Here is an 84,179-nt window from a genome sequence, read left to right as displayed (position 1 = left end):
CGTGGCCGGCCTGACTTCACGGGGATTGATAAAGACGAAATGACGGGCCGCCGTGGGCGCTCCGCTGTGCTCCACCACGTGGAATTCTGTCCCGAACAGTTTAGCTGCGAACTCGCCGGGATTGCCCACGGTTGCGCTGGATGCGATAAACACGGGGTCCGAGCCGTAGTGGGCCGCCACCCGTCGCAGACGAGCCGCGACCGCGCTGAAATGGGCGCCGAAAATTCCCTTGTAGGTATGGAGTTCATCCACCACCACGTAGCGCAGTCCCCGGAAAAACTCCTCCCATTTCCGGTGGTGACCCAGGACACTCAGGTGCAGCATGTCGGGGTTGGTCAGGATGATATTCGGCGGATCGGCCAGGATTTTTTTGCGACGGTAGGCACTGGTGTCGCCGTCGTAGATCGCACTGCTTACCCCGGCATCCATAGCCCCGGTAAGCTCCTCGATTTTGCGCTGCTGGTCCTGCTCCAGGGCTTTTAAGGGAAACAGGTAAAGCGCGCGCGTGGCGGAATCGCGGATACACGCTTCCAGCACCGGCAGGTTGTAGATCAGGGTCTTGCCGCTGGCGGTGGGCGTGGAGACAACCACGTTCTCTCCGCAGCGGACCGCATCGACAGCCTCGGCCTGATGGCTGTAGAGCCGGGTGACGCCTGTCTGTTCCAGGGCGTGGGCCAGGATCTCAGGCAGAGGAGGGACCAGTTCCCCGTAGAGCGGGTCGGCGGCGGGTAGAAGCCGGTGGTGGACCAGCGATTCGCTGTAGCGGTCCTGCTGCTTCAGCCACTGCACCAGCGCGGTCACGCCGATATCCGCGGGCGGCTTTATCCTGTCTTTCTTTCCTCTGGACATTCCACTCCAACGGGGCTTAATTTTGATCTTACCCGACAAAACTAATATACAACCTCCAGGTTCCACGACGATTTTTTTCTCCGGTCAAGCCCCATGCCAACAAAAACCGACTCATTTACCCGCAGGTCACTGCTGTTGACCGCAGTCGCAATCGCCGCGGCCGTGCTTCCACGGCTGGGACTCGGCTGGGGAATGGACAGCGACGCCTGGCGCGTAGCGCAAACTTCGGCCAGACTTTGGCACGGCAGCGGATACCAGCCTTCGCGGCTCCCCGGCAACCCTGCATTCGAATTGATGACGGCTCCGGCTGCCGGCCTCGCCTGCCCGCTGGCGGCGAACATGCTCGTATTCGCCTTTTTCCTGGCGGCGGTCTGGGTGTTTCACAGGATCGCCGGGCCAACCAGAGCAGGAGCGCGCTGGAGCACGTTGTTCGCACTCACTCCCGCGCTGCTGCTCAATGCCGCCACGACAATGGACTACATTCCCGCGCTGGCCTGCCTGCTGCTGGCCTGCCTGCTGGCGTATTCGGGCAGGGCGGTAGCGGCCGGGTTCGTGCTGGGTATTGCCGGCGGATTCAGGATCTCCCACCTGTTGTTCTCCCTGCCCCTGCTCTATTACAATCACGGCCGCGGTATCAGTCCGTGGCGTAACCTGGCTGCATTCGCCGCCGCGTCTTTTACCGGCTTATTGTTTTATCTTCCGGTCTTTTCTTCCCGCGGCATGGACGCGCTCCTGATCGGTTCCAAGTTCCTTTCCGGACGCGAATACCTGCTGATAACAGGCTATAACGCCCTCGCGCTCCTGGGACCGTTGTCCGCTGTGACGATAATCGTAATCGCCGCGCTCGGCCTGCGCAATTTCGGCATGCTTATGCGCAGTACCGGCCGCGAATCAGGACTGCGCGCCAGGCTCGAGCTGGCCTCGGTTTGCTTGTTCACCGGCCTTTTCGTGCTCCACCCCGACGAGAGCGCGTATTTGCTTCCGGTCGTTCCGTTCCTCTACCTGTTGCTGGCCCGGTTTATCGGAACAAGGGCGTTGACCGTGCTGGCCCTGCTGATCGTATCCCACGGAGTAATTACGCTTGAGCTAAAAGGCGGTACAAGCGGCCGGCGCACCCTGGCGCCGCATCTGACTTACGGAGTCCTGGCGGACGACTGGCGGCAGCGTGTGGAGCTTAACCGCCTGCGTGATTCCCTTCCATCCTTGCCGGTGACTGAACCGGCGCTGGTCCTCACCGGCATGGGACCGCAGCTGAGTTTCGGCAACCCGCACCTTGCCCACGCCGGCAAAACCGCAATGTTCCCGTTGAGCGATGAGTCAGTGCCGCGTTTTTTCCGTCTGCCGGATCGTGAGGTCTACGTGGCTGGACATCTTGCGCCCGGGGAGGCGGAAATTCTCCGGCACGATGGTTTCAGCCTGTATTATTTTTCCACCCGGGCTCCGTCGGCCGCGATGCGACTCCACGGTTACCACCCCGCCGAGTTGGGAATGGCGCGAATAGCCACCGACAGGGATCACGCGTTCTGGAAATGAGCAGCCGCCGACCACCCGAGCGTAAAACTCTTTCGGCGATTCTTCTCTTTTATTATACTTCCAGCACGTCGTACAAACGCTTTTTCCGCAGGAATTTCGCAGATATCCATATCCCAGTACCCAACAGCGGGGCAAGTATCAGATGGCAGAAATATTTCCGTTTCGGGGAGTGAGTTTCGACCCGGCAAAGGCCGGTCCGTTCGACGAGCTCGTAACCCAGCCCTACGATAAAATCTCCACCAGCGACCGCGAACGATACCTGGCCCGGAGCCCGTACAGTATCGCCCGCCTGATCTGCTCGGCGCCCTCCGGAGCGGACCTCCGGCGGCATTTCGCCGGCGTGGCCGACTTATATAACCGGTGGCTGGACGACGGCGTCCTGGTGCGCAGCGACAAACCATGCATCTACCCGTATCACCAGACATACCGCGTGCCCGGCACCGGCGAACAGCGCACCCGCAGGGGGTTTGTCGGGCTGGGACGGCTGCACGACTATGCCGACGGGGTTGTCAGGCCTCACGAGAAAACCCACAGCGGCCCCAAGGCGGACCGCCTGGAACTGACCCGGGCCACCGGCAGCCAGTTCGGCCAGTTGTTCATGCTCTACCACGACCCGCAGGGCGAGGTCAACGGCGTGCTGGAACAGGCCACCGGCTCGGCTGAACCGGTGATCGAGGTCACCGAGGGCGATGGTACCGTGCATCGCATGTGGCGGATCGACAATCCGGAAGCGACCGCCGAGGTCCAGCGCCTGATGGCCGGCCGCAGCCTGTATATCGCCGACGGTCATCACCGCTACGAGACCGCGCTCGCCTATTGCCGCGAGATGGCGGCCAACGGCGTGCCGGTGACCGGCAACGAGGCTATCGACCGGGCGATGATGAGTTTTGTCAGCGCCCATGATCCGGGCCTGAGTGTCCTGCCCACCCACCGGGTCCTGTTCGGCCTGGAGGGCTTCTCGGTCGCCGGGCTGCTGGAAAAATTAGCAGCGGATTTCGAGATAAGCGATGCCGGAGAACCAAATGCAAAAAACCTGCTGGCCGCGCTGGATAATATATCCGGCGGCCGTAAGTTCCTGCTGGCGGCAAGGGGCCACGGCACCCTGGTGCGGCTGGCCCTGAAAAGCTCCTCCAACCCCGACAAGCTGATCCCGGGAGCCGGCAGCGGCCAGTGGAAGGGGCTTGACGTCAATCTCCTGCACAAACTTATTTTCGAGCACCGGCTGGGGATCAGCGCCGAGGACCTGGAGCACCAGCGCAATGTCGCCTACCTTCGCGACCCCGCCGAGGCGCTGGAGATGGTTACCGCTCCCGACGGAAAATATCAGGCCGTGTTCTTCCTCAACCCGACCGGCGTGGACGAGGTGGTGGCGGTGGCCGACAACGGGGAATTCATGCCGCAGAAATCAACCGACTTCTACCCCAAGATGCTCACCGGGATGGTGATCAATAAAATCAACCTGGACCAGCGGCGTTTCAGACAGGAGTAATCATGAAAGTACTGGTTGCAGACAAAGTATCCGCCGAGGGTCTGGAGATACTGGAGCAGGCCGATGGCGTGGAAGTGGAAGTCAAAACAGGGCTGAGCGAGGACGAGCTGGCAGCGGCGGTTGCCGGGGCCGACGGCCTGGTGATCCGCAGCGGAGCGAAAGTGACCCGCAAGGTGATCGAGGCGGCGGACAAGCTGCGCGTGATCGGCCGGGCCGGCGTGGGCGTCGACAATGTCGATCTGGACGCCGCCACCGAGAAGGGTATCGTGGTGATGAACACGCCCGACGGCAACACGATCGCCGCGGCCGAACACACGGTGGGCCTGATAGTTTCGCTGGCGCGCAATATCCCCCAGGCGGACAGGTCGCTGAAAGAGGGCCGCTGGGACCGCTCCCTGTATGTGGGCAGCGAACTGCAGGGCAAAACCCTGGGCGTGGTCGGACTGGGACGGATCGGTTCGCACGTGGCCCGGGTGGCCCAGTCGCTGCGGATGAAAGTGATCGCGTTCGACCCCTACTACCCCGCCGAACGGGCCGCGGAGAACGATATCGGGCTGGTGGAGCTGGATGCGCTGTTCGAGAATGCCGATATCATCACCCTGCACGTACCCGCCACCGAGGAGACCAAAGGGATGGTCAACGCCGCCCGGCTGGCTAAAATGAAAAATTCCGCGCTGCTGGTCAACTGCGCACGCGGGGCGCTGGTGGATGAGGCCGCGCTGCTGGATGCGCTGAAGGCTGGAAAGATCGCCGGGGCGGCGCTCGATGTCTACAGCAAGGAGCCGCCGGAATGCCGCGAGCTGGTGGAGCACGAACGCGTGGTGTCGACTCCCCACCTGGGAGCCTCAACCCGCGAGGCCCAGATCAACGTCGGCGTGCAGATCGCCCGCCAGATTATCGCCGCGCTCAAGGGCGGAGCCTGCGACAACGCGGTCAATCTGCCGCTCACCGACACCGGCGTTCTGGAGCGGTTCGGCCGCTTTATCGAGCTTACCGAGCGGATCGGCGTGTTCGCCGCGCAGTTCATCGACGGGGCGATCGAGAAGGTGACCCTGGCGCTGGCCGGCGAGTGCCGGGATGCGGCGGAGCCGCTCAAGCTGGCGGTGCTCAAGGGGATACTCACCCCGGCCACCGGCGGCAACGTCAATTTCGTCAACGCCCCCTATCTGGCCAGAAGCCGCGGGATCAAGGTCGAGAGCACGCTGACCGAGAGCGACGACTACACCAACCTGGTAATCGTCTCGGTCAAGACCCAGAAGGAATCGTGCCGGATGGACGGGACCGTGTTCGGCGAGGAACTGCCGCGGATAGTGCGGATCAACGAGTTCTTCATGGACGTCAACCCCCGCGGCCACCTGCTGGCGCTCAAGAACCAGGACGTGCCGGGTGTGATCGGCCAGGTGGGCGGCATCCTGGGCGATGCCGGGATTAATATCGGCGAGTACCGTCTGGGCCGCGAAGAGACCAACAAGAATACGCTCTCGCTGGTCAGCACCGACACGGCCGCCTCCGACGTGGTCGTGGAGAAACTGAGGAAAGTCAAGGGGATGCAGCTTGTCAAGCGGATGTATGTACCCTGAACGCCTGAGGCATGACCGATGACAATCGCACGCAAAGAGCTGGCGGCCCACCTGGACGAGGTCCTGGAAATCGACAACTGGGCCGGTATCGACAAGTCGCTCAACGGCCTGCAGGTCGAGGGCGACGAGCGGGTGGAGAATGTGACCCTGGCGGTCGACGGCTGCCGGGAAACGTTCGAACGCTGCGCCTCGATGGGTCGGAAATTCCTGATCGTCCACCACGGCCTGTTCTGGGGCCAGCCGCTGGCGATTACCGGCAGCCACTGCGAACGGGTAAAAACCCTGCTGGCTGCGGGGATCTCGCTCTACGCCGCCCACTTTCCGCTCGATTTCCATCCGCAACTCGGCCACAATGCCCGGATCGCGCGGCTGCTGGAACTGGAGGACAGGGGTGCGCTGGTGCTCGACTCGGGCCTGCCGGTCGGCACGCTGGCCGAGAATCCGCGGCCGGAGAGGCTGGAAAGTTTTGTCCGCCGCCTTGACGAAATCCTGGATACCGACTGCCACGTGCTGACGTTCGGGCCGGAAGAAGTCCGCCGGGTGGGGATTATCGCCGGGGACGGCAATAAATTACTGGACGAGCCGTTAAGCGAACGGATCGATACGTTCGTCACCGGCGAGCAGAACCATACCGTCTACCATTTCGCCCGCGAGTTCGGAGTCAACGTGGTTTTTGCCGGCCACTACGCCACCGAGGTGCCCGGCCTGCTCGCACTCGGAGACCACCTTCGGCAGAAATTCGAGCTGGACTGCAAGTTGATTCCAGCCCCCACGGGACTGTGAGAGTTCCCATCCGGCCGGAGTGCTTGACACTCAGCCGCAGCGCGGCTATCTTAACATTCTTGCAAAGGCGTATCCACGCTCAAGTTCCGCATCAACGTTCAAACTGCCCGGAGTTGTTGTGCCATCGCTTGTTGTTATCGGCTCCCAGTGGGGAGATGAGGGCAAGGGAAAAATTGTCGACTACCTGGCCAGCAAGGCCGATCTCGTGGCCCGGTTCCAGGGCGGCGCCAACGCCGGCCACACGGTGGTGGTCGAAGGGACCCAGTTTATCCTGCATCAGATTCCCAGCGGGATTATTTTCCCCCAGCCTGTCTGCGTTATCGGCAACGGCGTGGTGATCGACCCGGCCGGTTTCAGCGAGGAACGCCGCAGCCTGGAAGAGAGCGGTATTTCCACCGGCGGCCGGATCAAGATCAGTTCCAAGGCGCACCTTCTGCTGGATTACCACAAGGTACTCGACCGCGAGCGCGAGACGGCCAGGGGCAAGGGAAAAATCGGTACCACCGGCCGCGGGATCGGCCCGGCCTACGAAGACAAGATCAGCCGCTGCGGGATCCGAGTGATGGATTTCCACGACACCGCCAAGCTGCGCGCCAAGATTGAAGCAAACGTGGAATTGAAAAACAAGCTGCTCGGGGCGATCGGCAGCGACGAGCGGGTGGACGCCGCCGAGGTGACCGCCGGGTTGATTCAGCACCGCGACGAGTTTCTGGAGCTGGAGGCCGACGTTTCCCTGCTGATCCACGAACGACTGGCCGATGGCCAGAACCTCCTGTTGGAGGGTGCTCAGGGCCTGATGCTGGACGTGGACCACGGCACGTACCCGTATGTCACCTCCAGCAACACGAGTATTGGCGGAGCGCTGGCCGGGCTTGGTATCGGCCCGCGGATGATCGACCACGTGCTGGGAGTGGTGAAAGCCTACACTACCAGGGTGGGTAACGGCCCGATGCCGACCGAATTGACCGGCCCCGACGGCGAGCGTCTCCGCGAACTCGGCGCCGAGTACGGCGCCACCACCGGCAGGCCCCGTCGCTGCGGCTGGTTCGACGCCGTGGTTACCCGCTACAGCCAGCGGATCAACGGTCTGACAGGACTGGCGGTGACCAAGCTCGACGTGCTCGACTCGCTGGATGAGATCAGGATCTGCAACGCTTACCGTCACAACGGACAGATTTTGACCGAGTTCCCCCACGATCCCGACGTGCTGGAGAACTGCGAGCCGATTTATGAAACCATGCAGGGCTGGCAGAGCCCGACCGGTGATATCACCGAGTACGATGAACTCCCTGCCGAGGCGCGTGCATACCTCGAACGCATCGGCGAGATCATGAACTGTCCGATCAAGCTGGTGAGTGTGGGAGTACAGCGGGACCAGATTATCAACCGCGGGTACGGGTTCTGAGTGGTTACCCGCCCGGCGGTGAAAGTTGGATAGAATAAATATTAGCCACTGATTACCATGAGCCGTTAGCTCAGTTGGTAGAGCAGCTGCCTTTTAAGCAGCGGGTCACAGGTTCGATCCCTGTACGGCTCACCATATTTTGCAGGGGGTTACACGATTCTTTGTCACAACCGGCAGTTGCTCTGGAAGCCAACTGTGCCAAAACTGTGACAAATTAGCATTGAACTCCTTTGAATTAAGCCCTGGTAGATGCTATCTATCAGGGCTTTTGATTAGGCTCAGCCTTGCCCCGACAGCCTGCTTATCTACTGTGACATACTTCTCCGTTGTTATCCTGCTCCTGTGTCCAAGAGCAACCTGGACATCTTCGAGACTTGCGCCGGCATTGATCCACTGGCTTGCCCTGAAATGGCGGAAATCATGAAAACGGAGTTTTGACCCGTCCTCTGCCTTTAACCCGAGCCTGTGAATTTCCCTGTCAACGACCTTGTGGATCGATACGTAGGGTCTCCCGGTTCGTGGTGTACCCCTTCAGAACAAGTTGATGGAACTGGACGGATAATAAGGACTGACCTTACCCCCGTAAATGAGTCTTTTGAACATCGAATACTGACATTATACCTGGACCTAAAACAGGGGAGTAGGTCAGTATACTATCTCCCACCAACCTGAACTATTCTTAATTAATTTTGACGTTCAAAAATTGGCGGAGTGTAGTTGACTACTTTAAAACTTTTCTGCGGGATATGCCACGAGAATTGATTGAGCTGATTCGGGCGATGGCGGTTTGACTGCTCTACTATTCACTTCAAATATTTCCATCGAAAAAATGGTCACAAACCGTAGGGCAAGCAGTCACCAGCTGAGAAAGAAAATCAAACAGCAGGCAGACCGGATTTGTCTTTCTCTTATAACATTTGGAAACATTCACTCTCCTTAGGAACATTGCGCTGGCAGCATTTACTTTATTTCTCGTCAAGACTGAACGATCGCTTAAGCAGCGACCAGTTGATACTTCTTTTGGTGCCGTTTTTTATCCAGCGGATCTCAGTGGCATCCCCTTCCCGGCTGCTGGCCACTCCCTGTAATGGTTGGTCGGTACTGTGCCTCAGGTTGATCAGAGTGATCACTGTCAAACTTTCGCAGCTGAATTCAGGCTCCACTACCAGTCTCCTGGTGGTTTCATAATTGAACGGCTCGAGGTCGGCTCCAGCTGTCACATGTTCCTCCACATTCGGCTCAGCGCCTTCCGGTGCCAGAAAATAGTAATCGAGTGACACTCCGCCGGAATGCACTGAAATTCGTGCAGCCTCCATTTCAACCCTGGTGTCCGGCTCGAAATGCATCAGCCACCGCGCGCTCCTCGGCACGGCTATCTCTTCGCTGTAAGCGGCCATTTTTGTCAACCGCCAGTAATCTGTCATTCCAGAGCCACGGAATGATATCCGGCTGCCTTTTATCAGCTCGACAGGAGGAGTAACCGCAATCAGGTTATCGTCGATATTTTCGTTGTGGCTCTTCCAACTATGGATTTCCCTACCATCGACCAGTACTGAATAATCAGCCTGCTCCGGCGAGTTATCGAGATAGCAGGCGTAAATCCTGTATATTCCCCCGGCACCTTCGAAAATTGTATAAGCCTCTCCCTCATTGCCTGTAACCTGTCCGTACCGGTTATGAGTCATCCCCAGGCCGGTTTCAAGCTCGGGAGCGGGGAAATCGTAAACCATGCCCTTCCCGGAGAGTTCAATCTCGTCTGCAACCAGCAGGATATCCGGTTTTAAATACAACCAGTGTCGCAGGTATTTTTCGACTCCGAGCGCCGGGTGATAGGCTTTCGCCACATCACCAACCACATAATCCGTTTCGGGACTGAAGCTGGTGTGAACTATCTGCGGATAATGCCCGAATTCAAGTGCTTCGATCGAAGCGAAGCCTGGCATGTTTTCACCAAGCTGGCCCTTGCCTTTGAACAGCATCGCGTTATGATTCCCGGTCAGCTTGAACCCGGTGTAGAGAGCCCCGATCGCCAAGAATTTTCCGTGTGAAAAAATCTGGAAGGAACCCGCATCCGGCTCGGCGTGACCGGTACCCCAGTCGAACTCGGCGCCGGCCGAATGGGACTTACCCATGAACGGCCCGCACTTGATGCCGACCAGGGTTCCTGATGTATCGTCCCAAGCCGAACGCATCATCACCTGACCGACTTCCGGGAAATACGCCGATGTTGGAAAATCCAACGGTGGAGTCCCCTCCACGGACGGATCGTAATAGGTCAGCATCATCCAGCCCTGGCTTCCCAGTCCTTTTTCCCGTAATCCCACGGTCTCCCGGCCCATCCATTGGGCCCGGCCGTCACGGTACACCGATGCCAGGTAGAACAGGTGCTGAGCGGTGGAGGTCCAGCCGCGCTGCGGGCCATCACCGAACGTCATCGCCCAGGTACTTTGAGTGCGGTATGGCAGCAAACCGTGCAACAGGAAGTCGGCAAAATTCTGCATCCAGGGTGAACCGGTGTAGTCCTTGCTCAGCAGATCGGAGGCCATTGCAGAGTAATTCAGTACATACTCGGCTCCGTAGCCCGCATAGGCGTAGCCCTCGACCGAGGAACCGTCCTCGGGCAACACTTCAAGCAATTTGTCGAAAAACTCCTCGCAAACATTCATCCATTGCCCGGCCCGGTCGTCTTCACCCCAGAGCGCCGCGGCGGCGAAAGCCAACCCGCAGTAATTTGAGTGTGAATGGTTCTGGTAATACTGGTTGCGCCACCATATCCGGCCATTCACGATCGACTTGTACTGGGCCTGTGCCTCCCGGCCCAGGCATTCGGCCACCTGAGCCCGTTCGGCGGAAGTGAGCTTCGGATAAAGCCAGTCGTAGGACAGGCTGATCCCCATCAGGAAATGGCTGCCGATCAGGTAGATCAGTGAGCCCGGAGCCTCCCAGGTAGCCGGGTCGGTGAGACGAAGGAGATGGTCGCGGGCGACAGTGTACAGGCTGTCATCGCCGGTCATCACCCAGGCGAGCGCCAACTCCGTGGCCATGTCACCGAGCCGGCGTACGTCGTCCGGATCGTTCTTACTGCGGGCGGCGGCCACCATTGATGACAGGTCCTGCCGGTATCTTTCCCAGAGCCAGCTATGGGTTGTCATCAAGCCTGCCTTGAGTCTTTCAAGCCTGGTACCGGTCAACAGGAGCCTGGGATGAACACCGCTCAGTTTATCTATCGGCCGTTCGACCGAGGTAGCAGATTCCTTGTGCTGCGCTTGGTTGAACGGGTTACAGGAAAGGGCGCTGACAGACAGGGCTGCCGCCAGCAAAATCCAGGCTCCGGTTTTCATTCCAGCTCCGTTGCAAAAAGGTTAGCCTGCAGGATTGTTCAGGCCGGATACTCAAAGCCCCCAGCGCCAATCCTGCGAAAAGTCAACTATGTCCGGCACCGCCCGCGGGTCACCATCGCCGGGGCCATGGAACAGCCCTCCGCCGAAAGTCGTCAGGAAAATCATACCCGGTTTATGCAGGTCGGGAATTACCCTGTGGCCCCACTTGAAATCGTAGCCCCGGATCTTGTTCCAGCTTCTCCCGCCGTCGGCGCTGGTAAACGCCGCACTGTCAAATGTGTTGATATACACGCGCGACGGGTTTTCGGGCTCCAGGGCCACCGAGAATACGTGCGCATCCTCGCGGAAAACTCTCTGCCAGCTTTTACCGCTGTCTTCGGTACGCAGAAGGCCTCCGCCGGTCTCACGTCCGTTTTCCGTGCGAGGCCAGAGAGCCAGGAACATTCTTTCGGGCTTTGCAGGGTCAACGGCCAAAGCATTGGGAGCATTAACTCCCTGAGGCAGGGAGAGTGTTTGCCAGGATTCGCCGGCATCGTCGCTGGTGAAAACGCCACCGTCCACCAGTTGCCTGTTTTCCAGTCCGCGAGCTACCAGCAGGACCAACCGTCCGGTTGGCAGGAGGGCCAGTTGCCAGGCATTTTTGTTCGGCCCGGGAATCGCACCGCCTTTGCTCCAGTTCGCGCCTCCGTCGGTGGACTTGAACACACCCTTGCCGAACCCGCAGAGATAAAGCGTGCGCGACTCTAGCGGGCTGTTTTCATCGAGCACGATGTAGGTGGATGGGCAGTTTTCCGGCAAACCGGCATTGCTCACCCGCCAACTGCGGCCGCCGTCATCGGAGACAGCCGCACCGCCGGCATAGCGGTCGAAATTACCGCTGCGGAACATCTTGGGCCGCGGCAGGTCGTGGGCCCCGGACCAAACCGACCAGGCACGCCCTCTAACCTCGGGATCGAATACCGTCCAGTAGCAACCGTTGATCCAGGCATGCGGGATACCTTCGGTAGCGTGCACCCAGGACTCGCCCCCGTTGAAGCTCTGCAGGGCGCCGATATCGGTATAGTTGGCGAAAAGATGGTAGCTGTCGAACGGGTCGAATTGAACCCCGTAACAGACAGTTACGTCCAGGCCCCGGCTGACCCAACTACCGTCCGGCTGCCGGTCCGTATACACCTGCTCCCAGGTCTTACCGCCGTCGAGCGTACGATGGGTGCAGCCGAAATCACTGCCATAGGCGATATCCGGATTGGACGGGCTCACTCCGATTGAAAACGGGTTTTCTCCCCACTCCGGCCCGTATTCCTCCATCAGCCAGCCGCCGTCGTAGTTGCCGCTGATCATGTTGTCGAATTCCGCGCGGAACACCCAGCGCCAGCTTTCTCCGCTATCCGTACTCTTAAAAATGCCGAAATGATGATTGCCGCCCTGTGCTGGATTGTACCTGTTGCAGGAAAGGTAAACCACTTCAGGCTCTTTTTCGCAGACAGCGATAGTGGAAAACACGGGGGACTTTCCGGAGACTTCGGTATCGTCCAGCAAACCCTGCATAACTTTCCGCCAGCTTTGTCCCCTGTCATCGGAGCGGTAAACACCTTCCCCGGCGGGCAGGTAACCTGCATCCGGCGAGTCGCTGGTCATCAGGTAAAGCACGCTGCCCTCTGGCCCCACACCCGCGTCGGCATGAGCGGCTCTGGTATCAGGCAGCTGATATTCTGTAACCTCGCCGGTGGATTCTTTTATCCACGCAACGCACTTGTCGGTGACCACAGTAAGTTCATCCGGCCTGCCGTCCCAGGTTCCCGGGATGATTGCGAGTACTGTTGAACCCGGCACCCTGGCCAGCTCGCGCCAGTTTTCGCCCCGGTCAGATGTAACCAGCACAGGCGCACCGGTTTTCCTGGTCCGCTTCCCGTCGGCCGGCGTGCTCTCATAGGGTGGAGTAAGTCCCATGTATATGTGGCTGCCGTCAGACGGGTCTACCCGGACTTTAACTATTTCCCCCCGCATTTCTCCTTCCCGGGTCACGAAAAACTGCTCGGCGTGGTCGCCCACCATCCTCTCGGCTACGATAGAGGCAGGGTCGGGGTAAATCAGCTTCCAGCTCGCGCCACAGTCTTCAGAACGGTAAAGGCCGGTGTTGGAAGCATAGATCACTTTGGGGTCCGAGGGGTCGAACTCGAAATCCCTGACGACCGTGCGCAGGTGGAACATGCGCCACGACTTCCCTCCGTCGTGGGTCACATACGCCCCGGTCATGTCGCAGCGCAGGAAGACGTTATCGGGGTCGGCGGGATTGACTGTCGGCAGGAACATGGCCCCGCCGCCGCCGGGACCCAGCCGCTGCCAGGTTCTATCCGTCGGCACGGCATTCAACTGCCGCGTTTCATCGGCGGGCGTGAATGAGCAAGCCGTTATACCGAGCAAAAGCAAGAAGAAAAGCAAAGTCGCCGGCTGGAATGAATTCTTTTCACGTTGTCTCGACGCTATTATCATCTGAATGATCTCCTCAGGGTGCCTGCCGCCAATGAATCTGATTGGAGTGGAAAGTCTGAAAGCCGTTCGCCGTTTCAGGCAGTCAAATTCTTCCTGAGTTCACTGGGTGTCTTCCCGGTAATCCTGCGAAAAGTCCGGGACTAGTAATTCCCGTCCTAAAAACCGGACTTGAGAGCCACTGAAGTAACAGTTTCCTCCTGGTTTTGCAGCATCTCACAGGCTTTCTGCACTCTCAGCCGGATTAAATAATCCACCGGCGTGGTACGGTAAGTATCCTTGAACACCCGGACAAAATTGGGCACTGACATGCAGGCAATTGCGGCAAGGTCGCGCAGAGCAAGCTTCCGGCTGAAATTTTCCTCCATGAAGGCTACGCATTCGGCCAAGGGCAGAATTCTGGCCGCCTTACCAGATTTCTGCTGTGAATACTGCCGGGAAAGATAAATGATCAATTGCACCAGGAGGGCCTTGATTGCCGGTTTGTGCCCGGATTTTTTCTCCTCGAACTCCCGTTTCATTTCTCCCACCAGCCTGGATACGAATGCCAACTGCTTGCTGTCGAGATTGAGCCGGCTCTGAAAGCGGTGATGTTTGCGGTAGAACGGCTCGAGGGAGAACAGAGCATGGTAGCCGGGGATCTGCTCCAGTTCCTTATACCCGGTCAGAAAAGCAGAACCGTACATGATATTGCACAGGTAAAGGTTTCTGGCGTCCCGGTAACCGTGCTCCAGATTGTCGGTGATTACAAATACTGCGCCTGTGCCCACCGGATACTCTTCCGTTCGGGTGTGATGAACTACCGACCCACCCATGACAATCGCCAACTCGGTGAAAGCGTGGGCATGAAGCTGGCAAGAGGGGGATTTCATCATAGCCCTCTCGATATAAAAATCGAACTCGGGATCGTAGTGGACGTATTCCGGGATTGAAGGGAAGTCCTTGAAGGTGACGGTTTGTGCCATAATAATATTATGCTAATTATTTGAGCAAATTGTGCATGTATATTTTAATAATCTCTTGTAAAATCATTAATTACAGTTCATTTTATTATAAACATATCAGCCGGGCAATGAAAAAGTGGCCCTGGTATGGAGCTTTTTCGCACGGAACTGATAACCGCCGTGCTCAAACCGGAAATGTACAAGGCTCCTTACGTCTGGGCTGATTTAGCTGAGATACCCGACTGGCTGAAGCGGAAACTTTCCGACGAATTAAAGAGGCAGGCCCCGCTGGAAAACAAGGAGATTTTTAATGAAACTGGCCTCGAGCATCGATCTCGTGGTAATAGGCGTTTACCTGCTCCTGATGGTGGCTGTCGGGATAGTGATGTCGTTTTTCAACAAGAGCGACTCCGACTTCTTTAAGAGCAGCAACAAGATGCCCTAGTGGCTGGCCGGCATTTCGTTCTTCATGACCAGTTTCAGCGTCTACACGTTCACAGGGGCAGCCGGGCTGGCGTACCGCGCGCCGAGTGTAGCCTTCCTGATGTACCTCAGTAATGCTGTTGCCGTAGTGTTCGCGTTCTGGTTCCTGGCCGCCCGCTGGAGGCGCTCGCGAGCCAGTACCGCGATGTCGTACCTTACAGAGCGCTACGGCCTCTCGACCAACCAGTTCTACAGTTGGACTCACCTGGGGATGGCTATCGTGCAGGGCGGGGTGATGCTGCTGGCCCTGGGCAAATTCATGTCCGTGGCGATCGGCACCGACCTGAACACCACCATTATCGTCTGCGGCGCGGTAATTTCGCTGTACTGCATTATCGGTGGTCTATGGGGTGTGGTCGTCACAGATACACTTCAGTTCGTGGTGCTGTTTCCCTGTGCGCTGTTGGCTCTGTTCCTGGGATTCGAAGAGCTCGGTGACGTGTCGCGGTTGGTCAGCGATGCTCCGGCCGGGTTCTGGAGCGTCGATACACAGGAGTTCGGCTGGCTGTTCCTGGCCGCTAACGCGGTAATGATGTTTTTCGCGATGTCGAGCGGCGCGGCCGCGCAGAGGTATTTCTCCGTGAAAGACGAGAAAGAGGCGCGCAAGGTGGCCTTTGTCACGATGATCCTGCTGTTTATCGCGCCGGCAATCTGGCTCTTCCCGCCCATTTTCACCCGGATTCTCGGTCTGGACCTGGGTGGTGCGATACCGGAGGGAATGAACGCACCCCATGAAGCCGCCTATGTTGTGTTTTGCATGAATTTCTTTCCCACGGGCGCGATGGGCATCCTGCTGGCGGCCATGCTCTCGGCCACGATGAGCACCCTGAGTTCCAATTTCAACCTATATGCGGCAGTGATTACCGACGACATCATCAAGCAGGTGTTCTGGAAAGACGCCAGCCCGCGAGCCCTGTTGCTGATCGGCCGGATAGTGACCCTCCTGCTCGGAGTGCTGGTGATTGCCGCGGCGATCGCCCAGGCCCAGGTGAAAGGCGGGGTGTTCAGGCTGATGCTTACCATCGGAGGGGTGCTGATTGTCCCGGCGGGGATTCCGATCATATTCGGCCTTATATATCGCCGCACTCCTGCCTGGGCAGGCCTGGCCTCCTACGGCACGGGTTTGACGATCGGCATCCTGTATTTGCTGCTGGGAAAAGACATCTCGTTCACCCAGCAGATTTTCGGGGTCGGATCGGTCAGCGCGGCCATCTATTTCCTGCCGGGGATTTTTATCAAGGCAAAGGGAGCGTACAAGATAAAGCTGGAAGCATTCTTCACCAAGCTGGCCACGCCTGTTTCGGCCAGTGAAGTGGGAGACAGTGAGGCTACCGATACCGGAAGCTTTTTGATCACCGGCTGGAGCGCCGTCTTCATGGGTTCGGCGGCCTCCTTGCTCTGTTTTCTCGATATTTCGTTCAAAGGCCGGATGATCAATCTCAGCCTGACCCTGATGATGGTCTTCATCGGAGTCGCGTTGCTGGTAGCGTGCAGGATCGTGACCAGAAAGAGAAATGCCGTTCGTGGGCCAACTATCAGTTCATAATTCGCTTTTATTCACCAATAAGGGAGTTGGGCATGGCGAAACTGGCACTTGCCGGGGGCAAGCCGCTGTCTAAAACAGGCTATCAAATCAAGTGGCCGGTTGTCACCGAAGCCGATGTGAAGGCGGTGGAACGGGTGGCCAGAACTGGCGAGTGGTGGCGTTATGACGGCAGGGAAGTCGAAAAGTTCGAAAAGGAGTTCGGTAAGTACCACGACGCCGGTAACGTGCTGGGCGTTTCCAACGGTACGGTGGCTATCGAAATAGCTCTGCGCGCCTGCGGTATCGAGCCGGGTGACGAGGTGATAGTGCCGGCGGTAACGTTTATCGCTTCCGCCTCTGCGGTGCTGATGGCCCGGGCGGTCCCCGTGTTTGCCGATATAGTCGAGGACACCTGCCAGATCGACCCGGCGGATGTCAAGAAAAAACTGACTCCGCGGACAAAAGCGATTGTGGTGGTCCACTACGCCGGTTACCCGGTGGACATGGATGCGATTATGGTAATCGCCCGCAAGCATAAGTTGAGAGTGGTCGAGGACTGCGCCCATGCCCAGGGCTCCGAGTGGCACGGGCGCAAGGTGGGCGCAATCGGCGATATCGGCACGTTCAGCTTTCAGCAGTCCAAGTCCCTGACCTGCGGGGAAGGTGGGGCTGTTATCACTGATTCCGCGGAGCTCTACAACAACGCTTACGCCTATCACCATATCGGCCGGACCCTGAACAGCGAGAAATACCAGCATACCATCGTCGGCCCCAACTACAGGATCACCGAGTTCCAGGGCGCTATACTCAGAACCCAGCTCCGCAAGCTGCAGGCACAGACACTGAAGAGGATGGAAAACGCCGCCAGGCTGACCGCAGCCCTGGCCGATATCCCCGGGCTGGAGCCGCTGAAAAAAGACTCCCGGATCACCCAGCGGGGATACTATTTCCACGTGCTGAGTTTTGACTCACAGAAATTCGGGCTGAGCCGCGATACTTTTCTGGACGCGATGGCCGCCGAGGGAGCGCCGCTGGGAGTGGGCTACGGAGCGCCGGTTTACCAGTTGCCGGTTTTCCGCGAGATGAGTTTCGGGCGCTCCGGTTGCCCGCTCACCTGCGGCCATTACAAAGGGAAGATGAACTACGCCGAAGTGACGTGTCCCGTGGCCGAGAAAGTCAGCCGGAACAGGCACGTTACGGTGCAGAACGACATCCTGCTTACGGAAAGAAACATCGACCTGATTGCCCGGGCAGTGATAAAAGTATCCGAAAACCGTGCAGAACTGACCTGAGAACGCACTCAGATGGTATCCGAGCATCTAAGCCGTGCCTGTCTGAATTATACAAGGCCGAAGAGGATATTATGGCTTTATTCCGAAAAAGTACGCTGCGAACCCTGCTTTTTCTTACAATACCGTTCTTTCAGCAAACCGCACTTGGGGCAACTATGGAAGAAAACATGAATCTGGCAGAAACCTCCGCCGTCTACCAGCGAATAAAGTCCGCCGTGGACTCCATCCGCCTGATCGACACCCACGAGCACCAGATTACCGAGCAACTGCGCCTGAACCACCACGCCGACCTGTTTTTCTGGCTCGTCCAGCCCTGGGGGTTCACTCAGAATACGGATTCGGACATGATGGCGGCCGGGCTTAGCGAAGCGGACCGTTTGTTTATCGCGGACCCGAAAAACAGCGACGTTGAGCGGTGGGCCAAGCTGTCCCCTTACTGGGAGGCTGCGAAATATACTTCATACTCGATTCCTGTGAGGATCGCGGCCCGGGACATTCATGGCATCAGCGATATCGACAATGACAACTGGTGGGAGTTGAATCGGAAAATAAAAGAGGCCGACAAGCCTGGCATACGCAACAAGATCCTTCACGAGCTTGCCGGAATCGACCTGCTGATCCTGGACAAAATCGTGTGGGTGGATTCGAGCCTGAACAATGGTCCTCCGCCGCGCACGGTGATGGTCAAGCGGTTTGATGACTTTACGCTCGAGGACAATTTTGTGCAGCCGTCCCCGAAGGATATCAGGGCCATCGCGGATAAATATGGCGTGGAGATCAGGACACTGGACGACTTTCTGGAAGCTCTCGACCTGGCATTTCAGAGCATAAAGGAAAAGGGTTACTACGTGGGGCTTAAATCCGCGATGGCTTACGACCGGGAAATTCTATTTCGTGATACTCCGCGACGGGATGCTGAAGAGATTTTTTCCGAGCTGATCGAGCACTCTCTGGAGCACCCGCAGAGAAGGCCTTTCGAGGATTTCATGATGCACCAGGTTGTCAGGCGCGCTGGAGAACACGGGCTGCCGATACAGTTTCACACCGGCGCCCAACTGGGGCCGGGCAATAAGATAACCAATGCAAAACCGACTCTTCTGCTGAACCTGATCCAGAAATATCCGCAGACGAAATTCGTAATCTTTCACGGCGGGTTTCCTTACATGGGCGAACTGACCGCTATCCTGAAGAATTACGCCAACGTTTATCTCGACATGTGCCAGATGCCTGTGTTTTCGATGAGTGTTACCAGGGAATGGCTGCACAAATGGTTGGAAACAGTCCCGGTGACCAAAATCAACCTTTTTGGAGGAGACAGCATGTTCCTCGAAGGCAGTTACGGCCACAGTGTAATCGCCCGCCGGGTTGCGGCAGAGGTGCTGACCGAAAAAGTAGAGGAAGGTTACCTTTCCACAAATGAAGCCATTCATATTTCAAGGCGTATCCTGAGAGAAAACGCGATTGAATTGTATGAACTAGAGCGCTTTCTGCGGTAAAAAGGACCAATCCAACATGGCAATAATACTGGGCCACAGAGAGCGTCTTCTGCGTTCACTTGAAAACCGGGAGGTAGACCGACCTCCATGTTTCTTCCGAGCAGAAGAACCGGTCAGGGCAAGACTCGAGAAAGAGTTGAGCTTGTCTGGAGAACCGGGATTGATCGGGCATTTCGATGCCGATGCACTCCATCTTAAGCTGCCTGTCCGCATGGATTACTTAAAAAAATCCACGGAAAACGGGACGTTTTACGACATTTTCGGTAATAAGCTACTCAGATTTCAACACGACTCAAGATGGACTGATACAGTGGTCGAACCGGTGTTGAAGGGTTTGGAACGGCCAGAGGAAATCGATAGAATCAAATGGCCGGACAGCGGAATGATCGACCTCCATTTGGCTGTAAAACAGGCACGACAGGCAAGGGAAACAGGGTTGGCAGTCTACGGAGGAGCTTGGGCCAGTATTTTTACACATACCAAGGCCATGGTGGGTGAAGAGGATTTCCTGGCAGGCCTCGCGACCGATCCAGAACTGATAGCCTGCTTGGTGGAGAGAGTTACTAAATGCTATCTGGAAATTAACGAGGTGTACTTCTCGCGCTGCGCCGCGGATTTAGATGTTTTTTATTTCGGCTCGGATTTCGGCACCCAGAACTCGATGTTTGTCAGCAGGGAGATGTTCAGGGAAATTTTCATGCCCTCGATTGCAAGTATTTGCGAGCAGGCCCGGAATTCAGGCCTGATAGTGATGTACCATTCCTGTGGCTCAATATCAGGTATTATCAGTGACCTCATTGACTGTGGAGTAGATATTCTGGACCCGGTACAGGCCAGTGCGGAAGGGATGGATCCGCAGCGTCTGAAAAAAATGTTCGGCGGAAAAATCGGTTTTCATGGGGGTATCAGTACGCAGACATTGATGCCCTCAGCCACTCCGGAGGAAGTGGAACAAGTGGTCAGTCACACAATCGGTTCCCTGGGGCCCCTTGGTTACATCATCGCTCCGGATCAGGACTTGATGGAGGATGTGCCGACAGCCAATATCGAAGCAATCTACCGGGCTGTGGCAAATTACCGGTTCTGAACGGCCGGAAAGAGCCAGCCGCTTGTGCTCCACTTTAAATGATACAATCCCGTGGCGGAAAAATTATTCTGAATCTAATATAAAGTATTAATGAATGATCAATCAGCCGGGAGTGAAAATGCCAACCTCGAAGTGCAAAGCATTTGCTGCATTTTTCGTATTTAGCATCTGTTTGGTTGCTGTATGGCCGGCCTCTCTTTTTCCCGCCGTGGTAGATGCTTGGATCTTGGGAGACGGCGAGAAAGTGTTCCGCTACGATACGGAGCACGTTTCCAGAAAATCCAACAGCATCTGGGACGGCAAAACTGTCCGGCTGCGCGGGTTATATAACGAAGTGCTGGCCTTCCAGGTGATTGCTGTGGCCGACAGCGAGGGTGCGAAGGCGGTTGAAATCACGGTGAGCGCTCCGGTGCAGCGGGAATCCGGGATGGCCATCGGCGCCTCCTTCCCCCGCCTCTACGGGCCGGGAGGTTCGATAGAAGTGTTCAGCCAGCACTTCATCCATGTCAAGACTGCCACTCTACCCAGTTGGCTATATAAGGAGCAGGCCGCTCCGGTAAAAATGACAGGCTGGATCCCCGATGCGCTTATTCCGGCCGATGCCAAGCCCGGCACCGGCGGTTTCCCGCTCGATATCCCACCGACCGCCAGAAGCGTTTCCAGGCGTTGGAACGATATAGAACTGACGGAAAGAACCCCTTATCAAAACCAGGGTTTCTGGGTGGATCTTCACTTGCCACGCGACAGAGCTTTCCCGCCAGGTGTTTATCGTGGCAAAATCGATGTGTGGGAAAACGGGCGGATTATCAAATCGATACCCTACCGGGTGGAGCTGCTGCCCGTTTACCTGCCTGATGAAAACCATTCCACGGTCTGGATGTTCACCGAGGATGTGGAGGAGTATTTCCCCGGCCTTAGTTCCGAGCAGGTGGAAAAGATGATCAAGTTCGAGTGCCACCGGCACCGGATCGACGCAATCGGCGGGTTCCCGGCCCACCGCTCGGCGTTTAATTCCGCCATGATGGAAGAGTACAAGCCTTATCTCGATGGCAGCGCATTCACCCCGGCCGAGGGCTACCGCGGTCCCGGAGAGAGAATAGGAGAGAAGCTGTTTCCGGTCGGGATGTACAGCTCGATAACCAACTCGGCTTTCGCGAACGAAGCCCTGGCTCGCCAGGAAAGCGACAAGTGGGTCAACTGGTTCGAAATCAATGCCCTGGATGTCGATTATTTCTGGTACATTATCGACGAGCCGGGAGAGGTTCAGTTTCCCTGGATAAAAGAGAGGGCGGCTTGGGTGCACAACAATCCGGGACCGGGAAACAGGATGCCCGTATTCACAACCAGGCGTTACATGCCCGAGCTTACCGATGCCATCGATATATGGTGCGGAAGTCACAGTGTTGATGTCGAAAAATTATCTGATCTGAAAAAGCAGGGCAAACAGCACTGGTTTTACAACGGCGGTCGTCCGAACTGGGGTTCCACGGTATTGGATATGGAAGCGGTTGACCTGAGAATGATCGGCTGGGCCAAGTTTATTTACGGAATGAACACATGGTTTTACTGGCACGGGACCCAGTGGCGGCACAATTTCCAGTTTATCAAATCCAGACTACACCAGCGGATATTCAGCTATCCAGTCACTTTTTCATCCAGCGGCAAAGATCGGGCCAACGGCGAGGGTGTAATGTTCTATCCGGGGCGGATGCCGTTCTACCCGGAGGAAGATCGCGGTCTGAACCGCCTGCTGCCATCGATCAGACTGAACAACATCAGGCGGGGACAACAGGATTACGAGATCATGTGGCTGGCCGCGCAGAAAGTGGGACACGAAAAAATAGCCAGGATGGCCAGAAAGGCCGTGCCTGCGGCGTTCAGCGACGTGGACCAGGATGGCCCTACGCCCTGGTCTCAGAATGGCGACGATTACGATCGTGTAAGGGAGCAGTTCCTAGATCTGCTGCTTAAGTGAGCGCTTGCTGGATTGCCGGGGCATACGAGACTATTTTAAAAATTTCCTGGCGGATATGCCGGAGGAGTTGATTGAGCTGATTCAGGCGGTGGTGGTTTGAAATTACTTTTTAAGTGCTGGACTCGTTCTCGGGGAGCAGGTCATGTACTGGATGGTTCCATCTTTAAACCGGTGATCTATATTCCGGTGTAGATCAAATTCAATTTCCTGGCGGGAGATCATGTTAAGATTATTGCTTTTATGCGACCTTTTCATCGGTTCAAGCTTGTTAACCATGCTGATATCGACCGGTTTGACCGCCGCGGACACTGCTTTTTTCGCACAGCCACAGAACGCCGGACGAGTTCCCGTTAAACTCTATCCGATGGAAAATGTAGTACCGGGAAACCCGGCGCTTATTACTTTTGGAATGCCTTTTACAAGAGGGTCTGTTTCAGAATCAAATCTAAAAACCGTCAGGGTCCTGACTGTTGATAACAATGAACTGCCGGTTCATGTCAGTCAACTGTCTCCCTGGAGGCACGTTGCCGGTAAAGAAATTGATGGCCATTTTGTGCGGTTCGCCATGATTCAGTTTAGATATACTTTTTCCTCAATATTTCCTGAGTACGAAACAGTCTACGTCGAATGGGGAAGGGATAGACGTACGAGAGACATCGAAGAGGCCGTGGAGCCACGGTCGGCCTGGCATCTAGTGGACTCCGGGACATTCACTGCGGGGGACAGCATATATGAACCCGACGTATATGCTGTATTACCAAAGGAATACTTGTGCAACGGAAGCCTAAAGCTGACCAGAATGCTTCCTATCGATGATTCTGTCCCCGAATATCACGAAAATTCTGATGAGGTGGATGCCATAACTTTGTGGCCTGATTACCGAAAAATGGATCATGCTCAGCACAATAACTTCTTCACATTGCTTAACGAATGCCGCTCCCCTGTTGCCGAGCGCAACCTGTGTCCCTACAAAACCGAATATGAACCCTGGCTTTATGACAGAAGCACTGCCATGTTCGTTCTTTATATGCGCAGCGGACACTTGAAGCCGCTGATGGAAGCGGTCCGGCATACCCAGTTTTACCGGAATAAGCTTTGGGACGATAAGACGACGCCTTCGCGCTTCATTGGTCTTTTCAAGTTGAAAGTACCGGTAGCGGAAGGTTACCCAACGGGTAATGGAGCGATGTACAGCTATAATCAGTGCCTGGCTTATAATTACTGGCTGACCGGTGACTGGAGCGTATTGAGGGAAATTGAGTGGGTGGTCAACGCTCACGAGCAGAATGACGAACCTACTCGCTGGAGTCCTGCATTGGGATTCTGGACCGAAAGGCATACCGCGTTTCGCCTGCTAGCTAATACGATAGCTTACGAGGTTACCGGGAAAGAAGTTTACCGGAACTCAATAATCGATCAATACAACGATTTCATCTGGCACCAAAATGGCGCTGGGGGCATTTTGCCTGCCGACCGCGTTGATGGCGGATTGTATCATCACAGTAACCAGCATGGCGACGGCAAGCCGAACATCTTCGTGGCATCGAGTTGGATGACCGTACTTACCGTCGATGCAATGCTCAGGGTTTACGCTCTAACCGAAGACAGCACTATCGGAGAATTTATCAGGAGGGTAGGCAGTATTGAAAGGGCTGCCTGTAAACTGGACGGCAATCACACCTATGGAGGAGAGCCACTCAGATACGCCGACTACATGATGAATTGCAATGGCACCAGCGCTGCCAGGCATGGTTCTATGGTCGAACATTCCCTTGAAATTGCGTCTGCCGCAGCCTGGGCTGCTTACTTTTCCTATCATTCCGGCGCACTGGATACAACACTTGTCAGTCTCGCAGACGAACTATATAAGGCATACGGCAAAGGTATCAACCATTGGATCAATCCACCTGGATCTGGCAACGGAGATTTTTTCTTCAGAGTCACTCCCTGGAGAAAATATGCCTGGGAATATGTGCCGTCAGGCAGTTTTTCCTGGTTGATGACTAACCTTAAGAACCTTGTAGAGTTAGAGAACCAAACACGTTGAGTGACCTTGTCCCTAAAAGTTGCTCCTGTATTTTAATTAGTGATTGGATTAATCTACCTGTAAAGGAGGCAAGGTCAGGCGAAAGCAGCAGATATAGCTCAATCCACCAGCTATTCAAAACAACGTTTAAAAGAAATGGCGGGGTGTAGTTGACTACTTTAAAACATCTGAACATTATTATGTGCAAGGTTTATTCGATCAGATAGCAGATATTTTAGCAGCCTGACTTAGTCTCGTAACATCTGGACTCGTTTGCTAAGGGAAGATAAGCCCGCTTTTAGCTATTGAGCAAAAAGTGTCCAACTTGTTCTGAAGGGGTACTAGGGATCGCTGGTCATCCGCGGCTTTTCTCCGTTGACTGTCACGACGAAAGCACATATCAGAACCGTCAGTCAGGTTTTCCAGGCGATACTGCTAATCCGTATCTGAAATCAGTCAGGTGGAAAATCCCTGCTATACCCCCCTTTACTGCTCCAGGTCTGTCCTCTTCGATACCAAGTCTCCGAATTCGTCCAGCAGGTCGTATTTACGCAGCCACGTAGTGTACATTATCCCAACCGCGTTGGGGGTGGCGTCCAGCGCTGCGAGCCAGCCTTTGGGGTTTTCCAGGTCATCGGCGTCGTAATATCCCGCGCCCATAGTGCGATGGCCGAGCCCGGAAAAATGGGCCAGGCTTTCGTTCCGCCTGCGGAAATTCCAGCAGGCGATTATCAGGTCCCGGGGAACGTGGTTCCAGGAACCCGCATAATTCCCCTCCACGTGGTAGTAGTAATCCCGGTCGCTGCGGGCATTGTGGTTGGGGTCGAGCATATCGCTCCAGATGAAGATTTCTGCGTTGGGGTCCACTTCTTGACAGATATCCACCGCCCGGGTGACGAAATCTCCCAGGATCTGTCCCATGGTCATGTTGCGCTCGCGGCAGGCCACGCAGGAACCGCCGTTGCGGACTTCATCCAGGGGCATGAAGTATTTGGTGGGATGCATGATGTCGTGGGTCATGCGAAAATTGTTGCGCATGATCTCGTAAACCGCCGGTTCAGACATACAGACCGAAACCTGGCTGTTGTAAACATAAGTCCCGTGGTAGAAACTCACCCGCAGGCGCTCGCCGTTCTTGATCCGGCTGTCTTGCAAAAGCTCGATTTCCGGTCCGTCGTGGTTGAAGCGGAAATTGAGATTGGTATCTTCCACGCGGGCGAAATCCCTGCCTTCCTCGTAGACCATCCCGCTGCTTTCGCTCTTCACGGTCACCGGCGTACCGGGCCGTCGCAGCAGGTTGACCATGCCGATCTCTTCGACCTTCAGATCATCCACCCAGAATCTTCCGCGCTGGCGCCGGCTGGCCTGGATTGTAATCACGGCCTTGTCGTAATCCAGGCTGTTGAAAGCCTCCACCGCCTGCTGCCAGTCTCCGGCGACGGGCATGTTGATATTGATCCATTCAAGGGGCCTGCCATCGGGTGCGTTGGCCTGCAGACGAATGTTGCCCGAACCGAAGGGCCTCGATTCGTCCACTCCCTCGCTCCTGATCCAGCAGCTCATGCGGTAGAGTCTCCGCGGCTTCACGCTGATCTCCACGGCGAGCTGGCCTGCCTCTGATTCATAATCGTCGAAATTTTCGAATCGCAGGCTCGCCTTTCCTTCTTTTGCCACCTGGGTGTCCCGCGAGATTATCTGGCCGAATTCGGCCGGCGAGTTGAAACCTGCCACCCGGCCGCTCTCTACCCGTTCGAAACTGCCGTTGGGGATCGCCACCGGCGGATCGGCGGTAAACTGCGCCTTGCCGCCCCTCGCTACGTAAAGCGCGTCGTTCACGGGCTGGCCCGCAGCCAGGTTCCGGTCGTGGCTGGTGAAGGCGCCGCCGTAACCCGTGGAAAACATGGAGGGGATGATTTCCACACCAGTCTCGCGGCTGATCTCGCGCACCTTTTCCAGCCGGTTGATGCCGTCCTGGTCCCGGGTGTCGATGCTGCCGAAGCCGGCCGAAAGCAGTATGCCGTTCACCCCGTGGGCGGCGCAGGTGTCGGCGATGCGGCGGAACTGGTCTATGTCATCATCATCTCGCATGCGGTTAGACATGTAGGTCCAACGATAGGGCAAAACGTTCTTTCCGGTCTGTGGGTTGTTAGCGCAGGAGGCGACGATCAACAGGGTCAACAGGAATGTCAGCGAGCTTTTCATTGCACAATATTCCGGGAAGAAGTTGGGGGTGGTATACTTTCCGGACGAAATTAATTGCTTATAATAAAATCTGGAATCCGAACGGCGATTCTGTGTGATATTTGTTATTTTATCCCGTACCTGCAATGACTATTCAGTTCGAATTGTCTGCCCCGGTATCGGAACGGGTGACCTTCCCCCCAGAACGGTACCACTAATAATGAGAGAACTCAAGTATCTGAATTTGCTACTACAGTTCGCCCCTGCATAGAGAATAAGAGGAGCACTGCGCCCTACCCAATGATTAAGCCTTTGCCATAGATCGATAATATAACCAAAACGTAGGTCGCTTGGTATAGAGCGGATATGAGGTTGATAGCGCGTGGTTATACGGAGAGGGTCAGGCGAAAGCGGCAAACTTAGCCTAATCCACCAGCTATTAAAAACAACGTTTAAAAGAAATGGCGGGGTGTAGTTGACTACTTCAAACTTCTGTACATGACAATGTGCAGGATATGTTTGATCAGATAGAGGGCATTTTAGCCGCTTGATAGTGTCTCTAAAGTACTGGACTCGTTTTCGGGGGTCAGGTCAATTTCGATGTTGCTCGGCCTGAAAAGGCTGCTCCCTGGTATGAGCAGTGGGAGAATTGCCTCTATTTTTCTGCTCAGACCTGGAAACTCATTGATACTTCTGATGAGATCAGATAATTTACTGTAGAGATGATGGGGATCTCTCAATGCAAGCTGAAAAGGATAAAAGATTTCGCTCGGAATCGAAAAAGAAGGCCATCTAAAGAAGGGGTGTGCCGTATATACTATCTGGAGGCTGAATTTGACAAATATGGATATGAGAAATTTCCGATTTATTGATCTGCTGCTGTGGTGTCTCATAACGGCGCCATTTCCGGTATTTGCCGTCAATCCGGGAGAGCAGCATTCGCTGTACGAAGTGAACAACATGGCACAGCCTGATTCTATGAGCGTGGTGGCCATTGTGGGTGTGACGCTCATTGACGGACTCGGTGGTGACGCCCTGCCCGATGCGGCGGTGATCGTGCAGGGCAATCGTATCATCGCTGTCGGTCCACGCTCATCCCTGGAGATCCCGGCCGGTGCAGAGAAGGTGAACGGCAGGGATTTGACTTTGCTGCCGGGTCTTATTGATGCGCATTTTCATCTTAATGGGAATCGCGAACTGCCCCTGCTGTTTTTGAGACACGGCATTACCTCAATCCGCGATCCAGGCGCCTGGATTGAGTCTTATGATCCTGTCCGACAGGCGGGTACTGAGCTCCCTCGCCTGTTTCTTTCGGGGCCGCATCTGGACAATCCGCCTCCGGCCTATCCCAAGAACTCGATGATTGTCCGGGATGCGCATGAATGCCGTGATGCTGTAAACCGCTTTATCGACCAGGGGGCGTCAGTTATAAAAGCGTACTTCCGGTTACCACTCGGCCTGATACAGGTAGCCGCTCAAACAGCACATGCCCGCGGTGTCCCTGTGACGGCGCACCTCGAGATCGTCGATGCAGGAGACGGGATACGAGCCGGTCTGGATGGTATAGAGCACATCACTTCGTGCGGAACGGCTCTGGTACCCCTGCGCCAAGCTGAACAGTTTCGTCAGGCAATCCTGGCCGATAATAATGCGCGGCGTGAAGGACGATATGAACTCTGGAGCGATGTCGACTTGACGGCACCCCGTGTTCAGGCTTTGATCGATCTGATGGTAGGTCACGGCATATATCTGGTTCCAAATCTGGCAGTATTCGAGCGGCGTAGCGGCGATAAGGGGATCACCGACATGCATCTGCAGGGATTTAGCAACATGATGGCGTTCACCCGTATGGCCCATCGGGCGGGTGTGCGAATCGTCGTTGGCTCACATTCCTCGGTACCGCATGCAGAGCGGGGCTGGGCGTACCAGCGGGAAATGGAAATGCTTGTGGAAACCGGCATGACGCCAAGGGAAGCTATCACTGCGGCCACTATACAGAATGCGCGGTTCTTTCGCACCGAATCCCGAACGGGCAGTATCGAAGTCGGAAAACTGGCGGACCTGGTGCTTGTAGAGGGCAATCCCCTCAATGACATCCGCTCAATGAGACGGATACAGCGTGTCATGCTGAACGGCATCTGGATTTCAACTGATAACACAGAATAACCTGAGCCCAGATGTGTCTCAAGGGATAGAACTCAGCAATTGCAACTGATTTTTCCGTTCTCCTTTCCCGATGTTAAAAGCCTTCCTCGCTTTCAGAGTTTTTCGTTTGATCAGCGGCCATCTAACCCCTTCATCTCAGACGGTACTCTCCTGGCCGAGGAACCGGTCGGATGGCCAGTGGTCCGAATTTGAACTTTTTCGGCACCAGGTCCTGCTTCGATTCCAACGCCCGCTGCCAGTCAACCGTTTCCCCGGAGTAAGCGGCTTCCCGGCCCATGATTGCGGTAAGAGTCGACTGGGCTATCGAGTGAGCATCGTTTACCGTCTGTCCGCTGCGGATGGCTGCCACCAAGTCGGTCTGTTCCTGCTTTCGCGAATCGATCCGACGGGTGCGGTAACGCCAGGCGTTTTCCCCGGTAATGAATATGCGGCCGTCCTGCTCCATTATCGCGGTGCCTTTGGTACCACGTACCTCCACGCTCACTTTGCGATCGGTGTTGCCCCACTGGCGGCTCATGCTCATCACGTGCAGTCCGCCGGGATAGGTATAATCGATAGCGAAATGGTCGTAGATGTTACCGAAAAGTTCCTGAGTGCGCACGGTGCGCCCGCCCACACCGAGAGCCTTTTCGGGTAGTGCATCCAGCACCCAGTTGACGTTGTCCAGGTCGTGGATGTGCTGTTCGACAATGTGATCGCCGGAAAGCCAGGCGAAATAATACCAGTTGCGGGTCTGCCACTCCATGTCGCTCCAGCCCGCCTGGCGCTCGTACTTCCAGAGGAATCCGGTGTTGTAATAGCAGCGCACCGACATCAGTTCACCGATTTGGCCGTCCTGCACCCGCTTTACGCACTCGATGAACGCCGGGTCGTGCCGGCGCTGGGTGCCGGCCATCACCGCCAGGCCTTTCTGCCGGGCCAACTCGCCCGTCTCGATAAATTGCCTCACTCCGGTTGCGTCGACCGCCACCGGTTTTTCGGCGAAAACGTGCTTGCCTGCGTCCACACAGGACGCGAAATGTATCGGCCGGAATCCCGGCGGCGTTGCCAGCAGCACCAGGTCGAGGTCGCAGTCGAGTAACTGCTTGTAAGCGTCGAACCCGACAAAACAGCGGTCGCCGGTTACTTCCACCCCTTTCAGCGCCCCGGCTTCCCGGTCCGGATCGTTTAAGTTTTTTAGGCACTTCTGCAACCGATCTTCATAAAGATCGGCCAAGGCTACCAGATGAACGTTTGCTGCTCCGCTGAGGATGTTGTCCGCTGCACCGGTACCCCGACCGCCGCAGCCGACCAGCCCTACTCGCAGAGGATCGCCGGCTGCTGCACCCAGGTTACGGACTATCGAAAATCCGGCCATTGCACTGCCGGCAGCCAGAACACTAGTTTTTTTAATGAATTCACGCCGGGTGGAATTATTCTCTTCTTGGTGGTTACTCATACCGAGGCCCCCTGATAATGAGTGGTGTTGAAGTTTAATGCCTATCGCATTGTAACATCCAATAGCAACGAGTTTGACCTACTCCCAATAACGCTACCACTAATAATAATAGAACTCAAGGATTGGTAATTTAGGCTTTGAAGCAGGATTCTCTTAAGACCCTATTCCATTCAACGTTGACTGGAATAAGCTCAGGCGGGGTGTACGATACTATTTAAAAACTTTTTTGCGGGATATGCCACAAGAATTGATTGAGCTGATTCAGGTGGTGGCGGCTTGAAGACTCTATGCAGCAAGCTGGTCTCATTTTTTGGGTAAAGTCAGGAAATCTCTCTAGAAATAAAAAAGAGACACCTTTGTAACGGCGACTCTTCATATGAAAAACCTTTTCCTCAATAAGTTATCTATGCATGGATAACCAGTATCGAGCATGAAACTTGTTACAATGCAAATCGTTGAGAACCAGTAGTGTTCTTTAACGGCTTGCCTCAAACTGCATTGAATTTCCAATCCTTCCGGAATTCGGGTTTGAGGTATTTGTTCGCCTCATTGTTGTTTGTGAAGCGCATGCGTTTAGCGTCCCACTCTAGTTTGCCTTCGAAGTGAAGTGCGATGCTCCCGAGCAGGATCCACTCGGTGAACGGCCCGGCGACGCTGAAGTTCGAACAAGCCTGATCGCCACCCTTGCAGGCGCGGATCCAGTCGCGGTGATGACCCGGCGACCGCGTCAGGAACTTTGGTGGGTTTCTGAAATCCTGCATTCTCTCCGACGGCAACAGGCGCACATGGCCGGCGTAGCTATCAGTTGTGAGAATCCCTTTCTCGCCAATGAACACGGCTCCATTAGCCTGACTGGGACGGCGCATTGGCTCCGCGGGTGCAGTCTGGACTGCTTTCGTGTCTGTTCTTCCACGCGTTCTACCACCGATGGTTTCTGGTCTGACACTCAGGCCGGGCCCTATGAGCATTTCGTCCTCTGCTAAACCTTCCGGCCGCATCGGCGCGTCTTTCACGGCGTCGTACCAGAAGAGTTTCAGAGGAGACATAGAGCCTCGGGCGGGGAAATCGAATCTGATTACCGATGAGCTTGGGAAGGTGAGGTCGTTTTTACCCTCCTGCCTGATGACCTCGACACTCGAGGGAGCGCCCAGCATGAGCGCCATATTCGGCGCACCCAGTATGTGGCACGCCATGTCGCCCAGCGCACCGCAGCCGAAGTCGAAGAAGCCGCGCCAGTTGAAGGGCAGATAGAACTTGCTATTGCGCTCGGCGTACGCCGCACCCCCGGAAGTGTAAGGTCGCTCTTGTGCGATACCAAGCCAGAGGTCCCAGTCAAGAGTGGAGGGAACCGGGTTCGCGGGCGGTATCGTGCTGATGCCCTGCGGCCAGATGGGCCGGTTGGTCCAGGCGTGCACTTCTGTCACATTGCCGATCTCACCGGACCAGATGATCTCTGAGGCCAGCCGCGTCCCCTCATTCGAGTATCCCTGGTTGCCCATCTGTGTAGCGACCTTGTGCTTCTCGGCCGCCTGCGTAAGTTGGCGGGCCTCCCAAACAGTCCTCGTAAGGGGCTTCTCGACGTAAACGCCCAATCCGCGCTCCATACACCACATGGCAGCGGTGGCGTGCATGTGGTCAGGGGGCGAAATGATCACTGCATCGATGTTCTTGCCCTCTTTATCGAGCATCTTACGGAAATCTTTGTATTTCGCCGCTTTTTCAAATTGCGCGTAGGTCTTCGCGGCCTGCTTATCGTCTACGTCGCACAGTGCTACTATATTCTCCGATTCGCAGCCCCGGATGTTACCCGCGGCTCGGCCTCCGGCGCCAATAGCGGCGATGTTCAACTTCTCGTTGGGCGACTTGTACCCTAAGCGCGGTAGTGACGGAGCGCTGCCACACCCAGCCGCTGGAATCGCTCCAGCGAGTAAGCTACCGTAGAAGAAAAAACGACGTCTTGAAATGTTATCTTCTCGGGATGGCATGTATTTTCTCCTGTTGGTGTGACGTACGCTGCAGAGTTTCGATTTTGAAGTGCATCTTACCCCTAACTGCTAAACGTGTCCGGGTTGGAACAATTAAACATAGATTGAAAAGAATTACTCGATGCATTCCTGATTTGTCACCATGTACTGTACCACTAATAATGAGTGAATTCAAGCATCTGAGCTTGTCACTATAAATCACCCCTCATAGAGAATCAGAGCAGTACCGCGCCCTACCCAATGATCGAGCTATAGCCATAGATCGATATTGCTAACTCAGAAATCGCTTGGTATAGAGCAGATATGAGGTTGATAGTCGATGCTATGCGGAGTGGGTCAGGCTAAAGCCGCGGATTTAGCCAAATCCACATAGCTATTGTAAAAAACGTTCAAAAAAATGGCGGGCCCGACGATACCATTTTAAAACTTTTCTGTGTGATATGCCACAAGAGTTGATTGAGATGATTCAGGTGGTGGCGGCTTGAAGGCTTTGCTATTAGCTGGATTCGTGTTCGGGGGGCAGGTCAATTACTAATAAAAAGGCCGCACCTATTTAACTAAAGGTAGACACGGCCTTTTCATCGCTTGTGATATGCCTGCAATGTTATTCCATTGCACTACTTCAGTATTACCATCTTCCTGGTCTGAACGAACTCTCCTGCCTTCATGCGGTATAGATAAACACCGCTTGCAACTTTGCGTCCTGACTCATCTGTGCCATCCCAGATTACCTGATGGGTTCCGGTTTCTTTAAGCTCATTAACCAGTGTGCGAATTAGCTTACCGCGCAGGTCGAAGATTTTTAATGACACAGCATGCGACGGCCCTACAGGAACAGTAAAACTGACAGTTGTCGAAGGATTAAACGGATTCGGAACGTTCTGCCCCAAAATAGAAGCCTTAGGTAGAATGGGCCCAGTTATGGTTCCATTAAGGGCTTGACGAATTATTGATTCTTCCTCAGAAGTCAGGTTTAACCGGTCAAGCATCTTTTCTATGTACTTGATATCAGACTCCGTCAATCCCATGATTATTGGCAGCGACCGGTTATTGCCTGTAGAGGCTAGGCTGGATACGCTCAACTCACCTGGATAGCCAGACTCCACTAACAAACTGTCGAGGAGACTGTTGAATGTTTCGGGATCTTCAAGCATCACGAAATGGCCCACATCAGACATCTCCACAGCGTCAAAGGAGGGGTTATATTTCCTGTTCACCTCCACCTCTGTGGAGCTCATGTCTGAGTTGATGCACACGATGGGTGCTTGCACCTCCTTAAAAGCGAGAGTATCTCCACCGTTTATGACACCAAAAATATTTTCTATCGAGCTCACCCCGACTTCCGGAGGAGCCGATGACATGTCGGCCAAAATCCATTCAATCAGGGAAGAATCAGTGGCAGGAACAAACATAAGGGTACTAACAAAATTGATACAAGTTGCCGCGAAATCCGCGTTGAACCAAGCCATATATTGATCAACTACTTCCTGCGGCCAGAAGTCCTCAATGTTATGGAAAAAGTCTGCGACCACGACCTTTAGCGTTTTTTCAGGCATCTGGATAGCCGCTTCCAGAATCGTGGGCCCTCCCATGGAATGTCCGATAAGCACGACCTGATCGAGGCCGAGTTCCTCGACCACGGCCACGACATCCTTGCCAAAGGCTTCCATAGTATAATCCGTGCGTCCCAGGCCGGACTCACCATGGCCGGCGAGATCAACAGTCACCACCTTGTACTTTTCGGAGAAGTATGGCACCTGGTTGTCCCAATAGCTTTTATCGCAGACCCAGCCATGGACAAAAACCAGCGCCGGGCTGCCGCTGCCCCGCACCTGGTAAACAATTTCTGTTCCATCCTCGGACAATACAGTGCCTCTTTCGAATTCTACCAATATCTCATCGAGGAGACGATTGAATGTTTCGGGATCTTCAAGCATCACGAAATGGCCCACATCAGACATCTCCACAGCGTCAAAGGAGGGGTTATATTTCCTGTTCACCTCCACCTCTGTGGAGCTCATGTCTGAGTTGATGCACACGATGGGTGCTTGCACCTCCTTAAAAGCGAGAGTATCTCCACCGTTTATGACACCAAAAATATTTTCTATCGAGCTCACCCCGACTTCCGGAGGAGCCGATGACATGTCGGCCAAAATCCATTCAATCAGGGAAGAATCAGTGGCAGGAACAAACATAAGGGTACTAACAAAATTGATACAAGTTGCCGCGAAATCCGCGTTGAACCAAGCCATATATTGATCAACTACTTCCTGCGGCCAGAAGTCCTCAATGTTATGGAAAAAGTCTGCGACCACGACCTTTAGCGTTTTTTCAGGCATCTGGATAGCCGCTTCCAGAATCGTGGGCCCTCCCATGGAATGTCCGATAAGCACGACCTGATCGAGGCCGAGTTCCTCGACCACGGCCACGACATCCTTGCCAAAGGCTTCCATAGTATAATCCGTGCGTCCCAGGCCGGACTCACCATGGCCGGCGAGATCAACAGTCACCACCTTGTACTTTTCGGAGAAGTATGGCACCTGGTTGTCCCAATAGCTTTTATCGCAGACCCAGCCATGGACAAAAACCAGTGCCGGGCTGCCACTGCCCTGCACCTGGTATACAATTTCTGTTCCATCCTCGGACAATACACTGCCGAGACCCCAGTAGATCTTCTCCGGCTCACCTGTTCTGAGTAACCGCAGCAGGGCCAGCAGATCGAAAATGTTCACATCGCCGTCTTCGGATTTATCCACGTTGGCGATCTGGCGCTGCCTGTCGTTCTCCGGTTCGGAACGTAGGAGATGCAGCATCTCCAGCAAGTCAAAAATGTTTATCTGGCCGTCTTCGTTAATGTCACCACAGTAGGTGAAATGCGCATTTGGCTGGACCTGGGAAAATGATATCCTCGGTACGATAAGGGTGGCGAGCAGAAAGAGAATGATACAAGGGATGATGGACAATTTTAATGCTCGCATGGGAACCTCCAGAGTGAGAGAGTTTATCGCGAAAAACAGGGCTTGGCAAATAAGGTTGTACCTCCTTTGCGGGATTTATCAATTCCCGACTGACAGCAGCAGTCAGAGCAGGGAGCGAAGTTTAGCAGCGATCACTTTCTCTGAAGCCACCCCAATGATGTGATCCATTACCTGGCCGTCTTTAAAGAAAATGAGAGTGGGCAGTTTCGCCATGGCGTATGCTTCGGCGGTTCGTTCATTGTGGTAAACATCGAGCTTTCCGAATTTGATCCTGCCCTTATATTCGGCTTCCAATCTCTCCAAAATTGGCTCGATAATGCGACAGGTGCCGCACCAGTCGGCCCCGAATGCCACCAGAACCGGCCCTGGATATTCGAGCACTTCCTGTTGGAAATTTGCATCTGTCAGGACGGTGTAAGTAGTGTTTTTGTTCATTCATCTTTGCGTGGATCGTGGTTTCGATAGCCAGAAATCGGTCGTGAGTGATGATCAGTAACAGGAGAACTACAAATCTCGTTCCAGAATTGAAAAGGCCGCCTGGAATCATATCCAAGCGGCCTTCTTTTATGCAGTTAAACGGTTTACTAATGCTTTATCAATTTCCTGCACGCCGGCAGAAATTAATTATATTTAATAAAATGATTAAATATCATCATTTCACCTCTCCCGCTTAATGCCCAGTTTTCTCATTCTGGATTGCAGGGTCCTGGGATTGATATTTAGAATCTTTGCCGCTCCCGTGTCTCCGCTCACTCGCCAGTCTGTCATCTTTAAAGCCTTAATTATAAGCGCCCTCTCATTCTCCTGAAGAGTCAGGACAGATGAATCTCCCGGTGAAGCCGCGGTTTTCGGGAGCCAGTCGCCCAGTTCGAGCTGTTTCCCCCGGCTGACAATCACTGCCCTTTCAATAACATTCTCCAGCTCCCGGACATTGCCAGGCCATTGATAAGCCTGAAGAGAGTCAATAATCCATTGAGGAACCGATTCGAGCATCTTTCCGGTTTTCGCTCCGAATTTCCCTACGAAATGTTGAACCAGCAGAGGGATATCTTCTTTATGCTCCCTCAACGGAGGGATTCTGATAGGATAGACATTCAGACGATAGTAAAGGTCCTCACGAAAATTGCCTTTCCCGATTGCTTTTTCCAGGTCGCGGTTGGAAGCCGCAATTATGCGAACGTCGACCCGAATTGTGCTAGAGCTGCCCAGCCGCTCGAATTCGCCGTCCTGCAACACCCGCAGAAGCTTCGCCTGCAATTCCAGCGTCAACTCGCCGATCTCGTCCAGAAACATCGAACTCTCATCGGCCAGCTCGAAGCGTCCCATCCTGCGGGAAAGCGCGCCGGTGAAAGCCCCCTTTTCATGGCCGAACAGCTCGCTTTCGATGAGGCTTGCCGGCAGGGCGGCGCAATTGACAGTGACCAGCGGACGATCTCCCCGGGAGCTTACATTATGGATCGCTCGCGCAATCAACTGCTTGCCGGTACCGGTTTCACCGAGAATCAGAACTGTTGCATCCGTGACTGCGACCTCTTCGACCTTCCGCAGGACATTGTTCAGGGCCTCGCTGCAACTGATAATCTCCTCGAAGTTGTGCTCGATCTTGATCTCTTCCCGCAGGTAGATGTTTTCCAACTGCAGGCGGTTTTTCAAACGCTCAACCTCGGCATGCTCTCTTCGCAGTGCTTCCTCGACCTTCTTGCGCGCGGTGATTTCCCCCCCCAGCTCGATGTTTCTCTTTTTCATAATCCGTGTTCTTGCTTGGTGGACTCCCCAGAGGGCCAATAAAAAGGCGGCTAAAATTGAACCCCGGAACCAGAGCGTGGCCCAAAAAGGCGGCAGGATCGTAAAGGCCAATTCCGCCTGTCCCTCACTCCAGATACCATCCCTGTTTCTGGCCTTAACCTTAAATGTGTACTCTCCCGGGGGAAGGTAGGAATAGGACATTGTATGTTCAGTTGTTTTGATCCAATCTTCATCCAGGTCTTCCAGTTTATAATTGTAAATTACATGTTCCGGCGCTGTAAAAGATATTCCTACATAATCTATCCTCAAGTTGTTCTGTTTCGGGCCAAGCTTCAGGCCGCTGGTTACTGTCATGTCTTTTTCAAGTACTCTCAGGCGGGTAATGTATACAGGCGGGGGAACAGTATTTGGCCTGTCCAGGCTGGGGTTGTATTTTGTGACCCCGTTTACCGAGCCAAACCACAGGTTGCCCTTGCTGTCCTTGAGAGGGTTCCGTACCGCAGTAGCGGCAAGCCCGTCATTTGCGGTATAGACCTTGAACATTTCGCCGTCGAACCGGTTGAGCCCTTGGGGTGTGCAGAAATAAAGGTAGCTGTCTTGAGCTATTATGAACTCACAGACATTGCTTGAAAGCCCATCCTCGGTGGTATAATTGGTAAATCCAGCTCCGTCGAATCTGCTTATACCTCCACCGTTGGTTCCCAGCCATATGTGGCCTGATACATCTTCATAGATTGTCCTTACATCGTTACCAGCCAGGCCGTCTTCTGTTGTAAAAGTTCTCCACCTCTCTCCATCGAAGCAGTTCACATTTCTCGGAGTGTTGAACCACAGATTACCTTTCTTATCTTCAACCATCATAAGCCATTTCAGGTATGCAAAAAGTCCCATATCCTTATGCGTTATATAAGTATACCAGTTTTCCCCGTCAAATTTAGTTACTCCTGTTAGCCCTCCAAACCATAAATTCCCCTTTTTATCCTCGATCATTGTGTAAACATTACCAACAAGTAGCAACTCATCATTTTTCCCGTACTCAGTCCAGTTTTGCCCGTCAAATTTGTAAACACTGGTTCCCCTCCCTCCAAACCACAGATTCCCCTGTTTATCTTCAAGAAATACATCGTCGTAGTAAGACCCTCGCTCATTTGTTTCTCCATAGGTCTTCCATTTTTCCCCATCGAACCTGCTCAGTCCATCTGCTGTAGCAAACCATAAATTGCCTCTACTGTCTTGCAACATATCATAGACCAGATTACCGGCCAGCCCGTCCTCGGTTGTATAAGTGGTCCATTTCTCTCCATCATATCTGGTAACTCCGTTAACATTCATGTCCGTGAACCTAACATTCATGTCGTTGAACCAGATGTTCCCTTCGGCGTCTTCGAGTACTGGAGCTATTGAATTACCAGCAAGTCCATCTGCTGTGGTATAAGTGGTAAATGCCAACCCGCTTAGTCTGCTTACTCCGCCTCCATAGGTCCCAACCCAGATGTTCCCTTCTCTATCCTCGAAAACTGCGTTTATATTATTTGAAGGCAATCCATTTTCCGTGGTATAGACCCGCCATTTTTCACCATCATACATGCAAAGGCCACCTGAATAGGCACACCAGATATTTCCCTGACCGTCCTCAATCATTGTCGGGAAACTTGGCAACCCATCTTCTTCTGAAAAAACCTTTTTAATTTCAATAGTGATTTCAGGTTCACCATCTGTTATGACTACTACTTTATGTTCACCCTTTTCTGTAAGCTCTAACCATATATTCCCATCTTTGTCTTCTAGCATCGACCAGATATAAACCAATTTACCAGTTCCATAAACCTGCACCCATTTTTCTCCGTCGAATTTGCAGAGTCCGCTTCCATGGCTGGCACACCACAGGTTGCCCTCAGTGTCTTCAAGTATGCGATTAACCGCTTTACCATCCAGGCCGTGTTCCGTATAGGTTGTCCAGTGCTCACCGTCAAATCTGCTGACACCACCACCAGTTGCAAACCACAAGTTGCCCTCTGAATCTTTTAGTATTGAATTAACAGTATTATGAGCCAGACCATCTTCTGTGGTGTAGGTTGCCCAGTTTTCACCGTCAAATCTGCTGGCACCGCCACCCAAAGTTCCAAACCATAGGTTACCCTCAGAGTCTTCAAGCATAGACCAAACAAGGTTATGAGCCAGACCATCTTCGGTTGTATATGTCGTCCAGTTTTCACCGTCGAACCTGCTGACTCCCATTCCCCAGCAATAGAACCACAGGTTACCTCTGGAGTCCTCAATTGTTCTGAAGACAACACTACCGGCCAGTCCATCCTCAGTGGTGTAGGTGGTAAAATTTATTCCATCAAATTTACAGGCCCCTGAAGCGGTTCCGAACCAGAGGTAGCCATCCCGGTCCTGCAAGATTGTCCAGACTCTTGGTGACGGGAGCCCGTCATCTTCCGAGTAGTTGCGGAAAGGATACTTCTCCGGGTAGGCGCTCTGGTGGAAGACAAACAGAAAGGCGAAGTTCGTGAGCAGGGTAATACCAATTCCGGTTTTCATCTTTCATTCCGCGAATATGCTCAAATCAAACCGTTAACTTAAAAAAGGTTATCGCGCTCTTGGCAGATCCACTACTTATCGCTGATATCAGGAGGAATTGCTTTTGGTCTTGATCTCTTGAGGCGGCCCTAACTTTTTCGCTGTGCTGCAGCTCTGGGTGTATGTTTTCCAAACGATAATAGCGTTTTGCGGGAATTTTGTCAACTTAGAAAGCGCCCCTCATAGAGAATCAGAGCAGTACTGCGCCCTACCTAAATACCAAGCCTTAGCCTTAGATCGATATGGCTAACTCAGAGATCGCCCGGTACAGCGCGGATATGAGGTTGATAGCGTGTGGTTATACGGAGGAGGGTCGGGCTAAGCAGCAGATTTAGCTCAATCCTCTAACTATTGAAAACAACGGCGGGCCCGACCGGACTATTTTAAAACTTCTGTAGAAAATTTGGTGCAGGAAATGTTTGAGCAGATAGTGGGAGTTTTAGATTGCAAGACGGATCCTATACTTGAATCCTCTTACAACTAGAGGTACCATTATTGAAGGCAGTACAATCCAGAAATGATGAAAAGATAGGAGGATTTTTTGGAAATCTATTGACAGCCTTGGAGTCGTTATTAATCTTAAGCATTGATTATGCCAGCTTAGGCCTATAGAAAAAAATATCCATTAGACTATGGATACGACACCGACTTTGAGGCCAGAGTCCATAAAACAGTTATTTCAAATTTGAGAAATGCCTTTAAAACGAGGTGGCAGTCTGGCCGTTATTTGAAATGAGAAAAAGCTGTGCTTGGCGGTTAGCTAAGGAGGCGACAATATTCTTTGACAATAGAATATTTCATTATAAGGTTGTCGTGGTAAACCTAACCTGAAAAAGAAGGAGGGTCGACGATGAAAAAGGGTATACGTGGAACATCCAAAGAGATATGGCTTGTGCTGCTATTGATCGGAGGCTTTTTAGGTCTGGTCAGTTGCAATCAAGAAATGCCAAGCGAGACGGGGCGAGCAGGCTTTGAGTTGCTTAATGAAGATCTCACTGTTTCGGAATGGTCGCCATCTAAAACAACCAAATCTTCAATTGGGGCCTTTGTAACTTCCACAACCTGCCTTCCCCCTCCATCCGATTTAGTGAGTTGGTGGCCGGGGGATGGGGATGCAAATGATATTGTGGATGGCAATCACGGAATACTACAGTATGGTGCTGCGTTTGCTACTGGAATAGTGGGAGGAGCTTTTAGTTTGGATGGCGTGGATGATTACCTGGATGCTGGAAATGCTCCGAATTTGAATATCACTGGGCAGTTGACAATCGAGGCTTGGATTTTCATAGAGCAGTATACGCCCTACCCATCGGTTGTGAGTAAGGGGGATGTTGGAAACTATCTTGAATCGTATGCCTTGTTTTATTATCCATATGGCCAGTTGGGATTCTTGTTGAATCGAGATGGAACATCTTCTGGAAGAACCATTGCTCACGGACCTGTGATTCCGCTTAACACATGGACTCATGTTGCCGGTACTTATGATGGAACAACGATGCGTAACTATATAAACGGATCACTGGTTTGGACTGTGTCTCATTCAGGTGGCATATTTATCACCCCTGATCCTGTTCTTATAGGCAAGAGCTATAGACAGACACATACTGTAGGAAACACGTTTGTTGACGGTTTGATCGACGAAGCCGCAATTTATAATCGTGCCCTTACCGCCTCAGAAATCCAGGCCATTTACGATGCAGGAAGTTCGGGTAAGTGCAAGGCACCACCGGAACAGATTCTGATCGATGCAATAACGGATCTCGTCGATGAAGGCACACTGAATCGAGGTCAGGGTAATTCCCTACTAGCGAAACTTAACGCGGCCTTACGACAAATAAGCCGGGACAACGCCAATGCAGCAATTAACCAGCTTCAGGCGTTCATCAACCAAGTAAACGCCTTCATTCGTGCAGGCGTCCTCTCTCAAGCAACGGGACAACTACTGATTGATACAGCTAATAGTCTTATTATCAATCTTGGTGGTTAGATCGATGGTAATCGTACCAACAGATGAGACTGTTTAATTAAAATTTTACCCATAACCAGAGAAGATTGTTTTGAGAAAGCAAAAAAGGGTCTGTTTTTATGCAGACCCTTTTCTATTATAGCTGACCCGAGCAAACTATTAAAAACTTCAGTGGCCAAGATGCTGTAGGTGGATTATTAACACTACTCGGCAAATTCTGGCTTCAATCTCTAAACCCGAACCAGAATTTATTATTTTAAACGTTTCAAGAAATGGCGGGCCCGACGAGACTTGAACTCGCGACCTCCGGCTTGACAGGCCGACAAGATGTAACTTTTTGTACCTGTATTTACCTTGAAATCTACGAAATATGTTGGGGATAGTGTTGGGGGCAGAAAATAATCAACAACAGAAAAGGGTTTGAGATTGCTCCCAAACCCTTTAATAACAATGGTGGGCGATACTGGATTTGAACCAGTGACTTCTTGCATGTCAAGCAAGGATAATTCGATTTTCTACTATACAAAATGAATGCAATAAAAGTCATAGATGAAACTGTGCCGTAACTGTGACAAACTTGAGAGCATATAATACATCTATTGCACTAATTGCATTCAGAGTGAAAAAGCGTAGATAGGGCAATCGTGCGCTTTTGAATTGGTATTCAATGAGTTAGAGAATCGGTGAAAACACATTGCCATCTGCCTTTTAAGCAGCGGGTCACAGGTTCGATCCCTGTACGGCTCACCATTTTGTTATAAAAGGGTTTGAGAGGCATCTCGAACCCTTTTTGTTTTTCAACTCTTTCTCACCCTCAACACTATCCCCAACATTTTTCTAGGATTCCAGAGGAAATACAGGCACAAAAAGTTACATCTTGCCGGCCTGTCAAGCCGGAGGTCGCGAGTTCGAGTATCGTCGGGCCCGCCATTTCTTTTAAACGTTGTTTTCAATAGCTAGTGGAATGAGCTAATTCTGTTGCTTAGCCTGACCCTCTCCTCATAACCATCAGCTAGCAAATTCATATCCGCGCTGTACAGAGCGATCTCTGAGTTAGCCCGATCTATGACTAAGGCTTGATCTTTGAGTGGGGTGCAGTACTGCTCTGATTCACAGAACCATGGCGATATACAGTAGCAAGCTCAAAGCTTGCGTTCTTTCAATGTTAGTGGTACAGTTCCCCGAGGTATAGCAATAATAAACTCGACATCCGGAGGAAGTCAGATGGCGCAAAAAGCCACAATGCTTCTGATAATAATTTCTGCATCCGCCGGCTGCTCTCAACAATCCACTCTGGAGTGGCAATATACCACCGATATTGATAATGACGGTAAACTCGAGCTGATATCGGTCTTGGATCTGAATTCCAACAAACGCCCGGATAAAATCGGAGATCTCCATCTTATCATAAATAAGGATACCCTGGAAGCCAGATTATGGAGTGAAGCAGAATTCGACCTCGATGGTGAGCCGGACGAGCTTCTGATCTACATCGACCGCAACGGTGACGGGCGCGTGGACACCTCCGAGGGCTGGCTGTGGCGCTGTCTTGATCTGGATGATGATGGCACCTGCGATGACCGGGATTCCGACCTTCATGAACTGGATCTGACAGGAAAAGGATTCGCACACCAGAGGATAAGATACCAGGACACAGACGGGGACGGAGACGCTGATTTGCGCTGCGATTACCCCACTTACAACCTGTCCTCCTCGGAACAAACTTACAATTATATTACCGGCAATCGCTGTATGAGGCAGACCTGGAGAGGCTTGATCCACGGTTTCGGCGCCTGGGTCTATCTGGACGAGGACGATGACAACCTGTTCCCGGCGCATGATTATCCTTTTGCCTCGTTATGGAGTAATCTGGACGCCGATGGGACCGGCACGTTCCAGTTTCGGGAAAGGCATCCCAGAGAGTCGCATGGAATGGGCCTCGAGGGCCGCCGCAGCACCGGCGAGGCGCACCGCTGGTATGACTTTGACCAGGACGGTTTCACCGACATGCACCTGCGGGATTACGGTAGCGGGATGATGCGCTGGAGCTTTGACTGGGACGGCGACGCGCCCCGTAGATACAGCCTGGATGATCCGTTAAAGCCGATTGATGCTCACGTGGATTACGACGTGGCTTTTCATACTTTGGGTGAAGTGCCCCGCGGCTGGTGGGCCGGCGACCAGCTCAAGTTATGGGACTTTATCGTAGGTTTGGACCTGCCCGGCTACTACCGGGAACGCGGTAGCGCTTTCGATTTCGGCAGGGACTTCGTGCCGGCAAGTTCCAGCGTCTACTATACTCTTCACGCTCCCTGGCGAACCATCTCGCTTAACTGGCTCGAGGACACCGAAGACGCCGGGCGGACCAAGGACGTAAGCAGCCACCGGCTGGAGAGTATCTGGGGCTATTATTACGATTTCGATCCAAAGACCGCTTTTATCGGCTCGCGCCGGGATTTCGACCGGGATGCGGACTCGAACTTCCGGATCTATCTCTCCCCCATCGACAGCCTCTATCACCTGTACGAAGCAGAGGACGGGATCTGGTACCGTGACCCCGACTGCCGTCGCCACCGCTTCGACCTGCGACCGACCGAGGAAAACATCCGGCGCTATGCGCGGGAGATCGTTACTTACAGTGACGCGGACAATGACGGTTTTTTTGATACCTTTTCCTACGACCGCGACCTGGACGGCGAGGCTGACGAAGTGATTTCCAAGCCGGAGTCTGACCAGGCCGAGATAACCGATATGACCGAAATATGGCGTTTGGGCGGGGCCCTGGACTCGCTATACCACCCCGGCGTGGAGGATACTATTCCGGTTGATTTCCAGGTTGAAGTGGCATGGGAAGAAACCGATTACGATTTGATTGCGAGGGTTAGGCTCTCATCTTCCCGTCCCCTTACTGGTTACCAGTTCTGGCTCAGAGCTGAAGAGCACGTAGACTATAACATCCTCTGCCGCCGTCTCCTGGCTAATGGCAAGAGTCGCTGGGAGTTTTCTGAAACCATACCCAAGGCACAGTTCATCCTGCCCGGACCGACCAGGACAACCGCGCTGCTTGTTAATAATGTCGGGCGGATAGTGGGCCGCTATCCGGTAAAAGAGGTAGCAGTGGAGCCGCTCAACTCTCCGGCCATGCACGTGGGTTTTTACCGGGCCTGGAGTGGAAAGCGGGGGGGTGGAAATAGTGAGACTCGGACCCGAATGGGGCCGGACGCAGTGGTCCGCATTGGAGAATGGATCATGCTGGAAGTGGGGCTGGAAATGATGACTTCCAGGGAAAGGACGCTCATCTTCGAACCTTTCCTGACCGATGACTCCGAAGCGCCCCGTTGGCCATTGGGCAGGAAGGTGTATCGCATGGCCACTGGCGAAATAATCCTTACGGCCAACCTCGAACTTGTGCCTTTCGGCCAGGAAGTAGTGCTGGCGGCCGGCAATGAAGCCCAAGCCTCCCTGCCCGCTTCTCTCGAAGATTACCTGGGCATCCGCGAACAGGGAGACAGGGTTTATTTACCGCCAGACCGGAACTATCGGATTGGCTTTCGGCTTTACATTGATGGCCGGCTGGTGGAAAATCGGATTCTTTACTATGACTGGATCAAAGGAATACCGCAAACGATTCGGGTAAAAAGTACATCTCACAGAATGGATTAGCAATGGAACCCTGAAGAAGCAGAATCAAAGAAGGCCGCCGGAGTCGCCATCGGCCGCTTTATCAAACAACAGTTTTGAACTTCTTATGGAGGTCCTGCGTTATGAGTCATATGCAACTTGCGACCATCGCCGTTTTCCTGGCTTCATGCTTTCCCTTTTCGCTTGCGGCCACCTCTGACGGCTCGCCGATTGAGCCGGCAGTAGAGGACACCGAGTTTGAACACCTCCGGGAATATTACAACTACGACCCGGAGTTGCCCCTTGATCCGGTAACCTACGGGGAATGGCCCTGGCGTGGTCCCTATACTCTTTACAAAGTCTCCTACCGCAGTGTGCGCGAACAGCGGGTACCGGCCTATTTAGCAATACCCAAAGGAAACGAAGGCGAAGTAGTGCCTGCGGTTCTGCTCCTGCACGGCTGGAACCTGTTCTGGGGCAAGAACGAGGATTGGGTGCAGGAATGGATCTCGATTCTAACTGCCCAGGGTTATGCGGTTCTGGCGCCGGATCATTTCCTTTATGGCGAACGTAAAGTGGAGGGCGCAGGATTTGACCGGATGGGCGAGCGCGGCCCCTATTATTTCCGGGAATGGATGTGCCAGAGTGTAGCTGATCTGAGGCGCGGTATCGATTACCTGCACACGCGCCCCGAGATCGATCCGGAAAGGATCGCCATTCTCGGCGGTAGCCTCGGCGGCTGGATCGGCTCGATCCTGAGCGCGGTGGAACCGAGGATCAAAACCACTGTACTCACCGTACCGGGCACGGAGTTTGTCAACAAGCAGACACCTCCGGCTCGAGTGCTAAACGCGAGCAATTTTTTCCCGCGTATCTCTTCTCCCCTGCTGCTGGTACTTGCCAAACGGGACGATGAGTACCGCAACGCCCGGGCCAAGGCGCTTTTCGACTCTGTACCGACACGAAAAAAACTTGTTGAATATGACGAGGGGCACTACCTCCCGCCGCAGGAATACAACAGCGACATCCTGCAATGGCTGGAGGAAAATCTGTGAACGTTGGCTTTGCCTCTTCCTAAGCGCCAAAAACTGCCCTTGCAAGGGAGAGGCTATGAGCTTGGGAAAGACGAACCGCATAAGATTCATCGGAGAATCTGTCGCAGAAAGCCTGGCTCTGGTCTTATCCGGCGAAGTGTCCCGGCTGGTGGCAAGAGAAAAAGCGCTCCGGTCGATTTCCCCGGATTTCACCCGCGGCACGGGAGAAAATGTTTTACGACTTCCAAGAGAAAATGAAGCATTAAATCCTTGGCTTTCAAGAGAGAGAGAGTTGGGATGGAACCCATAAGTTATCAAAAAAGTTCTTGTAAAGTTTTGCTGATCATCCTGAGCTTTGCGGCCTTTCATGTCGCCTGCCAGCCTTCAGGACAGAAACAGGGCACGCAAACTCAAACTATGGATTATCACGGCATCCGGCCGGCCGATCCTGACGGCAGAAATGGATTGCGCAACCCGGAGCGGGGTTTCCGCAACCAGACAGTGTTTGCCGACCCTCCGGGCACGCCCGCCTGGGGACCGAACCCGGCTTTCCACCTCAAAGGCAGGGTCTCTCCCGGCTACAGCGACGACTGGTGGATTCTGGACGCTCAGCGCTACGAGAAGCACGGTCTCACGATGGTTCAGACCTATTGCTACCTGGACAGATTTAATGACCGGCCGCTCTCTGCTGAAAAGCTCATGCTTTTGCAAAAGAGCCTGGACAAATTGCGCGAGCATGGTTTAAAAGCCGTGCTGCGTTTCGCCTACGAAAAAGACATGAAGCGAGCCGGTGGGCCAACGCTGGAAACCATTCTCGGTCATCTCGAACAACTCGCGCCCGTTATACGGGAAAATGCCGATATCATCTATCTCTTGCAGGCCGGATTAGTCGGCGCCTGGGGTGAGTGGCACAGCTCGACACACGGCCTGGAGAAAGATCACGCGAAACTGGCAGCCATAGCTGCAAAAATTCTCGAAGTGCTGCCTGAGAGCCGCATGACTCAGGTGCGGGTTCCTAAATACAAACGCTGGGTACTCAGTCAGCCGGCTCTGAATGCGTATCAGGAGGTGAACTCCCGAACTGCCCACACCGGGACCCCGGCTGCACGCATCGGCTTTCATAACGATGGTTTTCTGGCAGGCAACAACGACGGCTGGACGTGGACCGAAGGCCCTTTCCATGCGAACCCCGGTAACCCGGAGTTCGATTACATGACCAGGGAAAGCCCTTATCTCGCGGTAAGCGGCGAACTGTTCTGGGGCGACGACACGATCGATGGGCTGCGTGCGGCGACCAGGTTGCGTCTACATCACTATAGCGTTCTCAGCCTGGCTCACAACTTTTCCGAACGCCATCCTGAAGGAAAACCCGGTGCAATTGACCGCTGGATGCAAGTGCCATTGACTCTTGATGAGGTGCGCAAAGCCAGGTTGCCTGTCTCAGACGGTTACTTCGAAGATGGCTCCGGAATAACAGTGCCCCGCACTCAGTTTGAATACATCCGCGACCACCTCGGCTACCGCCTCGAGCTGCAGTCGGCTTCATTCCCGCTGACTGTGAAGCCGGGAAGCGTATTAACTGTTAAGGTCAGTCTGATTAACCGCGGTTTTTCGACATTGCATAACCCCCGCCCGCTCTTCTTTGTGCTTATCGATGATAACGATAAGGTGATTGAATTCAGGGTCGAGGATACCGACCCGCGAGCATGGCAGCCGTTCCAGCCGGGTGATGAAACATACCAGCCATTGGTTCAAAAGATCGAAGATCAGCTAAGTGTGCCGACGGATCTCGAGCTCGGTCGATACAGACTTGGATTATGGATGCCTGACGCTTCCCAAAGCATCCGGATGGATTCACGCTATGCTGTGCGCGTGGCAAACCGCGATGTGCCCTGGTGGACAAATGCTGAGGGAGGTTGTGGAGTGAACATTCTGGGCGAGATCCAGGTGGAGCAATAAATGTGGTTGGGAAGCAATTTTTTTTGGACTTTCCACCGCGCTGCTTATTTGCATCACCGATTGCCTGGGAAGAACACGGCTACTCAAACAAAGCTGAGGAGGAGGAGATATGAGTAAGAAATCCAGGTTGAAAAGCGGTTTCCGGATTAGGAAACTCTCGCAAACCCTCTTGGCGGTTCTCGGCTTTTTCGTAAGCGTTCTTTTTCTCTTGCCGCTAAATAACCCCGTTTTAGCAGCGGAAACCGTCCTGTTCGAGGATAAATTCGAGGACACGGACTGGGCCTCCAGGGGCTGGTACGACAGTCCCGACTTAGAAATAACCTCGGCCGACCATATCCAGGGCAGCGGCCACAGTTGTGTCTGGCACTGGAAGAAAAAAGGAGATCGAAAACCGGTGGGCGGGCACGGCAGGGTGCTCTTTACCCCCACCGAAAGTGTCACCCTGAGCTTCTACATCAAGTTCAGCACTGACTGGGACTGGTCGGGAAGGAGCTACCACCCGCACATGCTGCATTTCATGACCACTGAAAACGGTCCTTATGACGGTGGCGCGTTCAGTCACCTGACTCTTTACGTCGAGGCGGTCGGCGGCAGGCCTAGACTGCTGATCCAGGACGGGCAGAACATGGACCAGGCCCGGGCCGGAGAAAACCTGGTCGGGGTGACTGAAAAGCGATCGGTCGCCGGCGGCAACGGGGACCCGGATGGTTACGGCGGCGGTCATTACAAGAGCGGTGAAATGTACTGGAACGGCAAGGGCTGGGGACCGGACAAGATTTATTTCAGCGACCAGCCGGGTCCTTACTACAAAAACGACTGGCACCACATCAAGGCGCGGTTCAAGCTCAATAGTATTGTTGACGGTAAAGGGATCAACGATGGAGTGCTGCAGTACTGGTACGACGGTGAGTTGATTATGGACTACCGTGACGTACTGTTCCGCACGGGCCAGCACCCGACCATGAAAATCAACCAGTTTTTGATGCTGCCCTATTTCGGGCCCGGTGTGCCGCACGAGCAGCGAGCCTGGATCGACGATCTGAAAATCACTCGCTAATGCAGTATCCAAAAAAAGGACACTTCTTGGAGGCCGGGGCCTGCGGGATTTTCTCTGCGTGGGGGTCTCCCCAGTTTTTTAGAGCTTGTAAACGGAGGTCCCTCAAACACCTGTGTTTATTTTTTTCTTGTACCATAGTAACTTCTACCGACTGCTCTTTCACAGGAGGGAAGATGAATCATAAACGTTTTATCATCCAATTTGCGGTGATTATATCTGGATTGATTTCTGCCCAAAGAGCATTTGCCAAATCTGCCGATTACTCCGACATGGTGCTGGTGCCTGCCGGGAAATTTACTTACCACGTGGAATACAGTGCAGGCACGCGGGATGGCAAAGCTCTCGACTCACTGATCACAGACGAGCGCGGCCGCCGCTACAGTATGACAAAGGAACTCAATCTTCCCGCCTTTTATATCGACAGGACAGAAGCAACCAATGAACAGTTCAAGCAATTTCTCGAGGCCACCGGATACAGGCCCAAATGGCCCAATTGTTTCCTCAAGCACTGGCGCGATGGCACCTATCCGAAAGGCGAAGGAAATCATCCGGTGGTCTGGATCTCATTGGAGGAAGCAAAGGCATATGCCCAATGGGCCGGTAAGCGGCTCCCCACAGAGGAAGAATGGCAAAAGGCGGCGCAGGGTACTGATGGAAGATTATGGCCCTGGGGAAATAACTATGATCCGGCTAAAGCGAACATGGATTCCGACAGCACCAGGCCTGTCGGCAGCTACCCAGAAGGAGCCAGCCCGTACGGCTGCCTGGACATGGCCGGCAATGCATGGGAATGGACAGATACTTTTCAGTCGGACGGCTACCATCATTATTCATGGATTCGGGGTGGCGGATATTTCAATGCGAACGAGAGTCCGTGGTATTTCCGGGGAGGGCCCATCACGACTTACCAGCGGACCAAGTTATGGCTTATGTCTCCTGCGTTGAACAGGTGCGCTACCGTTGGTTTCAGGTGCGTGAAAGATGCTGATTAACAATCCTGTTGCGATTGGAGTTAAATTCTTTTTACGACTTAGCACTATTCCATGAGGTGAATATGAATAATACCGGGCTTTTGAGAAAAAATCCTGTTTCGTTGGCCATGTTTTTCGCTTTACTCTTCATCTTCTCCGCAAGAGGGTTTGCCGAGGTCAGTCTGAGTTACCTTCCTGACAAAGCGAATGTCAAAAATATAGTTCTGGAAAATGATGCAGTACGGTATACGATCTTGTTCGACAAAGGAGTAGAGCTCACGAGTGTGGTAGAAAAAGCCACCGGTACCGACTTTCTAGCCGGGAACCCGCCGCTGATGTTTTGTGCAATCGGACGCATGGGGTCTTACTTGTATTCAGTAGAGGAAAATAAATCAGGAGAAAGAGTTTCTCTCACGGTAACCCAGCATCCCAGATATGGCGCAAATACCCTTGTGGTAACACAAACCTTCTCCCTGGGCACAGGACCTGAGCTGGACTGGAAGGTTGAGGCGTTGAATTCCTCTCCACCTGTGGAAGAAGAACCTCTTTATCCTCTCAAATGGACAACTATCGGCAGGACTGTCACCAGTTGGATAACTTTCCCCCTCATGCAGAAAATGGTGCTGGGAAGCGAAGCTGAAACGCACTGCCTGTTCCCGGGTAAGGCTTCTTACTATCACTATTTCTGTATCGATTCGCCTGAAACCTCATTTATGTATTGGACCGATAAAGATGACCCCGGGATGCCGATAGATATCTTCAACACACAGCTCGACAGGGGGATTTATTTTCAGATTACCGAATCGAAGCTGGATTTTTCTTTCTCTGATAAAAATGATTTCAGGACAAAAGCTTTCAGCATCACTCAGAAGCCCGGTGAACAAACAGAACTCCTGAGCTGCCGGATTGTTCCCCATCAGGGAGACTGGCACGCAGCGTACGATGCATTCAAAAAACATGTCCGTTCCGGCTTTGATTTCACTTATTACCAGCGGCCGATCCAGCAGGATTACCGGCAGCGACCGGTAGGCCATTTTACTTTCCTCTATGGCCTCGACATCTATGACCCGGAAACCAACCGGTTCAGGATCGACGAGTTTTTGGACGAGGGCGAACTGAATTTCGGCGGCTATGACTATCTCCTGCTCTGGCACAACTATCCTCGTCTGGGTATCGACCAGCGCGATCAGTTCGATGTGCTTGAAAGTTTACCGGGAGGGCTGGAAGGCTTGCGTCAACTGGTAGACCGGGCCCATGCACGTGGGGTAAAAGTTTTCTTCTCTTACAACCCGTGGGATATCATGAGAGGCCGCAGAGATCATGCCGAGCAGTGCGCCCGGGCCTTGAAAGCGATTGGCGGTGACGGGCTTTACCTGGATACCATGAATGAAACCGATATGTCTTTCCGTGAAGCTCTTGACGCTGTCAACCCGGATATTATTTATATGACCGAAAGCAGGCCAAATCTGAAAACGGCAGCCCTGATTACAGGTAGCTGGCAGGAAAGAGCGCCCACGAGCAATAAAATGCCCAATGTGGATCTTTTGCGATTCGTCATCCCGGAGCATATCGTTTACAACACCCTCCGGGCAATGCGAAACCGCGAGGAACTCGTTTATAATGCTTTATTCAACGGCAACGGCCTCTTTATCTGGGAAGATAATTTTGGTGACATCGCCCTGGTCCCGCCTCATGAGCGCATCTTGATCCATCGTTACAGCAGGATTATCCGTGAAAACCGGGATGCTTTTTTGACCGACAACCCGATACCGCTTGTCGCGGATTATCGCGATGACCTTTACGTTAACGCATTTCCGACAACTGAAAAATGTGTTTATCCTGCGTATCAGGACGGCCGGGAAAAAGCCCCCTGGGAAAGCAAAAGATTGATTGGACCTTTCATGGAAGTCGAGCATCCGGATAACTGGCATTATGTCGATGTCTGGAACCATCAGCCGATTCCGCTAAATAAGGAGGATGGCAAAACACAGCTTCTTTTTCCGGAAGAACCGGCCAGCCCCATGAGCTGCATTATCGGTATGCCTGAAAATTTAAAGGTCGAAAGAGAAGGAGAAGTATTGCGTATCACGGCAACCAGGCCTGTTGAAAACGCCTCGATCCAGCTCAACACTGTGAATAATCTGACTATGATGGAAGAGGAAGTGCTTATGCTTCCGGGCACCGGTGGTATTGTTCAGATTGCCCAGCTAAATCTCGACTTTCCATACCTGGTATTAGTAAAGCTGATGCAGGGTGATATTCTCAGGGATGAGGTTGTGCTGGATCTTGGCTGGAAGAAATTTAAGTGACCTGCTCCCCGGAAATAGGTCCAATGATAATGTTAGGGTTTGGCGGAATTGGAGTACTGGTATATAATCAGTCAACGAGAAGGATTCTGCCTTGCGCAAGAGCCATTACACGGAGGAACAGATAGCTTTTGCCCTGCGCCAGGCCGAGCAGGCTACGCTGGTCAAAGTGGCCGTGATCGCCGAAATAGTTGCCGCATTTGAAAATACCGTCGTTCCGTCATCATCCCAGCTCGTTTTCCAGATGACCATCCCCGTGCCTTCGCGGCTGAAAAGCGTCCTGAGCGGCAGGCTTTTAGCTGATGCGCATCTTGTGCTCTATCTGGCTGCCGCCTGTTCGATCAGTTCCCCGACCTCGATGCGCGCGGCGTCCCAGTCTTCAGGATTGTGATTCCAGACGTCCAGATTGCCGAGACTCTGCCTGCCGAACGGGCGGTTGATGATTTTATTCACCACGGCGTCCGCTCTGTCTGCATTGCCGTCCAGACTGGTGAGAAGGCGGAAATATTCATATTCCTCTACACCGTCGCGCATGTTTTTGAGTCTTATGCTCGGGCAGATAACGTTCACCGAAGGCACCACCCCGGGGGCGTATACCACCTGGCCGTTACCGTTGTAACTGCGGAAATAGGTGTCCTGCTCCTGGCGGCGGATAACATGCTTCCAGGTCTCCGGGCTGTACCAGGCCGGAGACCACTGGCTGCCGATGCCCCAGCTGCACCAGGTCAGGGTGCGGTATTTCCAGCAGGCCCAGCTTATCACCCGCTCGTTAGTCAGCTCGAGGTCGATAAACGTAGAGCTTCCGACCCCGCTGTTCCCCCGGCGCTCGTAAAGTATCGGACCGTAGACCCAGTCCTCGATCCCTAATTTGCGGTATTCCTCGACGGTATCCATGTTGTAGCCTACTGAATGGCAGCACCAGTAGTCGATGGCTTCGTGGATAACCTCCATTGCCTCTTTGCTGTAGCCGCCGTCCACCCTGTAGGCGGCTTCGGGGAAATATTCCTTGAACAGCTTGCCGTAGTAGACCATGCGGTCCCAGGCTTCCGGGAAATAGGACTCGTCGAGGCCATTCTGGAAGACCACCAGCCGTATCTTGTCGGCGTCCACCATCGAGAGCACGTGCTCACGCACCTGCTTGATTGCAGAGATATAGATAGCCCGGTTTGCCGGCTTTTGCTCATTTTCGGCACCACCCACATCGGGCCAGCCGCCCCGGCTTGCCTCGTGCCTGGCACAATTGAAGGGGAGCACGAAAATCTCGATCGGCTCACCATAACTCGGCCCCTGATAACCGTAATTTGCGGTAAAAGCCTGGCCGGTAAAGTACTTCTTCAGCCTCGCATCGAAATCGGACCAGTCGATCGTCAGCTTGCCGGAGCTCGAGACACTGTACTGCGGCCGATAGCTGGGATCGGTAGGAATGACCCGGTGACGCTTGAACAACTGGTACAACTCCAACTCCCGATCCTTATCCAGCCGGCGGACAAAACCACTCTGCTGGATGTTGCCGGTCAGCCTGTTTTCCCGCGGCACGGCAAAGTCCCAGACTTTAAGCACGACGGGAAGCATTTTAATGCTTCCATCTACCTGCACCTTGACAACACTGTTGTAGACTCCGGGAGGAGCTTTCTCTCTGTTGAACGGCACGAACTGGTCGACCCAGACCAGCAGGTAGCGCTGCTCGTCGATATTGTTGCGGAAATCGGGCAGGGTGAGTGGATAAACGAGTCTCCCGGTGCGACTGTCCGCCTGAATGGCCTCGAACGGGATAAGAGCATCAGGGTACCACCCCGGACCGTAGGAACTGATGTCATAGCCGCTGGAAATAGCTCTCACTCTCACCGACCACTCGAGAAATAGTTTCGGATCGTATTCGAGATTTTTTCCCGAAATCGAAAAGGGAGCCATTTCGACAAAAATATTTTTCAGGGTGTCGTGCGCCGCCCGGCCGATAACGAGTTGAAAGGAGACGTACTCGCCGCGCGCCGCGTGCAGCCGGACCGTGTCGCCGTCATAAACCCAGTTTCGCTCCAGCAGGTTGCCCAGGGGTCTCATCTGATAAATATCCGGCCGGTCCTCGATTATTTTCCCGCTGACCGGATCCAGACGAATCGAGCTGGGTAGGGCGCCGACAAACCAAGAGTTGTCCAACTGCGCCGTTCCTTCCTGCGCCGTACCGCCCTGATCTCTGCATCCGGCTGAGGTGATTATCCATGCTGCGAACATAATAAACAAGCTGAAGACAGATAGTCTGGACATGTGCTCTCCGGGGTGAGAAGGGAACTGGGCAGGAATGATCCGTGAAGTTCTCTTCGTATGGTATCACCAAGTTTGAGAGAATTCAAGCATTTGGAAAGATCGAAGCCGATACCCCGATCAACGAATTGGCAACATCGTACCACTGCTAGATAGCAGCGGGTCGCAGGTTCGATCCCTGCACGGCTCACCATATTGTTGATACGCGAAAGCCCCGGCAGGGATGCCGGGGCTTTCGCGTATTTTAGAAGAACTAGAATGATCCGCTCAGGCCGGTCCGCAGTGCTATTGCGGGTTTTATTCCACAATGGCCACTCTGCGGTCGGGAAATGCACTGACCAGGCTGTCGCGGTAGTTGTACTCCACGATATTCTCATCCAGCTCGGTGGTGAACGGATTCGGCAGCTGAAGATAGCGTTGCAGGTCCCAGACCATCAACGCTGCGGGTTGATCGATACCTATGTAGGCCTGAATTCCCAGTTGAGAAATGTTTTGAAAGCCGAACCGTAGGTACTTCCGCGTTTTGGCAGGATGCACGGCGATAACGAACCAGTTCTTTTTCGGAGCGGCCGCACAGCAGTGGGCGATCACGAGTTCGTAGAGACGCCGCTCCATTCCGGCGCTGTTTAGCCTGTGCCTGCGGCCGATCACCAGCCGCGACAGCTCGTGCACGCCGGTCGAGACCCGGACCGAACTGCGGCTTGTATCGGTGGCGAAGCCGGTGTAGAGCCTGCGGCAATCCGACTGTTTGAGCCGGAAGGTCTGCAGGGCCGGGAGTGATCCGCTCATCACGCTCGCTTCCACGGCGTCCGGATCGATCCCATTCCCGGCCATCACCTCGGCCACCTGGCGGCGATGGAGCCCGAAACCTGTATCCTGGATAATCCTGATCGTACCGGCCAGTTCGCTCTGCTCTCCATTGGTGATAAATGCGCCGAAGATTGTCGATTTGAAATCGTACGGGTCCAGGTCCAATCCGTGCTCGGAGGATTCTAAGAACCCCACTTCCCGGTAGACCTCGTACCGGAGCTTCAGCGCCTCTTTCAACTCGCCGGTGTTCCGCAGAGCCCGGACTTCAAGACTCTGCTCCCACGGAAAAGGGGAGCTAACAAGCTTATGCTTCCTTTCCATCGCCTTATCGAGGCAATCGGCGAGTTCCCTGATGCCGAAAGGCTTGCTGATCCGGTCGATAACCACACCCGACGGGCCGAGCTCGCCGCTGTCATCTGAAACGAATTCAGGCAGAATTACGGACATTACTCCCTTGACATCGAATTTGCGGTCCAGGTGCCCGAAAGCGACTTTCGTACCCTTATCCAGATCTACCGGCAGCAGACAGACAAGCGGCTGCTCCAATTCGACCGCTTCCCTGAAGTTAGTCGCTCTTCCGAGGGCTACTGTTTTGTAACCTAGGTTATTGATATACAGCGCCAGTGCATTCCTCAGATCCTGGTCAGGTTCCCATAGCATAATCTTTTCCATGCTTTTCTCCTGGTGCAGAAAGTTTGATGTATGTAAAGCGTTGGGCGCTATATAAAACTTCGGCATTTAGTGGGTTACTCTTTAAAACATACTAGCTGGGATTACCGTTGCATGTTTTTTACTCAAAGATGGGAACATTTTTCTTACAGAGACTAACTATCTGATAATTAATGCATTATAATCGTGTGCATCTAAGATAGGATTCTGTGACGGAAAAGTCAATGCTTATCTTTATTCTTTTCCTTGCTATGCTATTTATCTAATTTATATTACTTATCTTTTTGTTGCGCTTGTTGGATTTGTTATTTTCGATATGCTAATTGTCCAGATTATGAGAATGATTCTTGCAAAATATCTGCCATTTTCCGATCGAGAACAATCTCTCTACTCCCCGACTACTGGTCGTCAGAAAATTTCTGCCAGCGCTGCGATCACGTTAGGAAAAAAAATTGCAACACCTCTTGACCCCCTGCGTTATATTTGTTATATTTGTTATAGTTGTGTCGCTCGATAGATATGTTACCATGTGCCGCCCACGGAGATCACCGTGAACAGTGCCCTGCCGATACCTGACCCTCCACTGACTACCGGCGACATAGCCCGCTACTGCCACACGACGGTTATGCAGATCAATCGCTGGATCAAAAACGGGGACCTGAAGGCATTCCGGAATCCCGGCGGACAGAACCGCATTACGCGCCAGGAGTTTCACAGTTTCCTGGAGCGCAACGGCATGCCCGTGCTCGACGAGTTTTTCAGGGAACTGGAAAAAGGCAAACGTGTGCTTGTGGCCGATGATGACAGGTCTGTGGTCGATGCGATCCGCTACCTGCTGATGGCCCAGGAAGAGCACTACGAGGTCAAGGTCTCTCGCGATGGCTACGAAACCCTGATCGCCGCGGGGGATTTTAAGCCGGACCTGCTGATTATCGATATCCGGATGCCCAAAATCGATGGCCTCGAGGTCTGCCGTCGCCTGCGCCAGAACCAGAGCTTCGTCCACGGAATCAAAATTCTGGCCATTACCGGCCACTCCGAGGCCTACGACCGCGACCTTGTCCTGCGCAACGGCGCGGATGAGTACCTGCTCAAGCCTTTCGACAAGAAATCGCTGATGGCCCTTGTCAAGGGATTGATCGGATGAGCGAGGATGCTAAAAGGATACTGATCGTGGATGACGACCGCGCTTTGAGCTGCGCGATATTGCGTGTTAACGGCTTCCGGGTCGAGGAGGAGTCGAATCTGCTGGCCGTGCTCAAAACCGCAGCCGAATTCCTGCTGCACCCCGAAACGGTAGCGAGTGCGATATTTAACTATAGATGAAGCGACCACTGCATTACAGCCCTCCCGGGGGGGGGACGGGAGAAATCCCACCCCCCGGGCAACCGAGAACTCAGCCGCGAGAACACTTGCGGTTTTGAAAGTCCAGGAGCAGTAGCTGATGAACGGAACTGGATATAACCACAAAATATGGCCCGCCATGCTGTTGATGGTTCTTCTCTTGTGGTCTCCCGGCGGGTTCGCCCAGGGATTTACCGAAGAAATGATATTCCAGCCGATCCAGACCGTGATCACCGCCGGCCGTATTGAGCAGAGGATTGAGCGTGCGCCGGCCACGGTCACCGTAATTTCGGCCGAGGAAATTCGTGCCTCAGGGGCGCTTAATATCCCCGAATTGCTCCGCCTCGTGCCCGGCCTGGATGTCACCACGGTGAGCGCCTCGCATTTCGAGGTCAATGCCAGAGGCCTTAACCAGATTCTGTCCAACAAGCTGCTGGTCCTGATTGACGGTCGCTCGGCTTATTTCGACTTTTTCGGCGGAGTAATCTGGCCCGCGCTCCAGATCGTGATCGATCAGATTGACCGGATCGAGGTAGTCCGCAGCCCCAGTTCAGCGCTATACGGCGCAAACGCTTTCAGCGGCGTGATCAATATCATTACCAAGAACCCGCGCCAGATCAACGGCACCAAGATCAACTTTCGCACCGGACAGCAAGCCACGCTTTATGCCTCGGTGATGCACGGTCAGCGCTTCGGAGACACCTCGCTCAGGTTTGCCTTCGGCGCCAGGCAGATGGACAGTTTCGGCAAGCCGGCCCGTGAATTCGAGAACAACATCCTGGGTAATATCTACCTCGAACACAGGTTCGACTCTCAGCAGCGGCTGTCGGTGGAGGGCGGCGTTATCGACGGTTCTGTCTCCCAGAACGTCCGGCTGATGGACAACGAATTCGAGGCCACCACCAGTTACGCCAAGCTGAACTACGAGTATGGAGATTTCAGCCTGCAAACTTTCTGGAACCGTGGCAATGAAACCGGCGACCCGTTTTTTCTGGGGACCGATGACGTGGAAATTCTCTACAATACTTTCGATATCGAGGCGCAGCAGACCCTTGAGCTGGCCAATAAACATGTGCTGGTGGTTGGCGGAACCTACCGGTACAACACGATCGAATCCAACATTATCGATACAAACCACGACCAGAACCTGCTGGCCGCCTATTTTCAGGATGAGTACCGACCCATCCCGGAAGTCAGCCTGCTCGGCGGCGCCCGGATCGATCACCACCCCCTGGTCGGTACAAGTTTCAGTCCGCGCGGCAGTATTATCTATGCTCCAACCAGCCGTCACACTTTCAGGACCTCGGTTGGACGGGCCTTCCGTAACCCGAGCTTTACTGACTCCTATTTCGAACTGGACGTTCCGCTTCCGCCTTCGCCCTTACTCCCACCCCATTTTACCCTGGTGGGCAAACCCGACCTGGAAAGCGAAAAGATCACAACCTACGAACTGGGTTATACGTTCTTTCCCCGGCATTTTTTCCGTGCAGAGATAGACCTGTTCGCATACAGTTTCAAAGACTATATCGGAGTCGACAGCTTACTGCCGAATCAATCCACCGGCCGCCTGGAACAGTCGTTCATCAACAAGGGCAGCGCCAAGAACTATGGTTTCGAAGTCACGTTCGACGTGCTTCCCGCTCCCTGGATGAAAATTTCGGCCAATTACAGCTATCAGGACCTGACTAACAACTACTCGGTGCTTGAAAGCCAGGCGCCCCCGTCGCACAAAGCCAATCTCAAAGCTTTCATGTCCCTGCCGTACAATTTCTCCACTTACTGCTCTGTCAGCAGGACTGGAGAATCGACCTGGGAAGTGCCCACTAACGAAGGGGACTATCAGGTAATCGATTCGAAGCCGAATACTAGGCTGGATGCCAGAATTTCGTGGCAGGGGTTGAACGACCATGCCGAATTTTTCCTCGCCGCTTACAATCTGAAGGACTACCGTTACAGAGAGTACCCTCGTGGCGAAGAGGTCCGGCGAAGAATGACCACCGGTTTTCAGCTCACTTTCTAAAGAGCAGTTTCTCCTCAAAAAAAGTCAGAGAATACTGTGCTCAGTTTCCTGTTATTTAATAAAAATGGTCCGCTGAAACCGCGGACGGCTCTTGTCCTGCTTGCTGCAATCCTGCTGCCGGCGGCTGCTGGTCCCTCCCCGCCGGGCAGGACTGTCGCAGTCGTCAAGAGTTCGGATTGGGCGGTATACGAGTTTGCCACCAGGGTAATCAGCGAGCGGCTTGGCAGTGAAAACGACCCGGTCAGCCTCCAGCAGCACACTTTGGAAGGGGTCGATCAGGAAGAAAGGTTCTGGCGTGAACTCCGCCAGTCAAATCCTTCCCTGGTGGTAACCGTAGGCACCCAGGCAACCAGGAGCGCGATGCTTCACAGCGGCAACCTCCCTGTTGTATTCACGATGGTCCTCGACCATATCGGCCAGCAGCCGGGTGATACCAAAAAGGATTTCGCCGGCGTGACCCTCAACATCCCGGTGGACAGGCAGCTGGAGTACCTGAAGAAAGCGCTCCCGGGCGCCCGCAGGGTGGGGTTCATTTACTCCCCCGGCTCCGAGGAAGTCTATGAATCCGCGCGCCGGAAAGCCGGATCGATAGGATTGCAACTGGTCGTGGAAAAAGTCAACTCGGAACGGGACATCCCCAACACTCTCCGCCGGATGCTCCCTGAAATCGATGTATTCTGGATGCCGCTCGACAAACTTATCTTTAACTACCTGGTACTTAGCTTTGTCGTCACCGAATGCTTCAAAAACGGAGTGCCGATCGTTTCAGTTTACCGGATTTACGCCGAAGCCGGAATTCCGATTACAATCGGTGTCGATAACGAGGATATCGGCCGGCAGACTGCCGAACTTGTGCTCAAGCGGCTCGGCAACGGCAAATTCAGCAAACCGTTGGTCGAATACCCCCGTAAATATCTCCTTTTTATCAACGAGGGAGTAGCATCCAGGTTGAACATAGAAATCCCGGATGAACTCAAGAGCCTTACCGTACAGGTCAAGAGCGGGAGTTAACGATGGGTCCTGGTCGCCTGGAAAAAATGTTTTCGCTTCGTCTGGGCACGAAGTCGATTATCGCGGTCATTGCGCTGCTGACCACCATCTCCGCTGCCCTGACCACCTTCTTCGTATCGAGGCACAGCACGGAACTGACCGAGGAGCTGCGCAAGAGGGCATTCTCGCTGGCCAGCAACATGGCCTACAACAACCAGTTCTCCGTGGTCAGCGGCGACCTGACCAATATGCTGATTTCGATCTCTGGTGTTAAGCAGGAGAGCGATATCCAGGACGCTTATATTATTGACCTGAAAGGCGTTATTATCGCCCACCAGGATACGTCGCTGATCAGAAAAATTGTTCCTTTCAGTTCGCGTCTCGACAGCAGTCAGGCCAGACAGTGGCTGTCGACGGAAATGAACGACATCCACCGCACCGTGGCCCTGATCGATATCGAGCGCAAGCTGTCCGAGAGCAGCGAGGAGACAATTTTCGGCGCCTCCGATATCAATCCTGCCGGTTCCGCAACCGGCGCGTCACGTCACGACAAACTTGGATACGTGGTGCTCGATGTATCGCTCGAAAGCATGCACCAGGCTGTGGCCGCGGGTACCCGCAGGGCGGTCCTGATTACCCTGGTGGTAATCATGCTGGGTGCGATGGCGACTATCGCCATGGTACGGCGGGTGGCGCTGCCGATCTACCGCCTGGCCGATGCCACCAGGGCGGTGGCGATGGACGACCTGGATCAGGAGGTTCCCGTTACGCGCAGCGACGAGATTGGCGTGCTGGCAAGTTCATTCAACCACATGACCCGCCAGCTTAAAGTTTCAAGGGCGCGAATCGAGGCCTGGAACCGCGAACTGGAGGCCAAAGTTGCCTCTCGCACCCGGGAACTGCAGGAAAAACACGAAGAACTGGAAGTCGCCTACGAGGCGCTCAAAACCCTGGACAAAGCCAAGGATGATTTCCTGTCTCTGGTTTCCCACGAATTGCGTACGCCGCTCAGCTCCGTCCTGCTCTACTCGGAAATGCTGCTCGACGGCATGGACGATTCCAAGGAAACCCGGCACGACTTTCTCTCGATTATTGTCGACAACTGCCGACGGCTGACCAGGCTGATCAACGACGTGCTCGATCTTTCGAAAATCGAGGCGGGCCGGATGCCGTTCAAGCCAATTGAGCTCGATCTCACCGATATCGTGGCCGAGACGGTCAGCGGCCTCAAACCGACGATTGACGCCAAGAAACTCAATTACACATCCGACGGGATAGAAAAGGGCGTGAAACTCTGGGGAGACCGCGACAGGGTGATTCAGGTCCTGACCAACATAATCTCGAACGCTGTCAAATTTACGCCCGAGGGCGGCTCTATCTCGGTGGCCTTGCAGCAGAGAGGAAACCAGGGTCTGGTTTCCATAACCGATTCCGGCAAGGGTATCAGCCGTGAGGATATCCCCAAGGTATTCGACCGTTTCAGCCATCTTGAGAGTATTGAACACCACTCCGAGGGCTCAGGACTCGGCATGACGATCAGCAAATCGATAATCGAACGGCTCGGAGGCGAAATCTGGATCGAAAGCGAAATCGGTACGGGAGCCACCGTATTTTTTACCCTGCCTTGTGCGGGACGGCGTATCAAAAAACCAACGGAAGAACAGGATGAAAATGGAGTTCGACAGCAGCAAAATACTGATAGTTGAAGACGAGGCGCCGCTGCGTTTAGGGCTGGCCAAGTGCCTGGAGCGGGCCGGCTACGTTGCGCTCGAATCGGCCGATGGCTCGACCGCCCTGGCGATGGCGAGGGAACACTTGCCGGCCCTGGTGATCCTGGATGTGATGATGCGCGGGATGACAGGGATCGAGGTCTGCCGAAAACTCAGAGAAGATCAATTGACTGAAGGAATTAAAATCATGTTCCTGTCGGCCAAGGGCCAGATCAGGGAGCAAAACGAGGGTCTCGAAGCTGGCGGTGACTACTATATGACCAAGCCCTTCGAATACAGGAAACTGCTGCAGGTGATCGAAGATCTCCTGGCAGGCCGCAAATTCAACGAGTAGATCATGAGCGAAACTACACTGAAATACAGCCACAGCCATTCCCGCCGCAAGCACAGAGATAATTCTCTGGTGCTGGTTGTTGACGATGACAAGACCCTGCGCAAGGGCATGGTTTTTCTGCTGCGCAACGAAGGGCACTCGATTATCGAGGCGGAAAACGGCTCTGTCGCACTGGAACTGGTGGCCCGGGAAAAACCCGACCTTGTCCTGCTCGACCTGATGATGCCCGAGATCGACGGCTTGGAAGTCTGTCAGAAGATCAAGCGGAACGATGAAACGAGGCTGATTCCGGTGATCATGATCACGGCGGTGAATAACCAGAGTCAAAAGATAAAGGCAATCGAGTCCGGTGCCGATGATTTCCTTAACAAGCCGGTCAATCTGTCCGAGCTGCGCGCGCGGACCCAGTCCCTGCTGCGAATGAAACATCTCAACGACCTGCTGGACAAGGCTGATACGGTCATCGCCGCCATGGCCAATGCGATCGAGGCCAAGGACAAGTACACCGAGGGTCATAACGACAGGGTCAGCCGGTTGACGGTGATGCTGGGCAAGGCGGCCAACCTGGGTTCCAAGGAACTCGACCAGGTGCGGATGGGCGGGATCCTTCACGATATCGGGAAAATTGGAATCCCCGACAATATCCTGAACAAGCAGGGTCCCTTGAACGATGAGGAGTTCCGGATGATCACCTCCCACCCGCGCAAGGGCGAAAAAATACTCGAGCCGCTGCGCTCGCTCAAGGAAGTGGGCGATATCGTCCTCTTTCACCACGAGCGTTACGACGGGAAAGGATACCCCGAGGGACTCGCCGGGGGAGATATCCCCCTGCACGCCAGAATAGTCGCTATCGCCGACAGTTTCGACGCGATGACCACCGACCGCCCCTACCGTAAAGCTCTCTCACGGGAACAGGCTGTCTCCGAGCTGGAGAGCGGGGCCGGCACGATGTGGGACCCTGATCTCGTTGACCTTTTTATCGACTGCCTTAATCGCCGTGAAAAGTTGCAGTCCAACGACTCAACCGCTGAGGACTTGAACCGTGACTGACTTGATCCTGTGGAATTCAACTTCGACCAGACGGCGCTCGCCCACCGATGATTTTCTGGATAACGGGCTGGCTATTCTGAAAACTTATATCGAAGAACAGGGTTACAGCGTAGAGGTGATCGACTGGGCCAACAGCAGCCAGTGGGAGGCGATGACTCCCCGGGTACTGGCCAGGATTAATGGCTTTCTGGTCGACCGCCTGCTGGGACCGGTCAACGGTATCGGCCGCAAACAGAGGGGCCGTAAACTGCTGGGCGCTGCCTTCATGTTCAGTCAGGAACTGACGACAAAAATGCAGCGGCGGGCGCAGAAAAAAATGATCCGTGCCCTCGCCCGTCATGTTAGCGATACGGGCTGCAAAATTATCGGTATCAAAACCTGGTACGGGGAATCCTACATTGCCGCGCGCCAGTTCGCTGCCGAATTGCGCAGGGAAGTCCCCGAGGCGCTTGTGGTGGCCGGCGGACCGCATGCTTCCACTTACCGGGAAGCCGTGCTGGAAGACGATGCGTTCGATTTCGCTGTCGTGGGCGAGGGCGAAAGCACTCTGCGCCGCATGCTTGAACTGGCCGGGGAATGTGAATCAAGGACTGAACTGGTTGAGCGGATTGTGCGTGACGCCGAGGCCGGTAGTCTGGAAAATACGGTGTACCGGGTGGACGGCGGCTACAGGATTTCCACCAGGCGAAAACTGAACGCCAACGAGAAAACTGTTCCCCGCTACGGCCAGCATCCCGGTAAAACCAGAATCCATGTGATTGTGGAATCCCTGGGCTGCCCGTGGGGCAAATGCAGCTTCTGCACTCATTCCAGCACCTACGGTAGCTATTCGGTGCGCAAACCGCAATTGGTTGTGGATGAGTTAGAACAGATGGTCGGCAACGGAATCGGACTTTTCCGCTACGCGGGCAGTTCCACCACTCTGGCACACGCCCGGCAGATCGCCCGGGAGATTATCGACCGCGATCTCAAGGTGATCTACTCGATGTTCGGCAGGGCAGAACGCAAGGCCTCCGACCCGGCCAGGTTTCGCGAAGTGGTCGAATCCTACCGCCTGCTGATCCGGTCCGGTTTCCGCGCGATTTTCCTCGGCGCCGAAAGCGGGGACGACACGGTCAACGAGGTCGTGATGAATAAAGGAATCGGCAGGGCGGATATTGTCGGTACAATCAGGGCGATGAGGGAAGCCTCGAAACTGGAGTGCGTGCCGATCGATATCGGTATTTCGCTGATATACCCCGCCCCCACGATGGGCAGGATTTCTCTGGACAAGCTCAAGCAGGCGGATATCATGCTGGTCGAGGAAACCAAACCAGACTCGGTGCTGGTCTGCCCGCCGGCCCCGTTCCCCGGCAGCGAGTGGTTCAAACGGCGCGATGAGTTCGGTTTCCAGTTGGATGATAATTTTGTCAGGGACATGCTGGAATACGACTACGTCCTGTACAAACCTCTGTTCATGTGGCCGGAAATAGGCTTGAAACTTAACGACATGAGTCTGAAGCAGATATTCGAGCAGTGCGGCAGCTTGCGCACCGAACTGGAGCGGCGGGGGTTTGTGACCGAGGTTACCGACGTCCAGTTCCTGATGCTGCGCGCGGCCGGATTTCCGGGAGTCAACGGGGTTATCGAGTTCAAACACCGTACCCAGCATTCGATCCTCTCCTGCGACTACCGCTGGATAAACCGCCTGCAGGAAAAGGTCAACCAGGCCAGTTACGATCAGGCGATGAAAAACACTTCAGAATGCGCTTATAAATTGTAAAGTTGACTAATTGCATAAAGTTAAACTAGTTTTTTTTGTAACCACTCATACAAGTCTTCAATAAACAAATATTCCTTTTCTGTAACATCTTCCCGTTGGGGATGGGAATATTTTTGCCTGATCGAATTAAAGTAGCCTAGCCAAGCGACACGTTTTGCTTTTCCTGCTTGTTCCAAACCTGGAGGAGTAAAATAATTCTGCAGCAATCCCCAATTATTATCAATTATCTTTTCGTAATATATTGTATTCAAAAAATGCGATTCAGGTTCTTGTGAGCGTTTCAATATTTTCTCTCTACTACATGAAAGTTGAATATCAGTCGGTACTCCTTCTGTCCACCAATTTTTTTCACCGTACTCCTCTTTCAATTTTTGTTTGATAAAACCATCTATTAACGGTTCGATTTTGTAATGCCCAAGTGCATAGGACTTTTTTGTGAATTCTCCTGAACTTTCCTTGATCCATTGTTGCAAACCTTGTGGATTAAATTCAGAATATTTTTTGTGAATAGCGTATTGAAACTCTCTTTGTACTTTTTCTGGTGCGCCACTTCCGAAAAGTTTTCTAAGTTTATTAAGACCATTTTGATCTAAATTTTTTACATACTCAATTGCAGGCATTAAGAAAGGTACCACTTCAAAAGCTAATTCTTCTCCTGATTGTAGCTGCGGCTTAAATCCCCTTGTCAGGACTAAAAATTCAATAATATCATTAATCACTCGTAAAATAGCTGCAATACCCAAATTCATTGAGATAAATCCACCTTCACCGCTCCCTATAGACCACTGAGCTGGCAATTCATCTTCCCAAGCGGAAAAACAAATAGTAAAAAACTCATGACTCTTCTTCAAAGTCTTATCATAATCTACATCATGAAGATGGCCTGTCTGTAATAGTTTATCCCCTTTCAAAATACCAAAATAGTTTGTTTTTCCAAAACCCCATGAACGAAGAGTTTGAAGAGTCAAGCACCTTGTTTCATTCTTTTTTTCCTCTGAAAGGATAATGCGCTTGTAAAGTGGGCTTCTTTCATCTGCATTCATATCAACAAATAAGCGTGTTTTAAGAGCATTTATTGCTAACCTATCGTTATCACTTTTCCAATCAAAATCTGCTATTATTGATTGCAATAAGTTAGCAGGTACAGATTTCTGCGTATGATTAATCTTAACGAATAACTTAGCTTGCTCATCAATTGGCAAATTATGAAAAGCTACAACTGGTATTGTATGATTAGAATTGCTTTTTGCAATCGAATAACCTAATAATCTATGTTGCCCGTCAATTATGAAAGCTGATCTATATTGTTTTGGCAGGTGCAATATGCCCATTGAAGTAGCACTATCATGCTCGATATTTTCAGACATTTCATATTTTAGCTTCTTTCTACCCTTAGTCTGGATATTAATTATTACTGAATTCGCAAAATATCCGCCGGTATCTATAAATTCTCCTATGTTTTTTAGTCTCCCTTTTTTTACTATCCTTTGATAAGCTGAAGCTGCTTCAGGATCTGTTTGAGTCCTGTGCAATATGTATCCAATTTTTAGCAAGTACATTGGATCTATACTAAATGAATAAAAAGTATGTCCTTTTGAGACCTTTCCTTTAATCGCAGGGATTCTATTTTGAATATTAGGTATTTTTTGGCCTGAAAATAATTTCCCGAAAAGCTGATATTTTGCAGCTACTCCCAAATGATCTGTAAGTAATTCGAAATAATCAATATCATCTTGATTAATATGGTCAATCATGCCCTCTTTCAATCTTTTCGAATCATTGTCACTGATTATTGCATTATTAGTCGCAAAAAGAAATGCTACTTTAATGTTTCTGCCAAATTCATTCCTTATACTATTTCTTATTTTTTCTTTCAAGCCAATAATTTCATTGATTTCCTTCTGATAACTTACTTTCCGCCTACCTTGAGCTGATTTACATTCAATTACAATAGCTGCTTCATCATCAACTGCGAATACATCAATTTGCTTCGTCAGCCCATTTTGGTAGTCTATTTTATAGTTAGCGTCGCCATTTAGATATGTAAAACCCATTTTTGCCAATAATGCCCAAACTCTATCTTCAAATGCGATATTATGCGGCTTAAGCAATACCATTCGTACAGATTTCTTTAACTTACTAGGAACAACTTGCCATCCCTTTTGCTCATATTCTGCTATATTTTTCTTCTTTATTGTCTTTCTATAGTACAAGAATTTTTTATCGTTGATCAATTTACCGGAGATCGAGTCAATAGTTTTTAATCCATCCCGTAGACTCATTTTACTCTCCTAACCGCTTTTGAGACAATTTGTAAAGACATATTCTTCAACTAGTCCTCTTTTTGCTTTTAATCCGCCTATAACGCTATGCCTACTTACAGAAATTGGTTCGCATATACTTCCGAACAAATTGAAGATAGACTCATGTTTAGCATTAGTTAAAATAAAAAAGATGTCCTTTCTCTTGAGCATATCCACGTATTTAGCTAATCTTCTTTGATCTTCCCATGAAAATATTTTTTCATTGTATTTAAGGAATCCGTTATTGCGGGCTGCAACTGTATATGGAGGATCTAGGAAAACTAAATCTCCCTTTTTCAAAGTAGTGTTAGTTTCTTCAAAATCGCAAGTGGCAAGTTTTGCCTTTCTTAACTTACTACTGATCTGTTTCAATTTTCTAAAATCGAATAGTATCTTATACTCTTTAAAGCCATAAGGAACATTAAACTTTCCCATTTTATTCACTCTATATATACCGTTAAAACATGTTCGATTCAGATACATAAATTGCGCCGCCCTATTTACACAATCCGTATAATTTTTCTCTCTAACTTCGTAGTATTCTTCTTTAGTGTTATTATACTTACCAAGTTGTTTACACAAGTCTTCAAAACGGTCTCTGATTACCTTGTATGCATTTATCAATTGGCCATTAGTATCGGAAAGGAAGGGGTTCCCGCAAATTTCAACATTGAAATAAACAGCTCCTCCCCCCAAAAATGGTTCATAATAATCGCCAAAATTAGCAGGTAATAATTCTCCTATTTTGGGGACAAGCCACGTTTTGCCGCCTGCCCATCGTAAAATTGGCTTTATAGTATCAACCTTCATGCATATCATCTATTAAATGAGATAAATAAATATTTGCGAATGCATTTGCTCAATCAAAGGCCTTCTAACAAATTATATGCAAATATTCTAATCTTTTGCTCGATTGTTTGTCAACCATTAAAACTTTCCATTAATTTATATAAATCCGTGCGTCCTAATGTGTTTGCGATAATATTGAACTCTTAGCCGCCTACCAGCTTCCGCCTGGGTACAGGCTGTCGGCCACGGAGCTCCGGTAGGTGGTGGTGCTGTCCATCCTGAATTCCCCGCCCCATTTCCCCGTCGATGGATCGATTGTCTCCACACGCACATCCGAGAACAGCCGGTCGGCGATCCTGGTCGGCCGGGGCCGCAACGGGTCCAGCTTGCGCAGCCGGTAATCGACCACCATGTCCAGCACGCTCCAGCCGTTGGCGCGCCCGTCGGGCGGAAGGACCGCCGGGTTGGGGTGTTCGTGGGTGAACGGGACGAACAGGCACCAGTGCGGCTGGTCCCAACCGTCCTCCCGGAGCAGGATCTCGCAGTTGACATCGGCGATAATGAAGCTCGCCCGCGAGGCATGGTCCACGCTGGTGGCCAGCTCCTGCAGCAGCCAGCTCATCGTGCCGCACTGGCCCCAGCCGTGCATCAGGATACCGCGCCCCTGAGTAATCCAGGCCCCGTTATGCGGCCCGATCGCGGCCGAGGCCCAGCGGTTGAGCCTGCCCAGCGCCTCCATCCGGCTCCCGCTCACCGCCAGGAAATGGTCATAGATCGGTTGCGCGATCCGGCGGTAGGCCCAGACCTCCGCCGGATCAGAGCTGTCCACGCACGGGTGCGCATAAAGCGGCTCGTGCAGTTCAATTTCGTTGACCGGCTTCACCGGTTCTGCCGGGACAGGCATGGCAGCCCCCAGCAGGTCCAGGGCGAGTACGGCGTGCCAGGTGGACCTCATCTCGCTGGGTGAGGGCAGCGGCGTGTGCTCGCTGATCCCGAACCGGGTAAAACCGCCGTCGGGGTTCTGCCGCGACGAGAGCCAGGCAATGCAGTCGCTGCGGGGCCGCTTGGCCCGCGATGAGTCGAGATCGGAAAGCGGAGTCCCGAGCAGCTGCAGAGCCCTTACCCCATAGTACGTGTCCTCGGTGCGGGAGTAATGGTTCTGCCGCCAGCCCCGGTGGTGCCCCACCTCGAACCCGCCATCGGGCTCCTGGCCGTACTCGCTGAGCAGGAAATCCCTGGTCCTGCCGGGCTTTTCCGGCCTGCCGCCCAGATGCTCCATAATCCTCATGGCGTAGTAACAACCCGCAACCGAGCTGTAACGCCACACGTCGTTGCTCAGTGAGAACCCGCCCCGCTCCGCCTCGGTGTCCTGCATTGCGCGCACCCATGCCAGCGTGGTCGCAGAATCCGGCACCGGCACGCCCAGTATTTTCAGCGCACCCACGGCCCAGAAAGCGGTATAGAGCGCCTCCGGGGCCGCGCCGAAGGCATACTCGTAGGCGTCGTAGCCGCCGTTTTCCGCCCTGCGCGCGGCGATAAACTCCGCGGCACGTTCAGGGTCTGCGGGAGTTGCACCGAGCAGCTGTAACGACCTCAGCGCCCAATAGGTGGGTTCCAGCGCGCTCCGGCTGCCCCAGGGCAGTTCTTTGCCGTTATAAAAGTCTCCCGCTTCCAGAAAGCCGCCATCGCTCTGCCGCCTGGCCTGCAGCCACTCCACCAACTCTGTGCGATTCCGCAGTTCGTCCAGCACCCCCAGTTTTGCCAGCACTTCGAGGGCCATGCCGGTGCGCGAGGTAAACGCCGAGTCGCCGGGGTAACAGCCGAACCCGCCCTCGCCCACCCGGCAGGCCAGCACCCAGGCCACTGTCGGGTGGACGGCCGCGCTCTGCTCCGCTTCGCTTTGCATACCCCGTTCCACGGCCCGCCCACAGGAAAGCAAACTCGCGAAGAGCAGGAAAGCTATCGCCGGTAAGGTCAATCGCGCTTTGCGAGTCATTGAATCGTCCTCGGTTGATTTATCATTAATCCGGGTTGCTTTGTTAAGCGCCCTGAAGTATGATAAAGCGATATCAAAGTTCAAACAACACGGTTCTCGAATACCGAAGTTATACCTTATTAAACGGAGCGAATCAATGAAAAGGAAAATTAACCGCCGTGGGTTTATCGAAAAATCCGCGCTGGGCGCAGCAGCAGCCGGCGCTTTCCTGAGCTGCGAGGAACGGGCGCTGGTGGAAAAACCCGCCGGGCGGGAATCCCCGATGAGGGAAGTTCCGCTGGAGGGAATGCACTACGGCTGGATCGGCGACCTGAAAGTCAGCAGGCTGATTTGCGGCGGCAACCTGATCAGCGGTTACTCCCACGCCCGCGACCTGGTATATGTCTCTCCGCTGGTGCGGAAATACAACACCGACGAAAAGATACTCGATACGCTCGAGCTCTGTGAGTTGAATGGGATCAACACGGTTATCGCCGATCCCCGCGAGCACCCGATCAATATTTTTCAGCGCTACTGGAAAGAGCGCGGCGGCAAAATGCAGTGGATCTCGGAAAGCTATCCCACTGCCACCGACCTCAAGTCGACTATCCGCACGGCAATCGATAACGGTGCGGCGGCGGTCTATGTCCAGGGCGCGGCGGCGGAGCGGCTGCTGGACGGGGGCGATGTGGAAGTGCTGGGCAGGGCGGTGGAGTATATCCGGGGCCAGGGCATGCCGGGGGGAATCGGCGCTCACCGGCTGGAGGTGGTCCAAGCCACGATTGAGACCGGAATCGAACCGGACTTTTACATGAAAACACTCAACCACGGCAAATACTGGTCGGCCCGTCACCCGGAAAAGCACGATAATATCTGGGCCGAGAAGCCCGCACAGACCGTGGAGGTGATGAAACAGGTCGAGGTACCCTGGATAGCGTTCAAAACCCTGGCAGCCGGGGCAATCCGGCCCAGGGAGGGCCTGCGTTTCGTTTTCGAAAAAGGAGCGGATTTCGCGGTAGTGGGCATGTTCGACTGGCAGGTCCGCGAAAACGTTCAGCACACCCTTGAACTGATGGACCAGGAACTGCACCGTGAGCGCCCGTGGCGGGCCTGACCGCCTGTTTTCTCATCGCTCCTCATCAACGGCCCGGCACCTGCGAGCGCCAGCCCCGGTCGAGCAGGTCTGTCATTCTCGCCACCACGTCGCGGTTGGCCGGCAGCTCGGCGATATTGACGTTTTCCTGCGGATCTGTGTGGTGGTCGTAGAGCATCCGGGCGTAAACCTCCCCCGCGCTGTTTGTCCACTGAGTGTACAGGTAGCGGTCGGTCCTGACAGAATCGCCATCATTGTAGCGGCTGAAAACCGCCTGTTTCCAAGCCAGCTTCGGATCGATAAGCAGCGGAACAAAACTGCTGCCCTCCAGGTGGATCGGCGCTTCGAGACCGCAAAGTTCGCATAGCGACGGGTAGATATCGACAAACTCGGTGAGAGCGGAGGTTTTCTTCCCGCCAGGTATCCACGGCGCACGAACAATCAGCGGGGCGCGAAGGCTTGTCTGGAAATTACAGTGCTTGCACCACAGTCCATGCTCGCCCAACTGCCAGCCGTGATCTCCCCACAGAACAACGACGGTGTTCCGTTCGAGACCGAGCCAGCGCAACGACCCCATCAGCCTGCCGATCTGAGCATCCACGTAGCTGACACTCGCGTAATAGCCATGGATCAGCTCCAGCGCCATCCCGTCCGGCAGCGGACCGGTTTGCGGGATTCCGTGGTACTGCCGCAATTCCCCGAAATTATGCAGGGCGGCATCCGGAGCACCCTCCGGCCTGAACGGGTTCCGGGCCAGGTTCAACTGCAGGCGGTCGTAGAGGTCCCAGTAGCGCTTCGGCGAGTTGAACGGCAGGTGGGGCCGCACGAAGCCGGTGGCCAGGAAAAACGGCTCGCCGCTGCGGCTGAATTTTTCCAACTCACCGATCGCCCGGCTGGTCATGATCCCGTCGGGGTATGCGTCGTCATCCACCGCGGCCGCTTCCCACGCCGGTCCGCGACGGCCCTGGCCGGTTTCGGGCCAGTTGCCCTCGGAGATCGCGCGGTTCTCCTCCAGCAGGTAACGGTGTTCCGGGCTGGCGCGCCATGGTTCGCTGACCCAGCCGTCGGGATCATCCTGCTGGCTGTGGTATATTTTACCCAGCGAAACAGTGTTATAACCGTTGCGCCTGAACAGGTCCGGCAGAGTCGCCACGCCCGGCGCGTCCTGATCGACCATCGAGTAATAATTGGTGAACCTCCCCCGCGTGGGCCGCAGACCGGCCATCAGGCTGGCCCTCGACGCTCCGCAGACAGGTACGCTGCAGAATGCCCGCTCGAACACGACACCATCGGCGGCCAGGCTGTCAATATGGGGCGTCAGCATCCGGGTGGCCCCGTAGCAGCCCAACTGCGGACGGAGATCGTCGACGGCGATAAACAGAACATTCGGCCGCCCTCGCCGAGAGCCGGGACTTACCGATTGCGCAGGCAGCGCCGATGATACTCCCAGTGCCGCCAGTGAGGCCAGAAAATCCCTTCGCGACAGTCTGCTCATCGCCGGCTCCTTGTCATGAGCTTATAATTTGTTTCCACAAAAAGGTTTGTTGGGCTAGAGGGCATAAGCACCAGAGATTAGTGAATAATACTTCAACATTGAACATCTGAACAGAGATTTTCAAACTCGCCGGTAAATGAAAAAACAAAATGAAGATTGCCTTTATTACACCTGAGCTTACACCCGATACTTTGCAAAGCAGGGGTTGCCCCCGTAGCGGAAAGACAATGACATGTTTATTTTGATTTCAACTTCCAGGTTCCTTGCGCTGTCCCGATTACTAGTTGTACGACTTGATCAAAACCGCGGTCACGCGCTCTGCGGCGGCCTCACCTGCTCCCGCTGGATCAGTTCGATCGGGAACGGATCGGTTGTGGTGCCGGCGATCAGCGAGATGTGCGGGAACGGAATCTCTATCCCTCGCCTGTCGAACTCTTCCTTGATCCCCTGCTTGACACCGTTCATCACCTGCAGATAGTTCTCCTTGGCTGTCCAGACACAGAACACGAATTCGAGCGCAGAATCGCCGTAGCCCTTGTAGACAAACACCGGCTGCGGCTCCTCCAGGCACAGGGGGTTGCGGTCGGCAACGGCCATCAGCGCGTCGCGGACGTTACCGGGATCCTCCTTGTACGCCACCCCGAGGTCGATATCGATCCTGCGCAGCGGCCAGTAGCTGAGGTTTTCCACCTGGCTCCGGTTGACCTCCTCGTTGGGGATCCGGACCAGGTTGTTCTGGAAAGTCCGCAGCTTGACAGAGATCAGCTCCATGGATTCGACTAGACCCACGGTCCCGCCAATCTTGACAGCGTCGCCGATCTTGAACGGCTTGTCTATCAGCAGAAACAGGCCGCTGATAACATTGGACGCCGAGGTCTGGGCCGCGAAACCGACCGCCACGGTCAATATTCCGGCCGCGCCCAGCAGGACAGTCAGTTTGAACCCGAGCTCGCGCAGCACGCTGGCGGCCACGATACAGACCAGCGTATAAAACGCCAGCTTGCGGAACAGCACTTTTTGCGGCTCACCCATATACTTGCCGGCCATCCTGCCCGCCGCGCCGGCCAGCAGACAGGAAATTATCAGACCCACCACCAGGATCGCACTTGCGCGCACCAGCATGAAAATCCTCTCCTGGGTCAGATACTCTCCCATCGAATTCATCAGTTCCTGCATGGTCTCTCCCAGGTCAATTTATCAGGTATTTCAGCGCCTTACTGAGAATTTTCTGCCCGGCTTTCCGCCGCGGGTCGGCAACCGGCCCGGCCGGCCCGACCTGCTCGGGAACGGATGCGCCAAGCTTGAGAGACGACTCGGCCACGCCACCCTGAATCTCGAGAGCGACCCCCTGGGTCCAGAGATTTCCCTCTTCGCTCCGGAAGAGCGAAAGATTGGGCACGGGCAGATTGAACCTCTCGATCAGCACCGAGTCGTTACTCTCGTTTTTCAACAGGATCGCAGTACAGGCGCGGTTCGGACAGTACACTATTTCTTCATACTCCAGCCTGCCGAATACCCGGCTGGCGTAGCACAGCTCGCCCTCCGTGGTCGAGGGACCAAACCAGGTCAACGACGGCAGGTAGACCGGCTGATCGTAAAGCCTGGTTGAAGACTTACCGCGGTAGAGCTGGAACCACAGCGGTGTGGCAACATACATCGTCACCCCTTCACCCGGCATCAGGTAGAACGGCTTCTCGGGACGGACCACCACCGGCTTATCCGCCAGGGCGGGCATAACCGTGATCGAGTCCTGTGTTCCGCCCGTCCCGATCCTGGTCACATCATCGTCATCACCCGCTAGACAGCCGTCCGGAGATGGTATCTCCACACTCAGCGCCGTCTCCTGCGGGTCCTCGCCCCGATGGTATACGACCCGCCATTCGTGGCTCATCCGTTCGATCCTGAATGTCCCCGGCCCGATCCGCCAGCAGCCCGAGCCACCCTGTTCCAGGTTGAAACCGCCCCACCAGTCCTGCTTGACCTCTTTTTGTCCCTGGCTCATCCGCGCCCCTTGTTAGAAACTACCGTTCAAGCCCGGTGTATTTCCCGTTACCAGTATTTATACCTACTCCCCAGCTTGCCTGCAAGACCCGTTGCAGAAAGACGAAAAAAACTCCAAATTACTACTTGACCATCCGGCGGGGCTGGGTTATACTGTCTAAAACAATCTGGAGCATAAAGATACATGGACCGCTTTTCTTTGATCCGCCGCCGTCTTCAACCTACTCACCATTTTTCCGGGGAGCAGTATCAATGACCAAGGCTGATATCGTTGAATTGATCGCCGAAAAAACAGGATTCACCGTGAAAGATGTCAAAATTGTGGTGGAGCAATGTCTGGATGAAATAAAGGAGTGCCTGTCCGACGGGAACCACCTGGAAATCCGCGGTTTCGGTACATTTAAAGTCAAAAACCACAAAGCCCGCAAGGCGCGCAATCCCAAAACCAATGAAGAGGTGATGGTGCCTGCCAGGAAGAAAGCCGTCTTCAAGGTTTCGCGGGAACTGAACAATATGCTCAATTAAGACGTACTGTTTTGCAGACAGTCCATGCCCGCCACCCGGAACTAAGGGAGCCAGTCCACTGCCACAGACAGGCTTCTTTTTTGGCATTCCGCAACCAACCGGTCAGTCCGCCAGCAAAGCTTCAGCAACTGCGGCCCGCAGTCCGAATATCTTCTCGGCGCTCATGCCCTCAAATGTGCGGATGATCGCATCCGGGTCGTCCGACCAGCCGGCCAGCGCCTCGGTGACTTTCGAGCGGCTCCAGCCGTCCTTGGCCGAGAGCAGCATCAGGTACTCCACATCCTGCTGGGCTCGCCTGATCCCTTTCAGTCGCATGCCGGCCAACGGGCCGTCGTAGTCTTTCCCGCTCCTGGCGTAGTCCGTACCCGGATAGAACACGGCCAGGTCACTGGGCTGGAACCAGCCCTCGCCGCGCAGGCTGTCCCAGTACGGCAGGTCGCCGGCGCTGCCGATCGACCAGTAGGTGAAGAAACTGCTCTGGAAATCTCCGAGCCGGCCGGCCACAGGAGGGCCGCCGCCGTAATGCCAGTACAGCTCTCCCGGTATCCGGGCCATCCTGTAGGCGGCTGTGGCGCCGTACTCGCGAAGGCCGCTGGAGTTCCAGATGTTGCATAAGCCGTCCCACATCCCGCGGGTCATCTCCGGCTGACTCACATCGGTGCGGAAATGGGCTTTGACCGCCGAGGTATCGGCCTGCAGCCAGCCGTCGCGTACAAGCGAGATATAGAACCTGTTGGCGGCGTAATCATCGTAATCCACCGGCTCGTCCAGCAGCCAGAACGAACTGCCGCGGCCCTCGTTGCGCATCCCGAAAAAATTAGACTTGAAGTAGTACTTGTTGTTGAAATAAAACTGGAAATTGGTCCCCGTGTATCCCATGCTCTTGAAATGCTCGAAAAAGCTGCGGCTCAGAGAGGTGATCCCCTGTCTGTACTCTTTACTGAACGCTTCCTCCAGCGCCCGCGAGCTTTTTGCCCACTCGGTGAACTGCTCCCGCGTTTGGATATCCGCGAAATCGCCGTAGTACTTCTCGACCGGCAGCGGCCAGTTCTCGTGGAACGCCAGGTAGATATGCTCCAGCGGCACGCCCTCGCCCGGTCCGTGATATCCCAACTCAGGCGTGAACGCCCTGCCGGTGAGCAGGTCGCCGTAGCGGCTGTCCCACTCAGCCCACGACGCCACTTCAACCTCGCTGCCCTCGCCCTCCAGTTCCGGAGCCGACCCCCGCGGTACGTTCCCGGACTGGCCGTAGGGCAGGATATTCAGCGTACTGCGGTGCTTGCGGGCCAGCTGGTAGGTGCGCCGCTCGATACGCAGGAACCGCTCACGGTCATCGCCGATCTCGTCACCGAACAAACTCTGCAGCCCGTAGCTGTAGCCATTCAGTTCCAGCGTCCAGCTCACCTTCTGCGGCAACTCCAGGGGCAGTACCTCCAGTTCAATTTCCAGTCCGGCGGGGCTGTCCAGTTCCTCCGCCGTTACGGTGACGGTTCCCCGGTACGTTCCCGGCCGGGTCCCCGGCGGAATGAACATGTCTACCCAGACAGCCTGGTTACGCTGAGAATCGCCCATGTTGTCCATACTCGGCAGGTCGAACCACTCCTGGAACGGCTCGATCAGCGGCAGGCAGGCGTCGGCGTGCCAGGCGGCCCTGTGATCCTTTTCCTCAACCAGCTCCCAGGGACCGGTCAGTTCCGCCGGCCGCGGCTGGACGTCCATGTACCACAGCCGGAACGCCTCGAAATTCGGGTCGGCCGCTATCTGGCCGGCATCTCCAGTCAGGTCGTCCAGCGCTACCCGAACGCGGCTGAGCTTGCTCCGGCCCAGCCGCTCCAGGATCAACTGGAAAGCCACCACTTCGCCGCGGGCGGCGCGCAGGCTCACAGTCCGCTTGCCTGCATCCCAGACAAGGTTGCTGAAACGCTCGCCGCCGGGGGGACGGTAGTTGGCGTCGTCGGTGAGCACTCCGCCGCCCACCGGGTCCACCTTGGTCAGGTCCGGGCAGGCCCACAGCCGGAGGACGTTACCGAACGACACTTCCGAGGTCACGATCTCCGCGGGTTCTTTCGATGGAGCAGTCAGTTCAGTTGCCGGTTTATCCGGCATTTCCACCTTGACCACTCCCGGCTCTCCGCGGTTACCGGCCTCGTCCAGCGCGCGGATATAGACGTACCACGTTCCGGGACGCAGGCTGGCAAGCTGCACAGCCTGAATTGCGCCGGAATCCACCGGACGGGGCATTTCCCACAATGGCAGCGGCGCTGCTGAATCCCAACCATTATCCGCCGTACTGACCCTGCTTTCGTAGCCCAGCACTGCGCCACCCGAGACGCCGTCATCGGCCGGCGCGGTGAACGACAGCGAAACCAGGCGGCTGAACGGGTCAATTTTATCGACCTTTATCCTGCCGATTACGCCCGGTTTTTTGGTATCGCCAGCCACCGTCTCGACTTCGAGGAACGGCCGCAGGTCCGGGTCCTGGATTTCGCGGGTAAACAGATAGAGGTCCTCGGCCAGGTTATAGCGATACGGCGTCCCCAGGCCCTTCAGGCTCAATCCCTCGGCCACCTGTCCCTTGTCATCGGTCAGGATCAGACCGTCGGAGATTCCCGCGGCCATCGCGGCCACCAGCTCCGGCGAGACCGGCAGACGGATATGCAGGGTGCCGTCGGGAAGCGTTTTCTTTTCCAGCTCAGCCGGACCGGCGTGGGAGTAGATCAGGTCCGGATGGGCCCAGGTGACGCTGTACACTCCGCTGCCGGGCCAGGCCCAATAATTTGGCGGGTCCGTTTTGCCCTCATCCGCCGGTTCCGAGGCCCAGCGCCAGCTCGCTCCGCCCCTGCCGGTCTGGCCGTTCAACCCCCGTCCCTCCTCCCAGCGCGCCAGCACCGAACTCAAACCGACGCCGAAAAGTTCCCCCTTCGCCAGAAAGATATTCAGCCAGGCTGCCCGTGGTGTCATCCCCTCAAGTGGTCTCCCGTCAAATCGCATCAGTACGGCTTTGGTCTCGAAACCGCTCCAGTTCTGGTTCTGCCGCACGGGTACGCTCACCGATGCGCCCCAGTTGTCGCCGTAGCGGCCGCGTTCGCTGGTCACCATCGCATCGGCGGTCACCTCCAGCCTGACAGTCTCGGCGGCCAGCGTCAACGGCAGGAGCATCACTGTGACTAACAACAGAACTGGACGCATCGGAATCTCCCACGTGTTGAACGTTTTCAGAAAATAGAACTAGTGTTATGTCCCTGAAGTATATGCAATAATTCGACAGGCTGGTAATGGTCCGATCAACTCAAGCTGAAATCCCCCCTGGCCCCCCTTTGGCAAGGGGGGAAGCGGCCTCCCCCTTTCGTAAAGGAGGATCGAGGGGGATTTATAATCCGCTTTTTTTCCTGCATTATTTACAGGACACAATACTTAGGTCTTTTTCCTGCCTGTTTCCTTTTCCAGCTCAGAGAGCAGCAGCCTGTTCACCCGTTCTGCGAACGAGGCCGGGTCCGGCAGGCGGCTGCCCTCGGCGATTACGGCCTGCTCGTAGAGCAGGCGGCCCCAGTCGGCCACCCGCTCGCGGTTTCCGCCGCTTTCGAACTGCTCGCGGAGTTTTGCCACCACGGGATGTTTGGGGTTAAGCTCCAGGGTCCGCGTTCCGGACGGTATCTGCTCACTATCCCGGCCCAGTTTCCTCATCAACCGCTCCAGCTGCGGCCCCAATGCATTCTCCCCGGTCACCAGACAGCTCGCGCTGCCTCTCAGGCGCGATGAGAGCCGGACGGATTCGACTTCCGGCAACTTATCGGCAAGGAATTCCAGAAATCCCTCGAATTCCTCGCGCTTCTGCTCCCCTTCCCCATCCTCGCCGACCAGCCCGTCAAGCTCTCCGCGGTCGGCCGCCCTGAATTTCAGCCCCTTGTACTCGATCAGGTGCCCGGTCACGAATTCATCGACCGGATCGGTAAAAAACAGCACCTCGCGCCCGGCCTCCCGCAAAGATTCTAGATACGGGCTGGCCGCCAGTTCCGCGGCGTTCTCGCCGAGCAGGTAATATATCTCCCGCTGTCCCTCGGCGGCGGCCTCGACATACTCGTCCAGCGAGACATATTCGCCAGGCCCCCCCCGGCTCGACTCGTACATCAGCAGCGCGGCAATCTTCTCGCGGTTGGAGAAATCGGCGGAGACACCCTCCTTGAGGATCGGGCCGAAGCGCTGGAAAAACTCGACATAGCGTTGCCGGTCCTCGGTCCGCAGTTCTTCGAGCGAGCTTAAAACCTTGTTGGTCAGGCCCCGGTTGATTTTCTCGACCATCGCGTTCTGTTGCAGCATCTCCCGGCTGACATTCAGCGGCAGGTCCGAGGAATCGACCACTCCGCGGACGAACCGCAGGTAGCCGGGCAGCAGCTTGTCGAAATCATCGGTGATGAACACGCGCCTGACGTACAATTGCAACCCGGCGCTTTCAGGAGACCACAGCATCTCCAGCGGCACGTGCGCTGACACGAACAGGATCGCCCGGTATTCGAGCAGGCCCTCGGCGACGAAATGGATTATCCGCGCCGGGTCCTCGCTGTCGCGGGTCAGGTGCTTGTAGAACTCCGCGTACTCGTCCTCGCTCACCTCGCTCTGGGGCCTGAGCCAGATCGCCTTGCGTCGGTTGAGCACTGTCTCTTCGCCGTCGCCCATGACCAGCATTACCGGGTGCTCGATAAAGTCGCTGAACTTGCGCACGATCTCCTCGATCCGCCGGCGCTGGAGATACTCCCGGCCCTCCTCGCTCATGGTGAGGACTACTTCCGTCCCGTGGTCCCGGCGCGTTCCTTTGCCAACGCTGAACTCACCATCGCCGCTGCTGCGCCACTCCACCGGCTCGCTGCCTGGCTGCGCTGAAAGGGACTGCACGGTTACCTCGGATGTGACCATGAACGAGCTGTAAAACCCAACTCCGAACTGGCCGATCAGTTCCGGGTGGTCCTTGCTGTCGGCGGTCTTGAGCTGTGCAAGAAACTCACGCGTGCCGCTGCGGGCGAGCGTACCGAGATTGACAGTTATCTCCTCGCGGGTCATTCCGATCCCGTTATCCTCCACTCTCAGCGTGCCGGCTTCCTCGTCGGGCCGGACCACGATCCGGTAGTCTGCATCTGTACCGGCCAGTTCGCGGTCGGTCAGCGCCTGGAAGCGGTGACTGTCGATCGCATCGCTGGCATTGCTGATCAGTTCGCGAAGGAATATTTCCTTATGGGAATAGAGGGAATGGATGATGATGTCCATCAGCTGCTTGAGCTCGGCCTTGAACTTTATCTTGCGCGGCATGGTCTGCTGCCCTCCCTGCTTACTCGTTACATATTAAGCGCTTAGACTTGTCAACTGAATCCCGCGTCCGGATGCTGACGGGTGTAACACACGGGAAATATACATCAGGAGTGCCCGGGGAGTAAATACTGTCACCAAACTGATAGCTTGTCCGATACAGCATTTATTGACGGGAGGAATAAAGTTTCCGCTCGTGCTCGCTTAAAGTGGTACGCCGGATTGTGGCGGCGACAAATGGCGCTTGGATTATAGCAGGGTTATCATCACCTGCTCAATAATGCCTTTCCCGGCGTGCCTCATGCGTACCCGGGAGATTTTGTTGCCTGCCGGCGGTACTGCTACAATATTTATTCCGGCCGGAATTTTTCAAAGCCAGACAAATACTTTTAACAGGAGTAATCGTCGATGAACTCCCATCGTTTGCTGACGCTGCTGTTCGCGGGTCTGCTGTTCACCTCTGCTGTTCCGGCCCGCTCGTTCGAACTGACCCTGACCGCTCGTGAAGACGCCGGGTTCACGCGCCGGTCCGAACCTGTCACCACCGGTGTGATCCTGCCCCGCGGCATCGTCTCTGACATCTCCGCCCTGGCGATTGTCGATGGCAGCGGCAAACCGGTCACGGCCCAGTTCGAGAAAACCGCCAGCTGGCCGGACGGTTCGGTGAAATGGCTGCTGGTGGATTTTGTCGCGAACTGCCCATCAGATGGCACGGCCCGCTACACGCTCACCGACCGCGGCACAGGTCCGCCAGACGTGTCTCCACTCAAGGTTGAACGCGACGGCGACGGCGTGACAGTTTCCACCGGCCCGTTGCGCTGCCGCTTGGACCGCGAGGGTTTCGACCTGTTCAGCGACGTCTACCTTGACCGCGACGGCAGCGGGTCGTTCGAAGACAGCGAGAAAGTGAGCCGGGCCGAGCGGCAAAATTCGGTCCGCCTGCTGGATACCCAGGGCCGTGAATACAGCAGTCAGTGGGGTACGGTAACAGAATTCGAGGTCGAGGCCGCCGGTCCGGTGCGGGCGACAGTGGCCGTGAAAGGCACGCTGGCGGATATCGACGGGGACAGCGAGCTGGACTACACGGCCAGGCTGAATTTTTACGCGGGTACGGGGATGGTCCGCGTATTTTTCACACTGGCCAACCGCAACCCGACAAAAATCCTGCGCGATGAAAACGATGACGCGCACTGGATCATGGGCCAGCCGGGCAGCGTGTTTTTCGAGGATTTTTCCCTGTCGGCCAACCTGGGATTCGAGGGCCCGATTCAACTGTCGGTTGGCGACGGAGGCCGGGATATCCTCGACCGCGTGGTGCTCACCGCGCCGGGAGGGATTTACCAGGAGTCCTCGGGCGGGGAGAACTGGTTCAGCCGGATTCACATGAACCACAAGCTGGAAATTCCGATGCGTTTCCGCGGTGCGAGGACTTTCCTCGGCGAGGTGGAGCCTTACCAGGTGGACCGGCCGGATGCCTGGCTGCACGCGGCTGACCGCAGGTTCGGCCTGGCCGTGGCCGTGCGCTGGTTCTGGCAGAACTTCCCCAAGGCGCTTACCGCCGCACCCGACGGCACCGTGCGGGTGGGCCTGTTCCCCGACGAGTGGCCCGACAGCCACGAGTTGCAGGGCGGCGAGATCAAGACCCATGAGCTGGCGTTCTTCTTCCACACCGGCCCCCAGGGATCGAGCGTGGCCGAAAACCGGGTGGCTACCGTGATGGGTGCGTTCCACTACCCGCTGATCGTGCGCGCACCGGCCGAGAGTTACCTGGCCAGCGGTTTTTTCGACGACGTGGCGGCTTACGACAGCCGCAGCTTCCCCACCTACGAAAACCTGATGCAGGGCGGGATCAGCGGCACTCCGCGCAATATCCCCACCGACATCGATATCCACGACGAGTACGGCTGGCGCAACTGGGGCGACACCCCGGCGCGCAACGAGTACGATGAGACCGGCGGGCCGCACACGGGCCGTCAGGCCGCCTCGCATTACAACCACGAGTACGATCACGGCTACGGGATGCTGCTTCACGGCCTGCGTACAACAGACACTCGCCCGGAGCTGGGGACCGACTGGTGGCGGATGGCGGAACCGGCGCTGTGGCACGAGGCCGATATCGACCTGTATCACACGGACGGGGACAGTGCCGCGGGCGGAGCGTTCAACGGAGGAAAATTCGCCCACACCAGCCACGGGGTCGAGGTGGCCAACGCCAGCCACCGCGGCAGCCCCCGCCTGGTCTGGTGGGGAACCCGCACCTGGCCCTGGGGACAGGGACAGAGTCCGGAGAGCGGCCACTACAACAACCGGGGGATGATGGCGCTCTACTACCTGACCGGCAACCGCACGATGCTGGAAAGCGCGCTGGAGATCGCCGGGAACGTCTATTTCAAGGTCAGCAGCGACGTGTTCGCCCAGATCGACAGGACCAGCCGCGACGCCGGTAACAACCTGCAGATACTAACCGACGCCTACCTGCTGAGTTGGGACGGGAAATACGTGGCCGCCGCCGAGAAAATCCTCGAATCGACCACACCGGAAAAACAGTGGTACATGAGCGAGGAAGGCCGCGCGGCCAACCCGGACCGGAACGTGGGCGGCTACTGGCAGCCGGCGATCTGTATCAACGCGGTCGGCCGCTGGACCGGCGTGATGGAGCAGAAAACCGGCAAGCCCTACGCCAAAGGCCGCAAGTATCTGGAACGATACGCCGATTTCGTCAGCCGCCACATGGCCGCCGGACCGGAGCACGGGTTCTGGTCGAGCTGGAAACCCAACGGCGAGAAGAGCGGGGAGCTGGGGCCGTGGACTTACCGCGTGGTGGACGTGGTGATGTACGGCCACAAGTACTCGGACGACCCGGCGATCAGGAGCCGCTGCCTGAAAGCGGCCCGGGATGCGATGGAGTTCATGCACCGGCGCTACAAATCGGATGGGCCGCGCTATAACGACAGCAAGTGGCACACGATTGTCGCCGGGGGAGGGCACGAGTACACGTACTACAAGAAGCACGGCGGGTGGAAGAAGTAAGTTTAAGTTGTTTCATAACCTTAAAACGGAACAACCCCCGCCTGCTTCGCAGGCACCCCCTTTGCTAAGGGGGAATTGTCCGGTCTCCGGTTTTTTCGCACGTTGGATGGGGTTATACGGTTTTAGTCCCCCTTAGAAAAGGGGGAAACAGGGGGTTGTGTTTTTGGGGATTGCCTGCCAATGGGCGAAAGTTTGAAATTAAATCCAGTTATGAAACAGCTTCCAGTCTGTTCACGACAGCAGAAAGGGACGGCAGCCGCCGTCCCTTTTTATTTCGGATCCCTTCCAATCAACTCAATCCAGCTTCACTCCCAGCTTCTTCCTGATCTCGTCGCGTTTCTGCTTGGTGGTTGTAGAGCTGCCCTCGGCCAGCTCGCCGTAAAGCTCCGGCCTTCGCGCCGAGGTATGGGAAC

General features: G+C 54.4%; 53 protein-coding genes and 2 tRNA genes. 34 read left to right on the top strand and 21 right to left on the bottom strand.

The features are described 5' to 3' along the window. A partial coding sequence (locus FVQ81_08000; protein MBW7996492.1) for a DEAD/DEAH box helicase occupies positions 1 to 849 on the bottom strand: 849 nt, incomplete at its 3' end. Positions 850 to 984: 135 nt separating this feature from the next. Between FVQ81_08000 and FVQ81_07995 the strand changes: the two genes are divergently transcribed. The 6 genes from FVQ81_07995 to FVQ81_07970 all read left to right on the top strand — a co-directional run bounded on the left by FVQ81_07995 (position 985) and on the right by FVQ81_07970 (position 7,774). Beyond that, the gene (locus FVQ81_07995; protein ID MBW7996491.1) at positions 985 to 2,382 is read left to right on the top strand and encodes a hypothetical protein; all 1,398 of its coding nucleotides are present in this window, start codon (positions 985 to 987) and stop codon (positions 2,380 to 2,382) included. A 142-nt stretch (positions 2,383 to 2,524) separates the two neighbouring features. Beyond that, entirely contained in the window at positions 2,525 to 3,871 is a 1,347-nt protein-coding gene (locus FVQ81_07990) for a DUF1015 domain-containing protein (GenBank protein MBW7996490.1), read from the top strand. A gap of 2 nt (positions 3,872 to 3,873) precedes the next feature. After that, positions 3,874 to 5,451 carry a phosphoglycerate dehydrogenase gene (locus FVQ81_07985; protein ID MBW7996489.1) on the top strand — a complete coding sequence of 526 codons (1,578 nt, stop codon included), beginning with the start codon at positions 3,874 to 3,876 and terminating at the stop codon, positions 5,449 to 5,451. Between the two features lie 18 nt (positions 5,452 to 5,469). Then, complete coding sequence (locus FVQ81_07980) at positions 5,470 to 6,234, top strand: Nif3-like dinuclear metal center hexameric protein (GenBank protein MBW7996488.1); 765 nt, start codon at positions 5,470 to 5,472, stop codon at positions 6,232 to 6,234. Positions 6,235 to 6,352: 118 nt separating this feature from the next. Beyond that, on the top strand, positions 6,353 to 7,639 hold the full coding sequence (locus FVQ81_07975; protein ID MBW7996487.1) for an adenylosuccinate synthase: 1,287 nt from the start codon (positions 6,353 to 6,355) through the stop codon (positions 7,637 to 7,639). A gap of 59 nt (positions 7,640 to 7,698) precedes the next feature. After that, a tRNA-Lys gene (locus FVQ81_07970) sits at positions 7,699 to 7,774 on the top strand. Between the two features lie 117 nt (positions 7,775 to 7,891). Here the strand turns inward: FVQ81_07970 and FVQ81_07965 are convergent. From FVQ81_07965 to FVQ81_07950, 4 genes are all read right to left on the bottom strand, one after another. Continuing rightward, entirely contained in the window at positions 7,892 to 8,134 is a 243-nt protein-coding gene (locus tag FVQ81_07965; GenBank protein ID MBW7996486.1) for a site-specific integrase, read from the bottom strand. 470 nt (positions 8,135 to 8,604) lie between these two features. Further along, complete coding sequence (locus FVQ81_07960) at positions 8,605 to 10,980, bottom strand: DUF4962 domain-containing protein (GenBank protein MBW7996485.1); 2,376 nt, start codon at positions 10,978 to 10,980, stop codon at positions 8,605 to 8,607. A gap of 51 nt (positions 10,981 to 11,031) precedes the next feature. After that, a complete protein-coding gene (locus FVQ81_07955) occupies positions 11,032 to 13,344 on the bottom strand; it encodes a hypothetical protein (protein MBW7996484.1) in 2,313 nt (770 codons plus the stop codon). Between the two features lie 284 nt (positions 13,345 to 13,628). After that, entirely contained in the window at positions 13,629 to 14,435 is an 807-nt protein-coding gene (locus FVQ81_07950; GenBank protein ID MBW7996483.1) for a helix-turn-helix domain-containing protein, read from the bottom strand. Positions 14,436 to 14,883: 448 nt separating this feature from the next. Between FVQ81_07950 and FVQ81_07945 the strand changes: the two genes are divergently transcribed. The 6 genes from FVQ81_07945 (at position 14,884) to FVQ81_07920 (ending at position 24,319) form a co-directional block, all read left to right on the top strand. Continuing rightward, positions 14,884 to 16,443: a hypothetical protein gene (locus FVQ81_07945; protein MBW7996482.1), complete on the top strand. Its 1,560-nt coding sequence runs from the start codon at positions 14,884 to 14,886 to the stop codon at positions 16,441 to 16,443. A gap of 32 nt (positions 16,444 to 16,475) precedes the next feature. Then, a complete protein-coding gene (locus tag FVQ81_07940) occupies positions 16,476 to 17,714 on the top strand; it encodes a DegT/DnrJ/EryC1/StrS family aminotransferase (GenBank protein ID MBW7996481.1) in 1,239 nt (412 codons plus the stop codon). A gap of 71 nt (positions 17,715 to 17,785) precedes the next feature. Next, positions 17,786 to 19,210, top strand: coding sequence for an amidohydrolase family protein (locus FVQ81_07935; protein MBW7996480.1), 1,425 nt, complete (start codon positions 17,786 to 17,788; stop codon positions 19,208 to 19,210). A 16-nt stretch (positions 19,211 to 19,226) separates the two neighbouring features. Beyond that, on the top strand, positions 19,227 to 20,297 hold the full coding sequence (locus FVQ81_07930; protein ID MBW7996479.1) for a hypothetical protein: 1,071 nt from the start codon (positions 19,227 to 19,229) through the stop codon (positions 20,295 to 20,297). Positions 20,298 to 20,391: 94 nt separating this feature from the next. Next, a complete protein-coding gene (locus FVQ81_07925; GenBank protein ID MBW7996478.1) occupies positions 20,392 to 22,272 on the top strand; it encodes a DUF4091 domain-containing protein in 1,881 nt (626 codons plus the stop codon). Between the two features lie 220 nt (positions 22,273 to 22,492). Beyond that, on the top strand, positions 22,493 to 24,319 hold the full coding sequence (locus tag FVQ81_07920) for a hypothetical protein (protein ID MBW7996477.1): 1,827 nt from the start codon (positions 22,493 to 22,495) through the stop codon (positions 24,317 to 24,319). A gap of 465 nt (positions 24,320 to 24,784) precedes the next feature. Here the strand turns inward: FVQ81_07920 and FVQ81_07915 are convergent, their stop codons facing one another. Continuing rightward, entirely contained in the window at positions 24,785 to 26,500 is a 1,716-nt protein-coding gene (locus FVQ81_07915; protein MBW7996476.1) for a hypothetical protein, read from the bottom strand. An 828-nt stretch (positions 26,501 to 27,328) separates the two neighbouring features. Between FVQ81_07915 and FVQ81_07910 the strand changes: the two genes are divergently transcribed. Beyond that, positions 27,329 to 28,645 carry an amidohydrolase family protein gene (locus FVQ81_07910; protein ID MBW7996475.1) on the top strand — a complete coding sequence of 439 codons (1,317 nt, stop codon included), beginning with the start codon at positions 27,329 to 27,331 and terminating at the stop codon, positions 28,643 to 28,645. A gap of 130 nt (positions 28,646 to 28,775) precedes the next feature. Here FVQ81_07910 and FVQ81_07905 read toward each other — a convergent pair whose 3' ends face one another. From FVQ81_07905 to FVQ81_07885, 5 genes are all read right to left on the bottom strand, one after another. Then, the gene (locus FVQ81_07905) at positions 28,776 to 30,083 is read right to left on the bottom strand and encodes a Gfo/Idh/MocA family oxidoreductase (GenBank protein ID MBW7996474.1); all 1,308 of its coding nucleotides are present in this window, start codon (positions 30,081 to 30,083) and stop codon (positions 28,776 to 28,778) included. A gap of 488 nt (positions 30,084 to 30,571) precedes the next feature. Continuing rightward, positions 30,572 to 32,068, bottom strand: a complete 1,497-nt coding sequence (locus tag FVQ81_07900; GenBank protein MBW7996473.1) for a Gfo/Idh/MocA family oxidoreductase — start codon at positions 32,066 to 32,068, stop codon at positions 30,572 to 30,574. Between the two features lie 617 nt (positions 32,069 to 32,685). Next, complete coding sequence (locus FVQ81_07895) at positions 32,686 to 35,046, bottom strand: alpha/beta fold hydrolase (GenBank protein MBW7996472.1); 2,361 nt, start codon at positions 35,044 to 35,046, stop codon at positions 32,686 to 32,688. 102 nt (positions 35,047 to 35,148) lie between these two features. Beyond that, on the bottom strand, positions 35,149 to 35,481 hold the full coding sequence (locus tag FVQ81_07890) for a thiol reductase thioredoxin (protein MBW7996471.1): 333 nt from the start codon (positions 35,479 to 35,481) through the stop codon (positions 35,149 to 35,151). Between the two features lie 222 nt (positions 35,482 to 35,703). Continuing rightward, complete coding sequence (locus FVQ81_07885) at positions 35,704 to 39,336, bottom strand: AAA domain-containing protein (protein MBW7996470.1); 3,633 nt, start codon at positions 39,334 to 39,336, stop codon at positions 35,704 to 35,706. Between the two features lie 889 nt (positions 39,337 to 40,225). Between FVQ81_07885 and FVQ81_07880 the strand changes: the two genes are divergently transcribed. The 10 genes from FVQ81_07880 (at position 40,226) to FVQ81_07835 (ending at position 52,680) form a co-directional block, all read left to right on the top strand. Next, positions 40,226 to 41,362 (top strand): LamG domain-containing protein, encoded by a 1,137-nt coding sequence (locus FVQ81_07880; protein MBW7996469.1) that lies wholly within the window; start codon positions 40,226 to 40,228, stop codon positions 41,360 to 41,362. Positions 41,363 to 42,010: 648 nt separating this feature from the next. Beyond that, positions 42,011 to 42,091 (top strand) — tRNA-Lys (locus FVQ81_07875). Between the two features lie 474 nt (positions 42,092 to 42,565). Further along, positions 42,566 to 45,004, top strand: coding sequence for a hypothetical protein (locus tag FVQ81_07870; protein ID MBW7996468.1), 2,439 nt, complete (start codon positions 42,566 to 42,568; stop codon positions 45,002 to 45,004). Between the two features lie 101 nt (positions 45,005 to 45,105). Continuing rightward, positions 45,106 to 46,017: an alpha/beta fold hydrolase gene (locus tag FVQ81_07865; GenBank protein MBW7996467.1), complete on the top strand. Its 912-nt coding sequence runs from the start codon at positions 45,106 to 45,108 to the stop codon at positions 46,015 to 46,017. Positions 46,018 to 46,072: 55 nt separating this feature from the next. Further along, the gene (locus FVQ81_07860; GenBank protein MBW7996466.1) at positions 46,073 to 46,306 is read left to right on the top strand and encodes a hypothetical protein; all 234 of its coding nucleotides are present in this window, start codon (positions 46,073 to 46,075) and stop codon (positions 46,304 to 46,306) included. After that, complete coding sequence (locus FVQ81_07855; protein MBW7996465.1) at positions 46,294 to 47,955, top strand: DUF4832 domain-containing protein; 1,662 nt, start codon at positions 46,294 to 46,296, stop codon at positions 47,953 to 47,955. Before FVQ81_07860 ends, FVQ81_07855 begins: the two co-directional genes overlap by 13 nt. Positions 47,956 to 48,064: 109 nt before the next feature. Next, positions 48,065 to 49,012, top strand: coding sequence for a hypothetical protein (locus FVQ81_07850; GenBank protein MBW7996464.1), 948 nt, complete (start codon positions 48,065 to 48,067; stop codon positions 49,010 to 49,012). Then, complete coding sequence (locus FVQ81_07845; GenBank protein ID MBW7996463.1) at positions 49,012 to 50,004, top strand: formylglycine-generating enzyme family protein; 993 nt, start codon at positions 49,012 to 49,014, stop codon at positions 50,002 to 50,004. The genes FVQ81_07850 and FVQ81_07845 overlap by 1 nt, the downstream gene beginning before the upstream one ends. Positions 50,005 to 50,066: 62 nt before the next feature. Then, on the top strand, positions 50,067 to 52,292 hold the full coding sequence (locus tag FVQ81_07840) for a hypothetical protein (protein ID MBW7996462.1): 2,226 nt from the start codon (positions 50,067 to 50,069) through the stop codon (positions 52,290 to 52,292). Between the two features lie 91 nt (positions 52,293 to 52,383). Next, on the top strand, positions 52,384 to 52,680 hold the full coding sequence (locus FVQ81_07835; GenBank protein ID MBW7996461.1) for a hypothetical protein: 297 nt from the start codon (positions 52,384 to 52,386) through the stop codon (positions 52,678 to 52,680). Here FVQ81_07835 and FVQ81_07830 read toward each other — a convergent pair. Next, a complete protein-coding gene (locus tag FVQ81_07830; GenBank protein ID MBW7996460.1) occupies positions 52,608 to 54,551 on the bottom strand; it encodes a DUF4091 domain-containing protein in 1,944 nt (647 codons plus the stop codon). The two genes, FVQ81_07835 and FVQ81_07830, sit on opposite strands and share 73 nt — an antisense overlap. 294 nt (positions 54,552 to 54,845) lie before the next feature. Then, entirely contained in the window at positions 54,846 to 56,030 is a 1,185-nt protein-coding gene (locus FVQ81_07825) for a hypothetical protein (protein ID MBW7996459.1), read from the bottom strand. Between the two features lie 547 nt (positions 56,031 to 56,577). Here FVQ81_07825 and FVQ81_07820 point away from each other — a divergent pair. The 8 genes from FVQ81_07820 to FVQ81_07785 all read left to right on the top strand — a co-directional run bounded on the left by FVQ81_07820 (position 56,578) and on the right by FVQ81_07785 (position 65,257). Continuing rightward, complete coding sequence (locus FVQ81_07820; GenBank protein MBW7996458.1) at positions 56,578 to 57,174, top strand: response regulator; 597 nt, start codon at positions 56,578 to 56,580, stop codon at positions 57,172 to 57,174. Next, complete coding sequence (locus tag FVQ81_07815) at positions 57,171 to 57,353, top strand: hypothetical protein (GenBank protein MBW7996457.1); 183 nt, start codon at positions 57,171 to 57,173, stop codon at positions 57,351 to 57,353. Before FVQ81_07820 ends, FVQ81_07815 begins: the two co-directional genes overlap by 4 nt. A gap of 118 nt (positions 57,354 to 57,471) precedes the next feature. Continuing rightward, the gene (locus FVQ81_07810; GenBank protein ID MBW7996456.1) at positions 57,472 to 59,391 is read left to right on the top strand and encodes a TonB-dependent receptor; all 1,920 of its coding nucleotides are present in this window, start codon (positions 57,472 to 57,474) and stop codon (positions 59,389 to 59,391) included. Positions 59,392 to 59,427: 36 nt separating this feature from the next. After that, positions 59,428 to 60,402 (top strand): hypothetical protein, encoded by a 975-nt coding sequence (locus FVQ81_07805; protein ID MBW7996455.1) that lies wholly within the window; start codon positions 59,428 to 59,430, stop codon positions 60,400 to 60,402. Between the two features lie 2 nt (positions 60,403 to 60,404). Continuing rightward, positions 60,405 to 62,087 carry a cell wall metabolism sensor histidine kinase WalK gene (locus FVQ81_07800; GenBank protein ID MBW7996454.1) on the top strand — a complete coding sequence of 561 codons (1,683 nt, stop codon included), beginning with the start codon at positions 60,405 to 60,407 and terminating at the stop codon, positions 62,085 to 62,087. After that, positions 62,047 to 62,445: a response regulator gene (locus FVQ81_07795; protein MBW7996453.1), complete on the top strand. Its 399-nt coding sequence runs from the start codon at positions 62,047 to 62,049 to the stop codon at positions 62,443 to 62,445. Before FVQ81_07800 ends, FVQ81_07795 begins: the two co-directional genes overlap by 41 nt. Positions 62,446 to 62,448: 3 nt before the next feature. Next, on the top strand, positions 62,449 to 63,495 hold the full coding sequence (locus tag FVQ81_07790; protein MBW7996452.1) for a response regulator: 1,047 nt from the start codon (positions 62,449 to 62,451) through the stop codon (positions 63,493 to 63,495). Then, positions 63,488 to 65,257, top strand: a complete 1,770-nt coding sequence (locus tag FVQ81_07785) for a B12-binding domain-containing radical SAM protein (GenBank protein MBW7996451.1) — start codon at positions 63,488 to 63,490, stop codon at positions 65,255 to 65,257. The genes FVQ81_07790 and FVQ81_07785 overlap by 8 nt, the downstream gene beginning before the upstream one ends. A 20-nt stretch (positions 65,258 to 65,277) precedes the next feature. Here FVQ81_07785 and FVQ81_07780 read toward each other — a convergent pair whose 3' ends face one another. The 3 genes from FVQ81_07780 to FVQ81_07770 all read right to left on the bottom strand — a co-directional run bounded on the left by FVQ81_07780 (position 65,278) and on the right by FVQ81_07770 (position 70,345). Beyond that, entirely contained in the window at positions 65,278 to 67,539 is a 2,262-nt protein-coding gene (locus FVQ81_07780) for a DGQHR domain-containing protein (GenBank protein ID MBW7996450.1), read from the bottom strand. 9 nt (positions 67,540 to 67,548) lie between these two features. Then, positions 67,549 to 68,379: a Dam family site-specific DNA-(adenine-N6)-methyltransferase gene (locus FVQ81_07775; protein MBW7996449.1), complete on the bottom strand. Its 831-nt coding sequence runs from the start codon at positions 68,377 to 68,379 to the stop codon at positions 67,549 to 67,551. 181 nt (positions 68,380 to 68,560) lie between these two features. After that, positions 68,561 to 70,345 carry a hypothetical protein gene (locus FVQ81_07770; GenBank protein ID MBW7996448.1) on the bottom strand — a complete coding sequence of 595 codons (1,785 nt, stop codon included), beginning with the start codon at positions 70,343 to 70,345 and terminating at the stop codon, positions 68,561 to 68,563. Between the two features lie 136 nt (positions 70,346 to 70,481). Between FVQ81_07770 and FVQ81_07765 the strand changes: the two genes are divergently transcribed. Continuing rightward, a complete protein-coding gene (locus FVQ81_07765; GenBank protein ID MBW7996447.1) occupies positions 70,482 to 71,438 on the top strand; it encodes a twin-arginine translocation signal domain-containing protein in 957 nt (318 codons plus the stop codon). Positions 71,439 to 71,463: 25 nt separating this feature from the next. Here FVQ81_07765 and FVQ81_07760 read toward each other — a convergent pair whose 3' ends face one another. The 3 genes from FVQ81_07760 to FVQ81_07750 form a co-directional block, all read right to left on the bottom strand. After that, complete coding sequence (locus FVQ81_07760; GenBank protein ID MBW7996446.1) at positions 71,464 to 72,912, bottom strand: sulfatase; 1,449 nt, start codon at positions 72,910 to 72,912, stop codon at positions 71,464 to 71,466. A 309-nt stretch (positions 72,913 to 73,221) separates the two neighbouring features. Further along, on the bottom strand, positions 73,222 to 74,088 hold the full coding sequence (locus FVQ81_07755; protein ID MBW7996445.1) for a mechanosensitive ion channel family protein: 867 nt from the start codon (positions 74,086 to 74,088) through the stop codon (positions 73,222 to 73,224). A 13-nt stretch (positions 74,089 to 74,101) separates the two neighbouring features. Further along, positions 74,102 to 74,914, bottom strand: a complete 813-nt coding sequence (locus FVQ81_07750) for a hypothetical protein (GenBank protein MBW7996444.1) — start codon at positions 74,912 to 74,914, stop codon at positions 74,102 to 74,104. A 251-nt stretch (positions 74,915 to 75,165) separates the two neighbouring features. On the opposite strand from FVQ81_07750, the gene FVQ81_07745 reads away from it, so the two are divergent. After that, positions 75,166 to 75,438, top strand: coding sequence for an integration host factor subunit beta (locus tag FVQ81_07745; GenBank protein MBW7996443.1), 273 nt, complete (start codon positions 75,166 to 75,168; stop codon positions 75,436 to 75,438). 102 nt (positions 75,439 to 75,540) lie between these two features. On the opposite strand, the gene FVQ81_07740 is transcribed toward FVQ81_07745, so the two are convergent. Both FVQ81_07740 and htpG read right to left on the bottom strand, forming a co-directional pair. After that, on the bottom strand, positions 75,541 to 78,627 hold the full coding sequence (locus FVQ81_07740; protein ID MBW7996442.1) for a DUF4091 domain-containing protein: 3,087 nt from the start codon (positions 78,625 to 78,627) through the stop codon (positions 75,541 to 75,543). 225 nt (positions 78,628 to 78,852) lie between these two features. Continuing rightward, a complete protein-coding gene (gene htpG / locus FVQ81_07735) occupies positions 78,853 to 80,739 on the bottom strand; it encodes a molecular chaperone HtpG (GenBank protein MBW7996441.1) in 1,887 nt (628 codons plus the stop codon). A gap of 405 nt (positions 80,740 to 81,144) precedes the next feature. Between htpG and FVQ81_07730 the strand changes: the two genes are divergently transcribed. After that, the gene (locus tag FVQ81_07730) at positions 81,145 to 83,766 is read left to right on the top strand and encodes a hypothetical protein (GenBank protein ID MBW7996440.1); all 2,622 of its coding nucleotides are present in this window, start codon (positions 81,145 to 81,147) and stop codon (positions 83,764 to 83,766) included. Positions 83,767 to 84,179: the final 413 nt, after the last annotated feature.

It is taken from the genome of Candidatus Glassbacteria bacterium, assembly GCA_019456185.1.
Lineage (GTDB): Bacteria > Gemmatimonadota > Glassbacteria > GWA2-58-10 > GWA2-58-10 > JAJRTS01.
This window is presented reverse-complemented; position numbering and strand designations above follow the sequence as displayed.

Bases quoted from the DNA above. Each gene is read 5' to 3' on its own strand.
- FVQ81_07980 (MBW7996488.1), top strand. From the start codon at position 5,470: ATGACAATCGCACGCAAAGAGCTGGCGGCCCACCTGGACGAGGTCCTG.
- FVQ81_07890 (MBW7996471.1), bottom strand. From the start codon at position 35,481: ATGAACAAAAACACTACTTACACCGTCCTGACAGATGCAAATTTCCAA.
- FVQ81_07810 (MBW7996456.1), top strand. From the start codon at position 57,472: ATGAACGGAACTGGATATAACCACAAAATATGGCCCGCCATGCTGTTG.
- FVQ81_07800 (MBW7996454.1), top strand. From the start codon at position 60,405: ATGGGTCCTGGTCGCCTGGAAAAAATGTTTTCGCTTCGTCTGGGCACG.
- FVQ81_07870 (MBW7996468.1), top strand. From the start codon at position 42,566: ATGGCGCAAAAAGCCACAATGCTTCTGATAATAATTTCTGCATCCGCC.
- FVQ81_07730 (MBW7996440.1), top strand. From the start codon at position 81,145: ATGAACTCCCATCGTTTGCTGACGCTGCTGTTCGCGGGTCTGCTGTTC.
- FVQ81_07920 (MBW7996477.1), top strand. From the start codon at position 22,493: ATGTTAAGATTATTGCTTTTATGCGACCTTTTCATCGGTTCAAGCTTG.
- htpG (MBW7996441.1), bottom strand. From the start codon at position 80,739: ATGCCGCGCAAGATAAAGTTCAAGGCCGAGCTCAAGCAGCTGATGGAC.
- FVQ81_07775 (MBW7996449.1), bottom strand. From the start codon at position 68,379: ATGATATGCATGAAGGTTGATACTATAAAGCCAATTTTACGATGGGCA.
- FVQ81_07750 (MBW7996444.1), bottom strand. From the start codon at position 74,914: ATGAGCCAGGGACAAAAAGAGGTCAAGCAGGACTGGTGGGGCGGTTTC.
- FVQ81_07910 (MBW7996475.1), top strand. From the start codon at position 27,329: ATGAGAAATTTCCGATTTATTGATCTGCTGCTGTGGTGTCTCATAACG.
- FVQ81_07990 (MBW7996490.1), top strand. From the start codon at position 2,525: ATGGCAGAAATATTTCCGTTTCGGGGAGTGAGTTTCGACCCGGCAAAG.
- FVQ81_07900 (MBW7996473.1), bottom strand. From the start codon at position 32,068: ATGCCATCCCGAGAAGATAACATTTCAAGACGTCGTTTTTTCTTCTAC.
- FVQ81_07950 (MBW7996483.1), bottom strand. From the start codon at position 14,435: ATGGCACAAACCGTCACCTTCAAGGACTTCCCTTCAATCCCGGAATAC.
- FVQ81_07885 (MBW7996470.1), bottom strand. From the start codon at position 39,336: ATGAAAACCGGAATTGGTATTACCCTGCTCACGAACTTCGCCTTTCTG.
- FVQ81_07770 (MBW7996448.1), bottom strand. From the start codon at position 70,345: ATGACTCGCAAAGCGCGATTGACCTTACCGGCGATAGCTTTCCTGCTC.
- FVQ81_07895 (MBW7996472.1), bottom strand. From the start codon at position 35,046: ATGCGAGCATTAAAATTGTCCATCATCCCTTGTATCATTCTCTTTCTG.
- FVQ81_07830 (MBW7996460.1), bottom strand. From the start codon at position 54,551: ATGTCCAGACTATCTGTCTTCAGCTTGTTTATTATGTTCGCAGCATGG.
- FVQ81_07915 (MBW7996476.1), bottom strand. From the start codon at position 26,500: ATGAAAAGCTCGCTGACATTCCTGTTGACCCTGTTGATCGTCGCCTCC.
- FVQ81_07755 (MBW7996445.1), bottom strand. From the start codon at position 74,088: ATGCAGGAACTGATGAATTCGATGGGAGAGTATCTGACCCAGGAGAGG.
- FVQ81_07865 (MBW7996467.1), top strand. From the start codon at position 45,106: ATGAGTCATATGCAACTTGCGACCATCGCCGTTTTCCTGGCTTCATGC.
- FVQ81_07940 (MBW7996481.1), top strand. From the start codon at position 16,476: ATGGCGAAACTGGCACTTGCCGGGGGCAAGCCGCTGTCTAAAACAGGC.
- FVQ81_07925 (MBW7996478.1), top strand. From the start codon at position 20,392: ATGATCAATCAGCCGGGAGTGAAAATGCCAACCTCGAAGTGCAAAGCA.
- FVQ81_07845 (MBW7996463.1), top strand. From the start codon at position 49,012: ATGCAGTATCCAAAAAAAGGACACTTCTTGGAGGCCGGGGCCTGCGGG.
- FVQ81_07905 (MBW7996474.1), bottom strand. From the start codon at position 30,083: ATGAGTAACCACCAAGAAGAGAATAATTCCACCCGGCGTGAATTCATT.
- FVQ81_07840 (MBW7996462.1), top strand. From the start codon at position 50,067: ATGAATAATACCGGGCTTTTGAGAAAAAATCCTGTTTCGTTGGCCATG.
- FVQ81_07985 (MBW7996489.1), top strand. From the start codon at position 3,874: ATGAAAGTACTGGTTGCAGACAAAGTATCCGCCGAGGGTCTGGAGATA.
- FVQ81_07745 (MBW7996443.1), top strand. From the start codon at position 75,166: ATGACCAAGGCTGATATCGTTGAATTGATCGCCGAAAAAACAGGATTC.
- FVQ81_07880 (MBW7996469.1), top strand. From the start codon at position 40,226: ATGAAAAAGGGTATACGTGGAACATCCAAAGAGATATGGCTTGTGCTG.
- FVQ81_07780 (MBW7996450.1), bottom strand. From the start codon at position 67,539: ATGAGTCTACGGGATGGATTAAAAACTATTGACTCGATCTCCGGTAAA.
- FVQ81_07855 (MBW7996465.1), top strand. From the start codon at position 46,294: ATGGAACCCATAAGTTATCAAAAAAGTTCTTGTAAAGTTTTGCTGATC.
- FVQ81_07960 (MBW7996485.1), bottom strand. From the start codon at position 10,980: ATGAAAACCGGAGCCTGGATTTTGCTGGCGGCAGCCCTGTCTGTCAGC.
- FVQ81_07760 (MBW7996446.1), bottom strand. From the start codon at position 72,912: ATGAGCAGACTGTCGCGAAGGGATTTTCTGGCCTCACTGGCGGCACTG.
- FVQ81_07945 (MBW7996482.1), top strand. From the start codon at position 14,884: ATGACCAGTTTCAGCGTCTACACGTTCACAGGGGCAGCCGGGCTGGCG.
- FVQ81_07825 (MBW7996459.1), bottom strand. From the start codon at position 56,030: ATGGAAAAGATTATGCTATGGGAACCTGACCAGGATCTGAGGAATGCA.
- FVQ81_07930 (MBW7996479.1), top strand. From the start codon at position 19,227: ATGGCAATAATACTGGGCCACAGAGAGCGTCTTCTGCGTTCACTTGAA.
- FVQ81_07860 (MBW7996466.1), top strand. From the start codon at position 46,073: ATGAGCTTGGGAAAGACGAACCGCATAAGATTCATCGGAGAATCTGTC.
- FVQ81_07815 (MBW7996457.1), top strand. From the start codon at position 57,171: ATGAGCGAGGATGCTAAAAGGATACTGATCGTGGATGACGACCGCGCT.
- FVQ81_07850 (MBW7996464.1), top strand. From the start codon at position 48,065: ATGAGTAAGAAATCCAGGTTGAAAAGCGGTTTCCGGATTAGGAAACTC.
- FVQ81_07740 (MBW7996442.1), bottom strand. From the start codon at position 78,627: ATGCGTCCAGTTCTGTTGTTAGTCACAGTGATGCTCCTGCCGTTGACG.
- FVQ81_07795 (MBW7996453.1), top strand. From the start codon at position 62,047: ATGAAAATGGAGTTCGACAGCAGCAAAATACTGATAGTTGAAGACGAG.
- FVQ81_07790 (MBW7996452.1), top strand. From the start codon at position 62,449: ATGAGCGAAACTACACTGAAATACAGCCACAGCCATTCCCGCCGCAAG.
- FVQ81_07765 (MBW7996447.1), top strand. From the start codon at position 70,482: ATGAAAAGGAAAATTAACCGCCGTGGGTTTATCGAAAAATCCGCGCTG.
- FVQ81_07935 (MBW7996480.1), top strand. From the start codon at position 17,786: ATGGCTTTATTCCGAAAAAGTACGCTGCGAACCCTGCTTTTTCTTACA.